The organism is Rhizobacter sp. Root1221, from assembly GCF_001425785.1.
Classification (GTDB): Bacteria; Pseudomonadota; Gammaproteobacteria; order Burkholderiales; family Burkholderiaceae_C; genus Rhizobacter.
Window position 1 is genome coordinate 1 of sequence record NZ_LMDI01000075.1, and the last position, 110271, is coordinate 110271.

General features: G+C 68.0%; 111 protein-coding genes. 58 read left to right on the forward strand and 53 right to left on the reverse strand.

The features are described from left to right. The 3 genes from ASC87_RS28390 to ASC87_RS32325 form a co-directional block, all read left to right on the forward strand. The coding region (locus tag ASC87_RS28390; protein WP_235582337.1) for a methyl-accepting chemotaxis protein at positions 1–346 on the forward strand (346 nt) is incomplete at its 5' end. A 561-nt stretch (positions 347–907) separates the two neighbouring features. Next, positions 908–2377 (forward strand): DUF4435 domain-containing protein, encoded by a 1470-nt coding sequence (locus tag ASC87_RS28395; RefSeq protein WP_200954569.1) that lies wholly within the window; start codon positions 908–910, stop codon positions 2375–2377. A gap of 681 nt (positions 2378–3058) precedes the next feature. Further along, entirely contained in the window at positions 3059–5386 is a 2328-nt protein-coding gene (locus ASC87_RS32325) for an NACHT domain-containing NTPase (RefSeq protein WP_157604439.1), read from the forward strand. 328 nt (positions 5387–5714) lie between these two features. Here the strand turns inward: ASC87_RS32325 and ASC87_RS28405 are convergent, their stop codons facing one another. From ASC87_RS28405 to ASC87_RS28425, 5 genes are all read right to left on the reverse strand, one after another. After that, positions 5715–6794, reverse strand: a complete 1080-nt coding sequence (locus ASC87_RS28405) for an acyltransferase (RefSeq protein ID WP_082569032.1) — start codon at positions 6792–6794, stop codon at positions 5715–5717. A gap of 127 nt (positions 6795–6921) precedes the next feature. Beyond that, complete coding sequence (locus ASC87_RS28410) at positions 6922–9438, reverse strand: chemotaxis protein CheW (RefSeq protein WP_056671193.1); 2517 nt, start codon at positions 9436–9438, stop codon at positions 6922–6924. Positions 9439–9563: 125 nt separating this feature from the next. Next, on the reverse strand, positions 9564–10331 hold the full coding sequence (locus ASC87_RS28415) for an ABC transporter permease (protein WP_056671195.1): 768 nt from the start codon (positions 10329–10331) through the stop codon (positions 9564–9566). Next, positions 10328–11149 carry an ABC transporter ATP-binding protein gene (locus ASC87_RS28420; RefSeq protein WP_056671197.1) on the reverse strand — a complete coding sequence of 274 codons (822 nt, stop codon included), beginning with the start codon at positions 11147–11149 and terminating at the stop codon, positions 10328–10330. Before ASC87_RS28420 ends, ASC87_RS28415 begins: the two co-directional genes overlap by 4 nt. Before the next feature lie 3 nt (positions 11150–11152). Next, a complete protein-coding gene (locus ASC87_RS28425; RefSeq protein ID WP_056671199.1) occupies positions 11153–12190 on the reverse strand; it encodes an ABC transporter substrate-binding protein in 1038 nt (345 codons plus the stop codon). Between the two features lie 181 nt (positions 12191–12371). Here ASC87_RS28425 and ASC87_RS28430 point away from each other — a divergent pair, with 181 nt between their 5' ends. Genes ASC87_RS28430 through ASC87_RS28440 form a run of 3 tightly spaced genes read left to right on the forward strand, consistent with a single transcriptional unit; the run spans position 12372 to position 14293 of the window. Then, positions 12372–12992 carry a putative glycolipid-binding domain-containing protein gene (locus tag ASC87_RS28430; RefSeq protein WP_056671200.1) on the forward strand — a complete coding sequence of 207 codons (621 nt, stop codon included), beginning with the start codon at positions 12372–12374 and terminating at the stop codon, positions 12990–12992. 18 nt (positions 12993–13010) lie between these two features. Continuing rightward, positions 13011–13433, forward strand: coding sequence for a secondary thiamine-phosphate synthase enzyme YjbQ (locus tag ASC87_RS28435; RefSeq protein WP_056671202.1), 423 nt, complete (start codon positions 13011–13013; stop codon positions 13431–13433). After that, a complete protein-coding gene (locus tag ASC87_RS28440) occupies positions 13430–14293 on the forward strand; it encodes an ornithine cyclodeaminase (protein WP_056671204.1) in 864 nt (287 codons plus the stop codon). The genes ASC87_RS28435 and ASC87_RS28440 overlap by 4 nt, the downstream gene beginning before the upstream one ends. On the opposite strand, the gene ASC87_RS28445 is transcribed toward ASC87_RS28440, so the two are convergent. Further along, positions 14274–16811 carry an ABC transporter permease gene (locus tag ASC87_RS28445; RefSeq protein ID WP_056671206.1) on the reverse strand — a complete coding sequence of 846 codons (2538 nt, stop codon included), beginning with the start codon at positions 16809–16811 and terminating at the stop codon, positions 14274–14276. The two genes, ASC87_RS28440 and ASC87_RS28445, sit on opposite strands and share 20 nt — an antisense overlap. Positions 16812–16952: 141 nt before the next feature. On the opposite strand from ASC87_RS28445, the gene ASC87_RS28450 reads away from it, so the two are divergent. The 3 genes from ASC87_RS28450 (at position 16953) to ASC87_RS28460 (ending at position 19161) form a co-directional block, all read left to right on the forward strand. Then, the gene (locus ASC87_RS28450) at positions 16953–17786 is read left to right on the forward strand and encodes a dioxygenase (RefSeq protein WP_056671210.1); all 834 of its coding nucleotides are present in this window, start codon (positions 16953–16955) and stop codon (positions 17784–17786) included. Positions 17787–17858: 72 nt separating this feature from the next. Next, complete coding sequence (locus ASC87_RS28455; protein WP_056671212.1) at positions 17859–18206, forward strand: FKBP-type peptidyl-prolyl cis-trans isomerase; 348 nt, start codon at positions 17859–17861, stop codon at positions 18204–18206. A 37-nt stretch (positions 18207–18243) separates the two neighbouring features. Next, positions 18244–19161, forward strand: coding sequence for a transglutaminase family protein (locus ASC87_RS28460; protein ID WP_056671214.1), 918 nt, complete (start codon positions 18244–18246; stop codon positions 19159–19161). A gap of 30 nt (positions 19162–19191) precedes the next feature. Here ASC87_RS28460 and ASC87_RS28465 read toward each other — a convergent pair whose 3' ends face one another. From ASC87_RS28465 to ASC87_RS33560, 3 genes are all read right to left on the reverse strand, one after another. Further along, positions 19192–19731: a hypothetical protein gene (locus ASC87_RS28465; RefSeq protein ID WP_056671216.1), complete on the reverse strand. Its 540-nt coding sequence runs from the start codon at positions 19729–19731 to the stop codon at positions 19192–19194. A 25-nt stretch (positions 19732–19756) separates the two neighbouring features. Next, positions 19757–28489 carry a GH36-type glycosyl hydrolase domain-containing protein gene (locus ASC87_RS28470; protein WP_056671218.1) on the reverse strand — a complete coding sequence of 2911 codons (8733 nt, stop codon included), beginning with the start codon at positions 28487–28489 and terminating at the stop codon, positions 19757–19759. An 82-nt stretch (positions 28490–28571) separates the two neighbouring features. Continuing rightward, positions 28572–28694: a hypothetical protein gene (locus tag ASC87_RS33560; RefSeq protein ID WP_255359260.1), complete on the reverse strand. Its 123-nt coding sequence runs from the start codon at positions 28692–28694 to the stop codon at positions 28572–28574. 372 nt (positions 28695–29066) lie between these two features. Between ASC87_RS33560 and ASC87_RS28475 the strand changes: the two genes are divergently transcribed. After that, positions 29067–29468 (forward strand): response regulator transcription factor, encoded by a 402-nt coding sequence (locus ASC87_RS28475; protein ID WP_056671221.1) that lies wholly within the window; start codon positions 29067–29069, stop codon positions 29466–29468. Positions 29469–29542: 74 nt separating this feature from the next. On the opposite strand, the gene ASC87_RS28480 is transcribed toward ASC87_RS28475, so the two are convergent. Then, the gene (locus ASC87_RS28480; RefSeq protein ID WP_056671562.1) at positions 29543–30175 is read right to left on the reverse strand and encodes a response regulator transcription factor; all 633 of its coding nucleotides are present in this window, start codon (positions 30173–30175) and stop codon (positions 29543–29545) included. A 65-nt stretch (positions 30176–30240) separates the two neighbouring features. Here ASC87_RS28480 and ASC87_RS28485 point away from each other — a divergent pair, with 65 nt between their 5' ends. From ASC87_RS28485 to ASC87_RS28515, 8 genes are all read left to right on the forward strand, one after another. Next, entirely contained in the window at positions 30241–31623 is a 1383-nt protein-coding gene (locus tag ASC87_RS28485) for a CHASE3 domain-containing protein (RefSeq protein ID WP_056671223.1), read from the forward strand. Positions 31624–31757: 134 nt separating this feature from the next. Further along, positions 31758–31922, forward strand: coding sequence for a DUF1328 domain-containing protein (locus ASC87_RS31360; RefSeq protein WP_082569034.1), 165 nt, complete (start codon positions 31758–31760; stop codon positions 31920–31922). 59 nt (positions 31923–31981) lie between these two features. Further along, the gene (locus ASC87_RS28490) at positions 31982–32386 is read left to right on the forward strand and encodes a hypothetical protein (protein WP_056671225.1); all 405 of its coding nucleotides are present in this window, start codon (positions 31982–31984) and stop codon (positions 32384–32386) included. A gap of 112 nt (positions 32387–32498) precedes the next feature. Further along, positions 32499–32882, forward strand: a complete 384-nt coding sequence (locus tag ASC87_RS28495) for a hypothetical protein (protein ID WP_157604440.1) — start codon at positions 32499–32501, stop codon at positions 32880–32882. Then, positions 32879–33490 carry a hypothetical protein gene (locus ASC87_RS32330; protein WP_056671229.1) on the forward strand — a complete coding sequence of 204 codons (612 nt, stop codon included), beginning with the start codon at positions 32879–32881 and terminating at the stop codon, positions 33488–33490. The genes ASC87_RS28495 and ASC87_RS32330 overlap by 4 nt, the downstream gene beginning before the upstream one ends. Positions 33491–33629: 139 nt before the next feature. After that, positions 33630–33809 carry a DUF1328 family protein gene (locus ASC87_RS28505; RefSeq protein WP_056671230.1) on the forward strand — a complete coding sequence of 60 codons (180 nt, stop codon included), beginning with the start codon at positions 33630–33632 and terminating at the stop codon, positions 33807–33809. A 115-nt stretch (positions 33810–33924) separates the two neighbouring features. Next, positions 33925–34239: a BON domain-containing protein gene (locus ASC87_RS28510; protein WP_056671232.1), complete on the forward strand. Its 315-nt coding sequence runs from the start codon at positions 33925–33927 to the stop codon at positions 34237–34239. 100 nt (positions 34240–34339) lie between these two features. Further along, a complete protein-coding gene (locus tag ASC87_RS28515; RefSeq protein WP_056671234.1) occupies positions 34340–35587 on the forward strand; it encodes an AI-2E family transporter in 1248 nt (415 codons plus the stop codon). A 51-nt stretch (positions 35588–35638) separates the two neighbouring features. Here ASC87_RS28515 and ASC87_RS28520 read toward each other — a convergent pair whose 3' ends face one another. Then, complete coding sequence (locus ASC87_RS28520; protein WP_082569037.1) at positions 35639–37249, reverse strand: DEAD/DEAH box helicase; 1611 nt, start codon at positions 37247–37249, stop codon at positions 35639–35641. Between the two features lie 362 nt (positions 37250–37611). Next, positions 37612–38265, reverse strand: coding sequence for an oligoribonuclease (orn, locus tag ASC87_RS28525; protein WP_369820809.1), 654 nt, complete (start codon positions 38263–38265; stop codon positions 37612–37614). On the opposite strand from orn, the gene ASC87_RS28530 reads away from it, so the two are divergent. From ASC87_RS28530 to rsgA, 3 genes are read left to right on the forward strand one after another with little or no spacing between them, the layout of a single operon-like run. Beyond that, the gene (locus ASC87_RS28530; protein WP_056671238.1) at positions 38264–39535 is read left to right on the forward strand and encodes a M48 family metallopeptidase; all 1272 of its coding nucleotides are present in this window, start codon (positions 38264–38266) and stop codon (positions 39533–39535) included. The two genes, orn and ASC87_RS28530, sit on opposite strands and share 2 nt — an antisense overlap. Positions 39536–39538: 3 nt before the next feature. Next, the gene (locus tag ASC87_RS28535) at positions 39539–39868 is read left to right on the forward strand and encodes a 4a-hydroxytetrahydrobiopterin dehydratase (protein ID WP_082569038.1); all 330 of its coding nucleotides are present in this window, start codon (positions 39539–39541) and stop codon (positions 39866–39868) included. A gap of 21 nt (positions 39869–39889) precedes the next feature. Further along, a complete protein-coding gene (gene rsgA, locus ASC87_RS28540) occupies positions 39890–40795 on the forward strand; it encodes a ribosome small subunit-dependent GTPase A (protein WP_056671241.1) in 906 nt (301 codons plus the stop codon). Positions 40796–40851: 56 nt separating this feature from the next. On the opposite strand, the gene ASC87_RS28545 is transcribed toward rsgA, so the two are convergent. From ASC87_RS28545 to rpsP, 6 genes are all read right to left on the reverse strand, one after another. Next, positions 40852–41841 carry a CobD/CbiB family protein gene (locus ASC87_RS28545; protein ID WP_056671243.1) on the reverse strand — a complete coding sequence of 330 codons (990 nt, stop codon included), beginning with the start codon at positions 41839–41841 and terminating at the stop codon, positions 40852–40854. Between the two features lie 35 nt (positions 41842–41876). Further along, positions 41877–42560, reverse strand: a complete 684-nt coding sequence (locus ASC87_RS28550) for a CoA pyrophosphatase (RefSeq protein WP_056671245.1) — start codon at positions 42558–42560, stop codon at positions 41877–41879. 88 nt (positions 42561–42648) lie between these two features. Next, positions 42649–43002 carry a 50S ribosomal protein L19 gene (rplS, locus tag ASC87_RS28555; protein WP_056671247.1) on the reverse strand — a complete coding sequence of 118 codons (354 nt, stop codon included), beginning with the start codon at positions 43000–43002 and terminating at the stop codon, positions 42649–42651. Between the two features lie 108 nt (positions 43003–43110). Further along, a complete protein-coding gene (gene trmD, locus ASC87_RS28560; RefSeq protein ID WP_056671249.1) occupies positions 43111–43863 on the reverse strand; it encodes a tRNA (guanosine(37)-N1)-methyltransferase TrmD in 753 nt (250 codons plus the stop codon). Positions 43864–43873: 10 nt separating this feature from the next. Continuing rightward, positions 43874–44479, reverse strand: a complete 606-nt coding sequence (rimM, locus tag ASC87_RS28565) for a ribosome maturation factor RimM (protein WP_235582338.1) — start codon at positions 44477–44479, stop codon at positions 43874–43876. A 14-nt stretch (positions 44480–44493) separates the two neighbouring features. Then, positions 44494–44742 (reverse strand): 30S ribosomal protein S16, encoded by a 249-nt coding sequence (gene rpsP, locus ASC87_RS28570; protein WP_056671251.1) that lies wholly within the window; start codon positions 44740–44742, stop codon positions 44494–44496. Between the two features lie 196 nt (positions 44743–44938). Between rpsP and ASC87_RS28575 the strand changes: the two genes are divergently transcribed. After that, positions 44939–45463: a GNAT family N-acetyltransferase gene (locus ASC87_RS28575; RefSeq protein WP_056671568.1), complete on the forward strand. Its 525-nt coding sequence runs from the start codon at positions 44939–44941 to the stop codon at positions 45461–45463. 4 nt (positions 45464–45467) lie between these two features. Next, positions 45468–45926 carry a TM2 domain-containing protein gene (locus tag ASC87_RS28580; protein ID WP_056671253.1) on the forward strand — a complete coding sequence of 153 codons (459 nt, stop codon included), beginning with the start codon at positions 45468–45470 and terminating at the stop codon, positions 45924–45926. Here ASC87_RS28580 and ASC87_RS28585 read toward each other — a convergent pair. The 10 genes from ASC87_RS28585 to murJ all read right to left on the reverse strand — a co-directional run bounded on the left by ASC87_RS28585 (position 45896) and on the right by murJ (position 54969). Next, on the reverse strand, positions 45896–46909 hold the full coding sequence (locus ASC87_RS28585) for an inorganic phosphate transporter (protein ID WP_056671254.1): 1014 nt from the start codon (positions 46907–46909) through the stop codon (positions 45896–45898). The two genes, ASC87_RS28580 and ASC87_RS28585, sit on opposite strands and share 31 nt — an antisense overlap. 22 nt (positions 46910–46931) lie before the next feature. Beyond that, positions 46932–47579, reverse strand: a complete 648-nt coding sequence (locus ASC87_RS28590; RefSeq protein WP_056671255.1) for a DUF47 domain-containing protein — start codon at positions 47577–47579, stop codon at positions 46932–46934. Between the two features lie 114 nt (positions 47580–47693). Continuing rightward, on the reverse strand, positions 47694–48344 hold the full coding sequence (locus ASC87_RS28595; RefSeq protein WP_200954571.1) for a deoxynucleoside kinase: 651 nt from the start codon (positions 48342–48344) through the stop codon (positions 47694–47696). 32 nt (positions 48345–48376) lie between these two features. Continuing rightward, entirely contained in the window at positions 48377–48727 is a 351-nt protein-coding gene (locus ASC87_RS28600; protein WP_056671260.1) for a DMT family protein, read from the reverse strand. Continuing rightward, the gene (folK, locus tag ASC87_RS28605; RefSeq protein ID WP_056671262.1) at positions 48724–49206 is read right to left on the reverse strand and encodes a 2-amino-4-hydroxy-6-hydroxymethyldihydropteridine diphosphokinase; all 483 of its coding nucleotides are present in this window, start codon (positions 49204–49206) and stop codon (positions 48724–48726) included. Before folK ends, ASC87_RS28600 begins: the two co-directional genes overlap by 4 nt. A 34-nt stretch (positions 49207–49240) precedes the next feature. Then, complete coding sequence (gene pcnB / locus ASC87_RS28610; RefSeq protein ID WP_056671264.1) at positions 49241–50806, reverse strand: polynucleotide adenylyltransferase PcnB; 1566 nt, start codon at positions 50804–50806, stop codon at positions 49241–49243. After that, complete coding sequence (locus tag ASC87_RS28615) at positions 50803–51477, reverse strand: HAD family phosphatase (protein ID WP_056671266.1); 675 nt, start codon at positions 51475–51477, stop codon at positions 50803–50805. The genes pcnB and ASC87_RS28615 overlap by 4 nt, the downstream gene beginning before the upstream one ends. Next, entirely contained in the window at positions 51474–52142 is a 669-nt protein-coding gene (hda, locus tag ASC87_RS28620) for a DnaA regulatory inactivator Hda (RefSeq protein WP_056671268.1), read from the reverse strand. The genes ASC87_RS28615 and hda overlap by 4 nt, the downstream gene beginning before the upstream one ends. A 344-nt stretch (positions 52143–52486) precedes the next feature. Next, positions 52487–53356: a SirB1 family protein gene (locus ASC87_RS28625; RefSeq protein ID WP_056671270.1), complete on the reverse strand. Its 870-nt coding sequence runs from the start codon at positions 53354–53356 to the stop codon at positions 52487–52489. A gap of 53 nt (positions 53357–53409) precedes the next feature. Next, positions 53410–54969, reverse strand: coding sequence for a murein biosynthesis integral membrane protein MurJ (gene murJ, locus ASC87_RS28630; protein WP_056671274.1), 1560 nt, complete (start codon positions 54967–54969; stop codon positions 53410–53412). A gap of 130 nt (positions 54970–55099) precedes the next feature. On the opposite strand from murJ, the gene rpsT reads away from it, so the two are divergent. After that, on the forward strand, positions 55100–55396 hold the full coding sequence (gene rpsT, locus ASC87_RS28635) for a 30S ribosomal protein S20 (RefSeq protein WP_056671275.1): 297 nt from the start codon (positions 55100–55102) through the stop codon (positions 55394–55396). Positions 55397–55612: 216 nt separating this feature from the next. Here the strand turns inward: rpsT and ASC87_RS28640 are convergent, their stop codons facing one another. Next, a complete protein-coding gene (locus ASC87_RS28640) occupies positions 55613–55951 on the reverse strand; it encodes a DUF3579 domain-containing protein (RefSeq protein WP_056671276.1) in 339 nt (112 codons plus the stop codon). Positions 55952–56200: 249 nt separating this feature from the next. Between ASC87_RS28640 and ASC87_RS28645 the strand changes: the two genes are divergently transcribed. From ASC87_RS28645 to ASC87_RS28660, 4 genes are read left to right on the forward strand one after another with little or no spacing between them, the layout of a single operon-like run. After that, positions 56201–57415, forward strand: coding sequence for an aspartate aminotransferase family protein (locus tag ASC87_RS28645; protein ID WP_056671277.1), 1215 nt, complete (start codon positions 56201–56203; stop codon positions 57413–57415). Beyond that, on the forward strand, positions 57412–58344 hold the full coding sequence (argF, locus tag ASC87_RS28650; protein WP_056671282.1) for an ornithine carbamoyltransferase: 933 nt from the start codon (positions 57412–57414) through the stop codon (positions 58342–58344). The genes ASC87_RS28645 and argF overlap by 4 nt, the downstream gene beginning before the upstream one ends. A 16-nt stretch (positions 58345–58360) precedes the next feature. Next, entirely contained in the window at positions 58361–59212 is an 852-nt protein-coding gene (locus tag ASC87_RS28655; RefSeq protein WP_056671284.1) for an AraC family transcriptional regulator, read from the forward strand. Between the two features lie 31 nt (positions 59213–59243). Further along, complete coding sequence (locus tag ASC87_RS28660; RefSeq protein ID WP_056671286.1) at positions 59244–59699, forward strand: VOC family protein; 456 nt, start codon at positions 59244–59246, stop codon at positions 59697–59699. Between the two features lie 4 nt (positions 59700–59703). Here the strand turns inward: ASC87_RS28660 and ASC87_RS28665 are convergent, their stop codons facing one another. Together ASC87_RS28665 and ASC87_RS28670 are read right to left on the reverse strand one after the other, a co-directional pair. Further along, on the reverse strand, positions 59704–60147 hold the full coding sequence (locus ASC87_RS28665; RefSeq protein ID WP_056671288.1) for a carboxypeptidase regulatory-like domain-containing protein: 444 nt from the start codon (positions 60145–60147) through the stop codon (positions 59704–59706). A 353-nt stretch (positions 60148–60500) separates the two neighbouring features. Continuing rightward, positions 60501–61997 carry a Do family serine endopeptidase gene (locus tag ASC87_RS28670; RefSeq protein WP_056671289.1) on the reverse strand — a complete coding sequence of 499 codons (1497 nt, stop codon included), beginning with the start codon at positions 61995–61997 and terminating at the stop codon, positions 60501–60503. A gap of 806 nt (positions 61998–62803) precedes the next feature. Here ASC87_RS28670 and ASC87_RS28675 point away from each other — a divergent pair. Then, on the forward strand, positions 62804–63151 hold the full coding sequence (locus ASC87_RS28675; RefSeq protein ID WP_157604441.1) for a hypothetical protein: 348 nt from the start codon (positions 62804–62806) through the stop codon (positions 63149–63151). A 45-nt stretch (positions 63152–63196) separates the two neighbouring features. Here ASC87_RS28675 and ASC87_RS28680 read toward each other — a convergent pair whose 3' ends face one another. Next, on the reverse strand, positions 63197–63481 hold the full coding sequence (locus tag ASC87_RS28680) for a hypothetical protein (RefSeq protein WP_056671294.1): 285 nt from the start codon (positions 63479–63481) through the stop codon (positions 63197–63199). Between the two features lie 67 nt (positions 63482–63548). After that, positions 63549–64310 carry a 2OG-Fe dioxygenase family protein gene (locus tag ASC87_RS28685; protein ID WP_056671296.1) on the reverse strand — a complete coding sequence of 254 codons (762 nt, stop codon included), beginning with the start codon at positions 64308–64310 and terminating at the stop codon, positions 63549–63551. 84 nt (positions 64311–64394) lie between these two features. Between ASC87_RS28685 and ASC87_RS28690 the strand changes: the two genes are divergently transcribed. From ASC87_RS28690 to ASC87_RS28700, 3 genes are all read left to right on the forward strand, one after another. Continuing rightward, the gene (locus ASC87_RS28690) at positions 64395–65009 is read left to right on the forward strand and encodes a hemolysin III family protein (protein ID WP_056671298.1); all 615 of its coding nucleotides are present in this window, start codon (positions 64395–64397) and stop codon (positions 65007–65009) included. Further along, complete coding sequence (locus tag ASC87_RS28695) at positions 64999–65274, forward strand: VF530 family DNA-binding protein (protein WP_056671299.1); 276 nt, start codon at positions 64999–65001, stop codon at positions 65272–65274. Before ASC87_RS28690 ends, ASC87_RS28695 begins: the two co-directional genes overlap by 11 nt. A 185-nt stretch (positions 65275–65459) precedes the next feature. Then, entirely contained in the window at positions 65460–66032 is a 573-nt protein-coding gene (locus ASC87_RS28700) for a porin family protein (protein ID WP_056671301.1), read from the forward strand. A gap of 63 nt (positions 66033–66095) precedes the next feature. Here the strand turns inward: ASC87_RS28700 and ASC87_RS28705 are convergent, their stop codons facing one another. The 4 genes from ASC87_RS28705 to ASC87_RS28720 form a co-directional block, all read right to left on the reverse strand. Then, positions 66096–66335 (reverse strand): RNA-binding S4 domain-containing protein, encoded by a 240-nt coding sequence (locus ASC87_RS28705; RefSeq protein ID WP_056671304.1) that lies wholly within the window; start codon positions 66333–66335, stop codon positions 66096–66098. 161 nt (positions 66336–66496) lie between these two features. Next, positions 66497–67489 carry an LLM class flavin-dependent oxidoreductase gene (locus ASC87_RS28710; RefSeq protein WP_056671306.1) on the reverse strand — a complete coding sequence of 331 codons (993 nt, stop codon included), beginning with the start codon at positions 67487–67489 and terminating at the stop codon, positions 66497–66499. Continuing rightward, positions 67486–68328 carry an S-formylglutathione hydrolase gene (fghA, locus tag ASC87_RS28715; RefSeq protein ID WP_056671308.1) on the reverse strand — a complete coding sequence of 281 codons (843 nt, stop codon included), beginning with the start codon at positions 68326–68328 and terminating at the stop codon, positions 67486–67488. Before fghA ends, ASC87_RS28710 begins: the two co-directional genes overlap by 4 nt. Before the next feature lies 1 nt (position 68329). Beyond that, on the reverse strand, positions 68330–69436 hold the full coding sequence (locus tag ASC87_RS28720; protein ID WP_056671310.1) for an S-(hydroxymethyl)glutathione dehydrogenase/class III alcohol dehydrogenase: 1107 nt from the start codon (positions 69434–69436) through the stop codon (positions 68330–68332). A 306-nt stretch (positions 69437–69742) separates the two neighbouring features. Between ASC87_RS28720 and ASC87_RS28725 the strand changes: the two genes are divergently transcribed. Then, positions 69743–69958 (forward strand): cold-shock protein, encoded by a 216-nt coding sequence (locus tag ASC87_RS28725; RefSeq protein WP_056671312.1) that lies wholly within the window; start codon positions 69743–69745, stop codon positions 69956–69958. An 83-nt stretch (positions 69959–70041) separates the two neighbouring features. On the opposite strand, the gene ASC87_RS28730 is transcribed toward ASC87_RS28725, so the two are convergent. Next, positions 70042–70680: a lipocalin family protein gene (locus ASC87_RS28730; protein ID WP_082569040.1), complete on the reverse strand. Its 639-nt coding sequence runs from the start codon at positions 70678–70680 to the stop codon at positions 70042–70044. A 174-nt stretch (positions 70681–70854) separates the two neighbouring features. Here ASC87_RS28730 and ASC87_RS28735 point away from each other — a divergent pair, with 174 nt between their 5' ends. The 4 genes from ASC87_RS28735 to ASC87_RS28750 all read left to right on the forward strand — a co-directional run bounded on the left by ASC87_RS28735 (position 70855) and on the right by ASC87_RS28750 (position 76126). Then, the gene (locus ASC87_RS28735) at positions 70855–71883 is read left to right on the forward strand and encodes an NADP-dependent oxidoreductase (RefSeq protein ID WP_056671314.1); all 1029 of its coding nucleotides are present in this window, start codon (positions 70855–70857) and stop codon (positions 71881–71883) included. 108 nt (positions 71884–71991) lie between these two features. Then, complete coding sequence (locus tag ASC87_RS28740) at positions 71992–74775, forward strand: PAS domain-containing hybrid sensor histidine kinase/response regulator (RefSeq protein WP_056671316.1); 2784 nt, start codon at positions 71992–71994, stop codon at positions 74773–74775. 30 nt (positions 74776–74805) lie between these two features. Continuing rightward, a complete protein-coding gene (locus ASC87_RS28745; RefSeq protein ID WP_056671318.1) occupies positions 74806–75630 on the forward strand; it encodes an acyl-CoA thioesterase II in 825 nt (274 codons plus the stop codon). 79 nt (positions 75631–75709) lie between these two features. Continuing rightward, entirely contained in the window at positions 75710–76126 is a 417-nt protein-coding gene (locus tag ASC87_RS28750) for a hypothetical protein (protein WP_056671320.1), read from the forward strand. A gap of 12 nt (positions 76127–76138) precedes the next feature. Here the strand turns inward: ASC87_RS28750 and ASC87_RS28755 are convergent, their stop codons facing one another. Further along, positions 76139–76411, reverse strand: coding sequence for a hypothetical protein (locus ASC87_RS28755; RefSeq protein ID WP_200954573.1), 273 nt, complete (start codon positions 76409–76411; stop codon positions 76139–76141). A gap of 95 nt (positions 76412–76506) precedes the next feature. On the opposite strand from ASC87_RS28755, the gene ASC87_RS28760 reads away from it, so the two are divergent. From ASC87_RS28760 to ASC87_RS28770, 3 genes are all read left to right on the forward strand, one after another. Continuing rightward, positions 76507–77061, forward strand: a complete 555-nt coding sequence (locus tag ASC87_RS28760; RefSeq protein WP_056671323.1) for a YaeQ family protein — start codon at positions 76507–76509, stop codon at positions 77059–77061. A 99-nt stretch (positions 77062–77160) separates the two neighbouring features. After that, positions 77161–77439, forward strand: coding sequence for a GNAT family N-acetyltransferase (locus tag ASC87_RS28765; protein ID WP_056671324.1), 279 nt, complete (start codon positions 77161–77163; stop codon positions 77437–77439). Between the two features lie 65 nt (positions 77440–77504). Then, entirely contained in the window at positions 77505–79568 is a 2064-nt protein-coding gene (locus tag ASC87_RS28770) for a prolyl oligopeptidase family protein (protein WP_056671573.1), read from the forward strand. Positions 79569–79661: 93 nt separating this feature from the next. Here ASC87_RS28770 and ASC87_RS31375 read toward each other — a convergent pair whose 3' ends face one another. After that, complete coding sequence (locus ASC87_RS31375; RefSeq protein WP_082569041.1) at positions 79662–79820, reverse strand: DUF3309 family protein; 159 nt, start codon at positions 79818–79820, stop codon at positions 79662–79664. A 311-nt stretch (positions 79821–80131) separates the two neighbouring features. On the opposite strand from ASC87_RS31375, the gene ASC87_RS28775 reads away from it, so the two are divergent. Then, a complete protein-coding gene (locus ASC87_RS28775) occupies positions 80132–80662 on the forward strand; it encodes a chemotaxis protein CheW (RefSeq protein WP_082569042.1) in 531 nt (176 codons plus the stop codon). A gap of 168 nt (positions 80663–80830) precedes the next feature. Next, positions 80831–82564: a methyl-accepting chemotaxis protein gene (locus ASC87_RS28780; protein WP_056671326.1), complete on the forward strand. Its 1734-nt coding sequence runs from the start codon at positions 80831–80833 to the stop codon at positions 82562–82564. A 220-nt stretch (positions 82565–82784) separates the two neighbouring features. Here ASC87_RS28780 and ASC87_RS28785 read toward each other — a convergent pair whose 3' ends face one another. Next, the gene (locus ASC87_RS28785) at positions 82785–84497 is read right to left on the reverse strand and encodes a long-chain fatty acid--CoA ligase (protein WP_056671328.1); all 1713 of its coding nucleotides are present in this window, start codon (positions 84495–84497) and stop codon (positions 82785–82787) included. 214 nt (positions 84498–84711) lie between these two features. Here ASC87_RS28785 and ASC87_RS28790 point away from each other — a divergent pair, with 214 nt between their 5' ends. Further along, positions 84712–86241, forward strand: a complete 1530-nt coding sequence (locus ASC87_RS28790; protein ID WP_056671330.1) for a PQQ-dependent sugar dehydrogenase — start codon at positions 84712–84714, stop codon at positions 86239–86241. A 34-nt stretch (positions 86242–86275) separates the two neighbouring features. Then, positions 86276–86815, forward strand: coding sequence for a hypothetical protein (locus tag ASC87_RS28795; RefSeq protein ID WP_056671332.1), 540 nt, complete (start codon positions 86276–86278; stop codon positions 86813–86815). Positions 86816–86854: 39 nt separating this feature from the next. Here ASC87_RS28795 and ASC87_RS28800 read toward each other — a convergent pair whose 3' ends face one another. Further along, a complete protein-coding gene (locus tag ASC87_RS28800; protein WP_056671334.1) occupies positions 86855–88657 on the reverse strand; it encodes a serine/threonine-protein kinase in 1803 nt (600 codons plus the stop codon). Between the two features lie 86 nt (positions 88658–88743). On the opposite strand from ASC87_RS28800, the gene ASC87_RS28805 reads away from it, so the two are divergent. Continuing rightward, positions 88744–89067 (forward strand): pyrimidine/purine nucleoside phosphorylase, encoded by a 324-nt coding sequence (locus ASC87_RS28805; protein WP_056671336.1) that lies wholly within the window; start codon positions 88744–88746, stop codon positions 89065–89067. 282 nt (positions 89068–89349) lie between these two features. Here ASC87_RS28805 and murB read toward each other — a convergent pair whose 3' ends face one another. Further along, the gene (murB, locus tag ASC87_RS28810) at positions 89350–90366 is read right to left on the reverse strand and encodes a UDP-N-acetylmuramate dehydrogenase (protein WP_056671337.1); all 1017 of its coding nucleotides are present in this window, start codon (positions 90364–90366) and stop codon (positions 89350–89352) included. Between the two features lie 40 nt (positions 90367–90406). Here murB and ASC87_RS28815 point away from each other — a divergent pair, with 40 nt between their 5' ends. The 8 genes from ASC87_RS28815 to ASC87_RS28850 all read left to right on the forward strand — a co-directional run bounded on the left by ASC87_RS28815 (position 90407) and on the right by ASC87_RS28850 (position 97686). Next, positions 90407–90895 (forward strand): YajQ family cyclic di-GMP-binding protein, encoded by a 489-nt coding sequence (locus ASC87_RS28815; protein ID WP_056671339.1) that lies wholly within the window; start codon positions 90407–90409, stop codon positions 90893–90895. 3 nt (positions 90896–90898) lie between these two features. Continuing rightward, entirely contained in the window at positions 90899–91543 is a 645-nt protein-coding gene (locus ASC87_RS28820) for a TIGR02281 family clan AA aspartic protease (protein ID WP_056671341.1), read from the forward strand. 88 nt (positions 91544–91631) lie between these two features. Further along, positions 91632–94547: a monovalent cation/H+ antiporter subunit A gene (locus tag ASC87_RS28825; RefSeq protein WP_056671343.1), complete on the forward strand. Its 2916-nt coding sequence runs from the start codon at positions 91632–91634 to the stop codon at positions 94545–94547. After that, complete coding sequence (locus ASC87_RS28830; protein ID WP_056671344.1) at positions 94547–94891, forward strand: Na+/H+ antiporter subunit C; 345 nt, start codon at positions 94547–94549, stop codon at positions 94889–94891. Before ASC87_RS28825 ends, ASC87_RS28830 begins: the two co-directional genes overlap by 1 nt. Continuing rightward, positions 94888–96588 carry a monovalent cation/H+ antiporter subunit D gene (locus ASC87_RS28835; RefSeq protein WP_056671346.1) on the forward strand — a complete coding sequence of 567 codons (1701 nt, stop codon included), beginning with the start codon at positions 94888–94890 and terminating at the stop codon, positions 96586–96588. Before ASC87_RS28830 ends, ASC87_RS28835 begins: the two co-directional genes overlap by 4 nt. Then, positions 96585–97073 (forward strand): Na+/H+ antiporter subunit E, encoded by a 489-nt coding sequence (locus ASC87_RS28840; protein ID WP_056671348.1) that lies wholly within the window; start codon positions 96585–96587, stop codon positions 97071–97073. Before ASC87_RS28835 ends, ASC87_RS28840 begins: the two co-directional genes overlap by 4 nt. After that, on the forward strand, positions 97070–97348 hold the full coding sequence (locus tag ASC87_RS28845; RefSeq protein ID WP_056671350.1) for a K+/H+ antiporter subunit F: 279 nt from the start codon (positions 97070–97072) through the stop codon (positions 97346–97348). The genes ASC87_RS28840 and ASC87_RS28845 overlap by 4 nt, the downstream gene beginning before the upstream one ends. Continuing rightward, on the forward strand, positions 97345–97686 hold the full coding sequence (locus tag ASC87_RS28850) for a Na+/H+ antiporter subunit G (protein WP_056671351.1): 342 nt from the start codon (positions 97345–97347) through the stop codon (positions 97684–97686). The genes ASC87_RS28845 and ASC87_RS28850 overlap by 4 nt, the downstream gene beginning before the upstream one ends. 110 nt (positions 97687–97796) lie before the next feature. Here ASC87_RS28850 and ASC87_RS28855 read toward each other — a convergent pair whose 3' ends face one another. The 5 genes from ASC87_RS28855 to ASC87_RS28875 all read right to left on the reverse strand — a co-directional run bounded on the left by ASC87_RS28855 (position 97797) and on the right by ASC87_RS28875 (position 101494). Further along, a complete protein-coding gene (locus ASC87_RS28855) occupies positions 97797–98126 on the reverse strand; it encodes a hypothetical protein (RefSeq protein ID WP_056671353.1) in 330 nt (109 codons plus the stop codon). Between the two features lie 253 nt (positions 98127–98379). Then, positions 98380–99024 (reverse strand): hypothetical protein, encoded by a 645-nt coding sequence (locus tag ASC87_RS28860; RefSeq protein ID WP_235582339.1) that lies wholly within the window; start codon positions 99022–99024, stop codon positions 98380–98382. A gap of 43 nt (positions 99025–99067) precedes the next feature. Beyond that, positions 99068–99688, reverse strand: a complete 621-nt coding sequence (locus ASC87_RS28865; RefSeq protein ID WP_056671357.1) for a hypothetical protein — start codon at positions 99686–99688, stop codon at positions 99068–99070. A gap of 223 nt (positions 99689–99911) precedes the next feature. Further along, a complete protein-coding gene (locus ASC87_RS28870) occupies positions 99912–100523 on the reverse strand; it encodes a mechanosensitive ion channel family protein (RefSeq protein WP_056671359.1) in 612 nt (203 codons plus the stop codon). A gap of 62 nt (positions 100524–100585) precedes the next feature. Beyond that, on the reverse strand, positions 100586–101494 hold the full coding sequence (locus ASC87_RS28875) for a LysR family transcriptional regulator (protein WP_056671360.1): 909 nt from the start codon (positions 101492–101494) through the stop codon (positions 100586–100588). A 106-nt stretch (positions 101495–101600) separates the two neighbouring features. Between ASC87_RS28875 and ASC87_RS28880 the strand changes: the two genes are divergently transcribed. Genes ASC87_RS28880 through ASC87_RS28900 form a run of 5 tightly spaced genes read left to right on the forward strand, consistent with a single transcriptional unit; the run spans position 101601 to position 105660 of the window. Further along, positions 101601–102266: an RraA family protein gene (locus ASC87_RS28880; RefSeq protein WP_056671362.1), complete on the forward strand. Its 666-nt coding sequence runs from the start codon at positions 101601–101603 to the stop codon at positions 102264–102266. Beyond that, positions 102263–102937, forward strand: coding sequence for an RraA family protein (locus ASC87_RS28885; RefSeq protein WP_056671364.1), 675 nt, complete (start codon positions 102263–102265; stop codon positions 102935–102937). Before ASC87_RS28880 ends, ASC87_RS28885 begins: the two co-directional genes overlap by 4 nt. Beyond that, positions 102934–103566 (forward strand): RraA family protein, encoded by a 633-nt coding sequence (locus ASC87_RS28890; RefSeq protein ID WP_056671366.1) that lies wholly within the window; start codon positions 102934–102936, stop codon positions 103564–103566. Before ASC87_RS28885 ends, ASC87_RS28890 begins: the two co-directional genes overlap by 4 nt. Next, on the forward strand, positions 103563–104780 hold the full coding sequence (locus ASC87_RS28895) for a pyridoxal phosphate-dependent aminotransferase (RefSeq protein ID WP_056671368.1): 1218 nt from the start codon (positions 103563–103565) through the stop codon (positions 104778–104780). Before ASC87_RS28890 ends, ASC87_RS28895 begins: the two co-directional genes overlap by 4 nt. Positions 104781–104799: 19 nt before the next feature. Next, complete coding sequence (locus ASC87_RS28900; RefSeq protein WP_056671370.1) at positions 104800–105660, forward strand: alpha/beta fold hydrolase; 861 nt, start codon at positions 104800–104802, stop codon at positions 105658–105660. Between the two features lies 1 nt (position 105661). Here ASC87_RS28900 and ASC87_RS28905 read toward each other — a convergent pair whose 3' ends face one another. The 5 genes from ASC87_RS28905 to ASC87_RS28925 are packed head-to-tail and all read right to left on the reverse strand — an operon-like array spanning position 105662 to position 110200. After that, a complete protein-coding gene (locus tag ASC87_RS28905; protein ID WP_056671371.1) occupies positions 105662–106633 on the reverse strand; it encodes a tripartite tricarboxylate transporter substrate binding protein in 972 nt (323 codons plus the stop codon). Positions 106634–106685: 52 nt separating this feature from the next. Next, positions 106686–107639 carry an NAD(P)-dependent oxidoreductase gene (locus ASC87_RS28910; RefSeq protein ID WP_056671373.1) on the reverse strand — a complete coding sequence of 318 codons (954 nt, stop codon included), beginning with the start codon at positions 107637–107639 and terminating at the stop codon, positions 106686–106688. Then, entirely contained in the window at positions 107636–108031 is a 396-nt protein-coding gene (locus ASC87_RS28915; RefSeq protein WP_056671375.1) for a VOC family protein, read from the reverse strand. Before ASC87_RS28915 ends, ASC87_RS28910 begins: the two co-directional genes overlap by 4 nt. Next, positions 108028–109020, reverse strand: coding sequence for a hydroxymethylglutaryl-CoA lyase (locus tag ASC87_RS28920; protein ID WP_056671377.1), 993 nt, complete (start codon positions 109018–109020; stop codon positions 108028–108030). Before ASC87_RS28920 ends, ASC87_RS28915 begins: the two co-directional genes overlap by 4 nt. Before the next feature lie 22 nt (positions 109021–109042). Beyond that, entirely contained in the window at positions 109043–110200 is a 1158-nt protein-coding gene (locus ASC87_RS28925) for a CaiB/BaiF CoA-transferase family protein (protein WP_056671379.1), read from the reverse strand. Between the last annotated feature and the right edge of the window lie 71 nt (positions 110201–110271).

A 110271-nucleotide genomic window follows, 5' to 3' on the forward strand; every position in this document is an offset into this window, starting at 1 on the left:
GCGCAGCCTGGCCCAGCGCTCGGCCAACGCCGCCAAGGAGATCAAGGGCCTGATCAACGCGTCGGTCGAGAAGGTCGAGTCGGGTTCCCGCCTCGTGGCCGACGCCGGCCAGACGATGAACGAGATCGTCGGCAGCGTCCAGCGTGTGACGGACATCATCGGCGAGATCACCGCCGCGTCGTCCGAGCAGTCCGACGGCATCGGCCAGGTCAACACGGCGGTGACCCAGCTCGACCAGATGACACAGCAGAACGCCGCGCTCGTCGAGGAATCGGCCGCCGCCGCCGAGAGCCTGAAAGACCAGGCCCACCGCCTGGCCGAAGTGGTGTCGGTGTTCAAGCTCTGAACCCACGTGCAGGGACGCCGAATTGCCTGGACCGGACTGCGGGGCCAAGCGAATCAATGGCTGCCCTGCCTATTCCGGAGAGGCAGACCAGCGAACTCACGGAAATGCCTGGACTTCCCGCCCCGACATGCGAATAGCGCAGGACTTCCTCGCAGCATGCCCGTTTCCGGTATCGGATGCGCCGGTCTTGTACGCGGGTGTCCCGAATCGACCCAATGCAGCCCTTCGCCTCCGGCAACATGCTGCCGAAAAGCAGCCGCTGCTCGCTCTACCATAGCCAGTCGGGGCCAAGCCATCGGATGGCTCAGGAGTCATTCTCCCAGGGCATAGGTTGCGCTTGAGAATGACATCGAACTGCGAAGCACCGCGGTCTCGATTGGCACTGGCCGACCCCATTCGATAGACCCGAAATGAGCACATTCGATGTCAACAAATCCAGTCACGCGATCCATCACGCTTCCACGCCGCGGTGCAGCCAATCAGACGATTACAACTGGTGGGAATCTGCTTTTCGTCGGGGCCAATGGCTCAGGCAAGACTCGCCTTGGAACTTGGCTTGACATGAGCTCGCCTGATCATGCCCGGGTGTTCAGAATCTCTGCGCAGAAGTCGTTGACTATGCCTGACACGACGACGCCGACTTCTATCGATCTCGCGGAGCAGGATCTGATCTTTGGCCACCCCACCGGGCGACAAAACAAGAACCATCGATGGCGGGACAAGCCCGCCACGTTTTTCCTGAACGACTTCCAGAAGCTGATGGTGTTTCTGTTCTCGGACGAGACGGAGGAGAACGCCAAATTTAAGATCGCCCAGCGCCAATCAGCCACGAAGCTCGAGCCGCCGCTGACTAGGATGGACAAGGTGAAGCGGGTATGGGAACGGATCCTCCCTCACCGCGAACTCGTGGTCGGCGGTCTACGGATCCAGACCCAGGTTCGCGGTGACACGAGCAAAATCTACAACTCGTCTGAGATGAGCGATGGCGAACGCGTCATCTTCTATCTCATCGGCCAGTGTCTTGCCGCGCCCCAAGACGCCATCATCGTCATCGACGAGCCTGAATTGCACCTGCATAAGTCGGTGCAAGCCCCGCTGTGGGCGGAGGTTGAGAGACTTCGCCCCGATTGTCTGTTCGTGTATCTGACTCACGATGTCGACTTCGCCGTAGCCCAAGAGGGCGCGCAGCGCGTCTGGCTCAAGTCTTTCGATGGAACATCTTGGGATTGGGAACTCATCGAGGACAAAGACGACCTCCCGGATGACCTTTTGATTGAAGTGCTCGGCAGTCGAAAGCCCGTTGTCTTCGTCGAGGGCGTGAACGGCAGTCACGACGTCTCGCTCTACCGAGAGATACTCACCGGCTTCCTGGTCATCCCTCGCGGGAGCTGTGACCAGGTTATCCAAGCTGTTCGAGCTTTGCGTTCGAATACTCAGCTCCACCACCTGCAGGTCTACGGCCTCATTGATCGTGACCGGCGCACAGCGCTAGAAATCGCAGCGCTGCAAACCGACAACATCTACACACTGGACGTTGCGGAGGTCGAAAGCCTCTTCTGCACAGAGGAGGTTCTGGCACTCGTCAGCGCCCGCTTGGCTCGCGACACCAGAGCCGATTTCAACCAGGCCGTCACGCAGGTCTTCAAGCAGTTGAAAACCGAACTCGACACCCAGGTCTCTCTGCGGGTCATCGCGGAAGTAAAGTTCAAGCTCAATTGCTTCGATGCTTCGGCCCGTGGAGTGCCCGCCCTCTCCACCGCCTTGCAACAACTGACCCAGGACATCGACATTTCTGCCCTGTACGCGCAGTTCGATGGGGAATTTCAGACTGCGATCAACGCGACAGACTACCGAGGATTGCTGCGCCTCTACAACCGCAAGTCGCTGCCAAATCAGATCGGAAGCGCATTGGGACTGAAGGCGGGAGAACTCGTCGAGTTCGTGGTTCGCCTCGCTAGAACTGATGCACGCATCGCTGTCATCGCGGCCATTAAGCCGTACCTCGGCCCCTTTTCACCACTCGTGGCTTGAACCAAAGCAGAGGCGGAGGTTCGACATCCGAGGAATCTGCCCGGCGCCGGATTGCTTCCAGCGCTCGTAGCTATTACGAGAAGCGTACCCAGATACGCCGATCCGAAAGGCACCCTGGCGCTGACGTTCGCTTGTGGCCGTGACCGGCGCCGGCGCATGTCACCTGACCGGCGTCGTCAAGTCGAATGACAAGTTCCGGGCGGCGAGTTCGGGGAAACGGTCGTCAAGTCGCGACCCCGAGCCGCCGTTCGGGCATGTAAGGGCCGGACGGCCGCCGGCACACCCGGAAGGAGGCTTCAGTCTGTCCGATGGCGCTCCGCGCCGCCGTGCTGCGCCGGGCAGTCAGTTCGACAAGGGCGCTTCTCGCCCAGCCAGCACGGGCTGGGCAGAACAAGGCCTTACGCCAGTATTTGCCGCACGTTCTTTTGGTCCAGGGTCCATACGCGTCCGCTCGGAAGTGCGCCGCAAGCCCGCATGCCGTTTCCTCGCGCCGATGCCGCTGCAGCGCCGCAGCGCACTCCTGCAAGAGCTGCGACCCGCCACTTCGCTCGAGACCCTCTTCCCGACGTTGCGCTTCGGCCGCGCAACGCCTTGGTCTATGCTGCAACGCGCGGCCCGAGCATCAATCCGTGACGGCGGCCTCGGCGCAAACGTAAGCCGTCTCAAACTCGATACTCCATCATGTCGAATTCTTATCGCTACAACATGAGCTTCGAGGCAGAAGTCCGACGTGTGGCCGAGGCAGTCTGGAGACTTGAGCCAGGAACATGCCAACCGTCTCACTACCCGAACGACCCTGTTGTTCGTGAGATCGACGGAATTGCGCGGCTGCGAGACGTTACGCACTTGATCATGGCTACGACGAGCACAAAGCTCGACAAGGCCCGAGACGACGTCCGAAAGCTGCTAGCTGCAGAATCCATAGAACGGACGCACTCACCTGCAGTCTCCAAATGGCTGATTACTGAACACCAGCTTGATGCGCAACACGTTGAAATGGCTCGAAAGAGCAATGTGATTGCTCTAACGCTTGAGCAGTTTCAGCGTCGTTTTTTTGACAGCGGCAAGTATCTCTCGCTCAGAGATCGATGGGCCTTTGGCTCCGCCCGTGACCCCCAGACCGATTCGGTGAGCATTGCGGACAACGCCTACATTTTGTTGCCGATAACTGTAGTCTCAGACTCAAGGACTCAATCGCCGTTCAGGTCGGCCCAAACAATCTCGTTGCACCAACTGGTTCTTCGAATCGCCGAGGGAGGAACTGTCGTTCTGAAGGCCCCCTTTGGCTCGGGAAAGAGCCTAACGACGCGCGAACTCTTCAAGCGTCTTTCAAAGATGCACCGAGACGATCCAAGTTCGCCCATTCCCCTCACTCTCAACCTTCGCGATCACTGGGGCGAAGACTACAGTGACGAGATCCTTGACAGGCACGCCAGAAGCATTGGCTATACGCCGAGAGAGGACGTAGTGGTTGCGTGGCGAGCTGGGATGTGCTGCCTTCTACTCGACGGTTTTGATGAAGTGGCATCGCAGACCGTCGTCAAGACAGATAACAAAAACTTCATGCGGGACGCGCGCCGCCGCGCTCTTCAAGGCGTACGGGACTTCACGCAAAGGGCCCCGGCTGGGGTAGGCATCTTTGTCTGCGGTCGCGACCATTATTTTGACAGCGACTCCGAGTTATCGACCTCATTAGGTACCGGTTTGCGGCCCTGTCTGACTGTAAACCTTGAGGAGTTTTCGGACGATGACGCCAACGATTTTCTAAGAAGGAACGGCATAACTTCACGACTCCCCGACTGGCTGCCGCGCAAGCCGCTGATCTTGGCGTATCTGATTCGACAGAACCTTTTTTCTGAAATCCTTGCCATTGAGTCATCGCGAGGATTTGGGCATGCCTGGGACGAGTTCTTGACGCGAATTTGCGAGAGAGAGTCGCAACTCGAGAATTCATCGATGGATCCAGCGACCATTCGCGCAGTGCTCGAGAGACTCGCCGAGTCTGTTAGATCGAAAAGTTCCGGAACCGGCCCCGTCACTGGCGTCGATCTTGCGGAAGCATATTTCGCAGAAACCGGGCAGGCGGCGGGCGAAGGTGTGCTTGCCCAACTCCAGCGGTTGCCCGGCCTGACTCATCGAGATGGTGAGCCCGGCAATCGTTCTTTCGTAGATTTTGACATGCTGGGCGCACTGCAGGGAGGCGCATTCGCCCGCCGAGCGCTGACGGCATTCCAGGGATTTCTCCCAGTCCCGTTGGCCGAATTTAGCGATAAGGCAGTCTCAATGTCCACGCATGTTCTTTCGAAGAGTGGTGCAACGCCAGAGACACTAATAGGAGTGGCTGAACAGCTCGCCGTAAAGACTATGCGCGATAGCGCTGGGGCGCAGCTCCTTGCAGACTGCGTCGCCGTCGCCGTGCGCATGGCTATCGATTTAGAGTACGAAGAGATCGACTTCCGTGGACTCTTGGTGAATGCCGGAACATTCGGTCGCCTTCCGCTCGACGAGATCCGCATCAAGCGCCTTTCGCTCGCGAATTCGATCGTTCATGAACTTGCCTTCGGGTCGTTAGACGGTGCCGACGGTGTTCGCTTCGCTTCTTGCCTTATCTCTAAGGTATGTGGGATCACTGAAAGGGCGGGACTTCCTGCGGGACTGATAGACGACGACACCGAGATTGAGGCGTATGACAGCATGGCGACGAACAACGCTGTTTTGAGGTCGGATCTTCCAGCCAACCTCAAGGCACTAGTGACCGTACTTCGAAAGCTGTATCGACAACCTGGCTCGGGTCGAAAAATTAGTTCGTTCGGACGAGGTATCACCAAACCCGAGGTCGCACGTCTGGTTGAACCAGTGCTAGAGCTCCTGCAGCAACACCGGTTCATCACCGTATTTAACTCGGTCGTCCATCCGATCCGCAAACAATCTCCGCGAGTCGACAAGATCCTAATGGCCCCCAACCTATCGGACGACGAATTAATAAAGGCCGTGCGATCACTCGGGTAGAGGACGGTACCCGTCGCTCAACGGGTCCCACTTCGGCAGGAAGCGCCAGTTCTCCCGGACGGCTGCTGGTACATCTTCGACGAGCGGCCGCTTTCGGCGCTGCTCGCGAAGGACTCCTTCTGGCCGAGTGCCGATTGCCGGGAATGGCCGATTTCGAGAAGGCAAACTTGCGTCTGGTACCGGCTGCGGCGAGCGGGCGTTGAGGTTCACGAAAAACGACTGAACGTCCGTAGTCCAGCGCTTTCTGCGAATCGAGTCCAGCGAATTTCGGGAAATTCCAGCGCTTTCGGTTCTCTCTCACCACGGCCCGGCCCCTGGGCCGGCCGGATCAGGCGGGCTGCAGGCGCGGCCAGCGCAGGCGCAAGCGCCCGGCCGGCGCCTCGACCCACCGGTAGAACAGCAAGGCGGCCAGGTTGCTCAGCAACCACGCGCCCAGCATCGACCCCAAGGCCACCCCCGGGTGGTCGGCGTCTTTCTGCTCGAACAGCGCGTTGACGAGCAGGCAGATCGGGAAGTGCACCAGGAACAGCGCGTAGGAGTGGGTGCCGAGGTGGCCCACCAGCGCCCCGAGGCGGCCCGGCGCCAGCAGCGGGCGGCCGCCCTCGTGCCGCCACTGCAGCAGCGCCAGCACCAGCGCGGTCACCAGGGCCAGCGCGATGCGGCCCCGGAAATCACAGGCCAGCGCGGCCAGCACCGACAGGCTCAGCACCAACAGCCAGCGGCCGCGGGCGCGGCTCGGGCTCAGCCAGTGCACCAGTGCACCCAGGCCGTAGGCGCCAAAAAAGTACGGCGCCCAGTTGTCGAGCCCATCGTCGAGGTTGAAGACCCACAGGGATGCGAGCGTGACGGCCAGCACCAGCGCGGGTGCCATCGCACGTGCCCGCGGCATTCCGCGTGCACACCACAGCAGCCCCAGCAGCAGCGCAAACAGCTGCAGGTCGATCGCCACGTACCAGGCCCCCACCGTCAGCGCCTCGTGGCCCAGCACCCCGTGCAGCAGCAAGGCATGTGACAGCAGTTGGGCCAGGTTGACCGAGGCCGGCACGAGATCGGGCAACCAGGGCGCCACCAGCGCCGAACAGGCGAGCGTCAACAGCACCGCCGCGAAAAATGGCACCGCCAGCCGCAGGTAGCGGCGCCCCAGCAGGCGGCCCAGCTGCGGCAGCGTGCCGTTCAGTGGCTCGCGCTGCGGCGCCAGGCCACGTGCGCAGAGAAACCCGCCTACCACGAGGAACACCTGCACGCCCATGCGCCCATAGTGGTACAGCGCGGCCATGAGGCCGGGCAGGAAGTCCTGCACGGTCTCGGCGACGGGGCCGTAGGCGGACAGGTGGTGCCAGACGATGACCTGGGCGGCGAGCGCCTTCAGGACATCGAGGTGCAGCATTCGGGAAGACGGGGCAGGCATGGGCACACGCGCCGGACCGGGATGGGCGGGCGCAGACAACAGTGGGCAGGGGGAGCCGGTGGGGCGCGAGCGGCGGACCGGCAGCGAGCAGATCCCCCGATTGTAGCCGGTCGCCCCCCGCCGCAGATCAGGCCGTCACGGCCACGGCCTGCCCGGCCGCGCGGACGGCCCCCGCGTCGCCCACGGCTTTCAGCAGGCCCGACAGGCCCAGCACGGTGAGCATCGCCGGCTGTCCACCGGCCGTGCCGGCCAGCAACTGCAGCGGAGCACCATCCACCGGCGACTGCCACGGCTGGAGCGACACCACCGGTACACCCAGCACGTCACCCAGCGCGTCCACCCGCACGGCGAAGTGTTTCCCGCCGGCCGCCCGGCACACGAGCAGCGGGCCCTCGCGGCGGGCGGCGGCGTGGCCCGACTGCCAGGCCGCCAGGTCGACCACGGCGATCATCTGGTCCTGCCAGGACACCAGCCCGAGCACGTGCGGGCGGGCATTTGGCAGCGGCGTGACGTGCCGCCCCACCAGCGCCTGCGCCACGGCCTCGGCCGGCAGGCCGAACCAGCCGCCGTCCACCACGAAGCTGGCGATGTCCGCGGTGTCGTGTGCGGCGCCGCCGTTGACGGAGCGAACCTCGAAGCGGGCCAGCTCCGGCGGGACCACCGCCTGGCGGTCGCCGAGCCGCATCAACATCGCCACCACGAGGTCGTCGGGCCGGCAGTCGCCGCTGGTGCGGTACTCGCGGTAGCCACCGCTGTGGCCCACACCCACTGCGTAGTGGGTGCCATCGATCTCGATCACATCGTGCGCAGAACCGCCCCGGGGCAGCTCCAGCAGGGCCGGCGGCACGGGCGCCGTGCCGCCCACCTCGAAGCGCGGGTCGGTGCTGGCCACCACCCGGCCCTGGCGGTCGAGCAGCAGGCCGATCGACCCGGGCGTGCCAGGCATGGCGTCGTGAAGCATGGCGGCAAACTGGCTCGCCCCGTCGAACACCACGGCCACGCCGCCCCCCTGCAGCGCGGCGCTGTACGTCAGGGTCGGGACGCCGCCGCTCAATGCCGACGGCGCGTGCGGCGTCACGTGGTAGGCCTGGGGATCGCGCAGCGCCAGTGTGCTGCGCACGAGGTCGCTGTCGAGCGCCTGGCCCACGCAGTCGGCGCGGGCCGGGTCTGACACGGCCACGACACGGCCCTGGGTGTCGAACAGCACGAGCAGCGAGTACACCGTGTACAGGCCGTTGATGTGGGCCAGCACGTCACCGGCCCGGGGCCCCTGGGCCGGGTCGGACAGCGCCTGCTGCAGGTCGCCGCTCAAGGCCCACCACCGGCAGTCGTTGGCCCGCTCGTACAGGTTGCGGTCCACGATCTCGATGGCCAGGCCGGCCTGGAAGCGGGCGTGTTCGAGGATCGACGACAGCGCCGTGGTGTGCAGCCGGGAAATCGCATCCCGGATCACCACGCGGATGCGGTCCCCGGTGGCACTCACCTCCTTCAGGAGTGCGGCGGCCAGGGCGTTGCCCCCCTGCCCCGCCGACCCACGGCCGAGCTGCAGCTTGCCATTCCAGACCGACTGCGCCAGCGTGCGCTGGATGCCCTCGGCCTGCAGCGGGATGCCACGCAGTTCCTCGTCGAAGATGTCGCGCGTGTCGAGCGTGTGGGCGAGTGCGCCGTGTGACCCGGTGGCGGCCAGGCCCGGATCGGCAAAGGCGATGTCCGCGGGCACCACGGCCAGGCCTTCCCAACCGGGACCGCCGTAACCCTGGAACCCGGTCGCTGGCGCGCGGGCAGCCAGGTAGTCGCGCCCGGCGAGGCGCACGAGGTTTCCGCCTGCCCGCGCCCGGGGCACCGGCAGGCCCACCGGGAGTTGCCAGGGGTCGGAACTTGCCGTCACCCGGCCGCTGGCATCGAGCAATGCCACCACCGTGCCATCACCGTCGTGCGACAGGCGCTCGAAGAGGCGCACCATCTCGTCGTCGAAACGGAACGACAGGCACAAGACACCGGCCGCCCGGCCGTCGGCGCCGGGAATCGCGGCCGCGTAGAGCAGCCCGCGCCGGCCATCCCGCAGGTCGCTCGGGCCGAACCGCTCCACGTACGGAACACCGGGGCGCAGCGCGTCGGCTACCCACGGTTCAGGGCAGCGGGCGCATGCGGCCGTGCCATCGAGCCGCGCCAGCACCCGGCCGGACGGGTCGAGCACCACGACGTCGTCATACACCGAGTACTTGGCCACGTAGGCTGCGAACCGCGCCTCGAGGGCGGTGCGGTCGGCGCCGGCCGGGTTGGCCACCAGGCTGCGCACCGCGGTGTCGGTGGACAGGAAACCCACGTCGGCCGTGCGCTCGAACAGGTTGCGCACGAGCACGTCGATGGCGACCTGGGCGGTGCCGTGCAACCGGTGTGTCACGTCGCGCAGCTGCTGGCGGGCCAGGCTGTCGAGCAGCACGTGGCTCAGGGTCTGGAAGCTCTCGCGCGTCTGGGCGATCTCGGCCATCGTGCCGCTCATCTGCCCGAGCAGTGCCAACGTGTCCCAGGTGCCGTGCAGGCGCAGCAGCGTCTCGCGGTACTCGTCCACCAGCGCCATGCGGGCGACCAGCGGGGCCACCGCCGGATCGAACGGCACGCCTTTGCGCCAGACCTTGTCCATCGGCCACTCCTTGCTGGAAGCGATCCCAGGTTGAAAAGCGAAAACCCCGCAGCGGCGAAGCGCGCGGGGTGGGAAGCCCGGGCGGCCGCACGGCTCCTGAAGCGTTTTCGGCCACAACCGTCAGGTCATGAGGCCCCGGCGCTGCGATGTGCCCAGCCAGTCGTGCGTTTTTCCACCACGGCAAAGAGTTCGTACATCGCCATGGCCATCGCGCCCACCACGACCAGGCCGGCGAACGCGAGGCCCATCTGCATCGAGGAGCCGGCCGAAATCAGCAGGTAGCCGATGCCCTCGTTGGCCGCGGTCATCTCCGACACCGTGGTGCCGACGAAGGCCAGCGTGATCGCGACCTTCAGCGACGCGTAGAAGTACGGCATCGAGCGCGGCAGGCCCACCTTCACCAGCACGTCCCAGCGCTTGGCGCCGAGCACCCGCAGCACGTCCTCCAGCTCGGGTTCGAGCGTGGCGAGGCCGGTGGCGATGTTGACCGTGATGGGGAAGAACGAAATCAGGAAGGCCGTCAGCACGGCCGGGCCCACCCCGATGCCGAACCACACCACGAGGATGGGCACGAACGCCGCCTTCGGCAGCGCGTTGAACGCCGTCATCAGCGGGTACATGGCCGCGTAGGCCAGGCGCGAGCTGCCGATCAGGAACCCCAGCAACACCCCCACCACGATGGACAGGCCGAATCCCACCATCGTGACCCAGAACGTGCGCCATGCGTGGCTGGCGATCACCGCGTGGTGCGCCCACATCTGCTGCGCGATCGTCGACGGCGCAGGGAAGATGAAGTCGGAGATGCCGAACCCCCGGCACACCAGCTCCCACAGCAAGAGCACCCCCGCCAGCAGCACCCACGGCGCCCATTGTTCCCGTTGCTTCCGGGTCATGGCGCCACCTGCACCGGTGCGTTGCCGAGCGGCTTGCGGATGGCACCGATGTGTTCACGCAGTTCGAGCACGATGTCGGTGAATTCCCTCGAGTAGGTGACTTCGAGTTCGCGCGGCCGCGGCAGCTCGATGGCGCGCTTGACCAGCAGCCGGCCCGGGCTGCGGCTCATCACGTACACGGTGTCAGCGAGGAACACGGCCTCGCGCAGGTCGTGCGTGACCAGGATCACGTTGAACTTCTGCACGGTCCACAGGTCGCGCAGGATGCACCACAGTTCCTCGCGCGTGAACGCATCGAGCGCACCGAACGGTTCGTCGAGCAGCAGCATCTTCGGTTCGTGGATCAGCGCGCGGCAGATCGACGCCCGCTGCTGCATGCCGCCCGACAGCTGCCACGGGAACTTGTCCTCGTAGCCGCCAAGGCCCACGCTCTGCAGCAGCCGGCGGGCCTTTTCCTCGTATTCAGCCCGGCGCGCGCGGAACTGCGAGCGGTGCGGCTCCACGATCTCGAGCGGCAACAGCACGTTCTGCAGCGTGGTGCGCCACGGCAGCAGCGACGACGACTGGAACGCCATGCCGGTGATCTTCAGCGGTCCGGAGACGTGCTGTCCGTCGATCAGGATGTTGCCGCGCGACGGCATCTTCAGGCCGGTGGCGAGTTTCATGAAGGTGGACTTGCCACACCCCGACGGGCCGACGATGGCGATGAACTCGCCCTGCCCGACCTTCATCGTGATGTCCTCGACGGCGAACCGGGACTCCGCCAGGAGTTCGTCGTTGTACGCGAGCCAGACGTTGCTGAATTCGACAAAGGCCATCGTCTACTTCTTGGCAACCTTGAAGATGTCGCGTTCGGCGGCCGACGGCAGGTACGCATCGGTCCACACGGCGGCGGCGTTCACGCGCGCCTTCGTGTCGAAGGCATCGGACACCTGGCTCGCCATCAGGCTCAGCCGGCCCGGCGACACGGCGCCGAACCCTTCGGCGCGGGCGTCGGGCGTGAGCACGGTGGCGTCGAGGGTCATCTGCAGGCGGCGAAGCTCGAGCGACTCGTTGATGATGCCGTCACGCGCCTTCACGGTGGCGATCGCGGCCTTGGGGTCCTGGATCGTGTCCTTCACGCCCTTCGTGAACGCACGCAGGAACGCCTTCACGGCCTCGGGGTTCTTCTTCAGGAACGACTCGGAGGCGATCACGGCGTTGCCGTACAGCTTCACGCCGTACTGCGGGTACGGGAGGATCACCACGTCCTCGGCCTTCACGCCGCGGGCCTCGAGGTTCAGCAGCGACGTGAACGAGAAACCGGTGATGGCGTCGATGTCACCGCGCACGAGCATCGTCTCGCGCAGAGGCGGGTCCATCGCGGTCCAGGCCACGTTGCCCACCTTGTTGGCCTTCGCGAAGATGGGCCAGGCCTTGCGGCCGGCGTCGAACACCGGGGCGCCGAGTTTCTTGCCGGTCAGGTCGGCGGGTGTCTTGATGCCCGACTTCTTCAACGCCAGGACGGCGGCCGGCGTGTTGTTGTAGACCATCATCACGGCCACCGGCTTGTTCGGTGCCGTGGGGTTGTTGGCGTGGAACTCCATCAGCGCCGCCAGGTCCGCGAATCCCATGTCGTACGTGCCGGAGGCCACACGGGTCACCGCGCCGCCCGAGCCGTTGCCGGCGTCCACCGTCACGTCGAGCTTCTCGGCCTTGAAGTGGCCCTTGGCCACGGGCATCAGGAACAAGGCCGCGGGGCCCTCGAACCGCCAGTCGAGCTGGAACTTGATCGGGGTCTCCTGGGCCTGCACGGCCGGAACGGCAAAGGCGATCAGCGAAGAAGCGGCAGCGAGCAGGCAGCGTTTGGTCAGGGCCATGGGGCGGGAACTCCAACGGGGTCGAGTGGATCGTGTATACGATCCGTTGCAAGATCTGTGCGCACATTGTTGCACCACCACGAGGTGCTCCCGCCGCCCTTGGCAGGGTCCGCACACGCGGCGAAACGCGACAGTGACCCTCTTGGTGTCATCCACCCTGGCCGCGCCTACAGTGCAAGCCATGGAGAACACCCGAACCGCCGTATGGGCGTGGCTGGAGCAGCCCGGCCTGGACGTGGCCACGGTCCGCGAGGACGAGCGGGGCCGCATCGTCGTGTCCGGCCACATGGTCACCGCCTGGGACCAGCGGGTGCTCGAACTCACCTACCGGCTCAGCTGCGATCCCGGCTGGGTGTTCAGGCGCTTGTCGGCCCAGGTCAAGCTCGACGGCCGGCTGCGCGAACTCGACCTGCGGCACGACGGCGAAGGCTGGTTGGCCAACGGGGTCGTGCGCACCGACCTGGTCGCCGCGGTCGACATCGACATCATGGGCACCCCGCTCACCAACACGCTGCCCATCCGCCGCGTGCCGTGGACCCTCGGGGCCAGCCACCCGTTCACGATGGCCTACGTGCAGTTGCCCGACCTGATCGTGGCGCCGGTGCGCCAGCGCTACACCGCGCTGCCGGCATCGGGGCGTTTCCTGTTCGAGACGCTGCCCAGCACGCCGGGCCCGGCCGACAGCCCGCAATTGCCCGGGTACCACGGTGTCAACGACGGCTTCCAGGCGGAGCTGGAAGTGGATGCGGACGGCCTGGTGGTGTCCTACCCGCCGTATTGGCGCCGCTCGGCAAGCGCCTGACAGCGCTATGCTGGCCGGATGCTCCAGCAGTCCGGCACCACCCTCACGTTCGACACCCGCGGCCGCGGCTTGGTCGAGGTGACACGACCGGTGCGTGAGTGGGTCGCCGCGCAAGGACTTCGCGACGGATTGCTCACGCTGTTCGTGCGGCACACCTCCGCCAGCCTCCTGGTGCAGGAGAACGCCGACCCCGACGTGCGAGCCGACCTGGACCGCTTCTTCGCCCGCCTCGTGCCGGACGGCGACCCCCTCTTCCACCACCAGGACGAAGGCCCGGACGACATGCCGGCGCATGTGCGGTCGGCCCTGACTGCCGTCCAGCTTTCGGTGCCGCTGTCAGCGGGCAAGCTCGTCCTGGGCACCTGGCAGGGCATCTACCTCTGGGAGCACCGCACCCGCCCCCACCGTCGCGAGATCGCGCTCCACCTGCTCGGCGAATGAACACCTTCGACGCCCATGCCACCCGGGCGGCCCTGCCGTTCGACCGCTTGATCCCCGCGCTGGCGCGGGCGTTCGCCGACGGCGCCCAGGTGCCCCCGCGACACGTCCACACGCTCGACGGCGGCACGGTGTTGATCATGCCGGCGTGGCAGGGCCGGTTCATGGGCATCAAGACGATCAACATCTTTCCGGGCAACGCGGCGAAGGGCCTGCCCGGCCTGTTCGCCACCTACACGCTGTACGACGCCACCACCGGTGAACCGCTGGCACAGATCGACGGCAACGAGATCACCGCACGCCGCACGGCGGCCGCATCCGCGCTGGCCGCCTCGCACCTGGCCCGCCCGGACGCCCACCGCCTGCTGGTGATCGGGCGTGGCCGCGTGGGCAGCCTGCTGCCCGGCGCGTACCGCGCCGTGCGCCCCATCGACCACGTGACGGTGTGGTTCCGCGGCTGTGGCATCGACCTGGAAGCCGCCGTGCGCGCCGCCGACATCGTCAGCTGCGCCACGCTGGCCACCGAGCCGGTGGTGCGCGGTGAGTGGCTCGCCCCCGGCAGCCACCTCGACCTGATCGGCAGCTTCACGCCGCAGATGCGGGAGGCCGATGACGCGTGTTTTGCCGGGGCGTCGCTTTACGTGGACACACCCGAAGCGTTGGTGAAAAGCGGCGATCTGCTGGCCCCGATGTCGCGCGGCGTGTTCGCCGCCGGCGATGTGAAAGGCACGCTCGAATCGTTGTGCCGGGGCGAAACCCCGGGCCGCACCGAGGCCGCCGGACGCACGGTGTTCAAGTCGGTGGGCACCGCGCTCGAGGACCTGGCCGCCGCGATGCTGGTGGTCACAGGGCAGCCGCCCTGAGGGTCTCCACCACGGGCCGGCGCAACACCTCGCGCAGGCCCCACCACCCGGCAGCCAGCGCCAGCACCGCTCCCGCAGCGGCGCCCACGAACGGCACCCACGGCGACGGGGCCCAGGTGAACTGGAACACGAACTTCGCGAGCGCCCACCCCACGGCCATGGCAGCGGCCGAAGCGAGGAACCCGGCAAGCGCTCCCACCCCCAGCAACTCTGCGCGCTGCACCTGGCCCAGCAGGCGGCTGCTCGCGCCAAGCGCGCGCATCACCGCGAACTCGCGCGAACGTGCCTCGCGCGTGGCGGTGATCGCGGCAAACAGCACCACGAGCCCGGCCGCGAGCGTGAAGCCGAACAGGAACTCCACCGCACGCACCACCTGATCCAGCACCCGCTGCAACTGGCCGATGGACTGCGACACGTCGACGTTGGTGATGTTCGGGAAGGCGTGGCTCAGCGCGTTGTCGAACCCGGCCTCGGCCGGCGCGCGGAACGCGGCGATGTAGGTGGACGGCAGGTCGGGCATCTCCGCCTTCGGGTACATCACGAAAAAGTTGGCGCGCATGGAGCCCCAGTCGAGCTTGCGCAGGCTGGTGATGCGCGCCTCGGACATCTGGCCGCCGATGTCGAAGCGCAGCGTGTCGCCGAGCTTCAGGTGCAGCGTCTCCGCGATGCCTTCCTCGACGCTGATGGCGTCGGCCTCCTCGGGCGTCCACCGCCCCTGCACCACCGTGTTGTGGCCCGGCACGGCAGCGGCGTGGCTGAGGTTGAACTCGCGGTCGACCAGCCGCTTCGCGCGTTCGTCGGGCAGGCTGTCAGGGTCCATCGGCTTGCCGTTGACCGCCACCAGGCGGCCCCGGATCATGGGGTACCAGTCGTACTTCTGCACGCCGCCGGCCTTCAACCGGGCCTGGAATGCCTCGCCCTGATCGGGCATCACGTTGATGACGAAGCGGTTCGGGGCGTCGGGCGGCGTGGCCTGGCGCCAGCTCGAGATGAGGTCGGTGCGCAGCAGCACCAGCAGGCACAGCGCCAGCAGCCCCACGCTGAGCGCCGACACCTGCAACACGGCAAACGCCGGCCGGGCAGCGATCTGCCGCGTGGCCAGCACGAGCCAGCGGGGTGCCCGCGATTCAGGCACCGCGCGCCGCAGCACCTGCACCGCCAACCACGACAGCGCCGCAAACACCACCACCGCGCCCGCGAACCCGCCCACGGCGATGAGGCCGAGCTTCAGGTCGGACGACACGGCCAGCAGCAGCGCCGCGAACCCCACGGCGCCGGCCGCCAGCACCGCGATGGATGCGGGCTTCAGGGCCCCCACGTCGCGGCGGATCACCCGCAGCGGCGGCACCTGCGCGAGTTGCAGCACCGGCGGCAGCCCGAACCCCATCAGCAGCGTGAACCCCACCCCCACGCCGAACAGCGCGGGCCACACCCCGGGCGCGGGCAGCGTGGCGTTGACGAGGCCCGACAGCAGGTAGACGAACACGTGGTGCACCGCGAACCCGAGCAGCACCCCCGCCACACTCGCGATAGCACCCACCAGCGCGAACTCGATGAGGTATTGCAGCGCGATGGTGCGCTGCGATTGCCCGAGCACCCGCAGCATCGCGCAGTCGTCAAGGTGGCGGCTCGCGAAATCGCGGGCGGCGATGCCCACGGCAACGGCGGCTAGCAGCGCCGCCAGCAGCGCCACGAGGTTCAGGAACTTGGCGGCGCGGTCGAGGGTCTGGCGCATCTCGGGTCGGCCGGTTTCGAGCGACTCCACGCGCAACCCGCGCATCGACTGGGCCTTGATCTGCGCTTCGGCCCAGGCCACGAACGTGGCCACCGGGCCGTCGGCCCCGGCCACCGCCATGCGGTAGGTGACCCGGCTCGCCGGTTGCACGAGTGCGGTGCCGGGCAGGTCGGCGTCGTTCAGCATCACGCGGGGAGAAAAACTCATGAACCCGGCGCCGCGGTCGGGTTCCTGGACGATGACGGCGGCGATCTTCAGCGTGGCGTCGCCGAGCAGCAGGGGATCGCCCACGGCCAGGCCCAGGCCGTCGAGCAGCGTGGCATCGACCCACACGGTGCCGCGCTCGGGCACCGACGTGGAGGGCACCCCGGCCCCCTGGCCCGACGCCCCGATCATCAGCTGCCCGCGCAGCGGGTAGCCCGCGGTGACCGACTTGACGGACACGAGCCGCGAGGCCCCGCCCTTGTCGTCCGGCGCCCGGCCCATGCTCGGGAAGGCCGCCGTGCGCACCACCTGCAAGCCCGCGCCGAGCGCCCGGTCGGCAAAGGCGGTGGGTGCGGGCTGGTCGCTCGCGATGATGGCGTCACCGCCCAGCAGTTGCCGGGCGTCCCGCGCGAGGCTCTGGTTGAGCCGGTCAGCGAAAAAGCCCACTGCCGTGAGCGCGGCGACGGCCAGCATCACCGCCACCACCAGCAGGCGCAGTTCGCCGGCACGGAAGTCGCGCAGCAGCTGCCGCCAGGCGAGCGACCAGACGGAGACGGAGGGGCGGGGATCAAGGCTCATGACTTCTTGGCACGGGGGCGGATGGCGGCGACGTTACCTGATCTGCAACACCCTCGGGAATCGTCGGTGTAGCGGCGGTTCGAATGCCGCATGCAAATCAGGCGAATGGGAGACCACCCCCGCGGTGCTGTAATTTCCCCCATGAACACCCTGCCGCCTCTGTTCCTCTCCCATGGTTCACCGATGCTGGCGCTCGAACCGGGCGCCACCGGTGCATTCGCGTCTGCACTCGGCGCCGCCATCGACCGCACGTTCGGCCGGCCCCAGGCGGTGCTCGCGGTCTCGGCACACAGCACCGCCCGCGCGCCGGTGCTGCTCGCGGCGGCCCGCCAGCACGCGGTGCACGACTTCGGCGGTTTCCCGGAGCCGCTGTACGCCCTGCGCTACGACGCGCCGGGAGCGCCCGGCCTCGCCCCCGCGGTGGCGGCCCTGCTGGGCGCGGCCGGCGAGCAGCCCCACGTGGTCGGCCAGGGCGGGCTCGACCACGGCATCTGGAGCATGCTGCGGTTCATGTACCCGGATGCCGACGTGCCGGTGCTGCCCCTGGCCTGGATGCCTCACCAGTCGCCCGAACGCCAGTTCGCGTTCGGCCAGGCGCTGGCCGCGCTGTCGGCGCAGGGAGTGCTGGTGATGGGCAGTGGCAGCATCACCCACAACCTGCGCCGGGTGTTCGCGAGCGGCCGGGCCGAGGTGGATGCCGAGGAGGTCCCCGAGAGCCGCCAGTTCCGCGACTGGTTCGCCGCCCGGAGCGCAGGGCGCGACTGGCCGGCGCTGTGGGACTACCGGCGCCAGGCCCCGTTTGCCGCCGACATGCACCCCACCGACGAGCACCTGTTGCCGTGGTTCGTGGCGGCCGGCGCGGGCGGCGAGGCCGAGGCGCCGGTGCGCCTCTTCGACGCCGTCACGTACGGCTGCCTCGGCATGGATGCGTACGCGTTCGGCCCGGCCGCGCCGGCCCTGGCCGCGGCGCTGTGATCGGGATGCCCCGCCACGGGGCATCCCCGGCCGGTTAGCATTGCGGTTTTCCTCTTTCACTCAGGACACGCCATGCAAACCACCGCTTCCGGCCTGCAATACGAAGACACCGTTCCCGGCACCGGCGACGAGGCCAAGGCCGGCCAGCACGTCACCGTGCACTACACCGGCTGGCTCTACAACAACGGCGTCAAGGGCGCGAAGTTCGACAGCAGCAAGGACCGCAACGACCCGTTCGAGTTCGGCCTGGGCGCCGGCATGGTGATCCGTGGCTGGGACGAAGGCGTGCAGGGCATGAAGGTGGGTGGCACGCGTGTGCTCGTGATCCCGCCGGAACTCGGTTACGGTGCCCGTGGCGCTGGCGGCGTGATCCCGCCGAACGCCACGCTGATGTTCGAAGTCGACCTGCTCGGCGTCTGAGACGGCTGATCCCCCCGGCGCGGATGGATCTACCCCGATGATCCAGTACGACATCACGCACACCACCACGTACCGGTACGCCGTGCCGGTGCGGTTCGGCGAGCACCGCGTGATGTTCCGCCCGCGCGACAGCCATGACCTGCGGGTGCTCGCGACGGACCTCGTCGTGAGCCCCGAATCGGCGGTGCGCCTCATCCAGGACCCGCATTCCAACTCGGTCGCGCTCGTGACGCCGCTGTCCCCTGCGGCCGAACTCAAGATCGTGTGCAGCTTCCGCATCGAGCACGCGCTGACCAACAACCTCGAGCTGCCGCTGGCACCGGGCGCCGAGTTTTTCCCGTTTGCCTATTCGGTCGAGGAGCGGTTCGACCTCGAACACTACCTGCGGCCGCACTACGACGACCCGGAGGGCGCGCTCACCGAATGGGCCCGCCAGTTCCTGCGCACCGACGGGCCCACGGGCACGCGCGAGCTGCTGCTGGCGATGAACCAGCACATCAAGGACACGCTCGTGTACGCGGGCCGCGACGAAGAAGGCACGCAAACGCCCCTCGAGACCCTCGCGCGCCAGAGCGGCAGCTGCCGCGACTTCGCGCTGCTGATGATGGAGGCCGCCCGCCGACTGGGCGTGGCCACCCGGTTCGTGTCGGGGTACCTGTACGACTCCACGCTCGATCCAGACGTGGACCCCCACACCGGCGAGACCACGGTGGCCGAGGACTGCACGCCGGACACGGTAGGGGCTGGCGCCACCCACGCGTGGTTGCAGGCCTACCTGCCCGGCGCAGGATGGGTGCCGTTCGACCCCACGAACAACCTCACCGGCGGCTCCCAGCTGATCCGCGTGGGCGTGGCCCGCGACCCGAAACAGGCGGCACCGGTGGTGGGCAGCTGGTATGGGGAGCCGGAGGCCTACCTGGGGATGACCGTGGACGTGCGGGTGAAAAAAGTGTGAGTGCAGGGGCGGCGAAGTCGCCCCTGCCGCTCAGTGCAGCGTGCCCGACACCGGCCCGCCCACCGGATCGTCGTCTTCATCTTCCTCTTCCGCCGGCCGGTCGAACGCGTCCATCAGGTGCGCCTTGCGGGCCTGCATGCGGGCGCCGAGTTCGCGCAGGTCGATGCCGGAGGCAGGCAACAGTGGCAAGGTTTCGTCGTACACCTGCTGCATGCGCTCGGCCATTTCGCGGCCCAGCGACAGCACCTTGCCGTCGAAGCGGAGGTCACCCGGTTCGCCCATCGACATCTGGGCGATCAGGCCCCACGCGCTGTCGTGGAGGGCCTGGAACGGCGCCAGGTTGATACCTGCCACGTGCAGCGACGGGAACAGCATTTCTTCCTCGACCTGGGTGTCGAGCGTGAGTTCGAGGCTCAACCGCTCCACGATGGCCAGCTTCTCGCCCTGGGTGTTGTCGCCCTGGCGGGCGCAGAGGGCGGCGTAGGCGTCGAGCAGGTGGCGGATGGACACGCGGTTCTGCAGCAGCACAGCGATGGCATCGGCCGGGGCGGGGGTCACGTGGACGGTCATGGGAGTTCTCCCTGCAAAGGGTGGATCAGGCGCCGGCCGCCGCCAGCGTGGCGACCAGGCGGTGGCGCGCGCCATCGTCCAACAGTGTGACACCTCCGGCGCCCGGAATCACCTCGCCATCGTGTTCGTAAGTCACCCGGCCGCCGGTGACACGGTGCGGGTTCAGTAACTCGATGTCGTACCACGACCCACCGACACGCAGCGTCACCTTGAACGACGGCCACGCCGCGGGGATGCACGGCGCCAGCACCAGCACACCGGCGTTCAGCTTCAACCCGAGGATCTCCTCCAGGCCCACGCGGTAGTACCAGCCGGCGGCGCCGGTGTACCAGGTCCAGCCGCCCTTGCCGGTGTGGGGGGCCTCGCCGTAGATGTCGGCCGCCATCACGTACGGTTCCACGCGGTAGCGTTGCACCGCGACGCGCGAGTCGCTCTTGCCCACCGGGTTCACCGTCTCGAACAGGGCGTTGGCACGTTCGGCATCACCCAGGCGCGCGAATGCCATCACCGTCCACACCGCCGCATGGGTGTACTGGCCACCGTTCTCCCGGATGCCCGGCACATATCCCTTGATGTACCCCGGATCGTGCACGGTCTTGTCGAAGCTCGGCGTGAACAGGCGCAGGATCCCCGCCTGCCGGTCCACGAGCATCGTGTCCACGTGTTCCATCGCCTGGCGCGCCCGCGCCGGGTCACCGCCACCGGCGATCACCGCCCAGCTCTGGGCCAGCGAATCGATGCGGCATTCGTCGTTCGACGCGGACCCGAGCGGCGCCCCGTCGTCGAAGTACGCACGGCGGTACCACTCGCCGTCCCAGGCCTGGCCGTCGATGGCGGCCAACAGGTCGGCCGAGAGCTGGCGCCACTCGGAGACGAGGTCGGCGCGGCCCCGCTGCTCGGCACACGGCATGAACGCGTCGAGCACGTGTTTCAGGAACCAGGCCATCCACACGCTTTCTCCTTCGCCCTTCCAGCCCACGCGGTTCATGCCGTCGTTCCAGTCGCCGCAGCCCATCAGCGGCAGGCCGTGGCGTCCCATCTTCCGGCTGACCTGGATGGTGCGCACGCAGTGCTCGAACAGCGTGGCGCTCTCCGGCGACACCGTGGGCTCGAAGTAGAGGCTCTCTTCGTGCGGCGGCAACGTCGGGCCTTCGAGGAACGGCACGGTGCGATCGAGCACGCGGTCGTCGCCCGTGACGGCCACGTAGTGGGCCACCGCAAGCGGCAGCCACAGCCGGTCGTCGGAAAACGTGGTGCGCACGCCCTTGCCACTGGGCGGGTGCCACCAGTGCTGCACGTCGCCTTCGACGAACTGCTGGGCGGCCGCACGCAGCAGGTGCTCGCGCACGTGGCCGGGCCACGCGTGAACGAGTGACATGGTGTCTTGCAGCTGGTCGCGAAAGCCGTAGGCCCCGCCCGCCTGGTAGAAGCCGCAACGGCCCAGCACGCGGCTGCTGAGGGTCTGGTACAGCAGCCAGCGGTTCAGGAGCAGGTCACGTGCGCGGTCGGGTGTTTCCACCTGCACGGCTCCGAGCAGGCCGTCCCATTGCGCCACCACGTGTGCGAGCTCGTCGCTGGCGCCGCGTGTGCACATGCGCGCCAGTTCGTCGGCCCCGGCGATGCTGGCGGCCTGCCCCATCGCGAACACCACGTCCACCGTCTCGCCGGGGCCGAGCTTCACGTCGACCTGCATCGCCCAGCACGGGTCCGGCCCCACGCCGGCGGCCTGCCGCAAGGCCTGCCCGCCCTCGATCGCCTGCGGGGCGGCCAGGCTTCCGCCGAAACCGAAGAATTCCGCGCGGTCGCACGTCCAGCCCGTGACCGGCTGCGAACAGCCCATCCACGCGATGTCGCGCCCGAAGTCGGCATTGGCAGGGTTGCGCGCATACAGCGTGACCGCATCCTCCGTGGAGCCGGCCCACGTGGACAGCAGGTCCACCCGGCCGCTGCGGCTGTCGCCCAGCACGAGGTTCACGAACCCGGTGACGGCGAGCGTGCGGCGCCGCCCGCTGTGGTTGGTCAGGCGCAGCCGCATGTACTTGGCCGGCTTGTCCCACGACACGAAGTGCATCAGCTCCGAGTCGATGCCATCCACCTGCGTGGTGAAGCGGCTGTAGCCGGCGCCGTGGGCGCATTCGTAGATGGCGTCCGGCACGCGCCGGGGTTGCGCGGTGGGGGTCCACCAGCCCCCCGACTGCCGGTCCTGGAGGTAGACGAGTTCGGACGACGGATCGCTCAGCGCATCGTTGGACCACGGCGACAGCTGGTTCTCACGGGCGTTCATGCGCCAGCTGAATGCGGCACCGCTCTCCGACACCAGCGTGCCCATCTGCGGGCTGGCGATCACGTTCACCCACGGCGCCGGCGTGGCGCGGCCGGGCGGCAGCACGACGCGGTACTCGCGGCCGTTGTCCGCAAAACCGCCGAGGCCGTTGAAGAATTCCAGTTCACCCTCGGCCGTGGCCTGCGTGTGGGCCGCCCCCGTGAGCGGCGCGGCCTGGCGGGCAGGCGGCATCGGTGGCCCGTGGGGATCGCGCGGGGCGCGGCGGCGCAGCTGGTCGGCCAGCAGCCCCTGGCCCCCGCGCATGAACACGCGGCACACGGTCATCAGCAGGCGGCGTTCGTCATCGGGCAGGCGGTCACCGCGCAACACGTACGCGGCTCCCTCCGAGCCGCCCCGGTCAGGCCCCGCGTCGGCGCGGCGGATCATGCCCTCGATCGCCTGCTGCATGTCGTCCGAGTACGAGGTGCCGCGGTCGTTGATGAGCACGACGTCGGCGGCAAACGAGCGGGCACGCCAGAACTGGTGGGCCAGCAGCACCTGCTGCACCAGCGGAAGGTCCTCGTTCGCGTCCAGGGCCACCAGCAGGATAGGCCGGTCGCCCGAAATGCCGTAGCGCCACAACGCCCGCTTCGACAGGTGGTTGCCGCGCATGAACTCCCGGCCGGGCCGGAACGCGGTGTCCGAGAACATCAGGTAGCCGCCCAGGGCCTGGAACGTGGCCGCCTCGTCGCTCGTGATGCCGAGCTGGTGCAGCTTGGCCTGGGCGTATACCCACGAGCGCGAGATCTCGCGCTGCAGCGCCGTGAAGCTGGCCAGGTGCTGGTACGTGCGCCACGCGGCGTCGCGGTCAGCGCCATACGCCATCACGAACGACAGGCGCACCGACGCGCCGGGCTCCAGCTCCACCGTGTGGCTCAGGCACAGCACCGGGTCGAGGACCGCCCCCACGGTGGAGGCGAGCGCGCCGTGCGGGGACAAGGCAAGCGGCTCGCGTTTCGTGCGCCCGCGGCCCACCACCACGCGCCGGTCGGTGTCGTACGCGGGCTCGCCGAACACGCCGCCTTCGAGCACGGACCCGAGCACCACCGTGGTGGCGGCCTCGTGGTCGGCGCGCGGGCGGCGCGTGGCGAGCAACGCGCCGCGGGTGGTGTCGTACTCGGTGGTGATGAACAGGTTCGAGAACGCCGGGTGGGCCAGGTCCGCATTGCGCTGGTTCAGCACCACCTCGGTCAGGGCACATACCTCGATGCGCCGCACCAGATGGCTTTCATTCGACAACTTGACGGTGCGGATCTCGGCATCTTCCTGCTGGGCCACCACCACTTCCAGGCTCGACCGGATGCCGTGCCGGCGCAGGTCGAACTGGGCACGCGCCTCGGCGAACTCGACCTCGTAGCTGTCGGGCGTGCCGAACGTGGGCGCCAGCGTGGTGGACCACATCGCCCGCGAATCGGCATCGCGCAGGTAGACGAACAGTCCGGATTCGTCGATCACGCGGTCCTCGCGCCAGCGCGTGATGTCGACGTCGTTGCATTCGCTGTACCCCGACCCGGTGACGGTCACCGCGGTGGCATAGCGCCGGTTCGACAGGAGGTGCACGGCGGGGCGCCGCAGGTCGGCGCCGCTGAAGCGCCGCACACGCTGCGCCGTGTGGCGCGCAGCCTTGTCGCTGCGGTCGGTGGCGGTCGTGGTGTCGCGGGCGATGATCACCGCCCCCGCCAGTTGCTCCTGCAGCAGCAGGTCGAACGCGTTGACCTCCGGCTCGGCGTGGAAGAGGTCGACGAGGCTGCGGCTGGACAGCAGGCTTGCCAGCGCCAGCAGCGCCATCGCCTGGTGGTGGGCCATGTGGCTGCGCACGACGGCGCTGGTCATGCCCTCGCCGAGCCGCTCGGCCGTGAAGTCGATGGCCTCGAAGAAACCGTGCGGGCCCAGCGCCCCGATGGCCGACAACGCGTCGAAATTGCGCCGCACCTCGGCCGGGGCAAACGCTGCTGCCATCGCGCTCGCATAGGGGGCCACCACCAGCTGCCGGTCCATGCCGCGCTTCAAGCTCAGCGATGGCACACCCGACGGCCCGTACTGGTAGGTCAGCTCCACGTCGCGCACGTTCACGCCCGACTCGGAGATGCCCCATGGCACGTGGTGGGCCCGGCCGTAGCGGATCTGCTCCTGGATGGCATGCAGGCAGGTCTGGTCGAGCAGGCTGCCGGCCGGGGTTTTCATCACCAGCGCCGGCATCAGGTACTCGAACATCGAGCCCGACCAGGAGATCAGCACCGGCCCGGCCTCCACGAGCCCCATGTGCCGCCCGAGCCGGAACCAGTGATCCACCGGCACGTCGCCCTTGGCTGCGGCCAGGTAACTGCCGAGCCGCGATTCGGACGCGAGCAGGTCATACCGCCCTTCGTCGAGCTGGTGTTCGTTGACCCGGTAGCCGATCGAGAACAGCTTGCGCTTCGGGTCGAACATGAACTTGAAGTTCATCGCACGCCACGCGGCCTCGGCCCGCACCGCGCAGTCGGCCAGCCGGGCCAGCCAGGCCTCGCTCGCCGCCGTGGCTTCGCTGCACGCCTCCACGGCGGCCGCGAGCGCCGGGCCGAACGCCGGGGCGGGGCCGTGGCGGGCAGCCGCCTCGTTCAACCGGCGGACCAGTTCGCGCTGGCGCTGCGGCGCACCGCCCCGGGTAGGCACGTCGTCGAGGAACGCGTCGAGCGCCGGTTCGAACAGGGCCGGCGCCTCGCGTCGAAGCGTGTCGAACGCCGGGTCCACGGCCCACGGGCAGTTGCGCTGCAGGTCGTCCACGTGGTCGGCCAGCATGGCACACAGGCGTTCGCTGTCCTCCACGAGGCTGCCGATGCGGCCGCTTTCCTCGAAGGCATAGGCATCGAGCAGTTCCTTCAGGTGCAGCGCATGCCCGAGCGCCTGCTTCAGGCACGACGCGTACTGGGCAGGCGTGGACGGGGTGTCGCCAAGCACCGTCCCGATGCCGGTCAGCGCGCGGTCGATCTCCACCGGGGTCACGTTGCCGCGCGCGGCTGGCCCGCGGGCGGTGCGCCACAGGTACTCGATCTCCAGCCAGGTGTCGTGCGGGCCTCGCAGCACTTCCGGGCCCACGGCCAGTTGCTGCCGCAAGTCGGTGCAGGCGCGCGACAGCACCACCAGGTGCGCGGCGAGGTTGCCGCTGTCGACGGACGACACGTAACGCGGTTCGAGCGCCTGCAGCGTGCGCGTCTCGTACCAGTTCAGCAAATGCCCTTCGTGGGTCTCGAGGCGCGCCATGCTGTCGAGCGTGGCGGTCAGGCGGTCGACGTACGCCGATGCGCCGACCCATCCCAGGTCGTGGGCGCGGGTGACGGCCAGCAGGTAGAGCCCGATGTTCGTGGGCGAGGTGCGGTGTGCCACCACCTCCTCGGGATCGAACTGCACGTTGTCCGGGGGCAGGTGCTGGTCCACGGCCGTGACGTAGCGCTCGAAGAACCGCCACGTGCGGTGGGCAATGCGGCGGAACGCCTGCAGGTCGGCGTCGGTGGCCACGGCCCGCTCGAAGAGCCCGGGGGCGCTCAGGCCTACCGCGATCAGCGGCGACAGCCACCAGGCGAGCAGCAGCGGCCCGGCGGGCAGCAGGGACTCCCGGTGGAACAACAAGATCAGCGCGGTGGCGCCGATGACCGGTAGCGTGGCGCTGTGCAGTGCCCAGGAGAACTGGCGGATCTGGCCGCCCGCGGCGGCCTTCGCCTGCGCGGCCGTGCGCCATTCGAGCATCTTGCGGTGCGAACCGAAGGTGCGCCACACCGCGCGCCCGATCGCATCGGCCGTCACGCAGGCGTTCTGGGCCAGCAGCACCAGCTCGACAAACGCCAGGCCCACGAGGTGGCCCAGTTCGCGGGTGAGTGCGATGGGCCGGTTCGTGCGGCCCCCCTTCGGCACCGGCTTGGTCAACACGGCCAGCCATGCCATGAACCCCGGCAGCACCAGCGACGCCACCACCAGCGCGAGCCACGCCGCGGGGTTTGCGCGCGGGTCGCACCAGGCCCAGACGATCAGCAGCATCGACGCCACCGGCAGCGTGGACCGCCGGAGGTTGTCGAGCATCTTCCAGCGGTTCAGCGCCGACAGCGGCTCGGGCCGCAGCGACAGGAGCCACGGCAGCAGCTGCCAGTCGCCACGGATCCACCGGTGGGAGCGGGCGGCCGCCACCTCGGAGTGCGACGGCGAGTCCTCGAAGAACGCGACATCGCTGACCAGCGCACAACGGGCGAACGCACTCTCGAAGAGATCGTGGCTCAGCAGCGCGTTGTCGGGCACACGGCCGTTGAGTGACGACTGGAACGCCCGCAGGTCGTACAGGCCCTTGCCGGTGTACGAGCCTTCGTCGAACACGTCCTGGTAGGTGTCGGACACGGCCCCGGCATACGGGTCGACCCCTTCGCCCGTGGTGAAGAACCAGCGGAACAGCGACCGCTCCTCCGCCTGTGGCAGCAGGAACGACACCCGCGGCTGGAACAGGGCATAGCCCTGCTTGACCCGGCCGGACCGCGGGTCGATGGTGGGCCGGTTCATCGGGTGGGCCGCGGTGCCCACGAGACGGGACACGGCGCCCACCGGCATGCGCGTGTCGGCGTCGAGCGTGATGACGTAACGCACCCCTTGCGGCAACGCCTCGTCTTCCCCCGGTGCAAACACGTGCGACGTGGCCCGCTCGCCCAGCAGCAGGCGGTTGAACTCGTCGAGCTTGCCGCGCTTGCGCTCCCAGCCCATCCAGGCGCCCTCGCCCTCGTTCCACAGGCGCCGGCGGTGCACCACGTGGAAACGGCGCTCGGGGCCGTCACCCGCCAGCGGGTAGCGGTCGTTCAGCCGTGCGACGGCCTCGCGGGCCCGCAGGAGGAGCACATCGTCGCCAGGCTGGACCTCGGTGGCCGCATCCACCCAGTCGGTGAGCAATGCAAAGCGCAGGTGGTCGTCGCGGTTGGACAGGTAGTGCCGTTCGAGTTCGCCCACCTGGCGCTCCACCTGCGCGGGCTCGGTCAGGAGCGTGGGCACGACCACGACCGTCTTGCATTCGGGCGGCAGGCCTTCGAGGAAGTTCAGGCGCGGCAGCTGCGTGGGCGGGTACAGCTGCGAGGCCAGGCGGTTGACCAGGTGCATGGCCAGTTCGGAGGCGGGCCACAGCGCCAGCAGCGCCAGGCACGCGCCCGAGACGGTGAGCGCCTCTGCCCGGTACCCCGCGCCGTAGGCGACGGACGCGATGGCGATGGTCAGCAGGCTGGCAAGCAGCCCGTACACCGCAAGCTTGGCCTGCGGCACCGCGGCCGTGAGCCGGCGCCACGGGTTGCGGCCCACCCCGAGCGAGCGCTCCAGCTCGGCCCGTTCGCCGCCCAGCAACGCGGCGCCGATGTCGGCGTCTTCCTCGGCCGCGCCCTCGCCCCGCTGTCGCTTGCCGAAGCGCTCCACAGCAAGTTCGGCCAGGTAAGGCTCGGGCAGACCCGCGGAGCGGCTCAACCGCTCGATCTGGAGCCGGTAGAGCGCCCGCGACGGCGGGTCCATCCGGGCGTACACCCCGTTGCGCATCAACGCGCGGTCGACGAGCGACGTCTTCGAGAACAGATCGACCCAGTCGCTCAGCTCGATGGCCTTGATGCTGCGGAAGATGTTGCGCACGCGCACGTCGAGCAGCGTGCGGGCCAGCAGGTCCTGTTCGATCGCGGCAGCGTTCTGGACCGGCGTCTGGCCTGCCGGTTGCGGCACACGAGGGGCGATGCCGTCTGGGTCGTCGTACCGGTGGCGCTGGGCAATCTGCCCCAGGTACGCCTGGCGGAAAGACGGCGACTCGGCGGCGAGGTCGGGTTCCTCGCGCCGCCCCGCGCCGGCGGAGTCGCTCCGCTTGAGCAGCGTGTCGGCCACCTGGTCGGCCCAGTGGCCGGCACGGTGCACCTCGATGATCTGCGCGGCCGACACCCGCAGCTGGCGGATCAGCAGGAAATTGAGCACCGGCGCCAGCAGCGCGAGCTCCTGCAAGGTCAACGGGTGGGTGCGCTGGTAGTCCACCAGCACCTGCACGAGTTCGTCGGCCTCGAAGTCGAAATCGCACGCCTGCAGGTAGAACTGGGCCAGCAGTTCGATGCGCGCACGCCGCTTCCCGCGCATGCCGTTCTGGTACGCCGGCAGCCCGCGCAACTCGGGCTCGGCGAGTTGCAGCGAAAGCTGCGTGCGCGTGCGTTCGATGAGGTAGAAGTTGTCGACAAGCCACTGCGCGGCTTCCGACAGCGAACGCTGCTCGTCGGTGAACCCTTCGATCAAGCGAACACATTCGCGCAGGCTGTCGATGGCCTGGTTGAGTTCTCGCCGGAGCCCGGCCCGGCCGAGCCGCTTGTTGGGTGCAGGCCATTGCGCCGAGGCGCTGGAGAATTCCTCCAGCGTGGCGGACGGCGCAAAGCCGAAGCCTTCGCCGGCGTTCAACGGAGTGCTTGCGTGCATGCGGTGCGGCTCTTGTCGGTACGGCAATCCTCTCGCGCAGCGGAGGGTCCGCGCGCAGCGTGCGCCGGAAGCGGGTCCGGCATCAGCTGGTTCGGCTCGAAGGCTGGTGGGCCACGGCCACACCACCATCCTGGCTCAACGTCACCAGCACCATGCCCACGACAAGAAAGGGCACCCCCACTGCCCACATCAACAGCTTCGTCATGGCACCCCCTTTGGAAACAACAGCTCTTTGCGACCTGCAAGAGGCGAGTCTAAAGTTGCGCCCGAGGAGGCACAACCGGACGGAACAGCGCCCCGGTGTGGGCCCCGTCCTACGCCGACGACACCTTCGCCCCAAGCTCACAGCGGCGCAAACGACAGTAGGCATCGTCCTACAATCGTTACGGGACTCCCCCGACGTTTCGGCAAGTAACCGGTCAGTAGAATTCCTGCAATGAGTGGAGCAGTACCCGCGGCGACCCACCGCAACCGTCCGGCTACGGCGGGCCGCCAGAGAATGTGACGCAGCGAGCCCGGGTATGCCGTTTCGAACACGACCACAAGAGTGCGCAGGCACGATGCAAAGCTCGCTGCCATGTTGAAAACCTACATCGTCGAAGACAGCCCGGTGATCCGCGAAAACCTCATCGCGACACTCGAGGAACTGGTTGCGGTGGAGGTGGTGGGAACGGCGGACAACGAGTCCGCAGCAGTCTATTGGCTCACGCAAACGCGCAATGCGTGCGACCTGGTCATCATCGACATCTTCCTGAAGAGCGGCTCCGGCCTCGGTGTGCTGTCCGCCAGCGCCCGCGCGGCCGACCACGCCAAGCTGGTGGTGCTGAGCAACTACGCCACGCCCGACATGCGGCGCAAGTGCCTCGAACTCGGCGCACACAAGGTGTTCGACAAATCAAACGAGATCGACGCGTTGATCTCGTATTGCCAGAAGCTCGCGGCCGGGGACACCTCGTCGTCGGTGATGGGCGCCCTTTGACGGGATGCACATCGGGCGTCCTCGGGTTCAACCCACCGTCGCCAACCGCGCCATCACGGCGCGGGCCACCCGCTTCACTGGATGAGGCCGTTCTTGAGGGCGTAGTACGTGAGGTCGCTGTTGGATTCGAGCTTCATCTTTTCCATCACGCGCGTGCGGTACGTGCTGACGGTCTTGACGCTCAACGACAGGCTGTCGGCCATGTGGCCGATGGTTTCGCCCTTGGCCAGCCGCAGGAACACCTGGAACTCGCGCTCGGACAGTTGCTCGTGAAGCGGCTTGTCGGCGTTGCCACCGAGGTTGTCGGCCAGCAGTTCGGCCACCGCCGGGGTGATGTACTTGCGGCCACGCGCCACGGTGCGGATGGCCGTGACGATCTCCTCGGGTTCGCATTCCTTGTTGAGGTAACCGCTTGCTCCCTGCCGGAGCAGCGTGGTGGCGTAGTGCGCCTCGGGGAAGCCGCTCAGGATGAGCACGGGCAACTCCGGCGCGCGCGCGCGAATGGCCGCCAGCGCGTCCACGCCGCTCTGCTCGGGCATGGAGAGGTCCATCACGAGCACGTCGACGAGGCCCTTGCGCACGATGTCGAGCGCCTCGCGGCCGTTGGTGGCTTCGGCCACGACCTGCAGGTCGACCTGCTCGGAGAGGTACTGACGCAAGCCTGCACGAACCAGGGCGTGATCGTCGACGATGGCAACTTTGATCATGTCGGAATCGGGCGGTTTGAGGAATTCTGCACGAATCATTCTAGATGCATGGAACGGAACAGCGCATGAAGAACTTCTTTGTCCGATTCAAACGGAGTGCGGTAACGTTCCCGCTGGCCGTGATCACCGCGCTCAGCCTGATGGCGATCAGCGAGTCGTCGTACCGCTCCTCCGTCGACTCGCTCGACCGGCTGGGCCAGCTGGGGGTGGCGCGCATCAACAACCTCGTGCTGCTGCGCCAGGTGCTCGACGCCGAGAACGGCCAGCGGGGTTACCTGATCACCGGCCGTGCCGAGTACCTGGCGCCCTACCGCGCAACCATGAGCAGCATCGGCCAGACGATGAAGATCCTCCAGGATTTCTATTCGAAGGAACCCCAGCAGGTGGCCGACTTCATGCTGCTCGAGTCGCTCGTCAACAAGAAGCTCTCCGAGATGGACACCACCATCCAGCTTCGCACCGAAGGGCGCGACGAGGCCTGGCGCGCGGTCATCGAGACCGACATCGGCCGCGAACAGATGGAGGCCATCCGTGTCGCTTCTGAAAACCTGTTCAAGCGGGAGTCGGCGCAGATCACCACCGGCCGGGCATCCGTCTACCAGACGCTGCAGCTGAGCCGGTTCGGGGTGGCCGCGATGACGGCGCTGAGCGTGCTCGCGTTTTTCATGTACCTGCGCCAGTCTGCCATGCTCGACCAGGAGCGCCGCCGCCAGCAGCTTGCGCTGCAGCTCGAGCGCGACCTGCTCGAGCACCAGGTCAAGGGCCGCACCGCGCAGCTGACCGAACTGGCCCACCACCTGCAGACCGCCCGCGAGGACGAACGCAGCCGGCTCGCCCGCGACCTGCACGACGAACTGGGCGCCTTGCTCACCGCGGCCAAGCTCGACGTGGCGCGGCTCAAGTCCCGCATCGGCACCGTGACACCCGAGGCCCAGGAGCGCATCACCCACCTGAACGACACCCTCAACGACGGCATCGCGCTGAAGCGCCGCATCATCGAGGACCTGCGCCCCTCGTCGCTCAACAACCTGGGCCTCGTGGCCGCGCTGGAGATCCTGGCCCGCGAGTTCGCCGAACGCTCGGGCTTGAAGGTGAACTGTGACCTGCACGCGGTGAAGCTCAAGCCGTCGAGCGAACTGACCGTGTACCGTCTGGTGCAGGAAGCGCTGACCAACATCGCCAAGTACGCCAAGGCCACGCACGTGGACATCCACCTGCACGAGGTGCGGTCGCAGGTCGAGGTGGCGGTGCGCGACGACGGCATCGGGTTCGACACCAGCGTGAAACGCCCGTCCAGCCACGGGCTGGTGGGCATGCGCTACCGGGTCGAGGCCGAAGGCGGCAGCATGCAGTTGCAGGCCGCATCGGGCACCGGCACGGCGATCATCGCGCACCTCCCCGTCTCGGCGGATGCCCCGGCCCCGCCCGCGATGGACACACCCGCGTAGGCCATTTCCTACAGGCTTGCCGAGGGGCCGCCGACAGCCCGTCGCGTCCGTGTCTCATGGGCCGCGCCGGGTGGGCAGCCGTAAGCTCGTCTCACTGCTTGAACGTCTCAAACAGATCTCACAAGGAGCCCAACATGCTGCACTACGCCGTAGTCTTTTTTGTCATTGCGCTGATCGCAGCGCTGTTCGGTTTCGGTGGCATTGCTGCCAGCGCTGCCGGCATTGCCAAGATTCTCTTTATCATCTTTGCTGTCCTGGCTGTGGCGAGTTTCCTGTTCAGCCTGATCAAGAAAGGCTAGTGGCACCCGCCTGAACTCCGGCCGCGACACTCCGCCAACTTCACAACAGGAACTCCATCATGAGCGTCAACAAGCCACAAAGCGCCCCCTCTGCGGAAGACCAGACCAACGCTGCCGCGGACCGTGCCGCAGAAGCCGCGGACCACATGGTCAGCACCACCCGCCGGGTCGCCAACGATGCGCTGGATCACGTCGAATCGGCGATCCACTCCGCCCGAGCCAACGTGCAACCCGCAATCTCCCGCATCGCCACCCAGGCCGAGACGCTGGCCCGAAAAGGCCTCGACGCGGTCAAGGACGGGGCCTACCAGGTGCGCGATCGCGCGCAGACCCTGGGCGACGTGACCGTGCGGTATGTCAAGGACGAGCCGGTCAAGGCCGTGCTGATCGCCGCGGCCACCGGTGCCGCGCTGATGGCGCTGCTCAGCCTGGTGCAGAGCGCCCGGCGCAACAGCGACCGCTGATCGCGGACCCGGGGGCCCGGCACCGCGCGTCTTGCGCGGCGCCGGGCCCTTGGTGCTTGGCGGCCGCCCGGCCGCCAAGCACCGCTTGTCTCCTTTCACTTTCGGCCGCGCCATGATCCACCCCCTCGTTCGACTGCTCGCCACCGAACCGCACCTCGCCGCCGAACACGTCGGCGCCTACGCGGCCCTCATCGAAGTCGAAGCCGGTCTGGTGAGGCGACGATGGCTGCTCCGGGTGGCGCTGAGCCTGCTCGCCCTCTGCTGCCTCGGCGTGGCGGTGGTGCTCGCTGGCGTCGCCCTGATGCTGTGGGCCATCACACCCGGGCTGTCGGAGCAGGCGCAGTGGGCGCTTTTTGCGGCGCCGGCCGTGCCCGCGGTCGCGGCCATCGTGGCGGGCCTCGTGGCGCGGCGGCCGTCGGCCGAACGCGCCTTCGCGTCGATCCAGGCGCAGATCCGCGCCGACCTGGACATGTTCCGCGACGCGAGGTCCGCATGACCCACGTCGAATCGACCGACCTCGACCCGTTGATGCAAGGCGAGCCGCCCGAGGCAGAAGCGCTCCTGTCCCCGCAGGCCCGGCTCGATGCGTCCCGTGCGGCGCTGCAGCAATGGATGATCCGCACGTACCATCCCGAGCGCCTCGCACCGAACCCGGACACCGCCGCGCACGGCCCCGTGCGCCCGGACGCCACAACCACAGACGACCCGCCGTGGCTCAGCGCGCTCGTGGAGTCGCTGAGCGACGTGCCCATCGGCGCCGTGGCTGCACGCTACCTGCGGCGCTGGTGGCGGCGCCACCCCTTGCGCGCCACGGCGGAACTGGGCGATGAACTGGGCCGGGAACTGCTCGGCCCAGCGGTCGAGAAGCACCCCTGGCTGGTGCTCGGCGGCGCCGTCGTGGCAGGGGCGCTGCTCAGCCGGCTGAAGCCCTGGCGATGGTTGTCGGGCACCGCCATCCTGTCGAGCATCCTGCCCCCCATCAGCCTCGCGTCGCTTTTGGCCTCGGTCACGGCCATGTTCCAGTCAGCGCCTGCCGAACCCGCATCCGCCCCGTCGGATGAGACCGAAGCCGAGGTGGCCGAGCAGGTGTCGGAACCCGCCTGAATCCCCGCCGGGCGTCAAGCGCGGCGTCCTACAGCGCGTCCCGCCCGCGTCCGATGGTTCACCCGAACGGTCACTTTTACAGTCGCTCCATCGATTGAACCGCGCCCACCAGGGCGCCTTCACCAAAGGAGAGAGCGTCATGTTGAAGTGGGCCCTGATCTTTGCGGTGATCTCGCTGATCGCCGGCGTACTCGGATTCACGGGCGTCGCCGCCGGCGCCGCCGGCATCGCGAAGTTCCTCTTTGTCGTGTTCCTCGTGCTGTTCGTCGCGGTGCTGCTGATCGGGCTGATGGGTGCCCGGGCCGTCACGCGCAAATAGCCGCAGTACCCCTCTTTCGGCCTCTGGGGTGGGGGCCGGGTTTCTCTGAACAACAACCACCCGTTCCATGGCCTTCGCCCCTGGAGGCCTTCAGCAAAGCAGAAGGAGATTCACCATGTTTGTCCGCAACACCCTCGCCGCCGCCATCACCGCCGTGGCCCTGCTCGCCACCACCGGCTGCGCCGTCACCCGCGATCAATCCACCGTGGGCGAGTACGTCGACGACGCGACCATCTCGACCAAGGTCAAGGCCAAGTTCATCGAGGACAAGGCCGTGGCCGCCAACGCCATCAAGGTCGAGACGCTGAACGGCACCGTGCAGCTGTCAGGCTTCGCGAAGAGCGAAAGCGAACGCGATCAGGCCGTGATGCTGGCCCGCGAGGTCAAGGGGGTCAAGAGCGTGAAGAACGACATCCTGGTCCGTCCTTGATCCCTGCAGGTTCGTCCGGGCTGAACGGCCCGGGCGGCTGATCCGCCAAAGGCACGTCGCGCTCACCGGGACGTGCCTTTTTCGCATCGGGGAACCCGCCATGCCCCTTGACCCTCCGGTCGTCGACCTCCACCCGCCGGACGCCACGCCCGCGCAGGGTGGCGCGCAGGTCGTCACCGCGCTCCGTGCGCGCCCGGCCAACGCCGCCCCGTCGGCCACCGCACCGCTCGGCCCGGCGCCGCGTTCACCTGTGTCCACCACCGTGCTGGCCACACTCGCCGTCGTGGTGGCCCTGTGGTGGGGGCAACGCTTCCTCGTGCCGGTGGCCGCCGGCCTCATGCTCGCGATGCTCGTGGCCCCCATGGTCATCGTGTTCGAACGCCTGGTGCGCAGCCGGACCGCCGCCACGCTGCTGTCGCTCAGCGTGTTCATCGCCTTCTCCGGTGCGGCCTCATGGGCCTTCGGTGGGCAGATCATGCGCATGGCCGACCGCATGCCGCAGATGATCCAGCTGCTGGCGGACAACCTCGCGAAGAACCGCCCCGATGCCGACTCGGTGCTCAAGCGGGCCCGCGATGCGCTGATCCAGCTGGAGCGCGCGGCGCAGAGCGTGGCCACCGGCACGTCGCCGCGCACCCAGCGCACCTTGCGCAACCCGCCGGCCGGCGCCTCCACGCCCAGCATCAGCGAAGGGGCCACGGTGCTGGTGCGCGACACGGCCGTCAGCGGTTCCACCGTGCTGATGAAGTTCGCGACCGACCTGAGCGTGATCGTTTTCATCGCTTTTTTCGTGCTGTCCGGTGGCGAGCGCCTGACCGCCCGTTTCGTCAACCTGTGGGGGCGCAGTCCGCGCGGGCGCGCCAGGGCGGAGCGTGCGTTGCGCGAGACCGCTCGGCAGATCCGCCTCTACGCAGGCACCCTGCTCGTCACGAATGCCGTCATCGGGGCGGGCGTCTGGCTCGCCTTCTGGGCGGCCGGCCTGCCCGACGCCGGCACGTGGGGCGTGACGGCGGCCCTGCTGCACGTGGTGCCCTACCTCGGCATGGCCGTGCTGGTGGTATTGGGCGCTGCCGAGACCTTCCTGGCCCACGGCACGTTCACCGCGGCGCTGGGCATGGCGGCCTACCTGGTGATGCTGTCCACGCTGATCGGCACCGTCATGACCGCGTGGCTGCAAGGACGCAACGCGAAGATGAACCCGGCGGCCGTGTTCATCGGCCTCGTGTTCTGGGGTGCCGTGTGGGGCGTGTGGGGCTTGTTCCTCGGCCCGGCACTGATCGTCATGATCAAGGTGATCGCGCAGAACTCCCGCACTGCGCACCGGGCGGCGCGGTTGATGCAGGGCTGAAGAAGTGAAAAAAGGCACCCGAGGGTGCCTTTTGTTCAGGAGCGCAAACGCTCAGCGGCCGAAACCACCGGTGCGCGGGCGCTGCGGCTTGCCGCCGAAGCTGGGCTTCGAACCACCAGGGCCCGACTTGCGCGGTGCGAAGCCACCGGCGTTGCGGTCGGCCGGTGCGCGGTCGAATGCATTGCCACGGGGCTGGAAGCCGCCACCATCGCGGCGGTCGTCGCCACCTTGGCGCTCGAACGGGGCACGGTCACGCGGGGCGAAGTCGCCGCGCGGTGCGAAGCCTTCGTTGCGCGGCGCGAAGTCACCACGCGGGGCAAAACCTTCGTTGCGGGGGGCAAAGCCCTCGCGCGGACCGGCGTCGCGGTTGAACGGACGCGGGCCACCGAACGACGGCTTGCCACCGAAGGGCTTGCCACCCGGACGGCCGTGGCCGAACGGCTTGCCGCCGCCGAACTTGCCTTCCGGACGGGCACCGCCGAACAGGCGCGGCTCGGGGTTCTTGGGCTCGAGGCCTTCGATCATGGCCACGGGGATGTTCTGCGTGGTGAACTGCTGGATGCGGCGGATCATGCTGCTGTCCATGCGTTCGGCCAGCGTGACGGCCAGGCCGTTGCGACCGGCACGACCCGTGCGGCCGATGCGGTGCACGTAGTCCTCGGCCTTCATCGGCAGGCCGTAGTTGATCACGTGGCTGATGGTGGGCACGTCGATGCCGCGGGCGGCCACGTCGGTGGCGACCAGCACGCGCAACTGCTTGTTGCGCAGGCCTTGCAGCACGCGGGTGCGGCGGCCTTGCGGCATGCCACCATGCAGCGACGCCACGGCATGACCCATGTCGGCCAGGCGGTCGGCGAGCCAGTCGGCATCGCGCTGGGTGCTGGTGAACACCACGGCCTGTTCCATCTCCTTGGTGGTCAGGATGTGGTCGAGCATCGCATCCTTGTGCATCTTGTTGTCAGCCCAGTGCAGGCGCTGCTCGATGTTCTCGTGGGTGTCGGTGTGCGACGCCACGTCGATGCGCTGCGGGTCGCGCAGGAGGTCTTGCGCCAGGCGGCCCACGTGGCCGGCGAAGGTGGCGCTGAACATCACGGTCTGGCGGTCGGCCGGCAGCTTCTCGGCGATGTGGGTGATGTCGTCGATGAAGCCCATGTCGAGCATGCGGTCGGCTTCGTCGAGCACCAGCATTTCGACGTTGTCGAGCACGGCCTTGCCGGTCTGGAGGTGGTCGATCAGGCGGCCCGGGGTGGCGATCAGGATGTCGAGCGGGCTGCGCAGCGCCTTCAGCTGGGCCGGGTACGGCACGCCGCCGACGACGGTGGTGACCTTCAGGCCTTGCACGTGGCGGCCGTAGACGGTGGCGGCCTTGTCGACCTGCATTGCCAGTTCACGGGTGGGGGCCAGCACGAGGATGCGCGGGCCGTAGACCACGCCCTTTTCGCGGCGCTTGGTGTTGTCGCCGCGGGCGGCGAGGATACGCTGCAGCGCAGGCAGCACGAACGACGCGGTCTTGCCGCTGCCGGTGCTGGACGACACCATCATGTCCTTGCCTTCGAGGGCCATCGGGATGGCCTTGGCCTGCACTTCGGTGGGCGTGGTGTAGCCCGAGTCAGTGATGGCTTGCAGCAGGGCTTGTTGGAGGCCCAGGGTTTCGAACGTCATGTCAATCTTTCAAACACGGCGCTGCACACGCAAAGGCGTGTCAGTCAGCACCTGCAGGCTGCACGAGGGTGCATGGCCTGCCAATCAGTCGCTGGGGAGAAGGTCCGAACCCTCACCGGTGGTTGCCACCGGAGGCGGGGTTGATATGGAACAGTCAAAGCGACGGCATCGCCGCCAACCATTCCCGTATCGGGGTTCGAACAGGCCGCACGGTGAGAACCACCGCGGGAAGACTCGACAAGGTCAGAGGGGATGAACGAAACGCTGCCGAGTCAGAAGACCGTTTGGCAGCGCAGCCTGTGATTCTAACCGACATTCGGGTTTTCACGGAAGTCTTTTCTGTGAAAACCCGCCCATCCCGCTCAGAGCGCCAGGAAATGCTGGCGGTAGTACGTCAGTTCGTCGATGGATTCGTGGATGTCGGCCAGCGCCGTGTGGGCCTGGGCCTTCTTGAAGCCGGCCAGGATGCCCGGCTTCCAGCGCTTGGCCAGCTCCTTCAGCGTGCTGACGTCGAGGTTGCGGTAGTGGAAGAACGCTTCCAGCTTCGGCATGTAGTTGGCGAGGAAGCGGCGGTCCTGGCAGATGCTGTTGCCACACATCGGCGACGTGTTCTTCGGCACGTACTTCTTGAGGAACTCGATGACCTGCGCCTCGGCGGCGGCCTCGTCGAACGTGGACGCCTTCACACGGTCGATCAGGCCGCTCTTGCCGTGGGTGCCCTTGTTCCAGGCGTCCATCGCATCGAGGGTGGCGTCGGGCTGGTGCACGGCGAACACCGGGCCTTCGACGCGCTGCGTGAGGGTGGCGTCGGTCACGACGACGGCGATCTCGATGATGCGGTCGGTGTTCGGGTACAAGCCGGTCATTTCCAGGTCGATCCAGACGAGGTTCTGGTCGCTGCTGGTCAGGGTGGGTGCGGTGGTGTCGGTCATGGGCGGCCTTCGGCGGTTCTGTGCGTGGCGCATTCTCGCAGGCCTCGAGGCCTGCGCGCCCCCAGCGCCTACACTTGATGCCATGGAATCGAATGTGTTGAGCGGGGTGTTCGTGGCGGCGCTGGTGCTGTCGCTGCTGGTGAAGTTCTGGCTGGCCACGCGCCAGATGCGCCACGTGGCGGCACACCGCGGTGCGGTGCCCGCGGCGTTTGCCGGGCGCGTGTCGCTCGAAGCGCACCAGAAGGCGGCCGACTACACGCTTGCGAAGGGCCGGTTCGGCCTGCTGTCGGCCGCGTTCGGCGCGGCCGTGTTGCTCGGCTGGACGCTGCTCGGCGGCCTGCATTTCCTCAACGCGCTGGTGTACGACGCCGTCTTCCCACGTTTCGGCGGGCTCGCGTACCAGGTGGTGCTGGTCGTGGCGTTTTCGACGATCTCGGGCGTGCTCGACCTGCCGTTCGAGCTGTACAGCACCTTCCGGCTCGAGGAGCGCTTCGGTTTCAACCGCATGACGTGGCGCCTGTACGCGGCCGATGCCGTCCGGTCGCTGCTGCTCGGCCTCGTGATCGGCGTGCCGATCGTCGCGCTGATCCTCTGGATCATGGGCGCGGCGGGGCCCTCGTGGTGGTTGTGGGCCTGGGCGGCCTTCGCCGCCATCCAGCTGCTGGCGATGGTGATCTACCCTACCGTCATCGCTCCGCTGTACAACAAGTTCGAGCCGGTGGCCGATGAGGCCCTCACCACGCGGGTGCAGGCCCTGATGGCGCGCTGCGGTTTTCGCGCGAAGGGCCTGTTCGTGATGGACGGCAGCAAACGCTCGGGCCACGGCAACGCCTACTTCGCAGGCCTCGGCACGGCCAAGCGCGTGGTGTTCTTCGACACGCTGCTGTCCAAGCTCTCGGTGGGCGAAGTCGAAGCGGTGCTGGCGCACGAGCTGGGGCACTTCAAGCGCCGCCACCTGACCCAGCGCATCGCGATGGGCCTGGCCGTCAACTTCGCCGGGTTCGCGCTGCTGGGCTGGCTGTCCACGAAGGTCTGGTTCTACAACGGCCTCGGCGCCGGCGTCGCGGCCAACGCCCCCAACGATGCCCTCGCGCTGTTGCTGTTCCTGCTGGTGGTGCCGGTGTTCGGCTTTTTCGTGTCGCCGCTGATGAGCCAGTTGTCGCGCAAGCACGAGTTCGAAGCCGACGCCTACGCGTGCGCCCAGGCCAGCGGCAATGACCTTGCTGCCGCCCTGCTGAAACTGCACGAGGACAATGCAGCCACACTCACCCCCGATCCGCTGTACGTGCGCTTCTGGTACTCGCACCCACCGGCATCGGAACGCATTGCAGCCCTTCGGCTGCAGACAGGCTGACCCATGAAAACCTTGTTGCAGCAGCATTGCCAGCACCAAACGGGCGCCGCGATGAGCGACACGCAGGTGCATGACCACCTGGCCCAGTTGAGCAGCTGGAAAACCACCGGCGGCGCCATCGAAAAGGCGTTCACCTTCAAGAACTTCCACGAGACCATGGCCTTCGTCAACGCCCTCGCCTGGATCGCCCACACCGAGGACCACCACCCCGACCTGCAGGTCGGCTACAACCGCTGCACGGTGCACTACAGCACCCACTCGGTCGGTGGCTTGTCGGTCAACGATTTCATCTGCGCGGCCAAGGCCGACGCGCTGGTGTCCTTTGTCGGCTGACCGCGTGCGGGAGAAACGCCGATGAGCCGGGTCGACGCGCTCGACCTGGGACTCGTCGTGGCAGGCCATGGCCGCCACTACATCGTGGAAACGCCGGAAGGCCGGCGCCTCACCTGCCACCCGCGGGGCAAGAAGAGCGACTGCGTCGTGGGTGACCGCGTGCGCTGGCAGGTCTCGGGCGACGAAGGGGTCATCGAAGGGGTCGAACCCCGGCGCAACCTGCTCTTCCGCCAGGACGAGTGGAAGACCAAGTCGTTCGCGGCCAACCTCGACCTGATCCTCGTGATGGTGGCGAGCGAACCGGTGTTCAGCGAATCCCAGCTGACCCGCGCGCTGATCGCCGCGGAGGACGCCGGCATCGAAGCCCGCATCCTGCTGAACAAGGCCGACCTGCCCAACATCGACAGCGCCCGCGACCGCCTGCGCCCGTACGCCGCCATGGGGTACATGGTGCACGAGGCGGCCCTGAAGGCCCGCCCCGACGAAGCGCGCGCACTGATCGACCCCATCCTGGCGGGCCGCACGAGCCTCGTGCTGGGGCCGAGCGGCACAGGCAAGAGCACGCTCATCAACCTGCTCGCACCCGACGCCCGGGCCCAGGTGGGCGAGATCTCGCAGGCCCTCAACTCAGGCCGCCACACCACCACCACCACGCAGTGGTACTGGCTCGACGCGTCCCGCACCACCGGGTTGATCGACTCGCCGGGGTTCCAGGAATTCGGGTTGCGCCAGGTTTCCGCCCAGGTGTTGCCCAGCCTGATGCCCGATTTCGCCCAACACGCGAAGCAGTGCAAGTTCTACAACTGCACCCACCTGCACGAGCCGGGCTGCGGCGTGCGGGCAGCGCTGGAGCGCGGCGACATCACCGAGACCCGCTACCGCATCTACGGCGAGATCCTGCACGAGCTCTCGCAGACTCGGTATTGACCCTGGGAGGGGGATGACGGGAGGGAGCCTGCAGGCGTGGCGTCCCGGTGACGGCTTCAGCCGATCAGGTTGGCCAGCGACAGCAGCGCCAGCAGCAGCATCCACAGCACCACCGAGCGCCACACCAGCGCCACGACGCTGCGCAGGTGCCCCATCTCGGGCGGCAGCCCGGGCGTGGAGCCTTCGGCGCCGGCGAGTTCGTCGGAGCCACCCGCATCGAAGGTCTTGGAACGGTCGGGCGTGACACCCGGGGCTGCATGGCCACCCAGCTGCACCCCCACCGCACCGGCGGCCGCGGCCAGCAGGATGCCTTCGTTGGCATGTTTCCAGAGGCCCGCATCGCGCCGCCAGCACGACACCGCTTCCTCGAAGTTGCCCACCACCGCAAAACCGAACGCCGTGAGGCGCGCCGGCAGGTGGTCCACCAGGCTGAACAGGCGCTGCGACAGCGCCAGCAGGCGGTCATTGACCGGGGCGCCGACCACCCGGCTCTTGAAACCCCAGTAGCGGCTCGCGAACTCGGCCATCCGGTACACCACCGCGCCTGCGGGCCCGAGGCCCAGCGTGGACAGCACCACGAACCAGAAGAACACCCCGAACACGTGGCGATGGGCGGCCAGCAGTGCGTGTTCGATCACGTGGCGCATCAGTTCGCTGCGCGGCAGTTCGCTGGCATCGAGGTGGCGCCACTCGGCGAGCAATGCGCGCGCGGTGACCTCGTCGCCGCGTTCGAGGGCATGGCGGATGTCGGTGAAGTAGTGGCTGAACTGGCGAAAACCCATCGTCAGGTACAGCACCACCACGTCCCACACCAGCGCCAGCACGACGTTGACCTGGGCAAGCCCGATGTGGATGGCACACGCGAGCAGCGCGGGCACGAGGACGGTGACACCCCAGACGACCCACGCGTGGTGGTCACGGCCCGCGTCGAAATTGCGGCCGGTCCAGCGCATCCACGACGTGAGCGCATCGTGGACCACGTTGCGGCGCGGGAGTGGCTTGAGCTGCTCGATGAGCAGCGCGAACAGGACGGCGAAAAAACTCATGGACCCGGATGATAACGGGGGTCAGGCTTCCGGCCTCACGCGACGAGAAAGCGATACAGGTTGCGCAGCATCGCGGCGGTGGCGCCCCACACGAAGTAGTGCCGCGGATGGCCGTCGGCACCGCTGCCGTTCCACGGCATCGACAGGAACTCGCGGCGCCGGCCGGCAAACTCGGCAGCGTGCCAGCGGTGGTTGGCCGGGTCCATCAGGAACGCCAGCGGCACCTCGAACACCTCGGCCACCTCGAACGGATCGGCCTGGATGGAAAAGCCCGGCCTCACCAGCGCCACCACCGGTGTCACGATGAAGCCGGTGCCGGTGGTGTAGGTGGGCAGCTGCCCCAGCACGTCGACGTACTGCGGCGCGAGGCCGATCTCCTCCTGGGCCTCACGCAACGCCGTGGCCACCTCGTTGACATCCTCGGGTTCGGCCCGGCCGCCGGGGAAACTGATCTGGCCCGGGTGGTCGGTGAGGTGCGCGGTGCGCTGGGTCAGCAGCACCGTGAGCTCGTCGCGCTGCACGAGCGGCACCAGCACCGACGCATGGGCCGGCACCCGGTCGTTGAACCGCTTCTCGAGCACGATCTCGGGAGCCCACTCGGGCGGTGCACGAAAGCGCGCCCGCAGCGTGGCCGCCTGCAACTCCCCCAGGGTCACCGCCGGGAGGTGGTGATCGACGCTGACGGGCGGAAGCTGCTGGGGGTCGAAGTTGAGGGGCATGATGTATTGGACGCGAAAACGAAAAAGCCGCCTCGTGGAGGCGGCTTCTTCGTGCTGGGCGGGTGGACCCGGAGGGGTCCGTCCGGCCTCAGGCCAGCTTTTCCTTGATCCGGGCCGACTTGCCCGAACGCTGACGGAGGTAGTACAGCTTGGCACGGCGCACATCGCCGCGGCGCTTGATCTCGATGCTCGAGATCAGCGGGCTGTACAGCTGGAACGTGCGTTCCACGCCTTCGCCGCTGGAAATCTTGCGGACGATGAAGCTGGAGTTCAGGCCGCGGTTGCGCTTGGCGATGACAACACCTTCGTAGGCCTGGACGCGCTTGCGCGTTCCTTCGACCACGTTGACGCTGACGATCACGGTGTCGCCCGGGGCGAACGGCGGGATGGTCTTGTTGAGGCGAGCAATTTCTTCTTGCTCGAGCGTTTGGATCAGGTCCATGTGTTCTCCTAGTGATCGTGCCAACGTCATGTTGAAAATGTGGCCGGGGTGCTCACACGGGGTGACTCACACACGGCGCGACCTGGCAGAGGATCGAACAGCCGCTGATTATAGCCCGAGATTTGCCAAAAAACGCTCGTCCGCCTTTGACAGGCGCCCTTCCCTGCGTGCGGCGTCCAGCAGATCGGGGCGGCGGCGGGCCGTCAGCTCGAGCGAGCGCTCACGGCGCCAGCGGGCAATCTGGGCGTGGTGGCCCGACATCAACACCGGTGGCACGGGCAATTCGCCCTCGGGCGTGGCGAGCACCTCGGGGCGGCTGTAGTGGGGGCAGTCGAGCAGGCCATCCTCGAAACTGTCCTGCTCGTGCGACTGGGCGTCGCCCAGCACCCCCGGCTGCAGCCGGGCCACGCCGTCGAGCAGCGCCATGGCCGGCAGTTCGCCGCCCGACAGCACGAAGTCGCCGAGGCTCAGCTCCTGGTCCACATGGCGGTCGATGAAGCGCTGGTCGATGCCCTCATAGCGGCCGCACAGCAGCACCGCGCCCGGCCCTCCGGCGAATTCGCGCATGACGGCCTGGTCGATGCGCCGGCCGGTGGGGGTGAAATGCACCACGGGCGCACCATCGGCCCGGGCGGCGCGGGCCGCGGCCAGGCAGCGTTCGAGCGGTTCCACGAGCATCACCATGCCGGGGCCGCCACCATAGGGGCGATCATCCACGCGGCGGTAGTTGTCGTCGGCGAACTCGCGCAACGGCCACAGGTGCACGTCCACCTGCTTCGACTCGTAGGCGCGGCGGGTGACGCCGAGGGTCAGGTGCGGCGTGAACAGGTCGGGAAAGAGCGTGACGATGTCGAAGCGCATCGCACGGGGGTCAGTAGTCGAGGCCCCAGTCGACGGTGATGCGGCGCTCGGGCAGGCTCACGTCGTCGACGTAGGCGGCCACGAACGGGATCAGGCGTTCCTCGCCGTCGGGGTTGGCTTCCGAATCGGGCTTGGCCAGGCGCAGCACGCTGTGCGGGCCGGTGTCGATCAGGCCGACCACGGTGCCCATGGGCGCGCCGTCGCGGTTCACGACGGACAGGCCGATCAGGTCGACCCAGTAGTACTCGCCGGCACGCGGCTTCGGGAACACGCCCCGGGCCAGGAAGATGCGGGCACCCCGCAGGGATTCGGCACCGGTGCGGTCATCGACCCCGCGCACTTGCGCGACGATGACGCTGCCGTGCTCACGGGAGGAGATGATGGCGATGTGAGGCGGGAATGCTGCAGCAGCACCCACGGGGCGCTTGAGCGCACCATCCTCGGGGGGCCGGAGGTACCAGCGGCGGGCCTCCAGCAGCGCCTGGGGATCTGATGCGAAGGACTGGACCTTGACCCAGCCCTTCACACCCCAGGCGTCGAGCACACGGCCGACTTCCACCGCGTCCTCGGGCCAAGCGGGATCTTGCGCCCCGGCAGGCGAAGACACGTCGGACACGGCCGTGTTCAACTTCAGGCCGAAGCCTTGGCCTGCGCCACGAGGCGAGCGACCGTAGGCGACAGCTGGGCGCCGCTGCCGGTCCAGTAGTCGATGCGGTCGAACGCCACGCGCAGCGGCTGCTCACCACCGGACGCGACCGGGTTGTAGAAACCCACGCGCTCGATGAAGCGGCCGTCGCGGCGGGTGCGCGAGTCGGCAACGACGATGTTGAAGAAAGGACGCTTCTTGGCGCCGCCACGTGCGAGTCGGATCACGACCATGTTGTTTCCTACGATTCTGAAAACATCCACCGCACCAGGAGACACTCAGGGCGAGCAGACCAAAAAAACAAAAAGCCCGGGGGCCCTTTGCCATGAACATCGGCGTCGTAGATACGCCGGTCTCTCGACCGACCGCCACCGAAACCCACGATTATAAACTCATGCTTTCCCCTCACAGCGCCTCATGACCCCTGAAATTGCATCCATCCGGGCCAGCACGGCCTCGGACGCCCCTGCGATGGCCCGCATTTACGCTTGGCACGTGCAAAACGGCACAGGCACGTTCGAGACCGACGTCCCCGATGCCGCCGAGATCGCGTCGCGCCGCGAGGCCGTCGTCTCGAAGGGCCTGCCCTGGCTCGTCGCCGAGCGCGACGGCGAGTTGCTGGGCTACGCCTACGCGAACCACTTCCGCCCGCGCGGCGCGTACCGCTTCTGCCTCGAGGATTCCATCTACCTGTCCGAGGCGGCCCGCGGCCAGGGCCTCGGCACCCGGCTGCTGCAGGCATTGATCGACCAGGGTGAGGCCCTGGGTGCCCGGCAGATGCTCGCGGTGATCGGGGACTCGGCGAACCTCGCGTCCATCGGCGTGCACCGCCGGCTGGGCTTCGAGCACACCGGCGTGATGAAGTCCGTGGGCTGGAAACTCGGTGCGTGGCGCGACGTGGTGATCATGCAACGTGCGCTGGGCACGGGCGGCGAACAACCGGCCGGGGATTGACGCGATGACCGGCTACAAATCGAAGACGCTGGCCACCTGGCTCGCCTTCCTCGGCGGCGGCTTCGGCCTGCACCGGTTCTACCTGTTCGGCCTGCGCGACGTGTGGGGCTGGCTGTGGGCGGTGGTCACGCTGATCGGCATCCAGGGACTGCAGCGGCACCTGCACGTGGGGCAGGACGACCACGTGGCGTGGCTGCTGCTGCCCGTGCTGGGCTTTTCACTGTCGGCCGGCGCGCTGATGGCGCTGGTCTACGGCCTGATGCCCGACGAGAAATGGAATGCCCGCTTCAACCCGGAGGGGCCCGAACACCAGGCCGGCTGGGCCGTGGTGTTCGGTGTGGTGCTCGCGCTGCTCGTGGGCGCCGGCATCCTGATGTCGGCCATCGCGTTCAGCGCGCAGCGGTACTTCGAGTACAGCGCGGAAACACCGTCTCAGGTGAAGAGCGACAGGCTCAGCCAGTAGAAGATCGCGGCGACGAAGGCGGACGCGGGGATCGTGAAGATCCACGCCCACACGATGTTGCCGGCCACCCCCCACCGCACGGCGGAGGCGCGGCGCACCGAGCCCACGCCCACGATGGCGCCGGTGATGGTGTGGGTGGTGGACACGGGCACACCCATGGCGGTGGCGAGGAACAGCGTCATGGCCCCGCCCGCCTCGGCGCAGAAGCCGCCCACGGGTTTGAGCTTCGTGATCTTCTGGCCCATCGTCTTGACGATGCGCCAGCCCCCGAACAGCGTGCCGAGGCCGATGGCCAGGTAGCAGATCCAGATCACCCAGGTGGGCGGCAAGGCGTCGGTGCTCGACGTGTACCCGGTGGCGATCAGCAGCATCCAGATGATGCCGATGGTCTTCTGCGCGTCGTTGCCGCCGTGGCCCAGGCTGTACATGCCGGCCGAGGCCAGCTGCAGCCGGCGGAACCAGTTGTCCACCCGCAGCGGCGACGACCGCCGGCAGATCCAGGCCACCGCCACCATCAGCAGCGAGCCGAGCACGAAACCGAGCACCGGCGAGACGAAGATGAAGGCCACGACCTTCAGCACGCCGGTACCGTCGAGCGCGCCGATGCCGGCCTTGCCGATGACCGCACCGCAGATGCCCCCGATCAGCGCGTGCGACGAGCTGGACGGGATGCCATAGAGCCAGGTGATGACGTTCCACGTGATGGCGCCGATCAGCGCGCCGAACACGACGTGGTGATCGACCACCCCGGGCTGCACGATGCCCTTGCCCACCGTGGCGGCCACGTTCAGGTGGAACACCATGATGGCGATCACGTTGAAGAACGCGGCGAAGGCCACCGCCTGCTGGGGCTTGAGCACCCCGGTGGACACCACGGTGGCGATCGAATTCGCCGCGTCGTGGAAGCCGTTCATGAAGTCGAAGATGACGGCCAGGGCGACCAGCATCACCACCACCCAGAAGTGGACCGGGACCGATTCCATTCGTCGAAGCTCCGCCTGCGGATCAGGAATTCTCGAGGACGACGCCCTCGATCAGGTTCGCCACATCCTCGCAGCGGTCGGAGATGGATTCGAGCTGCTCGTAGATGGCCTTGAGCTTGATCAGCTCGCGCACGTCGGTTTCCTCGCGGAACAGCTTCGACATGGCCGAACGCATCACGCGGTCGGCATCGGATTCGAGCTTGTCGATCTCCTCGCAGGTCTTGATGGCGGCTTCGGCCACGTCGCTGCGGCTCAGTTGCGCGAGCAGCGAGACGGCATGCTGCACGCGTTCGCAGCACTTCGCGCTCAACTCGCCCAGGCGGATGACCTCCTCGGTCATGCTGCGCACGTCGTACAGCTGCATGGTTTCGGTGGCGTCCTGCAGCAGGTCGACGATGTCGTCCATCGCGTTGATCAGGCCGTGGATCTGCTCGCGGTCGATCGGGGTGATGAAGGTCTTGTGCAACAGGCGGTTGACCTCGGCCGTGACCTTGTCGGCAGCACGCTCGGCGCCCACCACCTCACCGGCGTACTTCTCGCGCAGCTCGAGGTTCCCGTAGTTCTCGATCATCAGCATGAAGGCGCGGGCACCTTCGGTGATGAACGCGGCATGCTGGTTGAAAAGCTCGAAGAAATTGCCTTCGCGTGGCAGCAACTTGCCGAAAAACATGATGGGGAATCTCCAAAAAGCCTGGGAGCGAAGGAATTTTCGCGGTGCGTCCCGTGAATGTCACGGAATCGTCATCAAAAGTGGCAGGCGTGGAGTGTAAGGGCCCCGGGAGCCTCAACTCAGGCGGGGTTCGTCCGGCGCCCCCAAAAATGCACGCGGCCCGGTGATCGCGCCGATCTGGCCGATGAGCCGCTGGAAGTCCGCCTCCCGGCCGGCGGGATGGAAGTGTTCCGTCTGCACCACGAGCACCGGCGCACCGTCGAAGGTTTCGAAATACGTGGCGTACGCGGCCACCAGGCGCTCCAGGTAAGCCGCGTCGATGCGCTGCTCGATGGCGATGCCGCGCCGCTGGATGCGCGACAGCAGCGTGAACACCGGCGCCTGCAGCCAGATGATGAGGTCGGGCTGCGGCACCCGCGCCTCGGCCTGCCCATACATCTGGCCGTACAGCGTGAACTCGTCGTCGCTCAGCGTCATGCGGGCGAACAGCGCGTCCTTCGCGAACATGAAGTCGCTGACGACGGCCGGCGAAAACATGCCGGGCTGCGCGAGCGCCGCCACCTGGCGCAGCCGCTGGAACAGGAAGAACACCTGCGTCTGGAACGCGTAGCCGGCGGGGTCGTCGTAGTAGCGGCCGAGGTACGGGTTGTCACCGGCCTGCTCCAGCAGCAGTTCCGCGCCGAAGTGGGCCGCGAGGCGCCGCGCGAGCGTGGTCTTGCCCACGCCGATGGCCCCCTCGATGGCGATGTGGCGGAAGCGGCTCACGGCGGGCTCCATCGCATGCGCCTCCCGGTGCCTCAACGAAAGATGAAGTACACCGCCCCCACCATGCACAGGCCGGCCCACACGAAGTCGAGCTTGAACGGCTGGTCCATGTAGAGCACCGCAAACGGCACGAACACGGCCAGCGTGACGACCTCCTGGGTGATCTTGAGCTGGGCGAGCGACAACCCGCCGGCGTGGCCGACGCGGTTGGCCGGCACCTGCAGCAGGTATTCGAACAGCGCGATGCCCCAGCTAATGAGCGCCGCGGTGAACCAGGGCCGATCGGCGAGGTTCTTCAGGTGGCCGTACCAGGCGAAGGTCATGAACACGTTCGACCCGACCAGGAGCACGACCGTCTGGAGGGTCACCGGGAAGCCGTTCATGGCACGAACCTTTCGATGCGCTGGTGGGCGACGCCGGCCAGCAGGGTGCGGACCGCACCGCGCCCGGGCACCTCGAGGTGCGGCGCGATGTCGGCGAGGGGGACGAGCACGAACGCCCGTTCGTGCAGGCGGGGATGGGGCACCGTGAGCTCGGGGGTGTCGATCTGTGCGGGCCCGTGCAGGAGCAAGTCCAGGTCCAGGGTGCGCGGCGCGTTGCGGTGGGACCGCTCGCGGCCGTGCGCCTGCTCGAGGGCGTGCAGCGCGGCCAGCAGCTCACCGGGCGGGAGGTCGGTGTCGAGCGCCACCACCGCGTTCAGGAAATCGGGGCCGGTGGCGTCCACCGGCGCCGTGCGGTACACCGGCGACCGGGCCGCGAGGTGCGTGCCCGGCAGGCGAGCCAGCGCATCGACCGCTGCCTCGAGGGCCGCGGCAGCCTGCCCCAGGTTGGCGCCGAGCCCCACGTACGCCGTCACCGTCATGGCCGGACTCCTGGCACGCCGCTCGGCCGGACCGTCAACCTGCGTCCGGGGCCGCGCCCGCGGGCTTGCGGCGGCGGCGGCGGCGCTTGCGCGGGGCGTCGGTGCTGTCGCTGTCGCTGTCGCTGTCGCTCGGGGGCAAGTCGTCTTCGTCGTCCTGCGGTGCCGGCGAGGGCGCCGCACCCGAACCTGCGCTCGCACCCGCGGCACGCGGTGCACGGCGTTCGGTCTTGCGGATCTCCTGGATCATGTGCGGGCGATCTTCCGGATCAGCCTGGGAGAAGTCTTCCCACCAGGTGGCCAGTGCCGGGTCGATCTCGCCCGAGTCGGCCCGCAGGCGAAGGAAGTCGAACCCGGCGCGGAAGCGGGGCTGCTCGACGAGGGTCAGCGGCCCGTTGCCCACCCGGCGATCGAAGCGCGGCTGCATGAGCCAGATGTCGCGCATGTCGGCGCCCAGCTTGCCACCCCCGGAGATGTCGCCGATGCGCGAGTTGAACACCGCATCCACCGCCTGCTGCAGCGCCGGGAACGACGCCTCGCCGCGCTTCTTCAGCCGGGTCCAGCCGTCCTGCACGTCGTGCCACAGCATGCAGGCGAGCATGAAACTCGGCGCCACCGGCTTGCCTTCGCCCACGCGGCGGTCGGTGTCGGCCAGCGCGGCGTTGACGAACCTGGCGCGCTCGGGGTACTTGGCGCCGGTGTCGATCACCAGGTCGAGGATCGGGAAGAAGCCCAACCCGCCGCCGGCGAGGCCCTGCTTCTTCAGTTCCTCGATGCTCGCGAGCGCATGGCCCGTCTGCAGCAGCTTGATCATTTCGTCGAACGTGCGCGACGCGGGCACGCTCTGCAGCAGCGAGGCCATCTCGCGGATGGGGGCGCGGGTCTTGGGCTCGATGGCAAAACCGAGCTTCGCGGCAAACCGCACCACACGCACGATGCGCACCGGGTCCTCGCGGTAGCGGGTGGCCGGGTCGCCGATCATCCGCAGCACCTTCTTCTTCGCGTCCTTGATGCCGCCGTGGTAGTCGACGACGATCTGGCTCTGCGGGTCGTAGTACATCGCATTGACGGTGAAGTCGCGGCGAGCGGCGTCCTCGATCTGGGGGCCCCACACGTTGTCGCGCAGCACACGCCCGGCGGCATCGACCACGTGGGTCTTGCCGGCCAGCTCGCCCTTCGAGGTCTTCTCGTTGCCGGTGACCTGTTCGGCCGCCGCGGCATCCATCACCGCGCGGAACGTGGAGACTTCGATCACCTCGTGGTCACGGCCGCGGCCGAACACCACGTGCACGATGCGAAAGCGCCGGCCGATGATGAACGCACGCCGGAACAGGCCCTTGACCTGCTCGGGCGTGGCGTTGGTGGCCACGTCGAAGTCCTTCGGGCGCAGACCCACCAGCAGGTCGCGCACCGCGCCTCCCACGATGTAGGCCTCGAAGCCCGCGTCGGCCAGCGTCTTGACCACGCGGATCGCGTTGTCGTCGACGAGGCCGAGGTCGATGCCGTGTTCGGCCGCCTCGACCTCCACACGCTTGCCCTTGGCCGCCTTGACGGTGGTTGCGCTCGGTTTGCCGAGCAGCTTGTCGATGAATTTTTTGATCATGTGAACAGTTGGAGAATGCGCCAGCCGCGTTCGCGCGCAATGGTTTCGAGCGACGGCGCCGGGTTGGTGGCCACCGGGTGGGTGGCCTGCTCCATCAGCGGCAGGTCGTTGGCGGAATCGCTGTACATGTGGATGCAGCCGAAGGACGTGAACGACAGGCCCATTTCCGCGAGCCATTCGGCCGTGCGGGTTACCTTGCCTTCGCGGAACGACGGCGTGCCGTCGACGCGGCCGGTGACCTGGCCGGCCCCGTCGCGCTCGAGGCGCACGGCCAGCAGGTGATCGACGCCAAACGCCTTGGCGATGGGGGCCGTGACGAATTCGTTGGTGGCCGTCACGAGGGCCACCAGGTCGCCCTGGGCCTGGTGATGGCGCACGAGGTCCACGGCCGCCGGGCGCATGGCGGGCAGGATGTCCTCGCTCATGAATTGGTCGTGGGCGGCGGCCAGTTCGGCCGCCGGGCGGTCACGCCACGGGCGGGTGGTGAACTCGATGTACTCGTGGATGTCGAGGGTGCCGGCCTGGTACTTCGCGTAGAAGGCGTTGTTGCCTGCGCGGAACGAGTCCACGTCGACCCATCCCTGGCGGATCATGAACTCGCCCCACGTGTGGTCGGAATCGATCGGCAACAACGTGTGGTCGAGGTCGAACAGACAGAGATTCTTCGTCATGGACCCTCTTCGGTCAGCATTTGTTTGAGCAAGGGAACGGTGATGGCACGTTTGTGCACCAGCGCGAATTCGTCGAGCCGGTCGAGCAGCGTCATCAGGTGCTTCAGGTCACGCGCGAAGTGGGTCAACAGGTAGTCCATCACCTCGTCGGAGAGGAACAGCCCGCGGCGGTCGGCCTCGCGCCGCAGTGCGGCGCGGGCTTCGGGTTCGGAGAGCGCCTGGACGGCGAACACGTGGCCCCAGCCAAGGCGGGTGCGCAGGTCGTCGCGCACCGGCAGGTCCACCGGCGGCAAGCGCGCGGCGCCCAGCACCGGGATGCCGAGGGTGGTGGCCTCGATGAACAGGGCGAAGGCCGCATGCTGGCGGGCTTCGTCGAGCAGGTCGCAGTTGTCGAGCACGACGACGTGGACGGTGTCTTCGATGTACCAGGGCAGCGGCTGCGTGGCATCGAACCAGGCCACGCGGCCGCCCTGCTGCTGCACGTGGTTGGCCGTGGCCTGCAGCAGGTGGGTCTTGCCGACGCCGGACGCACCCCACAGGAACACCGGCGCGGTCTGCTGCGTCACCTGGCGCAGGTGCGCGACGGCGTGGGTGTTCTGGCCCGGCACGAAACTCTCGAAGGATCGTGCGGGCTCGGTGGCGATGTCGAGCGGGAGTTGTCGCATCCGGGGTCGTGGTCGGTCAGGACGCCGCCTTCGGTTCCAGCAGAACGTGTTTGAACAGCTTCATGTTTGTTTTATCCCCATGCATTGTGTGATTTTTTTCACGGGCAGTACCACCTGCCGCCCGCAGGCGGCCCGATTTCCCTCCGGGACCGGCCAAATTCTAAGGGCGGGCCGTGCGGACCACAGAAGGTGTGAATGAATCCGGCGCGCCCGAGCGGCCCGCCGGGGGGTGTCCCATCAAGGCGCAAAGCGCAGCCGTGGCTCGGGCCACGGCGAGCATTTGCAACGCGGAGGGGGCGCGCCCCGGCGGGACGAGCGGGCGTGTCGGGTTCGTTCACACCTTCTCAGTGCAGCCGCCCCGGACCATCGTGTCCCAGCTCGGTCAGCCGGCTGCTGATGGCCGCGCGGTCCACCGCCTCGCGGGTGTGGATCAGGTAGGCCCCCAGGTCCTGGCGGGCGGCTTCGCGGTTGCCGAGCTCGGCATGGGCCAGGCCGCGGTCACGGCGCTCCTCCCAGGCCTGGGGCAGCAGGATCACGAGCCGGTTCATCACCGCCACGAGCCGCGGCCAATCGCGGGCGCTGCGGTAGATCTCCTTCAGGTTGCGCAGCATGCGCGCCAGCACGTCGCGCGGCTCGGCCGCCTGCAGGAACAGGCCGAGCGGCATGTCGAAGTCGCCCTCGAGGCCGTGGCTGCGGCGGTACGGCACCAGCAGTTCGTCGAGCTGCTCGCGCGACAGCGACTGCCCGCTGAACGGGTCGATCACGACTTCCCCCTCCGGCATGTGCAGCTTGACGAGGAAGTGCCCCGGGAACGACACCCCGCATGCCGTGAGGCCAATGCCCGTGGCCAGCTCGATGTAGAGCACGGCCAGCGTGATGGGGATGCCGCGCCGCGTGCGCAACACCGTGCTCAGCAGGCTGTTGCCGGGGTCGTAGTAATCGTTGACGTTGCCCGCGAACCCGAGTTCCTGGAAAAAATACCGGTTCAGGCGGCGCAGGCGTTGCAGCGGCACGGCATCGGACGGCACGCGGCGGCGCAGTTGGTCGGTGAGGGCGTCCACTTCGTCGAGCAGCGCTTGCAGGTCGACGTCGGGGTGTTCGTCCTGGCTCAGGCTGGCGGCAGCCTCGAGCAGGGAGAGCGACGCATCGTCGGCTACCAGGGCCGAAAAATACTCGAGGGCCGTGGGCGTCTCGAAATGGAGGCGGTCGGACATGGGAACAGTCTAATTCCACTTGAAAGAGGTGGCGCCCCCTCACCCATGCGCCCTCACCCGCGGCGGGCGAACTGCTTCGGGTTCAGGCCCATGGCCAGCAGCGCGCCGAAGTACAGCACGGCCGCACCACCGAGCATGCCGGTGAGCAGCCCCACCCGCGTCCAGCCCCCGAGCCGCACCCAGTCGATGGCGTGCGCGCCCCAGGCGAGCCAGCCGGTGAGCAAGGCCGTGGCCAGCAGCACGCGAAGCCCGAAACCGCCCCACCCCGGCGCCGGCACGTAGGCGCCCGAACGGCGCAACCCCACGAACAGCCAGGCCGCGTTCACGAGCGCCCCGAGGCCGATGGACAAGGCCAGGCCCGCGTGCTGCAGCGACGGCACGAAGAACCAGAACACCGCGTTGAGCACCTGCGTCAGCACCAGCACTGCGACCGCGATGCGCACCGGGGTGCGGATGTCCTGGCGCGCATAGAAGCCGGGCGCGAGGATCTTGATGGCGATCAGCCCCATCAGGCCCACGCCGTAGCCCTGCAGCGCGCGCACGGTCTGCGCCACGTCGGCCGCGGTGAACGCACCGCGGTGGAACAGCACCGCCACCAGCGCCTCCGGGAACACGAGCAGGGCCACCGCACACGGCAGCGCGAGCAGCAGCACCAGGCGCAGGCCCCAGTCGAGCAGGTTGGAATACGCCGCGGTGTCGCCGCGGCCCTGGGCGCTCGACAGCTGGGGGATCAGCACCACCCCGAGCGCCACGCCGAGCAGCGCGGTGGGGAACTCCATCAGCCGGTCGGCATACCCGAGCCAGGAGATGGCGCCCACGCCGAGGTGCGACGCCAGCTGCGTGTTGATGAAGAGCGACAGCTGCGCCACCGACACACCGATCAGCGCCGGGGCCATCTGGCGCAGCACCTTGTGCACGCCGGGGTGGTTCCAGGCCGCGCGCACGGCCCGCGGGCTCAACCCGATGCGGGGCAGTTGCCCGATGGCCACGAGCGCCGGCACCTGCACCGCGAGCTGCAGCACCCCGCCCAGCATGACGCCCACGGCCAGTGCATAGATGGGTTCGATGCCCCAGCGCGACAACCAGGGTGCCAGGCCCCACGTGCACGCGATCAGCGACAGGTTCAGCAGCACCGGCGCCGCCGCGGGCACCGCGAAGTGCCTCCACGTGTTGAGGATGCCGGAGGCCAGTGCCACGAGCGAGATGAACCCGATGTACGGGAACATCAGGCGGGTCATCAGCACCGCATGGTCGAACTTCTCGAGGCCGGAGGCCAGCAGCCACACCACCACCGGCGCGGCGACGATGCCCACGATGCACGTGAGGAGCAGCGCCCACGCGAGGATGGTGGACACGGCGTTGATGAGGTGGCGGGTGACCTCGTCGCCCTCGGTGACCCGGGTCTGCCCGAGGATGGGCACGAACGCCTGGGCAAAAGCCCCCTCGCCGAAAAGGCGGCGCAGCATGTTCGGGATGCGGAAGGCCGCGTTGTAGGCATCGGTCCAGGCGCCTGCGCCGAACATCGAGGCGATCATCAGCTGGCTGGCCAGGCCGGTGATCCGGGAGCACAGGGTCAGCAGGGAGACGGTGGAGGCGGCCCGGAGCAGGTTCATTTGGCGTGTTTCGAGCCCGAAAGGGGGCCGATTATAGGGAGGGGGTGCTCACGAGGACCATGCAGTTTGTCGGAAGCCAATTGCGAATGCTATACTGGCGGACTTCACACCACCTGGGTAAAGCTAAAGCATGGCTACCGCTTCCAAAGCTAAGAAAAAAACCGTCCGTATCGCGTCTGGTCTCAAGCGCGTTCGGCAGGATGTGAAACTCAACGCCGCGAACACCGCCCTGCGTTCGAAGTTCCGCACCGTCATCAAAAACGTCCAGAAGGCTGTTGCCGCTGGCGACAAGACCAAGGCCACCGAGCTGTTCCAGTCGGCCCAGAGCGTGATCGACTCGGTCGCCGACAAGGGTCTTTTCCACAAGAACAAGGCCGCTCGCCACAAGAGCCGCCTGTCCTCCAAGGTCAAGGCCCTCGCGGCCTGATCCAATACCAGGTGGTAGAAGCCAGGGCCCGCGTTTCGCGGGCCTTGTTGTTTGCAGGCTCGCCAAGTGCGGGCGTGACGCCGAAGGCCCGCCAAGCGCGGGCGTGACGTCGAAGGCCCGCCAAGTGCGGGCCTTGTGCATTCCGCCGCCCCCGGTGGAACGCCCAGCAAAAAGGCCCGCACTGCGGGCCTTTGTCGTTGTGGGCACGAAGCCCGGTCAGTCCTTGGGAGGCTTGCCGGTGCCGGGTTCGGGCAGCAGGCAGGCGTCGGCCACTTGCAGGTGGTTGTCGCGGGCGAAGTTCATGACGAAGTCCCACGCCATCAGTTCGACGTCGCGCAGGGCCTCGTTGACGATCACGCACTTGATGCCGTTGATGACACGGGGAACGCAGTAGGGCGAGTAACCGATGAAGGCGCCAATGCCGCCTGCGGATCCTTCGGGACGGAAGCAGGACATGGCGCCGGCCAGCCGCTCGGCCCAGTCGCTGGGTCGGAAGACGCGGCCGTCTGTGGTCACGCCCTGGATGAAAACTTCGCGGGGTTTGGCAGGACTCATGCAGTGGCTGGAGAGGAATTTTGTTCCAGCGCGCATTGTGCCGGGTTTGTGCTGCGTCGCAGCAGAATGAACCGGCGTTCCAGGAACTCTGGACGGAAATTTTTCGACACGGACCATGCGTCGCGAACACCCGTCACCAACACGGTGCATCACGTGCGCAGCGGTGACTGGCCCTAGAATCAAAAACCTCCCGGGGCCGTCGTTCGGCCCCGGATGTTTTTTGTCGCGTTGCCCCCTGGAGCCCCTGCCATGACCGCCCCCGCCAAGACCGCCGCCAACGCCGAGTCCCATGTGATGAACACCTACGGCCGCCTGCCGTTTGCGTTGTCGCACGGCGAGGGCGTGTGGGTCTGGGACACCAACGGCAAGAAGTACCTCGACGGCCTCGCGGGCATCGCCGTCAACACGCTGGGCCACGCCCACCCGAAGCTCGTGCCGGCGCTGCAGGACCAGGTGGGCAAGCTGATCCACAGCTGCAACTACTACCAGGTGCCGCTGCAGGAAGCCCTCGCCGCCAAGCTCACCGCGCTGTCGGGCCTCACGAACGCCTTCTTTTGCAGCACCGGCCTCGAGGCCAACGAAGCCGCGCTGAAGATCGCCCGCAAGTACGGGCACGACAAGGGCATCGACCGGCCCGAGATCATCGTCTACGAGAAGGCCTTCCACGGCCGCTCGATCGCCACGCTGTCGGCCACCGGCAACCCGAAGGTGCAGGCCGGGTTCGGCCCGCTCGTCGAAGGGTTCGTGCGCGTGCCGTTGAACGACGTGGCCGCCATCGAGGCGCAGGCGCGTGACAACCCGAACATCGTCGCGGTGTTCCTCGAGGTGATCCAGGGCGAAGGGGGCATCAACCCCGCCACCGTCGAATACCTCCAGGCCGTGCGCCGCATCTGCGACGACCGGGGCTGGCTGCTGATGCTCGACGAAGTGCAGTGCGGCATGGGCCGCACCGGCAAGTGGTTCGCCCACCAGTGGGCCGGCATCCTGCCCGACGTGATGCCGCTCGCCAAGGGCCTCGGCTCGGGCGTGCCGGTGGGTGCGGTGGTGTGCGGCCCCAAGGCGGCCCACGTGCTCGGCCCCGGCAACCACGGCACCACGTTCGGTGGCAACCCGCTCGCCATGCGCGCCGGCGTCGAGACCATCCGCATCATGGAAGAGGACAACCTCCTCGCCAACGCCGCCACGGTGGGTGCGCTGCTGTCGTCCAGCCTCAAGCGCGAGCTGAAGGGCCTCGACGGTTTCGTGGAAATCCGCGGCCACGGCATGATGATCGGCATCGAACTGGCCCGCCCGTGCAACGAACTGCTCGGCCAGGCGGCCGAGGCCGGCCTGCTGCTGAGCGTGACGGCCGACAAGGTGATCCGCCTCGTGCCGCCCCTGATCCTCACCGCCGACGAAGCCCAGCAGATCGTGGCGATCCTCGCTCCGCTGATCAAGTCGTTCCTGGCCAAGACCACCCCATGAAGCCCGGTATGAGCCTCATCAAGCACTACCTGCAGTTCAAGGACCTCCGCACGGAGGAATACGCCTACCTGCTCGCGCGCACCGCGGTCATCAAGCAGCGGTTCAAGAACTACGAGAAGTACACGCCGCTCGTCGACCGCACGCTGGCGATGATCTTCGAGAAGGCCAGCACACGCACCCGCGTGAGCTTCGAAGCGGGCATGTACCAGATGGGAGGCTCCGTGGTGAACCTCACCACCGGCGACAGCCAGCTCGGCCGCGCCGAGCCCATCGAGGACAGCGCGAAGGTCATCAGCCGCATGGTCGACCTGGTGATGATCCGCACCTACGAGCAGACCAAGCTCGAGGCCTTTGCCGCGAACTCGCGCGTCCCGGTGATCAACGGGCTCACCAACGAGTACCACCCCTGCCAGATCCTCGCCGACGTGTTCACGTACATCGAACATCGCGGCTCCATCCAGGGCAAGGTGGTCGCGTGGGTCGGTGACGGCAACAACATGGCCAACACCTGGCTGCAGGCCGCCGACATCCTCGGCTTCACGCTGCACGTGAGCACCCCGAGCGGCTACGAGCTCGACCCGAAGGTGGCCGGTGTGTCCAACACCAACTGCGTGAAGGTGTTCAAGAACCCGCTCGACGCCTGCCGCGGTGCCCACCTCGTCACCACCGACGTGTGGACGAGCATGGGCTACGAGGCCGAGAACGAAGCGCGCAAGACGGCCTTCGCCGACTGGTGTGTCGACCGCGAGATGATGGCCGTCGCCCAACCCGACGCCCTGTTCATGCACTGCCTGCCCGCGCACCGTGGCGAGGAAGTGGCGGCCGACGTCATCGACGGCCCGCAGTCCGTGGTCTGGGACGAGGCGGAGAACCGCATGCACGTCCAGAAGGCCCTGATGGAGTACCTGCTGATCGGCCGCATCGGTTGACGGCCGGGAGGCGGGCATGCTGCACCAGCAGGTCCCCGCCGCCCCGCTGAGCGCATTCGTGGCGCTGCTCTGGACGAGCGAGCGCGGCACCCTGCCCCACGCCCGCGAGCGCAAGTTGCCCACCGGGTGTGTCGACATCGTGATCCCGCTGCTGCAGCCGGCCATCACCCGGTTTGCCGACGAGGCCGATGCCGTGGGCCAGGTGTTTCGCGGGGGTGTGGTGCAAGGTGCCCACGACCAAGCCGTGGTGCGCGGCACCGGCGGACCGTCCTGCGCGGTGGGGGTGCATTTCCGCCCGGGTGGCGCGGCGGCGCTGCTGGGTGGCGCGCTTGCAGATTTGCGCAACCGCACCGTGGCCCTCGATGGCCTGTGGGGCACCGATGCCGACGACCTGCGGGACTGGCTCCAGCATGCGCCCGACGCCCCGGAGCGGCTGCGCCGCCTGGAAGCGTTCCTGGTTCGGCGCCTGCGCCCCGGCGCGGCCCCGGACCCGCTCGTGGCCGACGCCCTCGCCCGCTTCCGCCAGCATCCGGCGCTGGCCACCGTGTCTCCGGTGCAGCGCGCGAGCGGGCTGTCGCCCCAGGCCTTCACCGCCCGCTTCGAGCGCGCGGTGGGGCTCACGCCCAAACGGTTTGCGCGCGTGCAACGCTTCCACTCGCTGGTGCGGCGCCTCGCCGCAGGGCCGCCGGCCGATTGGGCAGAGGCTGCGCTCGACGCCGGCTACGCCGACCAGCCGCACCTGATCCGCGACTTCGGGCGCCTGGCGGGCATCACCCCAGGGGCGTACCGCCCGGTCAGTGCCGAGCAGCCCGAACACGTGGCACTTGAAAAACGTCCAATACAGCCAAGGCCTGCCGCCCTACGATGACACGTCCACTGCACCGAACCGGAGGTCTTCGATGAGCCACACGTCCCGCATCCACGAGGTCTTTGCCTACCTTCGTGTGGCCGACACGGCCGCCGCGATCGATTTCTACACGCGCGCGTTCGGCGGCGAGGAACTGTTCCGGCTCGTCGAACCGTCCGGCCGCATCGGACACGCCGAGGTGCGGTTCGGCCCCGCCATCGTGATGCTGTCCGACGAATTCCCCGAGTTCGGCATGCGCGCCCCGCGCCCCGGCGAAGACACCCCGTCCTGCGTGCACCTGCACGTGGACGACTGCGATGCGGTGGTGGCGCAGGCGCAAGCTGCGGGGGGCACCGTCACGATGCCCCCCACCGACCAGTTCTACGGTGAACGCGCGGCCCGGGTGCGCGACCCGTTCGGCCACACCTGGCTGATCGGCAGCGAAAACGAGGCGCTCACCCCCGAGGAGATGCAGCGCCGCTATACCGCGTTGATGACCTCGGGCTGACGGGTCAGTCCGTGGCCTGAGGAAACACGAACACCACGCGCCGCGAGCCCTTCGCGGGCACCGCCACGGCGCGCTGCGTGAGGGCCTTGCCGTTCAGCGTCGCCTCCACCTCGTAGGTGCCGGGTGGGGTGCGCACGAGGAAAAACGGGCCGTCCGACTTGTCGTCGAGCACCACCTCGCCCTTTCTGTTCTTGAGGCGGATCTGCGCGTCCGAGGTGTATTCGCTCTTCGCGCCGGCCTTCTGGTACAGCTCGATCACGAGCGGGTACGACGCGCGCGCCTGCTGGATGGCTGGGAGCTGCTCGTCAGGCACCCCCCCGCTCACATAGCTGACGCTGCCCGATTGCTTGACGGGTGGCAGCGGCAGCAGGTCCTGCGCCAGCGCGGTGCCGGCGGACAGCACCAGCGCAGCGGCCAGTACAGCGAGTTTTGTCGTTGGCTTCGTCATGGTTCGTCCTTTCCGGTTGCCCGAATACTTCATTAGGCAACCAACGGACGCGAACCGTTTCATCGATCCGGGCCGGCGCGGCCAATTCCTACGCTGCCCATTCACGACTTCCGACACGAAAACCTGTGGCATGGGCCTTTGCTCGGGCGCTTCGAGTGGCCAATCCCCCGCGCGACCACTGTCTCCAGCGGCACCGTTATCTATCCCGCGCATCAAGAGTGCCGGCCCCCTTCGCCTCGCTGCGCATCGGCTGGTTCTCTGGTCACCCCGACGAAAGTCGGGGCCCACCGGCCCAGTGGGTCCCGGCTTTCGCCGGAACGACAAGCATCAGGCGAGCGAAGCGCCGTCGGGGGTCACCCCAAATTCACCGGGACGAAGATGCGTTCGCCGTCGCGCTCGATGAGGAGCGCCACGCTCTTCGGCTTGCCCTCGATCACGCTGCGCACCTGCTCCACGGACGTGACCGGCTTGCCGTTGATGGCCAGCACCACGTCGCCCGGATTGATGCCGGCGCGGGCGGCCGGGCCGGCGGAGTTTTCGACCACGAGGCCTTGCTCGAGGTTGTTCGCGCGCCGCTCTTCCTTCGTCAGCGGGCGCAGCGCCAGGCCGAGCTTGCCCCCTTCGCCCGCGTTGTTCGCGGCCACGTCGGTGTCCTCGTTCGGCAGGCCGCCGAGCTTGGCGTCGATCTCGCGGGCGGACTTGTCGCGCCACACCTTGAGCTTCACCTTGTCGCCAGGGGCTGACAGGCCCACGCGGCTCGACAGCGAACCCGACCGCTCCACCGGCTGGCCGTTGACCTCGAGGATCACGTCACCCGGCTTGATGCCGGCCGCCGCAGCGGCGCTGTCGGGCGCCACCTTCGAGACGAGTGCGCCGTCCGGACGCGGCAGGCCGAACGATTCGGCCAGGCTCTGGTTCAGGTCCTGGATCACGACACCGAGGCGGCCGTGGGACGCCTTGCCGGTGGCCACGATCTGGTCCTTGACCTTCAGCGCCACGTTGATGGGGATCGCGAAACTCAGGCCCTGGAAACCGCCGGTCTGGGAGTAGATCTGGGCGTTGATGCCCACCACGGCCCCGCTGCCATCGAACAGCGGGCCACCCGAGTTGCCGGGGTTCACGGCGGCATCGGTCTGGATGAACGGCACCATCGCGTCGCCCGGCAGCGAACGGCCCTTGGCGCTCACGATACCACTCGTCGCGGTCTGCTCGAAGCCGTAGGGGGCGCCGATGGCCAGCACCGGGTCGCCCACCTCCAGGCCCTGCGGGTCGCCAAGGCGCACCGTGGGCAGGTTCTTCGCGTCGATGCGCAGCACGGCCACGTCGGTGGTGGTGTCGCTGCCGAGCACCTTCGCGCTGTACTCGCGGCGGTCGTTGAGCTTGACGGTCACTTCCTTCGCCTCGCGCACCACGTGCGCGTTCGTGAGGATCAGGCCGTCGCTGCTGACGATGAAGCCGGAGCCCTGCCCCTTGAACGGCTGCGACGGGGTCTGCTGGTTGCGCCCGCGCCCCTGCATGCCGGGCAGCCCCCGGAAGAACTGGAAGAACGGGTCGTTCTCGGCGCCGGGGGGCAGTTGCGGCATCTCCTCGCGGGTCACCTTGTGCATGCCTTCGACGGTGACCCCCACCACGGCAGGCCCGGACTGCGCCACGATCGCGCGGTAGTTCGGCACCATGCTCTGCGCCGGCACCGGCGCCACCGCGGCCGATGGGGCCGTCACCGCGGCCACGCTGGCCATTCCGGCGGCGGACGGGTTCGAGAACTCCGGCTTGAGCGCGAAAGCCCCGGCCGTGCCCACCGCCAGTACCCCGGCGGCGATCAGCGAAACGTTCAAGGTCTTGAGTGTCATGGATGGCCTCTTGGCTGGTTGGCTGCGGACAGAGGTGTCCGCGTTGAACCTGACGATAGGGGTCACCGGTTAAGAGGTGGTTAGGGCTGGGTGAAGCGAACGTTAAGGTGGGGGGCTGTGGTGATGTTCCGGAAGCCGAGCCATGCCACCAGCGTCTGAGACGTGCTATCAAGATTTGAGGCGGCGATCCGCAGGGGAGGAGGCCGCTGCCAAGCTGTTGAACGCTTTCGGCGCCCATTGATACTCGGCGCATGGCCTTCGACCACCAAATCGTCGGCCCCCAGCCAGAAGCATCCCGGCTGAAGTAGTCCATCATTCCCTACATGCCCAACTATTCGTGGTCTTGTTTCGCATGCGGTGCAGTGAATCGCGCCGAGCAGCGCCTATGCGGCCAATGTGCCTGTCCGGCAGGTCCGACATCCGTTCAAGTGCATTCCTTCAGGGCAGCACATCTCCAACGAGGAGGCATGTTGCTTGGAGAAGCTGCTCTACGGGAGCACAGGGATCACGTGTCAGCGTTTGACATGCTCATGCGCCCTGCGCTGCTTGTCTTGCTGGGGTGGTGGACGTCAGACCGGACGAAACGGTGACCGCTTCCATCCCGGAACGCCCCTTCCCTGCGGCACTGCATGTCTCAGACTTCGCCGCCGAGCTCGCCCCAAGTGCAAGGCAGGCAAGGAGGCCAGCCCAAGACCTCCGCAGCAAAAGTCAAATCGACATTCCTGCATGAGCCGCCTCAACCTTCATCGCCCCGCCAGCAGGTGAACGACAATGGCCACCCTACCCACTTTCGAGAGATGTGCCTCATGAACCTGCCGCGCCCCCTGCTTGCTGCCGCGATCACCCTCGGCCTCCTGTCGCTGACGGCCTGCACGACGCTCGAACTCGACCTCCCGCCGGAGCCGCTTGCAGGCTACGACCTGGTGGACCCGTCGAAGGTGGACGCTGCCAAGTACCGCACGGACTACCAGGCTTGCGTGGCACTCGCCAACCAGAACCTGGACGACGTGACCCGCTTCGCCGGCCGCGTGGCCGGTGCGGCGGCCGACCGGGCGTCGCTCGGCATCCTGGGCCAACGCCAGGCGAAGGATGCGGACCGCGGCACGGTGCTCAAGCGCTGCCTCACGGGGCGCGGCTACAACGTCATCCGCTGAGGGTGACGCCGGGCGCTGCGGCGCCCGGCCCAGAGGCCCAGCCGCTCAGTCCTTGATCTCGCGGGCCTCGATGTCGATGACCTCGACCGCCTGCGGCTGGCGCCGCGGTGCGTGGGCCTGCGCACGCGCCCGCATGCCGGCCATGGTGGCCCGCGGGTCCATGCGCTGGAACCGGAACTGCGGCCGGCGCCCGGTGAGCAGGCTCCACACCAGCACGCCAGCACCGAGCACCACGGCCAGCACCAGCACGATGCCGGCCATGACGATGCCGGAAGTGATCAGCACCAGGCGGATCAGGGTGGACAGGACGTCCTTCAGGAACTGGGTCAACACACGGCCTCGTGAACGGGAACAACCCGGAAAGTGATTATCCAACCTGGGGGCGCTGGCCCCGCGTTCAAGACCCTGCCGGCACCGGGCCCTGGAAGCCTCCGGCCCGGAATGTCAGCACCAGCGTGTCGCGGTGGCCGTGTTCACCCACCGGCTGGATGGGGGTGCTCTCGTGGATGACCTTCGCGTCGTCCAGCATCAGCATCGTCCACGGCTGGGTCATCGTGAAGCGGATGCCATGCGGGCCCGCCGCCTCGAACACCCGGGTCTCCCCCCCCTTGACCCCATCGCGGCCCACCAGCACGACGGCGACGAAGTCGACCCCGTCGCGGTGTGCGCCCTCGGGCGTGGGCCGGCCGATGCCGTCGGTGGTGTCGATGCGGAACTGGTGGGCTTCGACGTACCAGGGCTGCGCGCCCTTCAGCGCAGAGCAGGTGCCAGCCAACGCCACCACCAGGCGTGACCATACCGGCTGGTCGACAACGGCCCGGGACATGGGTTCGAACCACCGTTCGAGACCGCCGTGCAAGGCGTTGTACTCGACCGGCTGCCAGTGCGCCCGGTGTGGCACCGGATCGATCTGCGTGTCCTCGACGATGAAACAGGCGTGGCGGCGGCGGCGGTAGCGTCCGCCATCGCGCAGGTAGGCGTCGGGCGGCAGGTCGTCCCACGAGGGGCGCAGGGCATCGAGCGCATCCGGGGCGGTGCCGATCAGCGCGCACAGCCCGTCGGGGCTGACGACGGCGTGTCCGGTGGTGGCGAGGGCGCGGCCCAGGCGAAGCGGCTGGGCGTATGGCGGCGTCAGGGTCGAGGACAGGGAGGCGGTCATGGGGGTCAATGATGCCATCAGCGTCCTGCCACATCGTTCTGGTAGCCTCGCCGGAACGGACAACCAACCCAGAGAAGAGAACCCATGTACCCGGGAGAACGGTTCAACAGCGTCACTCACCTCGCCGGCCTGCTGCTCGCAGCCGCCGGTTCTGCCGTGCTCATCGTCCAGGCCGCACGCGCTGGCGACGCCTGGCAGGTCGTGAGCTTCAGCATCTTCGCGGCCACCATGGTGCTGCTGTACGGTGCGTCCGCCGCGTACCACAGCGTGCGCGGCGCGGCCAAGCGCGTGCTGGTGAAGTTCGACCACTGCGCCATCTACCTGCTCATCGCCGGCACCTACACGCCCTTCACGCTCGTCACGCTGCGTGGCCCGTGGGGCTGGGCGCTCTTCGGCACGGTGTGGGGGCTCGCCATCATCGGCATCGTCAAGGAACTGGCCCTCGGCCGCGACCGCGTGCCGTCGGTGCCGCTCTACGTCGCGATGGGCTGGCTCGGCGTCATTGCCGCGGTGCCCCTCTTCCGGCAGTTGCCCGCGTGGGGCCTCTTCTGGCTCGTGGCCGGCGGCCTGATGTACACGGCCGGCATCATCTTCTACGCCAACGACGAACGCTGGCGCCACGCGCACGGCGTCTGGCACCTGTTCGTGCTGGCCGGCACGGCCTGCCACTACTTCACGGTGCTGTACTTTGTCGGCTGACACCCCACCGCCCCCACCCCCGCAGGCGCGCAACCCGCTCCACGGCATCACGCTCGAGCGCATCCTCGAGGAACTGGTCGAGTTCGGCGGCTGGGACGGCCTGGCCGGCCAGATCGACATCCGATGCTTCAAGAGCGACCCCAGCATCTCGTCGAGCCTGAAGTTCCTGCGCAAGACGCCCTGGGCGCGCGCGAAGGTCGAGAGCCTGTACCTCTTCATGCTGCGCGAGAAGGCCCGCCGGGAAAAGGCCTCGCGGGGCGGGTGAGCCGGCTGTAGGCCTTCGCCGACAGTCATTGGCTCCGCATCCCGACAGCCCCCCGCGCCGCTGTCCGCTGGGGAACGCGGATCTCGCCACCGATCATCGTTTTCACTCCCGCCGCTTCGGTGTGCGCGGAGTTGCATCACCCGCCACCCCGGCGGTGTGAGATGACGCTGAAAGGAAACGAGACGATGTCCCGACATGTCAAACGCCAGCTGATCGCCGCGATGGTCACCTCCGGTGCCGCCGCCCTCGCCCTGCCCGTGCAGGCCCAATTCATCGACCCGCAGCACAGCGGCCCGTACGTGGGCGTGGGCGCGGGTGCCACCCGGCTCAAGGGCGACGACCTGCCCGACGCCCCCACCGACCGCTCCGACGCGGGCGCCAAGGTGTTCGCCGGCTACCACTTCAACCCGTACTTCGGCGCCGAACTGGGCGTGATGAACACCGGCCGCTTCGAAAGTTCGGCCGGCTCGTTGCGCGGCCAGGGTGTGTACCTCGACGCCGTGGGCCGGTTCCCGGTCGTGGGTGCGCTGTCGGCCACGGGCCGCTTGGGGCTGTTCCAGGGCAAGCTGAAGGACGGCCGCTCCGGCACGGAGATCACCGACGACGGCATGAACGTCAAGGGCGGCCTGGGCGTGCAGTACGACCTGACCAAGAACCACGCACTGAGCGCCGAATGGGAGCGCTACCGCTTCGAAGGCACCGGCAACGGCAAGGTCAACACCGACCTCTACACGGTGGGCTACAAGTTCTCGTTCTGACGAACGGACACCCCACCCAACCGCCCGCACTGCCGGGCGGTTTGTCGTTGCCCGCCGGGGTTTTCAGTCGAGCGATGCCGGCATCGTGGGGGCATGCACCCTCACGCACACCCCGGTGACGTTGACCTCCTGGCCCGCACGCACCTTGCACGTCTTGCGCAGTTCGGGCTGGCCATCGACGGCCACCCGGCCATCGGCCACCAGGGCCTTCGCGGCACCGCCGCTGCCCGCCATGCCGGTGGCCTTCAACAAGGCGTCGAGGGGAATGAACTCGCCACGGAGTTCGAAATCGATGATGGTCATGGTGCTGTCCCGCGCGTCAGTCAAGCTCGGGGCCGCCAGGGCCCCGTGACCATTGTGCGGCGGCCGGCGCGCCGTGGCACGCCGGCATTGCCACGTTGTGCCAACTCTCCGCGCTTTCATGCGCTTTGTGGCTCGGGGCCGACAACAGCGACCCGGCGCGTTCAGGTGCGGGCCAGCGCGAACTCGGTGGCCAGCAGCTCGTACGACCGGCGGCGCACGGCCGGGTCGTGGGCCCAGCAGTTGACAACGAGTTCGCCAAGCTCGAACCGATCGGCGAGCGCGCGCAGCTTTTGCGCCACCTGCGCGGCACTGCCCACGAACCCGCGCTCGCGCATCGGCGCCACGGTGAGCATCTCGTCGTGGGTGAAACCCTGTTCGGCCACCACGTCGGGTGACGGCAACGGCCGCAGCACGCCGCGGCCCCGGTCCACCCGCCACCGTTCGCGGCTCAGCGCGTGGTGGCGGGCTTCGGCCTCGGTGTCGGCCGCCAGCGCCCACACGCACAGCGTGGGCGACGCCAACGGGTGCCGCTCGCTGCCGCGGTACAGCTGGCGGTAGGTCTCGACGGCCTGCTCGGCGCCCTGCCCGTCGGTGAAGAAGTACGCGAACGCGTACGGCAGGCCGAGTTGCGCGGCGAGCTGCGCACCGTAGTCGGAGCTCCCCAGCACCCACAGTTCCGGCGCAAATGCGCCGCGCGGGTGGGCGTCGATGCCCTTGTGGCGCTGGTTGGCGGTCCACGCGAGCAGGTCCTGGATCTGGCCGGGGAAGTGGTCGGCCGACCCGAAGCCGTGCGGGTTGAGCGCCTGCGCCGTGCGCATGTCGCCGCCCGGTGCACGGCCCACGCCGAGGTCGATGCGGCCCGGCGCCAGCGCTTCGAGCACGCGGAACTGCTCGGCCACCTTCAGCGACGCGTAGTGCGGCAGCATCACGCCCGCGCTGCCGATGCGGATGCGCGACGTGCGCGCGGCGATGGCCGCCATCAGCACCTCGGGTGCGCTGCCCACGATGGTGGGCAGGCTGTGGTGCTCGCTGAGCCAGAAGCGGTGGTAACCGAGCCCTTCGCAGAACACGGCCAGGTCGAGCGTGTCGCGGATGGCCGCGTCCTCGGTGGACCCGGCAAGCGACACCGACTGGTCGAGCACCGAGAGTTTCATGCGTGCAGCGCCTGCGCGTGGTGGGCCAGGTGGTCGGCCACCACGGTCTGGATGAAGTAGTAGCCGTGGTCGTACCCGCCGTGGCGGCGCAGCACGAGGGGCTGGCCCGCGGCGCGGCACGCGTCTTCGAACAGGTTCGGGTGCAACTGCTCGGCCAGGAACTTGTCGGCCAGGCCCTGGTCGACGAGCAGCGGCGGCACCCGGGCGCCGTCCTTCACCAGTTCGGTGGCATCGTGTGCGGCCCAGGCCGGGCGGTCATCGCCGAGGTAACCCAGGAAGGCCTTGTGGCCCCACGGACACTGCGTGGGCGCGGCGATGGGCGCGATGGCCGACACGCTGCGGTACAGGCCGGGGTGTTTCAACGCGAGGGTGAGCGCACCGTGGCCGCCCATCGAGTGGCCGAAGAGTCCCACCCGGTCGGCCTGCGCGGGAAATTCTCGCGGAACCAGCGCATGCAGCTCCTGCGTGACGTACGACGCCATGCGCCAGCGTTCGCGCCACGGCGCCTCGGTGGCGTCGAGGTAGAAGCCCGCGCCGTCGCCGAAGTCCCAGGCCGCGTCGGCCCCGGCCACGCCGGTGCCACGCGGGCTGGTGTCGGGCGTGACCAGCATCAGCCCGTGCTGCGCGGCGTACCGCTGCGCGCCCGCCTTGATGGCGAAGGTCTCCTCGGTGCAGGTGAGTCCGGCGAGGTACACCAGCACCGGCACCGGGCCGTGCGCCGCCTGCGGCGGGCGGTACACGCCGAACTTCATCGGCAGGCCGATGACGTCCGAGTCGTGCCGGTAGAACCCCTGCACGCCACCGAAGCAGGCGTGCTCGCTCAGCACCTCGACGGCCATCTCAGAACTCCACGACGGAGCGGATGGATTCGCCGCGGTGCATCAGGTCGAACCCCTCGTTGATCTGCTCGAGCTTGAGCTTGTGCGTGATCAGCTCGTCGATGTTGACCTTGCCTTCCATGTACCAGTCGACGATCTTCGGCACGTCGGTGCGGCCGCGGGCGCCGCCGAAGGCGGAGCCCTCCCACTTGCGTCCGGTCACCAGCTGGAACGGCCGCGTGCTGATCTCGGCGCCGGCCTCGGCCACGCCGATGATGATGCTGCGGCCCCAGCCTTTGTGCGTGCACTCGAGCGCCTGGCGCATCACCTTCGTGTTGCCGATGCACTCGAAGCTGTAGTCGGCGCCGCCGTCGGTGAGCTGCACGATGGTGTCGACGACGTTGTCGACGAGCTTCGGGTTGATGAAGTCGGTCATGCCGAAGCGGCGGGCCATGGCTTCGCGCTCGGGGTTCAGGTCGACGCCGATGATCTTGCCGGCCCCCACCATCTTCGCACCCTGGATCACGTTGAGGCCGATGCCGCCGAGCCCGAACACCACGACGGTGGCACCCGCTTCCACCTTGGCCGTGAACAGCACCGCGCCGATGCCGGTGGTGACACCGCAGCCGATGTAGCAGACCTTGTCGAACGGGGCGTCCGTGCGGATCTTCGCCAGTGCGATCTCCGGCACGACGATGTGGTTCGCGAAGGTGGACGTGCCCATGTAGTGCAGGATGGGTTTCCCGTCGATCGAGAAGCGGCTCGTGCCGTCGGGCATCAGGCCCTTGCCCTGCGTGCTGCGGATCTGCTGGCACAGGTTCGTCTTGCGCGAGAGGCAGAACTTGCACTGGCGGCACTCGGGCGTGTACAGCGGGATCACGTGGTCACCCTTGCGCAGCGACGTCACGCCCGCACCCACATCCACCACGACACCAGCCCCTTCGTGGCCCAGGATCGCCGGGAACAGGCCTTCGGGATCGGCGCCCGACAGCGTGTAGGCGTCGGTGTGGCAGATGCCGGTGGCCTTGATCTCGACCAGCACTTCCCCGGCACGCGGGCCTTCCAGGTCGACGGTTTCGATGGTGAGCGGCTGGCCGGCCTTCCAGGCCACGGCGGCACGTGTTTTCATGGGGATTCCTTCTGCGGATGCGTCGAGTTCGGGGGTGCGCCGCATTGTGTCAGCGACGGCCACGGGCTGCAGCGCAGGACGGCGGGCGAGCGAAAAGGCGGGGCATCGGCCCCGCAGGGCCCGGGTGTGGTGTATAGTCGCGCCACAGGAACCCGCAAGTCGGTTCTGGTGAGTGATATTTTCGTGATGCCGCCCTGGTTCCAGGCCGGTTCGTTAGAAATCCCCCCCGAATCCTTCCTCTTGAGTGTGACTGCACGCACGGCATGTTGCTGCGCGTTATTTTGTGATTAGATAGGATTTCGTCCCATGACGACCCAAACCCAAACCGGTACCGTGAAGTGGTTCAATGAGAGCAAGGGCTTCGGCTTCATCGCTCAGGACGCTGGCGGTGCCGACTTGTTCGCGCACTTCCGCGACATCTCTGGCAACGGCTTCAAGACGCTGCTGGAAAACCAGCGCGTCGAATTCGAAGTGAAGCAAGGCCAGAAGGGCCTGCAAGCTGCGAACATTCGCGTGCTCTGATGGACCGCTTGCCGCCCCGTGCGGCAGCCATCCAGTGAAAGGCGGCCTCCGGGCCGCTTTTTTTTCGCCCCTGCCTTTCGCCCCTACAGCGCCACGCGGCGCGGCGCGGCCGGGCCAGCGCCCATCCACAACAGCCGCTGCACCTGCTTCGCGGTGGGCGACGGGATGGTCGAGTGTGGCGTGCGCACGAGCTGGTCCACCGGGTACCCGCCCGCACGCAGCTGGTCGACGACGGCCTCGTAGGCCGGCGCATCCATCGCCGGCGTACGGGCCAGGATCCACAGGTACTCCCGGCCCGGTTCGCTGACCACCGCATACCGGTATTCCGGGTCGAGCAACACCACCCAGTAGTCACCGCGGCCCACCGGGAACCACTGCAGCCAGCTCGGCAGGAAGCTCACCTTCAGCTTCGCGCCGCTCGTGTCGCCCGCCGCCAGGGTGGCCCGGCCCTCGATGCGGTCGATGTCACCATTGGCCTTGCGGCACCGGTTCACCACCCCCATCGACCCGTCGGGGTTCGGGCTGTAGGTGGCCGAGACATCCCCCACGCACTGGTCCTGGAAACGGTTCGGCAACCGCGCCAGTTCGTACCACGTGCCGGCGTACCGTCCGAGATCGACCTTCGCCACGCTCTGGACGGGAGGTGCGGCCACGGCGGCTCCCAGCGCCAGCCAGGCGGCCAGCAGGGTGGCCCCGACAAGGCGTTGGTGGAGAAGGCTCATGGGGAAACATCCTTGTTCGTTCTCATCCGGACGACTATAAGAACGGGGAGCCGCCCCGGCTGTCAGGCATGAGCCCCCCCTGCTGTGGGCGACCTCTGACATCTGCGCGACACGGCCCGCCCCACCCCGCCGCTACGATCGCCCTCCTCGAGCATCCTCCGGAAACACTCCACCATGGCCACTCCAACGAACCACCAGATCCGCCTAGCCGCCCGGCCGGTCGGCATGCCCACCCGGGACAACTGGCGTGTCACCGACGAGCCGGTGCCCGCACTGGCCGACGGCGACGTGCTGGTCAAGACCCTCGCGCTGTCGCTCGACCCGGCCATGCGCGGGTGGATGAACGAAGGCAAGAGCTACATCCCGCCCGTGGGCCTGGGCGACGTGATGCGCGCGGGCGGCGTGGGCGTGGTGATCGGGTCGAAGAACCCCGCATTCCGCGAAGGCGACCACGTGAGCGGCTCGCTCGGCGTGCAGACGCACTGCCTGGTGCCTGCGGCGGACGTGCGCCGCACCGGCCTCGCGAAGATCGACACGGCGGCCGGCACGCTGACCCAGTGGCTCAACGTGCTGGGCATGCCCGGCATGACCGGCTACTTCGGCCTGATGGACGTGGGCCAGCCGAAGGCCGGCGAGACGCTGGTCGTCTCCGGCGCGGCCGGCGCGGTGGGGCAGACGGTGGGCCAGCTCGGCAAGATCCTCGGGTTGCGCACGGTAGGCATCGCGGGCGGCAAGGCCAAGTGCGACTGGGTCGTCAACGAACTCGGTTTCGATGCCTGCGTCGACTACAAGGCGGGCCCCATCAAGGACGGGCTGCGGCAGGCCTGCCCCGATGGCGTGGACATCTACTTCGACAACGTGGGCGGTGACATCCTGGACGCGGTGCTCACCCGCATCAACCGCAAGGCCCGCATCGTGATCTGCGGCGCCATCAGCCAGTACAACAACACGACGCCGGTCAAGGGCCCGTCGAACTACATGTCGCTGCTGGTCAACCGCGCCCGCATGGAAGGCATCGTGGTGTTCGACTACGCCGACCGCTATCCCGTGGCCATCAAGGAACTGTCGGGCTACCTGCGCGACGGCCGCATGAAGAGCAAGGAAGACATCGTGGACGGCATCGACACCTTCCCCGAAACCCTGCTGAAACTGTTCAACGGCGAAAACTTCGGCAAGCTCGTGCTGAAAGTCGCGGACGCGTGAACCGGCCGGCACATTGAACCGCCCGCGGGGGCTTCCCCGGGGGCACCGGGGCGGCGGCGCGCATAAACTGCCAGGGCGTCCATTTTCGACGTCGCCACCCCGGTTTCAATGGCCCCACCTCGCCCACCGCCGCCAGCGAGCACGGCCCCACCAGCCTGGGCCGCGCTGCTCGATGCGGCGTCCGATCTGCTGGCGTTCCTGGATGCCGACGGCCGAATCCTCTGGGTCAACGCTGGTTTCGAGCGCGCGAGCGGCCACGCCTCGGCGCAGGTGCTGCAGCAGCCGGTGGTGCCGCTGCTGCAGGCCGCTTCCGCGCCTGCAGCGCCGGGCGCGCCGTGGGCGCAGGTGCACGCGGCGCTCGCCGGCCACGCCGCCGTCGCCGGCGTGGCGTTGCCGTGGACCGACCGGTCCGGAACAGCCCGCACCGGCCTGCTGTCGTTGACCCCGCTGCCCGGAGGGCAGGGAGCGCCGGCAGGGGCCCGGTGGCAGATGGTGCTCCAGGACACCACCGAAACCCAGCGCCTCGCGGTGCTGCTCGGCACGGCCCAGGACGTCGGCCGGCTGGGCATCCTGGAACGCCACAACAACACCAGCGCGCAACTGAAAATGGCGGTGGAGCTCGGCAACATCGCCACCTGGCGGCACGACCTCCGGCTCGACCGCATGTTCTACGACGAGCGCGCGTTCGAGATCGTGGGCATCGAGCCGCGCGCCGAGGGCCTGAGCCTCGCCGAGGTGCGCGCCTTGATCCACCCGGATGACCTGCCGCAGGTGCTGGCCACCGCCAAAGAGGCCCTGACATCCGACCGCCCCGTGGACATGGAGGCGCGGTACCGCCGTGCCGACGGCTCCTGGCGCTACCTGCTGACCCGCCGCATCCTGCGCCGGGACGAACACGGCCAACCGCTCGAGTTCGTGGGCGTGGGGCTCGACGTGACGGAACAGGTCGAGAAATCCCGCCACATGGGCGAGGTGACCAAGCGCCTCGAGATCGCCGCCGCTGCGGCGGGCCTGGGCATCTGGAGCCGCGACCCGGTCACGCGTGCGCCCGAGTGGAACTCGCAGATGTTCGAGATCGTGGGGCGCTCGCCGCGCGACGGCCTGCCCACGCGCCACGAGTGGCTCGAACAGGTCATCTACCCCGACGACCGGGCCCGGATGCGCAACGCCCATGCCGACATGCTGGCGTCGAACGGCACCCCCATCGAACACCAGTACCGCATCGTCCGGCCCGACGGCCGGGTGCGGTGGCTCGTCAACCGGTCCTGCCGCGAGGTGCGGGACGGCCAGCCGGTGCTGTTCGGCATCACGATGGACATCACGCACCGCGTGGAGACCGAGACCGCGCTGCGCCAGGCCAACGACCGCATCGCACTCGCCACCCACGGTGCCGGCATCGGCACGTGGGAACGTGACGTCAAGACGGACCGCGCGACGTGGGACGCCCAGATGTTCGCGCTGCGCGGCCTCATGCCGGCCCCGGGCGCGAACGTGGACCGCCTGCGCTTCGAGCTGAGCCACCCGGAAGACCTGCCCCACATCATCGAGGTCAACGAGGCCTCCGTGCGCAACCACCGCATGTGCACGTACGAGTTCCGCGTGCGCATGCCCGACGGCAGCTACCGCTGGCTCGCCTCGCGCTCCGTGCCGGTGTACGACGCGAACGGGGTGCCGGTGCGCCAGATCGGCGTGAACTGGGACATCCACGAGCGTGTCACCGCCGAGGCCGAACGCCAGGAGAAGCTCATCGCCCAGCGCGAAAGCGAGGCGAAGTCCCGTTTCCTTTCACGCATGAGCCACGAGTTGCGCACGCCGCTCAATGCCGTGCTCGGGTTCGCGCAGTTGCTCCAGCGGGGCGCGAGCCTCGCGCCGGACCAGCGCGAGAAGGTCGCCCACATCCATTCGGCGGGCGAGCACCTGCTGGCACTCATCAACGACGTGCTCGACCTCTCCAGCCTGGAACAGGGCCAGCTCCGCGTCGAGCTGCAACCCGTGCCGCTGGCCGAGGTGCTGGACGACACACTGCCCCTCGTCCACGCGCTCGCACTGCAACACGGCGTGGAAGTGGGGATCGGGGACGTGCCCGGGGTGGCGTGGGGTGACCGCACCCGCATCCGGCAGGTCGCCATCAACCTGCTGACGAACGCGATCAAGTACAACCGCCCGGGCGGCCACGTGACCGTGACCGGCACCATCCACGGCAACGCCGTCACGCTCGACGTCGTCGACACGGGCCGCGGCATGACCGGCCAGCAGCTGGGCCAGCTGTTCGAGCCGTTCAACCGCCTCGGGGTGGAACGCGAAGGCATCGAGGGCACCGGCATCGGCCTGGCGGTCGTGAAGGCGCTGCTGGAGCGCATGGGCGGCGCCATCGAGGTGGCGAGCGAGGCCGGCAGCGGCTCACGGTTCACGGTGCGGCTGCCCCGGTTCGACAACACCGCCGTGGCCGGCCCCGGCGACATGCCGGCCACCGGACCCGCGGTCCACGCCAAGCCCGGCCGCGCGGGCCAGGTGCTCTACATCGAGGACAACCCCGTCAACCAGCTCCTCGTCGAGGAGCTGGTGCGTGGACACGCCGGCCTGGCCATCGAGTCCAGTTCCACCGGCATGGCCGGGGTGGCACGTGCCGCGCTGCTGAAGCCCGACCTGATCCTGATCGACATCCAGCTGCCCGACATCGACGGCTTCGAGGTGATCCGCCGCCTGCGTGGCGAACCGGCCACCGCGGGCATCCCGTGCATCGCGCTGTCGGCCAACGCGATGTCGGAGGACATCGCGCGGGCGCTGGCGGCCGGGTTCGAGGACTACTGGACCAAACCCATCGCGTTCGCCAGCTTCCTGTCGGCGCTCGACCGGCTGTTCCCGGCACACCATGCCGCAGGCGCCCGATAATGCACGATCGTTCGATTTTGCAGTTCACCCATGTCCGCCCTCACCACGCTTTCCGCCCTGTTGGCCGCCCGCACGCTTGACGCCGCCGCACGCACCGTCACGTTCGAGATCCCGGAAGACTGGCAGCAGGGCCGCACCACGTTCGGCGGCCTGATCGCCACGCTGGCCGTGCAGGCGATGCGCGACGTGGCCGGCCCCGCGTGGCCGCCCGAGGTGAGCCTGCGGGCCCTGCAGACGAGTTTCATCGGCCCGGTCGAACGCGGTGTGTTCGAGGTGTCGGTGCAGGTACTGCGCGAAGGCAAACACGTGCGCCAGGTGCAGGCGCTGGTGCGACAGAACGGCCAGACGTCCGCCATCCTGCTGGGTGTGTTCGGCACGCCGCGCGACACGGTGGTGCCGGTGATGGCCCCGGCCCGCCCCGAGGTGGCGCGCTCACCCGACCAGTCGATCCAGGTGCCGTTCCTGCCCGGCGTGACACCCAACTTCACGCAGCACTTCGACTTCCGCTGGGGTGAAGGCACCATGCCCTACAGCGGTGCCGACAGCTGGCACAGCCGCATCCACCTGCGCCTCAAGAGCGAAACCGTGGCGCCCGAGTTGCTGACCGTGTTGCTGGCCGACTCCCCGCCGTCGCCCGTGATCAGCCGCTTCACGAAGCCGGCACCGGCCAGTTCGGTGTCGTGGGAACTCGAACTGCGCCCGGTGGCCGACGCCGAACAGGGCGACGCCTGGTGGCGCGTGGACACCGACGTGATCGCTGCTGCCGGCGGCTACGTCAACCAGGTGTCCAAGCTCTGGACGCCCTCGGGCGAACTCGCGTCCATCGGCTACCAGGTCGTGGCTGTCTACGGGTGACACGCGGCAGGTAGACTTCGCTCCGAACAGAACAAGGACCCCGCGCGCCGTGCCGGGGTTGTCGAGGGAGATCGATTCAATGCGTTTTGCCAAATGGCTGCTGGCCGTGCTCGTTCCGCTGCTGCTCGTGGCGGCCTACTTTGCCGTGGTGCTCAGCTGGAACTACGCCAGCGGCGAACGCGCCGGCTGGGTGCAGAAGCTGTCCCGCAAGGGCTGGCTCTGCAAGACCTGGGAAGGTGAACTCGCGCTCGTGTCACTGCCGGGCAGCACGCCCGAGAAGTTCCTCTTCACGATCCACGACGACGCCGTGGCCGCCCAGGTCAACGCCGTGATGGGCCAGCGCGTGGCGCTGCACTACGTGGAAAAGGTGGGCCTGCCCACCACCTGCTTCGGCGAGACCCGGCACTACGTGACCGGTGTTCGCGCGCAGGAGGAGATCCAGCTGACGCCGGGGGTGGTGGTGCCACGGCCCACGGCGCCCGCTTCGGCGCCCTGACCCGCAAGGGGCTCAGCCGAGCCCCTTCTCCAGCAGGTCCACCAGGAGCGCGTTCACGCCCCCTTCGTGGTCGGCGCCCTGCGCGTTGATGCGGGCCACCAGGTCGGCGGGCAGCTTGCAGGCGAATGGCACCAGGCCGGCGGCCGCATCGCGCTTGCGCTGCTCGCGTTTGTCGAGTGCCACGGCCGCGCCCTGCGCGAACCGGTCGGGGGCGCCAGCGCCCTTGCGCTTGCCCTCGATCTTCAGGGCCATCTGCTTGGCCAGGTCGAACTTCTTCATCGTCATCGGTACACCCGCTCTGTCGTCATCGACCGGCATTGTCGCCGGGCGCGGGCCATCTGGTCTAATCCGGATCCACTCTTTCGAACCGGCCCCCACCCATGGCGCTCAAAGCCACGATCTACAAAGCCAACCTGCAGATCGCCGACATGGACCGCAACGTCTACGGCGACCACGGTATCACCATCGCCCGCCACCCGTCGGAAACCGACGAACGGATGATGATCCGGGTGCTGGCCTACGCGCTCAACGTGCCCCAGGACAACCACAACGGCACGCTCGAGTTCGCCAAGAGCCTGTGGGACACCGATGAGCCCGACCTGTGGCAGAAGGACCTCACGGGCCAGATCGTCCACTGGATCGACGTGGGCCAGCCCGACGACAAGCGCATGATGAAGTCGGCGCCGCGCGCCGAACGGGTCACGGTGTACAGCTTCGCCTCGAGCTCGGCCATCTGGTGGAGCGGCGTGGCCACGAAGATCACCCGCGCGCGCAACGTCACCGTGTGGCAGGTGCCCGCCGAGCAGAGCCAGGCCCTCGCCGAACTCGCCCAGCGCACGATGCAGCTGCAGGTCACGGTGCAGGACGGCACCGCATGGATCGGCGACGGCCAACGGTCCGTCGAGGTCACCCCCGAGCGGCTCACACCGGGCTGAGAGGCTGACCGCACGCGGGCCAGGGGGAAACATGCCCCCCGCCACGGCGTGCAGGAGGGTCTGCGTCAGAATGGGCCTCCCGCAGCTTCCCGACGTGCCATGGAACGACCCGCCCCCGACGTGATCCACAACGCTGCGCTGCAGCGCTTCGAGACCACCATCGACGGCCACCTGAACGTGGCCGACTACGTGCTGTCGAACGGCACGCTCGTCATGACCCACACGGCGGTTCACCCGTCGCTGCGGGGCCACGGTGTTGCGGCCGCACTCGTCGAACAGGCGCTGGCGTTCGCGCGCGCCGAGGGGCTCAAGGTCGACCCCGTGTGTTCGTACGTGCAGGGTTACCTGCAGCGGCATCCCGAACACCTGACTGCCTGACCTTGGCTCTGCTTCCCCGGGCCGCCGCGTGGCTGGCCCTTCTTGTCCTGTCCGCCTGCACCACCATGACCGACCCCGTCCGCACCGCACCCGAGACCGACGACCCCCTGCTGTGGCTCGAGGACGTGCAAGGCACGGCGGCACTCGACTGGGTGCGCGGGCAGAACCAGCTCACGCAATCGGAACTGATGGCTCGCCCCGAGTACGGCCCCACGCGGGCGCAGTTGCTCGAGGTGCTCAACGCCCGCGACCGCATCCCGTTCGTGGCACGCCGCGGCGCGTGGCTCTACAACCTGTGGCAGGACGACACCCACAAGCGCGGCCTGTGGCGCCGCACCACGCTCGCGCAGTACAAACTGCCCGCACCGCAGTGGGAAACCGTCATCGACCTCGACGCGCTCGCCGCCGCCGAGAACGAGAACTGGGTCTGGGGCGGCGCCACATGCCTCGGCCCGGACTACCGGCACTGCCTCATCTCGCTGTCGCGCGGCGGCGCCGATGCGAAGGTGATCCGCGAGTTCGACGCCGTCGAGAAACGCTTTGTCGACGGCGGCTTCCAGCTGCCCGAGGCCAAGTCCGATGTGGACTGGGTCGACGCCGACACGCTGTTCGTGGGCACTGATTTCGGCCCGGGTTCGATGACCGATTCGGGGTACCCGCGCATCATCAAGCGCTGGCAGCGTGGCACACCGCTCAGCGCGGCGGTCACGGTGTTCGAGGGCGAAGCGAAGGACGTGGCCGTGGGGGTTTCGGTCGACAAGACCCCGGGCTTCGAGCGCACGCTCTTCAGCCGCGCCACCGACTTCTACAACCAGAAGTTCTTCCTGCTCGACGGCAGCAGCCTCGTGCCGCTCGACATCCCGAGCGACGCCTCGCCGAGTTTCCTGCGCGACACGCTGCTGCTGAGCCTGCGCAGCCCCCTGGACGCCGGCGGCACGCAGTTCCCGAGCGGCTCGCTGCTGCACACCGACGCCGCGGCCTACCTGCGCGGCGAGCGGCACCTGCAGCCGCTGTTCACGCCCACGGCCGAACGGTCGCTCGCCGGGTACACCTTCACGCGTGACCACGTGCTGCTCAACGTGATGGACAACGTGGCGAGCCGCCTCGAGCGGTGGCACAAGGCCGGCGGCACGTTCACCGGCCGCCCCATCGAGGCCCCGTTCCCCGGCAGCCTGGGCGTGAGCCCGCTGCACGACCCGCTGCTGCCTGCCGACGACCTGGCCGAGAACTACCTGCTCACCTACACCGATTTCCTGACCCCCGACTCGCTGTACCTGGGCAGCACGGCCGACGACCGGCGCGAGCCGTTGAAGTCGCGCGAGGCCCTCTTCGATGCCACGGGCCAACGGGCCGAGCAGCGGTTTGCCACGTCGAAGGACGGCACACGGGTGCCCTACTTCGTGGTGTGGCCGGCCGGCGCCACGGCGGATGGCAACAACCCCACGCTGCTGTACGGCTACGGGGGCTTCGAGATCTCGCTGAAACCCTGGTACTCGGGCGGCTTCGGCCGGGCCTGGTACCGGCGCGGTGGCGTGCTGGTGGTGGCCAACATCCGCGGCGGCGGCGAGTACGGCCCGCGCTGGCACCAGGCCGCCGTCAAGGCCCACAAGCAGCGCAGCTACGACGACTTCATCGCGGTGGCCGAGCACCTCGTCGCCACCGGCGTCACGTCACCGAAACACCTCGGCATCATGGGCGGCAGCAACGGCGGCCTGCTGGTGGGCGCCACCTTCGTGCAGCGCCCCGACCTCTTCAACGCGGTGGTGTGCCAGGTGCCGCTGCTCGACATGCGGCGCTACCACACGCTGCTGGCCGGGGCCTCGTGGATGGCCGAGTACGGCAACCCCGACGACGCGGCCGAGTGGTCCTTCATTTCGTCGTACAGCCCGTACCAGAACGTCCGGACCGGCGCCGCGTACCCGCGCGTGCTGTTCACCACGTCCACCCGCGACGACCGCGTGCACCCCGCGCACGCCCGCAAGATGGCCGCGCGCATGATGGCGCAGGGTCATCCGGTGCTGTACTACGAGAACATCGAAGGCGGGCACGGCGGCGCCGCCGACAACGACCAGCGCGCTCATCTCCAGGCACTCGAATTCAGCTACCTCTGGCAGCAGCTGAAAAAGTGAAGCCCGTGTTTTTGGCAGCTTGAGAGCGAGCGGGCCGCGGTCGGCTCGCTCGGCAGCCCCCTCCTTGGAGGCGATTTCTTCAGGTGCGTTCTTCTAGATCTTGCCCAGCAGCAGCAGGATGACCACGACCACCAGCACGAGCCCGAGACCGCCGGTGGGGCCATAGCCCCAGCTGCGGCTGTGCGGCCAGCTCGGCAATGCACCGATCAGCAGCAGGACCAGCACGATCAACAGAATGGTTCCCAACGTCATGGTTGGCTCCTTGGTGTTATTGAGATTCCCACGATAAGGATGTCAGGCGGCTGGCGACAGATGGCAACGGCGTGACCGGGTGTCGGCTCGGAGCACGGCCGGATGTCGTTGGCTTCCTACATGCGCCGGGAACCGGGCCTGGACGCGATCGACTCCACCGGGTCGATGAATGGGTAATTTCGCACGGCAAAAGCGCCGACCGCCTCGCCCGCGTATGGGTTTCCACTCAGGCAATCGGGGCCGGAATCCGTAACCTTGCGTAAGCTCCATTTCCCCGACCTGCGGTTGCCCCGCCGCCCAGAAAGCTGTCGATGTCCCAGACGATTGCCCTCGATGAAACCCCGTTCCTGCCGGCCGACGGCGCCAGCACCTCGTCCGCACGCGCCATGGCGCTCGGGCACACGTCGGACTACCTGGCCTTCAAGCTCGGGAGCGAGGAGTACGGCATCGACATCCTGCGGGTGCAGGAAATCCGCTCCTTCGAACCGCCCACCCGCATGGCCAACGCCCCTCACGGCGTGTTGGGCGTGCTCGACCTGCGCGGCGTCATCGTGCCCGTGGTCGACCTGCGCCTGCACCTGCGGTTCGCCGAGGCGCGGTACGACAGCAACACGGTGGTGATCGTGCTCAGCGTCACCGGCCGGGTGGTGGGTGTCGTGGTGGACGGTGTATCCGACGTGATCAGCCTCGGCCCGAAACAGATGCGGCCCGCACCCGGCTTCAATGCCCGGCTCTCCGCGGAGCACGTGATGGGCATCGGCACGATCGACCGCCGGATGCTGATCCTGGTCGACATCGACCCGCTGTTGTCGGACCCGGCGCTCGGATTACTGAACCCCTGATCACTGAACCGCTGATCAGTTTGGCAAGGGCATATCTCACACCCACTCAAGTCGCGTGGACATTTTCCGATAAGAACTCAAACCTCTTGTCGCTCGGTCGGTCGCCAAGGGGTGGCCCGGGTTCATCGTGAATCCTGCCCGTGGGACCGGCCAGAGTGAGAGTGGATCGTGAATGTTTCCCAATTCAGCATCGGCAAACGCCTCGGGCTGTCCTTCCTGCTGATCCTGGCGATCACCGCACTGATCGGTGCGGTGGGCGTGTGGCGCCTGCAGACCCTGAAAGAAGCCAGCGTCCATTTGGCCACCGTGGAAATGGACCGCCGGGCGCTGACCCAGAGCTGGGCCTCGCTGATCCGCATGAACTGGGTGCGCGCCTCCGCGGCGCTCACGTCGAACGATGCGTCGTTGCAGGCCTCGCTCAAGCGCGAGATGGATGCCACGTCCACCGAGATCGGCGACAAGCAAAAGCGCCTCGAATCGATGATCGACGAGGCCGATGGCGTCAAGATCCTCGAGGAGATCGCCCGGACCCGGGAGATCTACCGCGTCAAGCGCGCCGCGCTGCAGAAACAGAAACAGGCCGGCGAGGACATCCTCGCGGCCGTGCAGAGTGACCTGCGCCCGCTGGCGGACACGTACCTCGCGTCACTCGACACCCTTGAAAAGTTCATGGACGAACGGCTCGCCCGCAGCCAGGCGGACACGGTTGCCGCGGCCACCGCGAGCCAATGGCTGCTGGGCCTGGGTGCCCTCGTGGCCACCGCCCTCGGCATCCTCCTCGCGTGGCTCGCCACGAGGTCGATCACCCGCCCGGTGCGCCATGCCGCGGCCTCGGCCGAAGCCATCGCCCACGGTGACCTGACGGTGGCCATCGACACCGCCGGCCCCACCGAGACGGCACACCTGCTCACCGCGTTGCGTGACATGCGCGACCGGCTCGCCACCATCGTCACCGGCGTGCGCCAGAACGCCGAGTGCGTGGCCACGGCCTCGGCGGAAATCGCCACCGGCAACAACGACCTGAGCGCCCGCACCGAGGAACAGGCCAGCGCCATCGAGGAAACCTCGTCGTCGATGGAAGAACTGTCGAGCACCGTCAAGCAGAACGCCGACAACGCCTCCCAGGCCAACCAGATGGCGCTGCGGGCGTCGGAAGTGGCCGTCCAGGGCGGCGACGTGGTGGGGCGTGTGATCGAGACGATGAAGGGCATCAACGACAGCTCCAAGCGCATCGTCGACATCATCAGCGTGATCGACGGCATCGCGTTCCAGACCAACATCCTCGCGCTGAACGCCGCGGTGGAAGCGGCGCGTGCCGGTGAACAGGGCCGCGGTTTCGCGGTGGTGGCCGGCGAGGTGCGTTCGCTCGCGCAGCGCAGCGCCGAAGCGGCCAAGGAAATCAAGACGCTGATCTCCACGAGCGTGGGGCGCGTCGAGCAAGGCACGGCCCTCGTGGACCAGGCGGGTGGGACGATGCACGAGGTGGTCACCGCCATCCGGCGCGTGACCGACATCGTGGGCGAGATCAGTTCAGCCAGCAGCGAACAGAGCCTCGGCGTGTCGCAGGTGGGTGAGGCGATGACCCAGATGGACCAGGCCACGCAGCAGAACGCGGCACTGGTCGAGGAATCGGCGGCTGCCGCCGAAAGCCTCAAGGTGCAGGCCCAACAACTGGTCGAAGCCGTGGCGGTGTTCAAGCTGGCTGGCGGCAAGGTGTCCAGCACCCCGGCGCCGATGGCCAAGGCGCCCCAGGCACCGGTGATCCAGCGGTCGATGGGCGGTTCGCCCACCGCGTCCCCCGCGAAGGTGATCCGACCGGCGTTCAAGCCGGCGGCCACACCCGCGCCTGTGCCGGCCACCCCGATGCCGAAGACGGGGACGGACGACTGGGAGTCGTTCTGAGTTGACCGAGCAAGTCTTCCCGGCGAAGGCCCACTGCTGCCCGGGGAAAATCTCGGTCATCCCGGCGAACGCCGGGATCTCCAGCGGTGGACGGGAACGCTGCTGTTGAGCGAGAAGGTGGAGATCCCGGCCTGCGCCGGGACGACAGGGCTGAACTTGCCGCTCAGCGCTCAAACTTTCCCCGGACAGCAGTGAGCGAAGACCGGGGAGGACCGGGTACTCAACCCTTTTCCTGGTCCTGCAACAAGCGCCACATCACCTTGCCAGAGCCGGACTTCGGCAACGCGTCGACGAACTGCACGATCTTCGGCACCTTGTAGGCCGCCATGTGGTCCTTGGCCCAGCCCGTGATGTCCTCGGCCGAGGTCTTGCCCTTCGCGTCCGCACGGAGCACCACGACGGCCTTGACCGTTTCACCACGATAGGCGTCGGACGCCGAGATGATGCAGGCCTCCTGCACGGCAGGGTGCTTGTACAACAGCATCTCCACCTCGGCCGGCCACACCTTGAAGCCGCTCGCATTGATCATGCGTTTCAGGCGGTCGGTGATGAAGAAGTAACCTTCATCGTCCATGCGCCCGAGGTCGCCGGTACGAAAGAACGACTTGCCGCCGATGTCCACGAACGCCGCGGCGGTGGCTTCCGGCTGGTTCCAGTAGCCCTTGAACACCTGCCGGCCATGGCTGATGATCTCGCCCACCTCGCCGGGGGGCAGCTCCTTCAGCGTGAGCGGGTCCACCACGCGCGAGTCGACGCTGTAGGTGGGGATGCCGAGGCACTGCTGCTTCGCGCGCTCCGGCGGGTTCGCGTGCGTGGCGGCACAGGTTTCGGTGAGGCCGTACCCTTCCGCGAACACCAGACCGAACTCCTCCAGCAGGCGCTCGGCCACGGCCTGCGGCATGGAGGCCCCGCCCCCGTTCAGCACCTTCAGGCTGCTCAGGTCGAAGCGCTTGTAGTTCGGGCTGCCGAACAGGTCGATGATCATCGTGGGAATGCAGGTGAAGTGTGTCACCCGGTAACGCGAGATCATGCGGCCGGCGAGTTCGCGATCCCAGCGCGGCAGCACGACCACCGTGCTGCCGGCATACACCGATGCGCACACGATGCCCACCATGCCGGTGATGTGGAACATGGGCACCACCCCGAGGCTGACCGTCTCGGCACTGCCGTGCGCCCACTGGATGCCCACCGTGTTCGACATCACGGTGCCATGCGTGTGGATGCAGCCCTTCGGGTTGCCGGTGGTGCCCGAGGTGTAGGGCAGCACGGCCATGTCGTCGGGGCCTGCGGTGTGCGGGCCAGGCACGTGCTTCTCGGCCAGCACGTTGGTCCAGCGCACGAACTGCGTGGCGGGTGACGACTCGGGGAGCGGCGGGTCCAGCCGGAGCCAGGCCTCGATGGGCGCGGGCGGTGCCAGGTCGGCATCGATCGGTCCTTGAGGCAAGGCGTCGGTGAAGCGGGTCACCAGCACGTGCTGCAGGCGCTGGGCCTCAGGCACGGCAGCATTGGCAGCGGCCACGACCGCCGCACCATCGGCCGTGCAGATCGCGACACGGGCGGCCGGGTCGGTGATGTAGTGGCCGAACTCCTCGGCCTTGTTCATCGGGTTGACGGGCACCACCACCGCATCGGCGCGCAGGATGCCGTAGTACGCGGCCACGAACTGCGGGCAGTTCTGCATGTAGAGCATCACGCGGTCGCCCTTTTTCACGCCCACGTGCTGCAGCCACCCCGCGATGGCCTCGGCCTGTTCGCGCAGCGCCGCGTAGCTCAGTGCCTCCCCGAAAAAAACGAGCGCAGCCTTCTGCGGGAACCGCCGCGCGGAGACCTCGAGGTTGAACCACAACGACGTGGACGGCACGGCCAGGTCACGGGGCAGGCGCTTCGGCCAGATGCGTTCGTGGGGACGGAGGGCAGCAGTCTCGGTGGGCACGGGATCTCCTGGTTCTTTTGGTGGTCTCAGAGGTATAGCCGAAGCCCGTGAATCCGCCTGTCACGGGTACGACCCGGCCGATCAGTGGAAACCCTGGACGACCGGTCAGCGGACAGTGCGGAACCTCGCGAGGTCATCGGACAATCGGTTGCGCAGCAGTCACCGATCTGTGGCACAACTGCAGCGGCAAGCGTACTCAAGGGAAAAGACAAACATGGCAAAACATTCGAAGGCGCAACTCATCGCGCTGTGGGCGTGCGTGGGCGGTCTGGTCGCCGCGTGTGGCGGCGGTTCCGGCGGTGACCTGTCATCGCCACCTCCCCCCCCCGCCGGCACGCCGGGATCGGGCGGCGGGACCGTTGGCGGCGGCGGCACGCCGCCCGCGCCGCCGCCGCCCGGGGGTGGTGGTGTGGGTGCGCAAGACCCCACGGTCACCCTGACCTCCCCCGCCAACTTCACCGACGGGCTCACCGGCACCATCTCGCTGACGGCCACGGCCACCGACAACGTGGGCGTGGCCGGCGTGGAATTCCAGGTGGACGGCGTGGCCGTCGGCGCCGAGGACACCACGGCGCCCTATTCGGTTTCGCTCGACACGGCCGATTTCGCCGCGGGCCAGCACATCGTCCGCGCCCGCGCCCGAGACACCTCGAACAACCGCTCCACCTGGGGCACCGCCACCGTGCGTTTCGGCGGCACCGCCGCGGTGGCCAAGGGGTTCACGAAAGACGAGACCTGGATCACCGGCCTGACCAAGGCCACGTCCATCGCCCAGGCACCGGACGGCCGGCTGTTCATCGCCGAACAGGGTGGTGCCGTGCGCGTGGTCAAGAATGGCACGCGCCTGGCCACGCCCTTCACCACCGTGGTGTCGGATGAAAACGGCGAACGCGGGGCGATCGGCATCGCGCTGCACCCGCAGTTCGCCACCAACAACTACGTCTACGTCCACTACACCACCAAGTCCAGCCCGCACGGCCGCATCAGCCGTTTCACGGCCAACGGCGACGTCGCGTTCGCGAACAGCGAGGAAATCCTCTTCGAACTGCCCGCGCTGAGCAGCGCCACGAACCACAACGGCGGGGCCATCCACTTCGGCGCAGACGGCAAGCTGTACGTGGGCGTGGGCGACAACGCCGACGGCAGCCGCTCGCCGCTGCTCACCAGCGTGTTCGGCAAGATCCTGCGGCTCAACGACGACGGCGCCATCCCCACCGACAACCCGCACTACGCCACCACCACCGGCCAGGCTCAGGCCATCTGGGCGCGCGGGCTGCGCAACCCGTTCACATTCGCGGTGCAGCCCACCACGGGCACGCTGTACATCAACGACGTGGGCGAAAACACCTGGGAAGAGGTCAACGTGGGCGCCGCAGGTGCCAACTACGGCTGGCCCGCCACCGAGGGGGACACCACCGCCGCCGGCATCACCGCGCCGCTGTTCTCGTACCGGCACGCGGCCACCGTCCCACCGGGCACCGGCAAGGGCGGGTTCATCACCGGCCAGTCGATCGTGGGCGGCACGTTCTACCCGTCGGGGGGCACGTTCCCGGTGGCCTACCAGGGCAGCTACTTCTTCGCCGACTTCCTGAGCCGCATCGTGGGCCGGCTCGACCCGGCGAACGGACACGCCGCATCCGTCTTCGCCAACATGACGGGCATGCCGGTGGACGTGCTGGCCGGCAACGACGGGGCGCTGTACGTGCTGTACCGCGGCAGCATCGCCCGCATCACCGCCCCGTGACACCGGGCTGGGCCGCATCTTGCTATAGCAGCCCATGGCCGCCGTCGCGCATGCTCCCGTCCCCGCGCGCCTGCGCTCGGGGGCACCGGCCATCCTGGACATCGAGGCGTCGGGGTTCGGCCGGGCCAGCTACCCCATCGAAGTAGGTTACATCCTGGGGGACGGCACCAGCTTCTGCACGCTGATCAGGCCAGCGCCCACCTGGACCCACTGGGACACCAGCGCGGAATCCGTGCACCACATTCCCCGCGCCACGCTCGACCGGCACGGGCGCTCGGTGGCCGAGGTGGCCGCCACGCTGAACGAGCGCCTGCGCGGGCAGACGCTGTTCAGCGACGGCTGGGGGCACGACTACCCGTGGCTGTCGGCCTTGTTCGAGGAAGCCGGTTGTGTGCCGCTGTTCCGCCTGGACAGCTTGCGCAAGCTGTTGTCCGAGGACGAAGCGACACGCTGGCAGCGCACGCGTGACCGCATCAGCGGTGAGTTTTCACTGGCGCGGCACCGGGCCAGCACGGATGCCTGGCTGTTGCAGCAGACGTGGCTGCGGGTTCAGGAAGAGGCCGGGGCCGACTGAGAAGGCGTGCTGCAGCCGGGCCAGCCAGGCCGATGTATGTCACCACTCCTCTTCCCGCCGCAGCTGCGCACACTGCGGGTGGTCGACCAGGGCACCCTGAGTGCACACCCGCCGCATGCAGCTGGACATGGATCCGCTGCTGCGGGCGTTGCAGGTGTCGCGCGGGGTGGGTGCCGCCGCGGTGTCCGGGGTGGTGGCCGGCTTGGGTTTCGGGCGCGGTACCGCGGGTGCGGCCGCACGCGGCGTGGCCGCAGTCGTTGGCGCGGGGACCACGGCCACGGCGGAGGCCGGTGCCGGGGCAGGCACGACGGCGCTGGCCGCCCAGTTGGGAACCGCGATGGTCGGGATGCTGGCCGGTACGGCAGCCACTGGCGCCGGGGCCGGCACCGGTGCAGGCGCCGGGGCGGTGGGGGCCACGATCACTGGTACCGGGGCGGGTGCAGGTGCGGGCGCAGGTGCGGCCACCACCGGGGCGACGGGTCCGTTGAAGCGGTCTTTCAGCAGCACATAGCCGAGGCCCAGCACCAGCAGCACGACCACGGCGAGCGCCCCGAGCACCAGTGCCGTGCGGGACGATGGGGCGGCGGCGGCCGGCTCGTCGTCGCCGTCGTCGAACAACGGGGGCAGCGCCCGCGACGTGCGCGGTGGTGCCGCGGGCGGTTGCGGGGTGGGAGACGGTGCGGCGACTGGCGGAGACGCCGGCGGCGGGCTGACGGGCAGTGCGGCGGCGGGACCGGCCGGCTGCGTGGGCGCCGACTGGGTGACGACGGTGAGTTCCAGGTCCACCGGCGCGGCCGCGGGGGCCGAGCCGCCGGACTGGTGCGTGCGGTCCCAGCCCGGCGGCGCGGCGCGGGTGGGTTCGGTGTCGACCACGGGCGGCGGCGTGACCACCGTTTGCGGCGGGTCGAAGCGGCCTTCGAGTGCGTCGCGGAACTGCTGCACGTTCTGGGGCCGGGTGTGCGGGCTGACCGTGAGCGCCCAGTCGATCGCCTTGAGCACCTTCAGCGGCATGCTGCCGGTGTGCTCGCGGCCCAGCGACGTGAGCGGCTTCTGGTCATCGTGGACCGCACGCGACGCCGACGGCGAGGGCGGGCGGCCCGTCACGACGAAGTGCAACACCGCGCCGAGTGCGTACAGGTCGGTCCACGGGCCTTGGCGCAGGTGGCCCACGTCGGCGTACTGCTCGATGGGCGCATAGCTCGGCTTGAGCACGGCGGTGAGGGATTGCGTGCGGTCGCCGATCACGGCGCGGGCCGCGCCGAAGTCGAGCAGCACGGGTGGGCCGTCGGGCAGCAGCAGGATGTTGTCGGGGGCGATGTCGCGGTGGTAGACGCTTTCCTTGTGCAGCACTTCCATGGCCCCGAGCAGCGGGTCCACGAGGCCGCGGAGCCAGCCTTCGTCGGGCACCTGCAGCATCGAGCGGCGCTCTTCCTTGAGCGTGCGGCCCGGGTAGAACGGCATGGCCATGTACGCCGTGCCGTTGGCCTCCCAGAAGCGGTACACCTTGACGAGCGACGCGTGGTTGAAGCGCGCCAGCAGCTTGGCCTCGTTGACGAACGAGCGCAGGCCGATGTTGAACGTGTCCTGGTGCATGCTGGAGCGCACCGACACCTCGGTGCCACGCCCGCGCGCCGCCATCATGGACGGCATGTACTCCTTGACGGCTACCAGGCGGTCGAGGGCATGGTCCATCGCGAGGTAGACGATGCCGAAGCCGCCCACGCCGAGCACCCGGAGGATCTCGAATTCGGCGAGGCGCGTGCCGATGGGCAGCGCATCGTGTTCGTCCTGCAGCGGGGCGCTGGCACCGGTGCTCGTGGTCGGGGGAAGGCTCGCGGACATGGGGCGAGAGCTTATCGCAGCGCAAGCGGCCACCGCCCCCCTCTTTCCGGTGTCTAAAATCACGGATCCTTCTACAAATACGCCCCATGAGCACCACCATCACCCAGAGCCTGGCCGGCAAGGTCAGCACCAAGGCCAACGTCTACTTCGACGGCAAGTGCGTCTCGCACAGCATCGAACTCGCCGACGGCACCAAGAAAAGCGTCGGCGTGATCCTCCCCGCCACGCTGAACTTCGGCACCGGCGCCCCGGAAATCATGGAACTGATCGACGGCACCTGCCGCGTGAAGCTCAAGGGCGAGACGGAATGGACCACCTACACGGGCGGGCAGTCGTTCAACGTGCCGGGCAACTCGTCGTTCGACATCGAAGTGACCGCCGCGGTCCACTACGTCTGCCATTTCGGTTGATCCTGCCCCGTCACCCCATCCAAGGAACAGGCTGTCGCCCCGGCGCAGGCCGGGGTCTCCACCGGTGCCAAGCATCCGGGCGGTGGCGGTTGTCTGGCTTGGGGTACCGCTGGGCCGCTGTCGTCGAGCGCCAGGGGGTGTCAACCGAGGCGCTGAACACGAGCCTTTCCCGCTGACCGGTGGGGATCCCGGCCTCCGCCGGGACGACAGGATAGGCGGGCGGGCCTGTCATCCCGGAGACGGCCCGTTGCTGTGTATTGCCGACAGCCCACCGGGGGCCGGTCACACCACCACGGGTTCCGGCTCCAGCCGAATGCCGAACCGGCCATAGACGCTCTCCTCGATCGCCTTGGCCAGCAGCATCACCTCGGACCCGATGGCCCCGCCGCGGTTGACCAGCACCAGCGCCTGCTTCTCGTAGACGCCGGCCTTGCCCACGCTCTTGCCCTTCCAGCCGCAGGCGTCGATCATCCAGCCGGCGGCGAGTTTCATGCTGCCGTCGGGCATGGGGTAGTGCACGATCTCCGGGTCGCGGCCGATGATGTCTCGGCACTGTTCCGGGGTGACCACCGGGTTCTTGAAAAAGCTGCCGGCGTTGCCCACCACGGCCGGATCGGGCAGCTTGGCACGGCGGATCGCGCAGATCCAGTCGAACACCTGCCTCGCTTCCGGGCGGGCCACCCCGTGTTCGGCCATCTTGCGCTCGATCTCCAGGTACCCGAGCACCGGCTGCCAGGGCTTGGGCAGGCGGAACCGCACGCGGGTGATGACCACCCGGCCGGCGAGCGAGTGCTTGAACACGCTGTCGCGGTAACCGAACGCACAGATCCCGGCGCCAAGGGTCACCGACCGGCCGGTGACGAGGTCCACGCCGTCCAGCGCATCGAAGCGGTCTTTCACCTCGATGCCGTAGGCGCCGATGTTCTGCACCGGCGACGCACCCACCGTGCCGGGGATCAGCGCCAGGTTTTCGAGGCCCGGCAGGCCCTGGTCGAGGGTCCAGGCCACGAAATCGTGCCACGGTTCGCCGGCGCCGGCCTCGACGATCCAGGCGTCGGCCCGCTCCTCGACCACCCGGCGGCCCCGCACCTCGACTTTCAGCACCAGCTGCGGCATATCGCGGGTCAGCACGATGTTGCTGCCGCCCCCGAGGATGAACTTGGGCGAGCGCCCGAGATCGGGGTGATCCACCACCTGGCGCACGCCGGCGTCGTCCGTCACACGGACGAGTGTTTGTGCCACAGCTGGCAGACCGAAGCTGTTATAGGGTTTCAGGCTGACGCCGGACTCGATTTGCATGGCAGAATTTTCGCTGATTCAGCGAACCCGAGAAAAACCAATGCCCAGCTTCGACGCCGTCCTCGATCCGAACCTCGTGGAAGTCCGCAATGCCGTCGACAACACCGCGAAGGAAATCGGCACGCGATTCGACTTCAAGGGCTCGTCCGCGAAGGTCGAACTCAAGGAGAAGGAACTCACCGTCTTCGCCGACAGCGACTTCCAGATCGACCAGGTGATGGACATCCTGCTCGCCAAGCTCACGAAGCGCAACGTCGACATCCGTTTCATGGACCGCACCGCCAAGGTCGAGAAGATCGGCGGCGACAAGGTCAAGCAGGTCATCACCGTCAAGAGCGGCATCGACTCGGACACCGCCAAGAAGATCCAGACGGTCATCAAGGGCAGCAAGCTCAAGGTGCAGGCCTCGATCCAGGGCGACACGGTGCGTGTCACCGGCACCAAGCGGGACGACCTGCAGGCAGCCATGGCCCTGATCCGCACCGAAGTGGCCGACGCGCCGCTTTCGTTCAACAACTTCCGGGACTGACCCGTGCGCCTCGTGGCGGCCGGCCTGTCGGTCTTCCTGTGGGCCGGCAGCGCCGCGGGCCAAAGCGTGTCCATGAGCGGCAGCCTCGGCTCCAGCAAGGCGCTCCTGGTCATCGACGGCAAGCCGCGCACCGTTGCGGTGGGCACCACGGTGCAGGGCGTGCGGCTCGTCAGCACCGGCCCGCAGGAATCGGTGGTCGAGGTCGAAGGCAAGCGGGTCGTGCTCCAGCTGGGCGCCGCCCAGATGAACCTCGGCGACAGCGAACCCGTCACCAGCGGCGGGCGGCGCATCGTGCTGTCGGCCGGCCTCGGCGGGCACTTCATGGCGCCCGGCTCCATCAACGGGGGCACGGTGCAGTTCATGGTGGACACCGGCGCCACGGTCATCGCCATCGGCGAATCCGACGCGGCCCGCATCGGCCTCAAGTACCGCGACGGCCAGCGCTCGATGGTGAGCACGGCCAACGGCACCGTGGCCGTCTACCGCGTGACGCTCAGTTCGGTGCGCATCGGCGACGTGCTGGTCCACAACGTGGAGGCCGCGGTCGTGCCGTCGAGCATGCCGTACGTGCTGCTCGGCAACAGCTTCCTCGGGCATTTCCAGATGACCCGCAACAACGACGTGATGACGCTCGACCGGCGGTTCTGAGAGGGCCCCCAGGGTCCGGGCTGCGCCCAGCCCGGCGTTCCTTGAGGCCCCGCGGAACTTCCCAGGCCTTGCACTAGACTAGACCGGGATGCCCCTTGCACTCCTGGTCCTCCTCCCCTTCCTCGGCAGCGTCGTTGCGGCGCTGCTGCCCACCAATGCCCGCAACCGCGAGTCCACGCTCGCCGGCCTGATCGCGCTGGCCGGGGTGGTGCAGGTGGCCCTGCTGTACCCGCAGGTAGCCGGCGGGCAGGTGATCCGCCAGCAAATCGCCTGGCTGCCATCGCTCGGCATCGACCTCGTGTTCCGCATGGACGGCTTCGCGTGGATGTTCGCCATGCTGGTGCTGGGCGTGGGTGCGCTGGTGGTGCTGTACGCCCGGTACTACATGTCCCCGGCCGACCCGGTGCCCCGCTTCTTCGCGTTTTTCCTCGCGTTCATGGGCGCCATGACGGGCGTGGTGCTGTCGGGCCACCTCGTGCAGCTGGTGCTGTTCTGGGAACTGACCAGCCTGTTCTCGTTCCTGCTGATCGGCTACTGGCACCACCGGTCGGACGCCCGCCGTGGGGCACGCATGGCCCTCGTCGTGACCGGCACCGGGGGGCTGTGCCTGCTGGTGGGGGTGCTGCTGATCGGCCGCATCGTGGGCTCGTACGACCTGGACGTGGTGCTGCGGTCCGGCGACCTGATCCGCAACCACGCGCTGTACCCGGCGACCCTCGCGCTCGTGCTGCTGGGCGCCCTCACCAAGAGCGCGCAGTTCCCGTTCCACTTCTGGCTGCCCCACGCCATGGCGGCGCCCACGCCGGTGTCGGCGTACCTGCACTCGGCCACGATGGTCAAGGCGGGTGTCTTCCTGCTGGCGCGGCTGTGGCCCGTGCTGTCGGGCACCGACCTCTGGTTCTGGGCCGTGGGCGGCGCCGGCGTCTGCACGCTGCTGCTGGGCGCCTACGCGGCCATGTTCCAGAACGACCTGAAGGGCCTGCTGGCGTACTCCACCATCAGCCACCTCGGGCTCATCACGCTGCTGCTGGGCCTCAACAGCGACCTCGCGGCCGTGGCGGCGGTGTTCCACATCATGAACCACGCCACGTTCAAGGCGTCGCTGTTCATGGCCGCGGGCATCATCGACCACGAGACCGGCACCCGCGACATCCGCCGGTTGAACGGCCTGTTCAAGGCCATGCCCATCACGGGCACGCTCGCGATGGTGGCCGCCGCCGCGATGGCCGGGGTGCCGCTGCTCAACGGATTCCTGTCGAAGGAGATGTTCTTCGCCGAAACCGTGTTCGTCTCGTCGGCCCCGTGGGTGGAGGCCGCGCTGCCGCTGGCCGCCACGCTCGCCGGCATCTTCAGCGTGGCCTATTCGCTGCGGTTCACGTACGACGTGTTCTTCGGACCGCTCTCCGACGACCTGCCCCGCGCCCCGCACGAGCCATCGCGCTGGATGCGCGTGCCGGTGGAGCTGCTGGTGCTCGCCTGCCTGGTGGTAGGCGTGGCCCCGGCGTTGTCGGTGGGCCCGGTGCTCGAGATGGCCGCGCGGCCGGTGGTGGGCGGCACGCTGCCGGTCTACAGCCTGGCCGTCTGGCACGGCTGGAACGCGCCCATGATGATGAGCCTGGTGGCGCTTGGCGGTGGCACGGTGTTCTACCTGCTGCTGCGCAAGCAGCTCAAGCTGGGGCGCTTCCCGGCCCCGCCGGTGATCTCGCGGTGGAGCGGCAAGCGGTTCTTCGAACGCGCGCTCGTGGCGCTCAGCTGGTTCGGCCGGCGCGGCCTGCGCACGTTCGGCACCACGCGCCTGCAGTCGCAGCTGTTCCGCATGCTGCTCGTGGCCGTCGTGTTCGCGGTGGCGCCGCTGTGGGGCCAGCATCTGGGCTGGGGAGACCGGCCGCGCATCCCGATGTCGCCGGTGTTCGCCGGCATCTGGGCCGTCGGCATCGCGTGTGCCATCGGGGCTGCGTGGCAGGCCAAGTACCACCGCCTCGCCGCACTCACGCTGATGGCGGGCGCCGGCCTGGCCACCTGCATCACCTTCGTGTGGTTCTCCGCACCCGACCTGGCCCTCACGCAGCTGACCGTCGAAGTGGTGACCACCGTGCTGATCCTGCTGGGCCTGCGCTGGCTGCCCAAGCGCATCGAACCCAACGCCCGCGAGCTGCGCACCGACGCCCATGCCCGGGCCCGGCGCGCACGCGATTTCGTGCTCGCGGCCATCGCCGGCCTCGGCATGGCCACGCTGTCGTACGCCATGCTGACCCGCGCCGCGCCGCAGAGCATCTCGCCGTTTTTCCTTTCGCGGGCCCTGCCGGAAGGGGGTGGCACCAACGTCGTCAACGTGATGCTGGTCGACTTCCGCGGGTTCGACACCATGGGCGAGATCGTTGTGCTGGCCGCGGTGGCGCTCACCGTGTATGCGCTGCTGCGCAGGTTCCGGCCGCCCGGTGAAAGCATCGGCCGGCCCGTCCAGCAGCGTGTCGTGCCACGCGACCTCGCCACCGACCTCGTCAAGCCGCGCAGCGCCGCCGACACCGCCCAGGGTTACCTGCTCGTGCCGGCCGTGCTGGCACGCCTGCTGCTGCCGCTGTCGTGGGTCATTGCCATGTACCTCTTCATGCGCGGCCACAACGAACCGGGCGGTGGCTTCGTGGCGGGCCTCGTGGTGGCCATCGCGTTCATCGTGCAGTACATCGTGGCCGGCACCCACTGGGTGGAGGCCCACATGAAGCTGCGGCCACCCCGCTGGATCGCCGTGGGCCTGCTGTTCGCACTCGGCACCGGGCTCGGCGCGGGCATTTTCGGTTTCCCGTTCCTCACCACCCACACCGCCCACCTGCACCTGCCGCTGCTGGGCGAGGTGCACGTGGCCAGCGCCCTGTTCTTCGACATCGGCGTGTTCGCCACCGTGGTGGGTTCCACGCTGCTGATCCTCACCGCCCTCGCCCACCAATCGGTGCGCAGCCACCGCAAGGACCGACCCGTGACCGCAACCGTGACCGGAGCCGCCTGATGGAAGAAATCATCGCCCTCGCGATCGGCGTGCTGGCCGCCTCGGGCGTCTGGCTGCTGCTGCGGCCCCGCACGTTCCAGGTCATCATGGGCCTGTCGCTGCTGTCATATGCGGTGAACCTGTTCATCTTCAGCATGGGCAGCCTGTCGATCGGCCACGAGCCCATCATCCGACCGGGCCTGCCGGCCGATCTGCAGCACTACACCGACCCGATGCCGCAGGCCCTCGTGCTCACGGCCATCGTGATCGGGTTCGCCATGACCGCCCTCTTCCTCGTGGTGCTGCTCGCCTCGCGCGGCTTCACCGGCACCGATCACGTCGATGGCGACGGAGGGCACGGATGACCGCGCCCGCGTTGCAGGCACTCGCCCCCGGCCTCTGGCCCCACCTGATCGTCGCCCCGCTGCTGCTGCCCATGCTGACTGCGGCCGCGATGCTGCTGCTCGGTGAAAAACGCCGCCGGATCAAGGGCTGGGTCAACATCGCCTCCACGTTCACCGGTCTCGTGATGGCCGTGATGCTGCTGCGCTGGGTGGACCGGCACGGCGTGCCCGGCGTGGTGGGCGTGTACCTGCCATCGAACTGGGACGTGCCCTACGGCATCGTGCTCGCGGCCGACCGCCTGAGCGCGCTGATGCTCGTGCTGGCCGGCATCGTGGCACTCGGTGCGCTGCTGTTCGCGGTGGCACGCTGGGACCGCGCCGGCGTGCACTTCCACCCGCTCTTCCAGATCCAGCTGATGGGCCTGTACGGGGCATTCCTGACCGCCGACCTGTTCAACCTCTTCGTGTTTTTCGAGGTGATGCTCGCCGCGTCGTACGGGCTGATGCTGCACGGTTCGGGCCGGCAGCGGGTCAGCGCCGGGCTGCACTACGTGGCCATCAACCTCGTCGCGTCATCGTTCTTCCTCATCGGCGCGGCCATGATCTACGGGGTCACCGGCACGCTGAACTTCGCCGACCTCGCGGTCAAGATCCCGCACATCCCCGCCGACGACCGCGGCCTGCTGCACGCAGGCGCGGCCATCCTCGCCACCGCGTTCCTCGCCAAGGCCGCCATGTGGCCCATGAACGCGTGGCTCGAGCCGGCCTACTCCGCCGCCAGTGCGCCGGTGGCCGGCCTCTTTGCCATCATGACCAAGGTGGGCGTGTATGCGGTGCTGCGGCTGTGGACACTGCTGTTCTCCGACCAGGCCGGTGCGTCGGCCCAGTTCGGCGGCCCGTGGCTCGTGGTGGGCGGGCTCGTCACCGTCGCGTTCGGCTCGCTGGGCATGCTGGGGGCGAAACGCCTGGCCCGGCTCGCGAGCTTCAGCGTGCTCATTTCCTCGGGCACGCTGCTCGCGGCCATCGGCTTCGGCCGCCCGGCCCTCACCGGCGGTGCGCTGTATTACCTCGCCAGTTCCACGCTGTCCGTGAGCGCCTTTTTCCTGCTCGCCGAACTCGTGGAACGCTCGCGTGTGGCCGCCGGCGACAAACCGGAGGGCGACACGGTGCCAGGCCGGCTCGACGACGGGGAGTCCAACTTCGACAGCCGCCTCGGTGCCAACCTCGACGAAGAGGAGGAACTGCTGATCGGCCGGGCCATCCCCGCCGCCATGGCCTTCCTGGGCCTGAGTTTCATCGCCTGCACGCTGCTGTTGAGCGGAATGCCGCCGCTGTCGGGTTTCATCGGCAAGCTGGCCATCCTCACCGCGGTGCTGGACCCGCTCGACGGCCCCACGGTGCCGCGCTCGGCCTGGGCGCTCGTGGCGTTGATGGTGGGCTCCGGGCTCGTGTCGATGATCGCGTTGTCGCGTGCCGGCATCCGCCACTTCTGGGCCCCGCAGGACCGTCCGGCACCGCGCCTGCGCGTGATCGAATGCCTGCCCATCGGGTTGCTCGTGCTCGCCTGCTGCGCGCTGGTGGTGAACGGTGACGCACTGGTCCGCTACGGCCGCGCCACGGCCGAATCGTTGCAACATCCCACGCCGTACATCGACGCGGTGACGACGGCCCGCCCGGCGCCGTCGCCCAGCCGCATGCCCGAGGGCATCGCACCATGAAACGGCTGCTCCCTGCCCCGCTGCTGTCGGTGTCGATCCTCGCGCTGTGGCTGGTGCTCAACGGCTCGCTGGGCCTCGGGCAGTGGCTGCTGGGCCTCGTGCTCGCGCTGGTGGTGCCCCTTGCCACCGCGTCGCTGCGGCCCACGCCCGCGCGCATCCGCAAGCCCTGGACGGTGGTGCGCCTGATCCTGCGCGTGGGCCGCGACGTGATCCAGTCGAACGTCGTGGTCGCCCGCGGCGTATTGCGCGCACACCGGCACCCGCCCCAGGGCACGTTCGTTCGCGTTCCCCTCGAGCTGCGCGACCCGCACGGCCTCGCCGCGCTGGCCGCCATCATGTGCGTGACCCCGGGCACCGTCTGGGCCGAGTTGTCGCTCGACCGCGGCGCGCTGCTGCTGCACGTGTTCAACCTGGACGATGAGGCCGCCTTCATCGCGCACCTCCAGACCCACTACGAGCGGCCCCTGATGGAGATCTTCGAATGAGCCCCCTGCTCTACTGGGCCATCACGGCCGCCCTCGTGTTCCTTGCGCTCGCGATGGCGCTGGCCACCGTGCGCCTCTTCCGCGGGCCCTCCGCGCAGGACCGCGTGCTGGCGCTCGATGCGCTGTACATCTGCGGCATGCTCGTGATGCTGGTGCTGGGCATCCGCTACGCCAGCAATGTGTTCTTCGAGGCCGCGCTGTTGATCGCGCTCTTCGGGTTCGTCGGCTCGGCGTCGATGGCCAAGTTCCTGCTGCGCGGCGAGGTGATCGAATGAGCGGCGCGGTGCCCCTCTGGGTCGAGGTCACCGTGGCCGTGCTGATCGTCACTGGCGCGCTGTTCACGCTCGTGGGCACATGGGGCCTGCTGCGCCTGCCCGACTTCTTCCTGCGCATGCACGCACCGGCCCTCGGGTCCACCATCGGCGCCTGGTGCGTGGCCGCCGCGTCGGTGCTGTACTTCTCGGTGCGCGACGGCCGCCTGGTGTTCCACCCGTGGCTGATCCCCGTGTTCCTGTCGATCACCGCGCCCATCACCACGTCGCTGCTGGCGCGCACCGGGGTGTTCCGGGCGCGCGAATCAGGTGACAAGACCGTGCCGCCGCCGCTCGGTTGATCGCCACCCTCGGCACTGTCCCCCATGCCCCAAGCAGCCGAAACGGTGACGCCTGTCCCCGCGCGGTCCCACGCGACAGCGGGGGCGGGCGCGGGGAACGAACAGCAGCGTCAGGTGACGATGTCGATCTGGTCGATGAACGCGACACGCTCACCGTCCTGGAACACCTCCACCGCGGTGTAGGGCACCTTGTCAGGCACCACCCGATCGAATCGCACCTGGATGCAAGTGATGACCTGGGGCCACATGCCTGGTTGCTGGACCAGGCTGAGATCGAGCATCAGCACGCCGGGATTGATGCCTTGCGGCTCCCGCATGGTGAGCTGCGGAACGACGCCCGGATTCGGCACCACGACGTCGCCGACAACATGAAAGTCGTCAGGCTTGGGCGGCATCGTGTTCAGCCACGCATGCCATTTCCTGCAATCTGATTTCGCCATGTTTCCTCCCACTCGAAGCTGTGAAGGTTCATCGACATCCCTGGCGTGGGACGTTGATGCCAGCCAAGGATAGGCAGCTCGTGGCGATGTGCATCGTCAACCTTGTGGAGGCCGTCGACACACAACGACAACTGTCTTCGACATCTTCCGGGTCAACGAGTGGCAAAGGACAACCGGACGCGATGCTCACCTGGATCGGCCCGCGGGTGCGCACAGGGTTGTATGAACGGTGGACCGTTGGACCATTGAAATCTCATGGCCTCATCGGCTCATAGATCCGGGGCGGATCAGTGATCTGGCCGTAGCCGCCAACCAGGCGAAGTTGGATGCCCGGCGCCACGGTGGTTCGCAGGGGCACGATGGCAAGCGCCGGAAATTGCTTCGTGATGACCGGGATGTCGCGTGCACCTTCGCTCTTCAGCGTCACGCTCATCGATCCAATCCCGAATGGCATCCAGCGGCCGGCAAAATGAAAGTTGCCGAGATAGATGGTCTTGCCGCTTTCAACGGTGAAGGGGATGCCAACCACCAGTTCGACGACGCCCCGGGTGGCACCGAACCCCGCGCCCCAACCGGTGATTTCGTAGTCTCCGGCAGGCAACTCGGTCACGAAGGGCTGACCACGCACACCCAACTCGGGCCCCTCGGAGGACAGCCATCCGCCGATGGTTTTGATCGCCCCATCAGTGACCTCGAAGCGGAACCTCTCGGCAGAGTCGACCTTCCTGACAAAGACGCGGTAGTAGTTCCCCTGGTGGGTGTAGGTCATGGAACCCGCAGCCAACCCGACCTGTTTGTCCGGCGGTGGGCGGTAATCCGCAGAAATCGTGGGGGAGGCGCATGCACCCAACAGCAGCAGGCACGCCAACATGAAAACACGGCGAAGAGATTGCATCATTGAAGTCTCGATCCCAGGTCCGGAAAACTCATCCACCCGCGGCTCAGAGCGCAGCCTTGACGGCAGCCCTGAATTCCGGTGTCGCCAGGCACTGGGCCGCCAGGTTGTTCAGGGTTCCCGGCAACGTGACGACGTAGTCGTCGATGCCGACGAACACCATCCCCTGGTGCTTGATTTGCGCCCTTCCCACGTAACGCTTGTGCCAGACCTCGTTGCCGCCATCGATGTTGAACACTTCGACATAGGCCACCAGCACCAGGTCCGTCCGGCTCTTGGTCCATCCGCGCCGAACCACCGTGTCGTCGAGAATGTCCAACCGCACCCGCAGTTCCAATGGCGACGCGGCCGACCGCGTGACCCCAGCCTTCAGCAAGGCTGCATCGAAAGCTTGCGCGACGTAGTCGGCCAACGGTTTGTCGAGGGCGTACACGCCCTCCATCTTGTGCCCGTGCCCATTCCGCTTGTTCAACAACACGCGTGGATCCTCGATCCGCTTGTTGGGCGCGAAGGCCTCCTTGCGCGCATCGGTCACCACCACGCCACGCAGCGACACGCCATTCAGCTGTTCTGCCACCTCGGGCACCACCTGGGCGTCGGGGCGGTAATCCAGCCGGGCATCGGTTCGCATCAATGTGCAACCGCTGAGGCACATCATCAGCACCAAGGAAAGCGTTGTCGTCTTCATCACCAGTCAATCGAAAGTAGTGTCTGCATGCGTTGGAAAGCCGGGATTCTGCCCTGAACGCACAGCACGGACCGCAGCGCGGCGGCCTGCTCCGTCCTCGGCAGTCTCGTGACACCATCCCTTCGGGCAGAGATGCTTCCATCTGGGCCGACGTCGACCTCACCAGCTACCGGATGTCCGTGTGATGCCCGGAGACTTCTCCCTAGGTTCTGACGCCCTGTGCCGACGTGATCGCTTCACTGGCGGCCCGGCCGTGCCAGCGCCGCACGGGACGTTGGAAGAACAGGCTGTTCGGGAGCTGGAGGCTCGTCCCGTTCTGGGCATCCCCGCTTTCGAGCAGCGTGGTGTAGACCAGGTTGATGTCCACGACCTGGCCTTTCACCCCGGGTTTGTCGCCGGTATCCAGCAGTTCCACCACATCACCGATCCGGAAGGACCGCGTGACGTAGATCAACAGGGCGCAGAACAGGTTCGACAGCACGCTCCATGCGGCAAAGAAGGCCACGGCCCCGACCGTCGCGAACCCCGTGAACGCGGTCCAGAGGATCGCGCCCGAGACGCCCAGCCGCCCCAGGGCCCACAGGACCGCGCCGCCATAGACCAGCACGCCCACCGTGCGCAGGAACAGCGTTGTGACCTTGACCGGGAGGCCATAGGTGCTGGTGAGCCGGCGGATGATGTGACGCGCGATGCGCATCACGAGCCAGGCGCCGATGCCGATGAGGGCCACCTCGATCAATGGCACCAGGATGTCCACCCACTCGGCTGCCCAGGTGGGCAGGCGTTCATACAGGGATTCGAGGAGCTTGTTCATGGAAGCCATTGTCCGATGCCGTGGGCGGCGCGTCTGCCCTCACCTTGGCAAGGGCCCCCGCGCTACGCCTTCCTGGTGGGCCGCGTGCCACGCAGGACTTCCAACGCCAGTGGCAGCGCGGGATTGGTGGACGCCGTGTGCCATGCCGCCGCGGTGGTGACCACGTCGACGGACTCGTGCAAGGGCCGCAGGACGACGTTCCCGGGCGCCAGGCGCTTCAATCCCGCGGGAACCAGGGCGATGCCCTGTCCGCAACTGACGAAAGCGACCTGGGTGGCAACGCTGCGAACCTCGTGGAGGATCCGTGGTGAGAAGCCCTGGGCCTGGCAGAGGGCCACGATGCTGTCGAAGTAGACCGGGCTGACACGACGCGCGAACATGACGAACGACTCTTCGGTCAGGTCCTTCAGCTTGACGCGCCGCCGCAGTGCCAGCCGGTGGGTCGCCGGCAGCGCCACGGTCAACTTGTCTTCTGCCATCGTCACCGTGGCAATCGAGCTGCCCAGTTCCCCTTGAAGCCGGGCGAACGCCAGGTCGACGTCCCCACCCTCCAGCGCAGGCAGCGCCTCGGCGCTGTCGATCTCCCGCACCGAGATCGTCAATTGCGGATGGCGGTCCCGCATGCGGTCCAGGAATGGCGGCAGCACCTCCAGCATGGCGGAAGAGATCGCGCCGATGGTCAGCAGCCCGGTCTGGCCTGCCGTGGCTTCGCGCACCGCCAGCTCCAGCTGTTCCATCTGCTGTGCGAACTTGCGCACTGCAGGAAGGATGGTCTGCCCGAAGGGAGTGAGTTGCGCGCCTCGCCGCGAGCGGACGAACAGCTTGGCCTTCAGCGCCTGCTCGAGGATCTGGATCTGTTCGGTCAAAGGCGGCTGGGACATGCCCAGCCGCTTTGCCGCACGGCCGAAGTGCTGTTCCTCGGCCACGGCAAGGAACAGCCACAGGTGGCGCAACAGGCGAAAGTTGATCATGGCGGTTCCATAGGTTTGGCATATCGAACGGTTCCTGGAATCGGAATTTACAGAATGATCGGCGAGTCCGACAGTGTCGTCACCAGCACCCCACGGACATCTCACGATGAAACCATCCAACCTAGACCGCCTGGAGCGCCTGGACACCACCACGGTGTCGGACGCCCTGGACTTCCTGGCCCTTCCCGGCGCCACCGTCGGCCTGCGCCCGCTCTGGCACTGCCCGAAGATCGTCGGGCGAGCCAGCACGGTCCAGCTCGGCCCCAAGGTCGGCGGCGCGCCGACCGTGCACCTGATCTCGCCGGTCATCGCGGCCATCGACACCGGCGAGCGCGTCCTCGTGATCTCCGGCGGCATCGACGGTGTCTCGTGCTGGGGAGACATCCTGGCCAATGCGGCCAGGTCCAAGCGTGTTCGCGGAACGGTGATCGATGGCTTCAGCCGGGACATCGAGGCCAACGAAGAGATCGCCTACCCGGTGTACGGCCGCGGCGCCACGATGGTCAGCGCCCGCAACCGCGTGGTGCAGTTGGCGTCGGGCACGCCCATCCTCGTCGCCGGCGTGACGGTGCGCGAGGACGACTATGTGATCGCCGACCGCTGCGGCACGGTCTTCGTCGCCGCCGATCGCATCGCCGAGGTGCTGGACCTGGCCGAGCGCATCGCGCGCCGGCAGGACGGCATGGTGCAGGCGGTGCGCTCGGGCCGATCGGTCGAGGACGTCATGCACGACAAGGAATTCGAGGCCATCAAGGCAGGAGCCACACCATGAACGCGCAGCATGAAACCGATCGGGCGCTGGTCGCCCTGTTCGAGGGCCTGGACACGCCGGGCGTCTCGGACGCCATGGACAAGCTCGGCATCCCGGGGCAGTGCCTCGGCATCGCGCCGCTGGACAACTACCGCGGCACGGTCGTCGGCCCGGCGTTCACGGTCAAGTACGTGAGCTGCGGCCAACCGGCCGGAACCGTGGGGGACTTCATCGACGAGGTGGCCGAGGGCGACGTCATCGTCATCGACAACGATGCGCGCACCGACTGCACCGTCTGGGGCGACATCATGACCCAGTACGCCGGCACCAGGAAGATCGCCGCGACCGTGATCGACGGCGTCTGCCGCGACGTGGCCAAGGCACTCGCTGACGGCTATCCGCTGTTCACGCGGGGGCGCTTCATGCGCACCGGCAAGGACCGCGTCGAGGTCGCGGCGGTCAATGAACCGGTGTCGGTGGGCACGGCGCGGGTCTGCGCCCGGGACATCGTGGTGGCGGATGCCAACGGCGTGGTGGTCGTGCCGCGCGCGCGTGCCCGCGACGTCGCCGAGGCGGCCCGCAAGATCGAAGTGATCGAGTCGGGCATCCGCGAGCAGATCGCGGCGGGCAAGACGCTGGGCGAAGCGCGCGCCGCGCTGAGCTACCACACGCTGCAAAGGAAAGGCACATGAGCACCCACCACAAGGATGTGGCGGCCCGGGCCCTGGCCCTCGGCACGTCCACGCTCTACGAGGCCTCGGGCCTGCGTTGTTCGGTCGATCCGCTGATCCGCGCCGCCTGGCCAGGCGCCGCCATCGCTGCGCCGGCGTATCCGGTGCAATGCTCGCCCGGCGACAACCTCGGCATCCACATCGCCATGGCGCGCGCGCCGCGTGGCAGCGTGCTCGTGGTGGGCACCGGTGACTTCGTCGCCGGGTACTGGGGCGAGGTGCTCACCGTGGCGGCCGAGGCCGCGGGTCTTGCAGGCCTCGTGATCGACGGCGGTGTGCGCGACGTGGCGGCGCTCGCGCGGCGCCGGTTCCCGGTGTTCACGCGGGGCGTCTCGGTGCGTGGCACCGTGAAGGCCAGCGCGCACTCCATCGGCCAGCCGATCCCCTTCACAGGCGTCACCGTCGCGGCCGGTGACCTGGTGGTGGCCGATGACGATGGTGTCATCGTCCTGCCCGCAGCCGACGTGGAGCGGACCCTGGCCGCCGGCGAAGCACGTGCCGCCAAGGAGGCCGAGATGATGAAGCGGCTCGCCGCAGGGGCCACGACCCTCGACCTGCTGGGCCTCTCGCAGTGGAGGGACGGCGAATGAACGGCGATCTGCAGCGCTTGAACGCCCACCTGGCCGCAGCCAAGCCTTCGGCCACCTACCGCATGATCGACCGGGTGGCCGAGCACCGGGCGGCCGGCGCGAAGGTGATCTCGCTGTCCGCCGGCGAACCCGACTTCGACACACCCACGCATGTGCGCGAAGCGGCGATCGCGGCAATCCAGGCCGGCCACACGCGCTACACCCAGGTGGCGGGCATGCGCGCGCTGCGCGAGGCGGTGGCGCAGAAGTACCGGCGCGAGAACGGCCTGGCGGTCTCCTGGCAGGACACGATCGTGTGCAGCGGCGGCAAGCAGGTGCTGTACAACGCGCTGGCCGCGACGCTGAACGAGGGCGACGAAGTCATCATCCCCGCGCCGTACTGGGTCAGCTACCCCGAGATGGTGCAGCTGACGGGTGCCACGCCGGTGATCGTGCACTGCGGCGAGACGGACGGCTTCAAGCTGACGCCCCGGGCACTGGCAGACGCCATCACGCCTCGCACGCGATGGCTGATCCTGAACTCACCGTCCAACCCGACCGGCGCGGTGTATTCCGCCGGCGAACTGCGGGCGCTGGCCGATGTGTTGCTCGACCACCCCCACGTGCTCGTGCTGTCGGACGACATCTACGAGCACCTGATCTTCGACGGCGCCGCGTTCCACACCATGGCGCAGGTCGAACCCCGGCTGGGCGAACGCACGCTGACGATGAACGGCGTGTCCAAGGCTTATGCGATGACCGGGTGGCGCATCGGCTTCGGGACCGGCCCGCGCTGGCTGCTCGATGCGATGGAGAAGCTGCAGAGCCAGCAGACCTCGGGCGCTTGTTCGATCTCGCAGCATGCTGCACTAGCGGCCTTGAACGGGCCGCAGCAGTTCGTGGGCGATACGCGCGCCGTCTTCGAGCGCCGGCGCGACGCGATGGTGCGCATGCTCAACGAGACCCCAGGACTGCGCTGCGCGCCGCCCGCGGGTGCGTTCTACGCATTCGCTTCGTGCGAAGGGCTGATGGGCCGCACCACGAGGGCGGGAACCCGGCTGAACACCGACGAGGATGTCGCACTGGCGCTCCTCGGCGAAGCCGGCGTGGCGGTTGTCCAGGGCAGTGCCTTCGGACTCGGGCCGTACATCCGGATTGCCTACGCCCTCGACGACCGATCGCTCGTGCAGGCCTGCGAGGCGATCCGGGACTTCTGCAGCGCCACGCGTCCTTGACCGCGCCCGGGATCTGTTCATGGCCAACGAATTCACACGATCCGCGATCGCACTCGACGTGCAGGGCGTGCCGGTCGACGTCGCGGCGATCCACCGCCCCGGACACCTCGAACCGATCGTGTTCCTGCACGGCTTCGGTTCGACGAAGGAGGACTATGCCGACATCGTCCGCCACGCGGACTTCGACGGGCACCCTTTCCTGGCGTACGACGCCCCGGGGTGCGGTGAGTCAGGCTGCGCTGACCTGTCGCAGGTGTCGATCCCGTTCCTCGTTGAAACAGCACTCACTGTCCTTGGTTCGATGGGCATCGAGCGCTTCCACCTGGTCGGTCATTCCATGGGCGGCCTCACCGCGTTGATGCTCGCCAACGCGCATCCGGACCGGGTGCTGAGCTTCGTGGACATCGAGGGCAATCTCGCGCCCGAGGACTGTTTCCTCAGCCGCCAGATCACCCTGTACCCCGAGGCGGACGCCGGGCGCTTCTTCGACGACTTCATCGAGCGCACGCGCCACGCGCCTGCCTATGCCAGTGCCTTGTACGCGGCCAGCCTGCGTCACAAGGTCCGCGCCGCGGCAGTGCGCGGCATCTTCGAGTCGATGGTGCAGCTCTCCGACCACGGCAACCTGATGGACCGCTTTCTGGGCCTGCCGTGCCGCAAGATGTTCATGTTCGGCGAGCAGAACGCGACCCTCTCCTACCTCAGGCATATCCAGACCCGCGGCGTGCAGCTGTCGGAGATCCCCCGTTGCGGGCACTTTCCGATGTACTCGAATCCGGCTGTGATGTGGACGGAAATCTCGCGCTTCCTGTCGGCCCGGCCGGTCGAGGGGACCCGATCGTCAGCTTGCCCGCCCGACGGGATTCCGCCGTCGGGGTGATTCAGTCAGCCTGGATCTTCGCCGCCTTGACCACCTGCGACCAGCGTGCAAGCTCGGCGGTGCTGTGGTCGGCCAGTTGCTGCGGGCTCATGAAGTCCGCCGAGGCGCCCAGCTCGGTCGCCTTCTGCTTGAATGCCGGCGTTGCCATCAACCTGGCGATCTCGGCCGACAGCTTGTCGATGACAGGCTTGGGTGTCTTGGCCGGCGCGAACACGGCAAACCAGGAGGTGGCGTCCAGCTTGGGCAGGCCGGCTTCGGCCGCGGTGGGCACGGTGGGCAGTGACGCCACACGCGCTGCCCCGGTCACCGCCAGGGCCCGCAACTTGCCCGATTGGATGAAGGGCATGAACGGCGGCGGCGTGCCGAACGTGAGGTCGACTTGGGCGCCCAGCAAGTCCTGCAGCGCGGGCCCGGTGCCCTTGTACGGAACGTGTGTCATGGCCACACCAGCCTGCTGCTCCAGCATCGCACCGGTCACGTGCTGCAGGGAGCCGTTTCCGGAAGAAGCGTAGGTCAGCTTGCCCGGGTTCGCCTTGGCGTAGGCAATCAGGTCAGCCAGCGTCTTCACAGGCAGGCCTTCGCGGACCACGATCACCTGCGGCGCGCTGAGGACGTTCGCCACGGCCTGGAAATCCTTGGCTTCCCATGGCGAGTTCTTGACCACATGGGGCGTGATGACGTGGTAACCCGAGTACTGCATCAGCAGCGTGTATCCGTCCGGCTCGGCGCGTTTGACCACGCTCGCGGCGATGCCACCGCTGGCGCCTGCGCGATTGTCAACGACCACCGTCTGCCCAAGCGCTTTCCCGAGCGGCTCGGCCAGCATCCGGGCGGCGATGTCGGTCGTTCCACCCGGGGCACTGGACACGATCAGCGTGATCGGCTTGTTCGGGTAGTCACCCTGTGCGATGGCGCCGCCGGTACAAGCGCCCAGGAGGGTCAGGAGAATCTGGCGGCGTTGGAAGTTCAGCATGATCAGGTTCTTTCGATGGGTTTCAAACGAGGGGCTCGTGGTGCCAGTTGCGTCAGGCGCCGGCGTGACGTTTCGCGAGGTGCTGCTCGACGATGCCTTCGACCTTCGATGCCAGGTTCGCCTGGGCAGACTCGCTGGCCCAGGCGACGTGCGGCGTCACCAGCAAGTTCGGAACGTCCCCGGCGAGCAGCGGGTGCGAGGACGGCGGAGGTTCTGTGTCCAGGACGTCGATGGCCGCGCCGCCCAGTTGTCCGCACCGCAGGGCCCGGATCAGTGCGTCCGCATCCACCAGGGCACCCCGACCCGTGTTGATCAGGGTCGCCGTCGGTTTCATCAAGGCCAGGCGGCGCGCGTCGATCAGGTGGTGGGTCTGCGGCGTCAACGGCACATGGAGCGTCACCGCGTCCGCCTCGCCGAGAAGGACGTCGAGCTCGCGTTCGTCGTCCGCGGCGGGCCGGCCGGGCGACCGGGCGTACAGCACGGTCATGCCCAGGCCGCGGGCAAGCCGGGCGGTGGCTTCGCCGATGCGGCCGCGGCCAACCACGCCGAGCACCGTGCCGCCCACGCTGCGGATGGCCGGCCCATGCCAGCAGAAGTGGGTCGACCTGGACCACCGGCCATCGGTGGCCGCCTGCGCGTAAGCCGCCAGCGAACGCCGCGCCATCAGCAGCGTGGCGATCACGTGCTCGGCCACCGAATCCGTGCCGTAGTCAGGCACGTTCCGCACGGCGATACCCAGCGCCTTCGCCGCCTCGAGGTCGACGTTGTCGGTGCCCGCCGCGGACACCACCACGAGCTTCAACCGCGGTGCCTCGCGAAGCTGTTGTCCGGTCAGCCGAATCTTGTTGGTGATGACAACATCTGCCCGGGCGATGCGCTCGGCCACCCGGTCCGCGGGCGTGGTGTCGTGCGGCTCGTAGACGACCTGCGCGGACGCCGCGAACGTCAGCGGCAGGGGAAGGCTGCCGGCATCGAGGAAAACAACGACCGTGGAGGGCGTGCTCATGGTGCCGGCTCCGAGATCTCGATGAGGTTCAGGTCGGGGTCCCGAACGTACACCGAGCGGATCTTCGACGTGGCCCCCGTTCGCATCACCGGCCCCTCGACGATGGGAACGCAGCGCGTGCGGAGCCGCTCGACCACCGCGTCCAACGGCACGGCCGCGATGAAGCAGAGGTCCAGGGCGCCCGGCACCGGCGTGTGCGCCTTCGGGTCGAACTCGCGGCCTTTGACGTGCAGGTTGATCTTCTGGTGGCCGAACCTGAAGGCCTTGCGCTCCACGGGCGGCGTTCCGCCCACGAAGGATTCGAGTTGCATGCCCAACACCTCGGTGTAGAAGCGCACGCAGGCGGCTTCGTGCGAGGTCGTGAGCACGAGGTGGTCCAGGTGGTCGATCATGTCGGGCTCCCTTGCGCCCTTTGTGCGTCACGCGCGAGCGCACGTTCGCGGATCGCGTCGAAACCGTCGGGCGGGGCGTGCCGCCTGAGCCGCTCCCCGGCGCGGGAAACCTGGGAGGGCACGTCATGGCCGATCAGCTCGGCCAATCGATGGGCCGCCTGCACGAGACCCGGGAGAGACAGGCCGGTGTCGTAGCCCATGCACGCCAGCATGTGCACCACGTCCTCCGTGGCCACATTGCCCGATGCCCCTGGGGCGTAGGGGCAGCCGCCGATGCCCCCCAGCGACATGTCGAACTGCCGGACGCCAGCCTCGACCGCCGCGACCGTGTTGACCAGGCCCATCGCCCGCGTGTTGTGGAAGTGGGCGGTGAAGGCCAGTGATGGCTGGCGCCGCAACGCCGTGTCGCAGACCTGTTGCACCTGCGTCGGGTAGGCCATGCCCGTCGTGTCGCACAGCGTGATGCCCTGGGCACCGGCCTCGGCGAACCGATCGATCCACCCGAGCACCCCGTCGAGCGGAACCTCGCCTTCCATGGGGCACCCGAAGACGCAGGACAGCGACACGTTGACGGGCACCCGCGAGGCTTTGGCGAGGGCCATCACGTCCAGCAGTTGCCGGAACGACTGCTCCCGCGTCATGCGCAGGTTGGCGAGGTTGTGGGTCTCGCTCGCCGACATGACGAGGTTGAACTCGCCGGTGTTGCATTCGAGGGCACGCTCCCCACCCCGCACGTTCGGCACGAGGGCCGTGTACACGACACCGGGGACACGCTCGATGCGGTGCATGACCGCCTCGGCGTCCCGCAAGGCGGGGATGGCCTGGGGCGACGTGAACGACGTGACCTCGATCTTCGCGTAGCCCAGGCGGCTCAATGCGTCCACCAGCGCCACTTTGTCATCGGTCTCGACGAATCGGCATTCCGCCTGCAACCCGTCGCGGGTTCCCACTTCGTTGATGGCGAGCCTGAGCCCGTTGCCTGTTTGCATGAGAGTTCCTTGTCAGATGGCATCAACCGCGCACGGGCCATCCCCGTGCGGAGACGACTTCGGCGTTGTGCTGGCCCAGGCGCGGCGCGGGGTGCGCGATCCGCCCCGGGGTGGCGCTCAACTTCGGGATGATCCCCGGCACCTTCAGCACCGATCCGTCCGACGTGGTGGTCTCGACGATCATCTCGCGGGCCTGGTACTGCGGGTCGTTGACGATGTCATCCACGGCATAGACCTTGCCAGCCGGGACGTTGGCCTGGTCGAGCACGCCGAGCACCTCATCGAGCGGCTTCGTCACCGTCCACGCCTCGATGGCGGCATCGATCTCCTCGACCCGGGCCACGCGGCCGTCGTTGCGGGCGAGCGCGGGATCGCGCTCGAGGTCCGGGCGGCCGATGGCGGCCATGAGCCGCTTGAAGATGCTGTCGCCGTTGCCCGCGATGAGCGCGTACTTGTCGTCCGCGCAGCGGTAGGCATTGGTGGGAGCGATGCCCGGCAGCGCACTGCCGGAGCGCTCCCGCACGGCGCCGAAAGCGTCGTACTCCGGCAGCAGGCTTTCCATCACGTTGAACACGCTTTCGTAGAGGGCCACGTCGATGACCTGGCCTTCCCCACCGCGAGCGTCGCGATGGTAGAGCGCCGTCAGTACGCCGATCACCCCGTGCAGCGCAGACAGCGTGTCGCCAATGGAGATGCCGCAGCGAACCGGCACCCTGCCCGGTTCTCCCGTCAGGTGGCGCAGCCCGCCCATGGCTTCGCCGAGCACGCCGAAACCAGGCTTGTGCCGGTAGGGGCCGGTCTGTCCGTACCCGGAGATGCGAAGCATGATCAGCCGCGGATTCAGCGCGTGCAGGGTGTCCCAGCCAAGCCCCCACTTCTCGAGCGTGCCGGGTTTGAAGTTCTCGATCAGGATGTCGGCCTCGCGGGCGAGATCGAGAACCACTGACTGTCCCTCGCTGCTGCGAAGGTCCAGCGCGACGGAGCGCTTGTTGCGCGACTGGACTTCCCACCACACCGACGTGCCGTCGCGCAGCATGCGCCACTTGCGCAGCGGGTCCCCCGCCTCCTGCGGCTCGATCTTGATGACGTCCGCGCCAAACTCGGCGAGCGTCTTGCCCGCAAAGGGGCCCGCGATGAGCTGGCCCAGTTCGATGACCTTGAGTCCCTTCAGTGCTTCCATGCCGGTTCCTCGTTGCATGGAGAGACTCTAGGCGGCGCTGGCCCAGTCTGGAATTGCCGAGTGGACAACGC

Excerpts from the sequence above, each read along its gene's own strand:
- ASC87_RS28895 (WP_056671368.1), top strand. The coding sequence starts at position 103,563 with ATGAACGGCGATCTGCAGCGCTTGAACGCCCACCTGGCCGCAGCCAAG.
- ASC87_RS28915 (WP_056671375.1), bottom strand. The coding sequence starts at position 108,031 with ATGATCGACCACCTGGACCACCTCGTGCTCACGACCTCGCACGAAGCC.
- rpsP (WP_056671251.1), bottom strand. The coding sequence starts at position 44,742 with ATGGTCGTGATCCGACTCGCACGTGGCGGCGCCAAGAAGCGTCCTTTC.
- trmD (WP_056671249.1), bottom strand. The coding sequence starts at position 43,863 with ATGCGCTTCGACATCGTCACGCTCTTTCCCGACCTGTTCACGCCGCAC.
- ASC87_RS28415 (WP_056671195.1), bottom strand. The coding sequence starts at position 10,331 with ATGACCCGGAAGCAACGGGAACAATGGGCGCCGTGGGTGCTGCTGGCG.
- ASC87_RS28740 (WP_056671316.1), top strand. The coding sequence starts at position 71,992 with ATGGCCCCACCTCGCCCACCGCCGCCAGCGAGCACGGCCCCACCAGCC.
- ASC87_RS28405 (WP_082569032.1), bottom strand. The coding sequence starts at position 6,794 with ATGCCTGCCCCGTCTTCCCGAATGCTGCACCTCGATGTCCTGAAGGCG.
- ASC87_RS28625 (WP_056671270.1), bottom strand. The coding sequence starts at position 53,356 with ATGTCCGACCGCCTCCATTTCGAGACGCCCACGGCCCTCGAGTATTTT.
- ASC87_RS28615 (WP_056671266.1), bottom strand. The coding sequence starts at position 51,477 with ATGACGAAGAATCTCTGTCTGTTCGACCTCGACCACACGTTGTTGCCG.
- ASC87_RS28920 (WP_056671377.1), bottom strand. The coding sequence starts at position 109,020 with ATGCAAACAGGCAACGGGCTCAGGCTCGCCATCAACGAAGTGGGAACC.
- ASC87_RS28705 (WP_056671304.1), bottom strand. The coding sequence starts at position 66,335 with ATGACCATCATCGATTTCGAACTCCGTGGCGAGTTCATTCCCCTCGAC.
- ASC87_RS28880 (WP_056671362.1), top strand. The coding sequence starts at position 101,601 with ATGAAACCATCCAACCTAGACCGCCTGGAGCGCCTGGACACCACCACG.
- ASC87_RS28890 (WP_056671366.1), top strand. The coding sequence starts at position 102,934 with ATGAGCACCCACCACAAGGATGTGGCGGCCCGGGCCCTGGCCCTCGGC.
- ASC87_RS28465 (WP_056671216.1), bottom strand. The coding sequence starts at position 19,731 with ATGACCGTCCACGTGACCCCCGCCCCGGCCGATGCCATCGCTGTGCTG.
- ASC87_RS31360 (WP_082569034.1), top strand. The coding sequence starts at position 31,758 with ATGCTGCACTACGCCGTAGTCTTTTTTGTCATTGCGCTGATCGCAGCG.
- ASC87_RS28885 (WP_056671364.1), top strand. The coding sequence starts at position 102,263 with ATGAACGCGCAGCATGAAACCGATCGGGCGCTGGTCGCCCTGTTCGAG.
- orn (WP_369820809.1), bottom strand. The coding sequence starts at position 38,265 with ATGGCATCAAGTGTAGGCGCTGGGGGCGCGCAGGCCTCGAGGCCTGCG.
- ASC87_RS28815 (WP_056671339.1), top strand. The coding sequence starts at position 90,407 with ATGCCCAGCTTCGACGCCGTCCTCGATCCGAACCTCGTGGAAGTCCGC.
- ASC87_RS28745 (WP_056671318.1), top strand. The coding sequence starts at position 74,806 with ATGTCCGCCCTCACCACGCTTTCCGCCCTGTTGGCCGCCCGCACGCTT.
- rpsT (WP_056671275.1), top strand. The coding sequence starts at position 55,100 with ATGGCTACCGCTTCCAAAGCTAAGAAAAAAACCGTCCGTATCGCGTCT.
- ASC87_RS28835 (WP_056671346.1), top strand. The coding sequence starts at position 94,888 with ATGACCGCGCCCGCGTTGCAGGCACTCGCCCCCGGCCTCTGGCCCCAC.
- ASC87_RS28685 (WP_056671296.1), bottom strand. The coding sequence starts at position 64,310 with ATGACCGCCTCCCTGTCCTCGACCCTGACGCCGCCATACGCCCAGCCG.
- ASC87_RS28870 (WP_056671359.1), bottom strand. The coding sequence starts at position 100,523 with ATGAACAAGCTCCTCGAATCCCTGTATGAACGCCTGCCCACCTGGGCA.
- ASC87_RS28445 (WP_056671206.1), bottom strand. The coding sequence starts at position 16,811 with ATGAGCCTTGATCCCCGCCCCTCCGTCTCCGTCTGGTCGCTCGCCTGG.
- ASC87_RS32325 (WP_157604439.1), top strand. The coding sequence starts at position 3,059 with ATGTCGAATTCTTATCGCTACAACATGAGCTTCGAGGCAGAAGTCCGA.
- ASC87_RS28490 (WP_056671225.1), top strand. The coding sequence starts at position 31,982 with ATGAGCGTCAACAAGCCACAAAGCGCCCCCTCTGCGGAAGACCAGACC.
- ASC87_RS28765 (WP_056671324.1), top strand. The coding sequence starts at position 77,161 with ATGGAACGACCCGCCCCCGACGTGATCCACAACGCTGCGCTGCAGCGC.
- ASC87_RS28910 (WP_056671373.1), bottom strand. The coding sequence starts at position 107,639 with ATGAGCACGCCCTCCACGGTCGTTGTTTTCCTCGATGCCGGCAGCCTT.
- folK (WP_056671262.1), bottom strand. The coding sequence starts at position 49,206 with ATGACGGTGACGGCGTACGTGGGGCTCGGCGCCAACCTGGGGCAGGCT.
- ASC87_RS28825 (WP_056671343.1), top strand. The coding sequence starts at position 91,632 with ATGCCCCTTGCACTCCTGGTCCTCCTCCCCTTCCTCGGCAGCGTCGTT.
- ASC87_RS28455 (WP_056671212.1), top strand. The coding sequence starts at position 17,859 with ATGCAAACCACCGCTTCCGGCCTGCAATACGAAGACACCGTTCCCGGC.
- ASC87_RS28530 (WP_056671238.1), top strand. The coding sequence starts at position 38,264 with ATGGAATCGAATGTGTTGAGCGGGGTGTTCGTGGCGGCGCTGGTGCTG.
- ASC87_RS28735 (WP_056671314.1), top strand. The coding sequence starts at position 70,855 with ATGGCCACTCCAACGAACCACCAGATCCGCCTAGCCGCCCGGCCGGTC.
- ASC87_RS28505 (WP_056671230.1), top strand. The coding sequence starts at position 33,630 with ATGTTGAAGTGGGCCCTGATCTTTGCGGTGATCTCGCTGATCGCCGGC.
- ASC87_RS28900 (WP_056671370.1), top strand. The coding sequence starts at position 104,800 with ATGGCCAACGAATTCACACGATCCGCGATCGCACTCGACGTGCAGGGC.
- ASC87_RS28600 (WP_056671260.1), bottom strand. The coding sequence starts at position 48,727 with ATGAACGGCTTCCCGGTGACCCTCCAGACGGTCGTGCTCCTGGTCGGG.
- ASC87_RS28430 (WP_056671200.1), top strand. The coding sequence starts at position 12,372 with ATGGAGAACACCCGAACCGCCGTATGGGCGTGGCTGGAGCAGCCCGGC.
- murB (WP_056671337.1), bottom strand. The coding sequence starts at position 90,366 with ATGCAAATCGAGTCCGGCGTCAGCCTGAAACCCTATAACAGCTTCGGT.
- ASC87_RS28690 (WP_056671298.1), top strand. The coding sequence starts at position 64,395 with ATGTACCCGGGAGAACGGTTCAACAGCGTCACTCACCTCGCCGGCCTG.
- ASC87_RS28790 (WP_056671330.1), top strand. The coding sequence starts at position 84,712 with ATGGCAAAACATTCGAAGGCGCAACTCATCGCGCTGTGGGCGTGCGTG.
- ASC87_RS28660 (WP_056671286.1), top strand. The coding sequence starts at position 59,244 with ATGAGCCACACGTCCCGCATCCACGAGGTCTTTGCCTACCTTCGTGTG.
- ASC87_RS28495 (WP_157604440.1), top strand. The coding sequence starts at position 32,499 with ATGATCCACCCCCTCGTTCGACTGCTCGCCACCGAACCGCACCTCGCC.
- ASC87_RS28670 (WP_056671289.1), bottom strand. The coding sequence starts at position 61,997 with ATGACACTCAAGACCTTGAACGTTTCGCTGATCGCCGCCGGGGTACTG.
- ASC87_RS28805 (WP_056671336.1), top strand. The coding sequence starts at position 88,744 with ATGAGCACCACCATCACCCAGAGCCTGGCCGGCAAGGTCAGCACCAAG.
- ASC87_RS28720 (WP_056671310.1), bottom strand. The coding sequence starts at position 69,436 with ATGAAAACACGTGCCGCCGTGGCCTGGAAGGCCGGCCAGCCGCTCACC.
- ASC87_RS28470 (WP_056671218.1), bottom strand. The coding sequence starts at position 28,489 with ATGCACGCAAGCACTCCGTTGAACGCCGGCGAAGGCTTCGGCTTTGCG.
- ASC87_RS28775 (WP_082569042.1), top strand. The coding sequence starts at position 80,132 with ATGTCCCAGACGATTGCCCTCGATGAAACCCCGTTCCTGCCGGCCGAC.
- ASC87_RS28725 (WP_056671312.1), top strand. The coding sequence starts at position 69,743 with ATGACGACCCAAACCCAAACCGGTACCGTGAAGTGGTTCAATGAGAGC.
- ASC87_RS28875 (WP_056671360.1), bottom strand. The coding sequence starts at position 101,494 with ATGATCAACTTTCGCCTGTTGCGCCACCTGTGGCTGTTCCTTGCCGTG.
- ASC87_RS28760 (WP_056671323.1), top strand. The coding sequence starts at position 76,507 with ATGGCGCTCAAAGCCACGATCTACAAAGCCAACCTGCAGATCGCCGAC.
- ASC87_RS28675 (WP_157604441.1), top strand. The coding sequence starts at position 62,804 with ATGAACCTGCCGCGCCCCCTGCTTGCTGCCGCGATCACCCTCGGCCTC.
- ASC87_RS28425 (WP_056671199.1), bottom strand. The coding sequence starts at position 12,190 with ATGGCCCTGACCAAACGCTGCCTGCTCGCTGCCGCTTCTTCGCTGATC.
- ASC87_RS28550 (WP_056671245.1), bottom strand. The coding sequence starts at position 42,560 with ATGCCCCTCAACTTCGACCCCCAGCAGCTTCCGCCCGTCAGCGTCGAT.
- ASC87_RS31375 (WP_082569041.1), bottom strand. The coding sequence starts at position 79,820 with ATGACGTTGGGAACCATTCTGTTGATCGTGCTGGTCCTGCTGCTGATC.
- ASC87_RS28410 (WP_056671193.1), bottom strand. The coding sequence starts at position 9,438 with ATGGACAAGGTCTGGCGCAAAGGCGTGCCGTTCGATCCGGCGGTGGCC.
- ASC87_RS28730 (WP_082569040.1), bottom strand. The coding sequence starts at position 70,680 with ATGAGCCTTCTCCACCAACGCCTTGTCGGGGCCACCCTGCTGGCCGCC.
- ASC87_RS28640 (WP_056671276.1), bottom strand. The coding sequence starts at position 55,951 with ATGAGTCCTGCCAAACCCCGCGAAGTTTTCATCCAGGGCGTGACCACA.
- ASC87_RS28460 (WP_056671214.1), top strand. The coding sequence starts at position 18,244 with ATGATCCAGTACGACATCACGCACACCACCACGTACCGGTACGCCGTG.
- ASC87_RS28475 (WP_056671221.1), top strand. The coding sequence starts at position 29,067 with ATGTTGAAAACCTACATCGTCGAAGACAGCCCGGTGATCCGCGAAAAC.
- ASC87_RS28420 (WP_056671197.1), bottom strand. The coding sequence starts at position 11,149 with ATGGCCTTTGTCGAATTCAGCAACGTCTGGCTCGCGTACAACGACGAA.
- ASC87_RS32330 (WP_056671229.1), top strand. The coding sequence starts at position 32,879 with ATGACCCACGTCGAATCGACCGACCTCGACCCGTTGATGCAAGGCGAG.
- ASC87_RS28585 (WP_056671254.1), bottom strand. The coding sequence starts at position 46,909 with ATGGAATCGGTCCCGGTCCACTTCTGGGTGGTGGTGATGCTGGTCGCC.
- murJ (WP_056671274.1), bottom strand. The coding sequence starts at position 54,969 with ATGAACCTGCTCCGGGCCGCCTCCACCGTCTCCCTGCTGACCCTGTGC.
- rsgA (WP_056671241.1), top strand. The coding sequence starts at position 39,890 with ATGAGCCGGGTCGACGCGCTCGACCTGGGACTCGTCGTGGCAGGCCAT.
- ASC87_RS28545 (WP_056671243.1), bottom strand. The coding sequence starts at position 41,841 with ATGAGTTTTTTCGCCGTCCTGTTCGCGCTGCTCATCGAGCAGCTCAAG.
- ASC87_RS28535 (WP_082569038.1), top strand. The coding sequence starts at position 39,539 with ATGAAAACCTTGTTGCAGCAGCATTGCCAGCACCAAACGGGCGCCGCG.
- ASC87_RS28645 (WP_056671277.1), top strand. The coding sequence starts at position 56,201 with ATGACCGCCCCCGCCAAGACCGCCGCCAACGCCGAGTCCCATGTGATG.
- hda (WP_056671268.1), bottom strand. The coding sequence starts at position 52,142 with ATGCGACAACTCCCGCTCGACATCGCCACCGAGCCCGCACGATCCTTC.
- ASC87_RS28480 (WP_056671562.1), bottom strand. The coding sequence starts at position 30,175 with ATGATCAAAGTTGCCATCGTCGACGATCACGCCCTGGTTCGTGCAGGC.
- ASC87_RS28860 (WP_235582339.1), bottom strand. The coding sequence starts at position 99,024 with ATGATGCAATCTCTTCGCCGTGTTTTCATGTTGGCGTGCCTGCTGCTG.
- ASC87_RS28710 (WP_056671306.1), bottom strand. The coding sequence starts at position 67,489 with ATGAAACTCTCGGTGCTCGACCAGTCGGTGTCGCTTGCCGGGTCCACC.
- ASC87_RS28510 (WP_056671232.1), top strand. The coding sequence starts at position 33,925 with ATGTTTGTCCGCAACACCCTCGCCGCCGCCATCACCGCCGTGGCCCTG.
- ASC87_RS28850 (WP_056671351.1), top strand. The coding sequence starts at position 97,345 with ATGAGCGGCGCGGTGCCCCTCTGGGTCGAGGTCACCGTGGCCGTGCTG.
- ASC87_RS28830 (WP_056671344.1), top strand. The coding sequence starts at position 94,547 with ATGGAAGAAATCATCGCCCTCGCGATCGGCGTGCTGGCCGCCTCGGGC.
- ASC87_RS28515 (WP_056671234.1), top strand. The coding sequence starts at position 34,340 with ATGCCCCTTGACCCTCCGGTCGTCGACCTCCACCCGCCGGACGCCACG.
- ASC87_RS28590 (WP_056671255.1), bottom strand. The coding sequence starts at position 47,579 with ATGTTTTTCGGCAAGTTGCTGCCACGCGAAGGCAATTTCTTCGAGCTT.
- ASC87_RS28450 (WP_056671210.1), top strand. The coding sequence starts at position 16,953 with ATGAACACCCTGCCGCCTCTGTTCCTCTCCCATGGTTCACCGATGCTG.
- ASC87_RS33560 (WP_255359260.1), bottom strand. The coding sequence starts at position 28,694 with ATGACGAAGCTGTTGATGTGGGCAGTGGGGGTGCCCTTTCTTGTCGTG.
- ASC87_RS28520 (WP_082569037.1), bottom strand. The coding sequence starts at position 37,249 with ATGACGTTCGAAACCCTGGGCCTCCAACAAGCCCTGCTGCAAGCCATC.
- fghA (WP_056671308.1), bottom strand. The coding sequence starts at position 68,328 with ATGGCCGTCGAGGTGCTGAGCGAGCACGCCTGCTTCGGTGGCGTGCAG.
- ASC87_RS28770 (WP_056671573.1), top strand. The coding sequence starts at position 77,505 with ATGACCGACCCCGTCCGCACCGCACCCGAGACCGACGACCCCCTGCTG.
- ASC87_RS28485 (WP_056671223.1), top strand. The coding sequence starts at position 30,241 with ATGAAGAACTTCTTTGTCCGATTCAAACGGAGTGCGGTAACGTTCCCG.
- ASC87_RS28440 (WP_056671204.1), top strand. The coding sequence starts at position 13,430 with ATGAACACCTTCGACGCCCATGCCACCCGGGCGGCCCTGCCGTTCGAC.
- ASC87_RS28700 (WP_056671301.1), top strand. The coding sequence starts at position 65,460 with ATGTCCCGACATGTCAAACGCCAGCTGATCGCCGCGATGGTCACCTCC.
- ASC87_RS28840 (WP_056671348.1), top strand. The coding sequence starts at position 96,585 with ATGAAACGGCTGCTCCCTGCCCCGCTGCTGTCGGTGTCGATCCTCGCG.
- ASC87_RS28435 (WP_056671202.1), top strand. The coding sequence starts at position 13,011 with ATGCTCCAGCAGTCCGGCACCACCCTCACGTTCGACACCCGCGGCCGC.
- ASC87_RS28845 (WP_056671350.1), top strand. The coding sequence starts at position 97,070 with ATGAGCCCCCTGCTCTACTGGGCCATCACGGCCGCCCTCGTGTTCCTT.
- pcnB (WP_056671264.1), bottom strand. The coding sequence starts at position 50,806 with ATGATCAAAAAATTCATCGACAAGCTGCTCGGCAAACCGAGCGCAACC.
- ASC87_RS28795 (WP_056671332.1), top strand. The coding sequence starts at position 86,276 with ATGGCCGCCGTCGCGCATGCTCCCGTCCCCGCGCGCCTGCGCTCGGGG.
- ASC87_RS28665 (WP_056671288.1), bottom strand. The coding sequence starts at position 60,147 with ATGACGAAGCCAACGACAAAACTCGCTGTACTGGCCGCTGCGCTGGTG.
- ASC87_RS28655 (WP_056671284.1), top strand. The coding sequence starts at position 58,361 with ATGCTGCACCAGCAGGTCCCCGCCGCCCCGCTGAGCGCATTCGTGGCG.
- ASC87_RS28755 (WP_200954573.1), bottom strand. The coding sequence starts at position 76,411 with ATGACGATGAAGAAGTTCGACCTGGCCAAGCAGATGGCCCTGAAGATC.
- ASC87_RS28750 (WP_056671320.1), top strand. The coding sequence starts at position 75,710 with ATGCGTTTTGCCAAATGGCTGCTGGCCGTGCTCGTTCCGCTGCTGCTC.
- argF (WP_056671282.1), top strand. The coding sequence starts at position 57,412 with ATGAAGCCCGGTATGAGCCTCATCAAGCACTACCTGCAGTTCAAGGAC.
- ASC87_RS28855 (WP_056671353.1), bottom strand. The coding sequence starts at position 98,126 with ATGGCGAAATCAGATTGCAGGAAATGGCATGCGTGGCTGAACACGATG.
- ASC87_RS28395 (WP_200954569.1), top strand. The coding sequence starts at position 908 with ATGAGCTCGCCTGATCATGCCCGGGTGTTCAGAATCTCTGCGCAGAAG.
- ASC87_RS28580 (WP_056671253.1), top strand. The coding sequence starts at position 45,468 with ATGACCGGCTACAAATCGAAGACGCTGGCCACCTGGCTCGCCTTCCTC.
- ASC87_RS28905 (WP_056671371.1), bottom strand. The coding sequence starts at position 106,633 with ATGCTGAACTTCCAACGCCGCCAGATTCTCCTGACCCTCCTGGGCGCT.
- rplS (WP_056671247.1), bottom strand. The coding sequence starts at position 43,002 with ATGGACCTGATCCAAACGCTCGAGCAAGAAGAAATTGCTCGCCTCAAC.
- ASC87_RS28800 (WP_056671334.1), bottom strand. The coding sequence starts at position 88,657 with ATGTCCGCGAGCCTTCCCCCGACCACGAGCACCGGTGCCAGCGCCCCG.
- ASC87_RS28925 (WP_056671379.1), bottom strand. The coding sequence starts at position 110,200 with ATGGAAGCACTGAAGGGACTCAAGGTCATCGAACTGGGCCAGCTCATC.